Here is a 115,343-nt window from a genome sequence, read left to right as displayed (position 1 = left end):
GATGACACCCGCGCCGCCGAGGCGCATGATGTCATAGGTTGCGGAGTCGTCGCCGGAATACACGCTGAAGCCCTCGGGAGCGGCAGCAGCGATGGTTGCGATCTGATCCATCTTGCCGGACGCCTCCTTCACGGCGATGACGTTCTCGCAATCGTTGGCGAGGCGCAGCGTGGTCTCAGCTTCCATGTTGACAACGCAGCGGCCCGGGATGTTGTAGAGGATGATGGGGAGCTCCACCGCATTCGCAATGGTCTTGAAGTGCTGGTACATTCCCTCTTGCGGAGGCTTGTTGTAGTACGGGACGACGCACATGAAGCCGTCGACACCGAGTTTCGCGACGTCCTTGGCGAAGTTAACGGTGTCGGCCGTGCAGTTGTCCCCCACGTTGGCGATGACGGAGGCCTTGCCGCCGACCGCCTCGACGACGGCGCGGAAAAGCTCGATCTTCTGAGGGTAGAAGACCGTGGGGCTCTCGCCGGTGGTTCCATTGATGATAAGCGAGTCATTACCGCCCTCGATAAGGCGCGTGGCAAGTGCCTGCGCACGGTCGAGGTCGAGTTCGCGTTCATCGTTGAAGGGCGTGACCATAGCGGTGATCAGGCGACCGAAACGGGGTTCAGCGTTCGACATGGGCGTCTCCTTAATCCATGCATGCGCCTCCCCGCCATAAAGGCAAGGAGGCGAACATATGCTCGATTTATCTATTATGCCAAAGTGCGCAGGGCGGATTACGCCTCATGCATGAAGTTCTCCAAACCTACAATCAGGCCCTCACGAGCACCGACGCTCCTGATACCCAGCAAAACGCCAGGCATGTAGGACGCTCGATCCCAGGAGTCGTGGCGGATGGTGAGCGTCTGCCCCATCGATCCGAAGACGACCTCCTGGCTCGCGACGTAACCCATCGAACGTACGGAGTGCACCGGAACACCCGAGACAAGCGCACCGCGCGCACCTTCGGCCCCTGGAAGCTCCGTCTCAGCCCCGGGTGCCTCGCTCGCGCGGCCGCTTCGCGCATCTGAGATGATCTGCGCCGTGCGCATGGCCGTGCCCGAAGGCGCGTCCTTCTTGTTGCAATGGTGCATCTCGATGACTTCCGCCTCGGGAAAGTAAGGGGCTGCCGCCTTGGCGAACTCCATCATGAGCACCGCGCCTGTCGTGAAGTTCGGGGCGTAGAACAAGCATGTCCCGGAAGGCGCAAGCGCAGCGAGTTCGGTGAGCTTTTCATCGGAGAGCCCTGTCGTGCCGACGACGCAATCGATGCCGGCGGGCAGCGCGCAGCGAAGGTTTCCCTCGATAACGCTCGGCTGCGTGAAATCGACGACGACGTCGAACCCACCAGCAGCCACGGCCTCCTCCATCGAGGAGTAGACCGTGAACGATGCCCCCTCCTTGGGGAAGGGGTCGATGCCGCAGGCGACTTCCATATCGTCTGCGGCGCTCACGGCGTCGATGACCGCCGAACCCATGCGGCCGAAGCATCCAGAAACAGCTACTTTAATCATGGTGTCTCCGTTTCTCATGCAGTCGGATAGTGCGTGATTTAGGCTTCGTGGCGACGGCGCGGCGTGCGGCCGTTGCTCGAGCGCTGGCTGCGGCCGGGGCGCATGTCGCGCTCACCGCGATCATTGTTGTTGCGGTGAGAATGCTCGCGTCCGTTGTCGGCGGAACCTTCCGGGGCATCGGGCTTGTCGAGTCGATCGAGCGAGATCTTGCCCGTCTTCGGGTCGACCTCGAGGACTTGCACCTTCACGATGTCGCCCAGGGAGAGGACATCTTCAACCTTGCCCACGCGGCCGTTGGCGACGCGGGAGATGTGGAGCAGGCCGTCCTTGCCCGGCGTGAGCTTCACGAAGGCGCCGAAGTCCTTGATACCGACGACTTCGCCCTCGTAGACCTCGCCGACCTCGGGCTCCTTCACGATGCCCAAGATCATGGCCTTGGCAGCCTCGCCGGCCTTGCCCTCGACTGCAGCGATGTGGATGGTGCCGTCTTCCTGGATGTCGATGTTGGCGCCCGTCTCCTCCTGGATGCCGCGGACGACCTTGCCGCCAGAGCCGATGACGTCGCGGATCTTGTCGACGGGAATGTGGATGGTTTCGATGCGCGGCGCGGTGTCGCGAAGCTCAGCGCGGGGCTCGGGCAGCTTCTCGAGCATAGCGCTCAGGATGAATGCGCGACCTTCGTGTGCCTGCTTGAGCGCGCGGGCGAGGATGTCCACGGACAGGCCCTTGGCCTTGTTGTCCATCTGAAGTGCGGTGATGCCCTTCGACGTGCCGCAAACCTTAAAGTCCATGTCGCCGAGGAAGTCCTCGAGGCCTTGGATATCGGAAAGGATAACGACGTCGTCGCCTTCCTTGATGAGACCCATGGCGATGCCGGAGACGGGGGCCTTGATGGGTACGCCCGCATCCATGAGCGCGAGAGTGGAGCCGCAGGTGGAAGCCATCGAAGAAGAACCGTTGGACTCCATGATCTCGGAGACCACGCGGATGGCGTAGGGGAACTCGTCCTCGGAGGGGATCACGGGCAGAAGTGCGCGCTCAGCGAGGGCGCCGTGGCCGATTTCTCGGCGCTTCGGGGAGCCCATGCGGCCGACTTCGCCGGTGCAGTACGGCGGGAAGTTGTACTGGTGCATGTAGCGCTTGCCCTCGACCGGCTCGATGGTGTCGAGGCGCTGCCACTCGTTGAGCATGCCGAGCGTGCAGATGGAGAGCGCTTGGGTCTGGCCGCGCTGGAAGAGGCCGGAGCCGTGAACGCGGGGCAGGTAGCCAGGAACGATGTGAAGCGGGCGAATCTCGTCCGGGCGGCGGCCGTCGGCGCGCTCGCCGGTCTCGATGACCATCTTGCGCATGGCCTTCTTCTCGAGCTTCTTAAGCGCAGCAGCGATGTCGGAGCCCCAGCTTGCGCGCTCTTCGTCGGAGAACTCGTTGGTGGTGATCTCGGCCTTTAGATCCTCGACCTTGCCCATGCGCGAGAGCTTGTCGGCGTCTTTGAGCGCTGCGGACATGCGATCGAAGTATGGCTCGACGCGTTCGGCAATTTCAGGAGCGGGGGTATGGAGCTTGTACTCCATCGGAGTGGGATTGACCTTGGCGATGAACTCTGCCTGCTTGTCGCAGAACGCGGCGATCGCTTCCTGGCCGAAGGTCATGGCAGCGAGCATGTCCTCTTCCGAGATTTCCTTAGCGCCCGCTTCGACCATGGAGATGTAGTCCTTGGTGCCGGCAATGGTGAGGTCGAGGTCGGAGTTGGCGTCCTCCTCGTAGGTGGGGTTGACGATGAACTCGCCCGTTTCGGCGTTGCGGCCGATTTTGACACAGGCGGCAGGGCCGTCGAAGGGGGCACCGCCGACAAGCAGTGCCGCCGACGCGCCGCCGACGCAGATGACGTCAGGCTGATTCTCGCCGTCGCACACGAGCGTCGTTGCGACGATGTGGACCTCGTTTTTGTAGCCGTCGGGGAAACCGGGGCGGATCGGACGGTCGATCATACGAGCGTTTAAGGTGCCCTTCTCGGAGGGACGCGCCTCGCGCTTCAAGTAACCGCCGGGGATGCGGCCGACGGAGTACATCTTCTCGATGTAGTCGACCGTGAGGGGGAAGAAGTCGTAGTCTTTCTCCTGCTTGGAGACGACGGCGGTCACGAGGATCGTGGTGTCGCCTTGGGTGACCAGCACGGCACCGGTTGCCTGCTTGGCCAGCTCGCCAGTCTCGAAGCGGTACTGCTTACCGTACAGCTCGAAGGATTCGACGATCTTTTCCATGTGTTTCTTTCTTTCTCTTAGCCTCATGCGCCCTATTGCGCCTGAGCTTCTTCGGCTGCGGGGTACTCACATTCCCCCGCTTCCACGAGCGCGCCCGCCGAATGCGATGCGCGACCGCCTTGCATATAGCACGGGACCCGCAAGTTGCGGGCCCACGTTCCAAGCTTAGATGTTGTCGCGAATACCGAGCTTCTTGATGAGTGCGCGGTACTCTTCGATGTCGCGCTCCTTGATGTGCTTCAGGAGGCCGCGACGCTTACCGATGAGCTTCATCAGGCCACGACGGGTGTGATTGTCCTTCTTGTGGGACTTCAGATGCTCGGTAAGATTGCGAATGCGCTCGGAGAGGATGGCGACCTGGACCTCGGCGGAGCCGGAGTCGTTGTCGGACTTACCGAATTCCTTGATGAGTTCGGCGGTCTTCTCCTTGGAGATGCTGAGCTTTGTTGCCATTTGTTTTCCACCTTTCAAGTATCTAAGCTCTCGATCGTCCCGGGTAGGCAAGCGGGTGGCGCATGCGAACTAGGGGCGAACCAGCTGCCGTTATGGCAGCCTGCTTATTGTAATGGGACGTCTTCGGTGCGGCAAGCGAGACAAGGAGCATTCCCACCTGTTCTGCACAATCTGGCCGTTATTCGGCAGATTTCGCCTCGCGAAGGGCGTGGCAAAGCTGGTCAGCGCACGAAGTGGAACGATTGCCGCAGGTGTTTCCATCGAGGATCGAGCAGACCTCGGCGATGTCTTTGCCCTCGACAAGCTTGGAAATTGCCTTCAGGTTGCCGTTGCATCCACCGATGAAGTCGACATGCTTGATCTTGTCGCCCTCGACCTCAACGTTGATGGCGCGGGAGCAAACCCCTTTGGTGCGATAGGTGTACATTTCTTCCTCTTTCCGTCATTTCGATTCGTAAAGCCCGCTCGTGAACATAAACGAGAGCGAGCGAAGCCTACAGCCGACATGCTCGAGGCACCATCGCTGGCACAGATCGAGCACCGAGAACGCCTCGCGTACCCCCATGCGCGCGCATGCGATGTCGGAGAACGTCGAGCGCAGAAGGAAGTTCGACCATTCGGCGGTTTGGGCGTCGATGTAGCCAGCTTCCGTATGGACACGACAGTGCGAGCATATCACACCGCCTTCGCGCGGGGAGAAGGCAAGCGAGCCGTCTGGCAGGGGCGTCACGGGATTTCCGCAAGCGGCACACTCGGAGAGTACGGGTCGCACACCGGTCATGGCGAACGCCTTCAAAAGATGGCCGGCAGCGATTGAAGGCGCGCCTGCGGCGTCTGAGTCGCACATCGCCCGAAGCGCGGTCTGCGTCATCGCGAAGAGGTTCGGGCATTCGAGGCCCGCCTGCGTGGTGCGTTCGACGAGCTCAGCTATAGGGGCGGCGGCGGAGGTGCGCTCGATGTCGCCACGCAGGGCGGCGTTGCCTTCGACGAGGCGCGCCTCAGACACCACATCGAGCGAGCGGCCCTTCGCGCAGAGGACGTCTGCCACCGAGAAGAGTTCGAGCCGCGAGGCGAAGCTGCTTTTCGGCTTGCGCGCCCCCTTGGCGACCGCGCGAAGCTGAGAGCCGTCCTCGGCGAGAAGGGTGAGGATAAGGTCGCTCTCCCGCAGCTTCGTCTTGCGCACGACGATGACGCGCGCGGTGTAGGTGGGGTGTGCCACGAGCGCTACTTCTTAAGCGATGGATTGCTGGAGGCAATGCTGTTGTCCGAGTTCCACTTGATGGTGCCCGACTTCTGCTCCGCCGAGCCGTAAATCGTGCCGAAAAACAGCGTGTTTTCGAACTTCTTGGCGGTGATTGTGTAGCTCACGCGCCCGTCGCCCTCGTAGTTTACACTGTCACAGGAGACCACCTCGTAGTTAATGCCGTCCACGACAACGGTAGCGCCCTTGCTGAAAAAGGCATAGGTTTCTGAGATGAGCTCCTTTTCGCGCGATTTCGACACGGTAATCGTCACGGTGGATCCCGATTTCAGCTTCGTTTCGGCAGCGGGATCGGTGGAGAGCACCGTGCCCTCGGAGCCGTCTTCAGAATACTTGGTTGCGACCTCGACAGCGTAGCCCGCTTCCTTGAGCGCGGCAGTGGCGTCGTCCTGTGATTTGCCGGTGACGTCAGGCACAACGTAGGACTCGGCAACCGTGACGGTCACGGCGGTTGCCGACTTCACTTTCGTGCCTGCTTGAGGCTCGACTTCGAGCACAGTGCCCTCGGTCTCGTCCGATTTCACCGTCTTGAACGTAACGTTGCCAAGCCCTTCCTTCTCAAAGGCAGCCTTCGCCTCATCTTGGGTGCTCCCCACGATGTCGGGGACGGCACGCGGGGTTGCAATGGAGACGTTCACCGTGGTGCCGCTGGGAACGCGCGAACCTGCAGCGGGGTCGGTGATGAGAACGATGCCCTCGACCTCATCCGATTTCACCTGCGACGTGTCGACGGCAAATCCCTTGCTCTCGAGGAGCCAAATCGCGTCAGCCTGGGCCTCCCCCGACACATCGGGCACGGTCTTTCCGCCCCAAAGCTCCATCGAATAAGTGACGCCGATTGCCGCGGCGGCGAGGATGGCCACAACGACGACCGCAACGATCGCGCGGGTTCTACGGGCAGCCTTGCATTTCTTCGCTTCCTTCTCGGCGTCGGGCGACTCGTATTTCTTCTGGGCAGGCGCGGGCTCGCCTTCGATTTTGGGAAGCTCCATCGTATCGCCGGAGCGCCACGAGCGCGCAGGCGGGACATAGCTCGAGTCGACAAGCCGCTCGAAGCCCGATAGGTCGACGGTATTCGCTGCGTTCAGGTCGATCTTGCGCGTCTGCTCGCTGGCGAGCGAATCGCTTCCACCGGATTGAGCAATGTCGATGCGCGGCAGGGCTTCATCGAGCGCCTCACGTTCAGCGTCGTCAATCGCGTCATGCGAGGCCGCCTGCCCGTCGGGGGTTTGCCCGAGCTCCTCGTCTTCTGCTTCCTCGATATCTTGCAATTCTGCGGCATCGTCGATGAAATCGGGGTCATCTTCGTCGATGAGCTTGAAGGAGTTAGTCTCATCGACACCAGATATCTTCGGGTCCGCAGCATTCAGGGGCGTGACGGCGTCGATGACCTGCGTCTTGTCCGCATCATCCGCCTCTTCGCGCCCATTGAGCTCCTGTGCATCGCCGAGGGCCACCGCGTCGATGACCTGCGTTTTGTCTGCACACGAGAGTAGAGGGCTCCCGCATTCATTGCAGAATTTAGCTCCTTCGCGATTTTCGCTTTGGCAATGAGGGCAGATCATCATGCGCGCATTCTCCCGTTCAAACGTCTCATCTGCGTTATTGTAGCTGAACGGACGTCGGTATTTCGGCGTCGCTGCTCACTCCGTCCGATACGCGACAATACCTGCACAAAGCGAAGGCCGCGAGAATTAAGCGCCCTCGCCGTAGCCGAAGCGGCGAATCTGCGTGGCGTCACGACGCCAGTTCTTCTTCACCTTTACGTTCAAATCGAGGAACACGCGGCAGCCGAGCAGCTGCTCGAGATCGGCTCGTGCCTCGCTGCCGATGCGCTTGATCGCAGCGCCCTTCTTCCCGATAATCATGCCTTTTTGGCTGTCGCGCTCGACGTAGATAGTGGCGAAGATGCGCTGAAGGTCCTTCTTCTTCTCGTACTGCATGTTATCGACGGCGACGCCGATCGAGTGCGGCACCTCATCGTGGAACGAGCGCAGGATCTTCTCGCGGATAAACTCGGCGATCACGACTTCCATCGGCTGGTCGGTCTGCATGTCGGGCGGGAACCATGCGGGGCCTTCGGACAGGAAGAAGACGGCCTCCTCGACGAAGGCGTCGACGTTCGCGCCGCTGCGCGCAGAGAGCGCCACCATGGCGTCCCAGGTCATGAGGACTTCTGCTGCCTCGCGCTGTGCGGCGATCTGCTCGGGTGTGGCGATGTCGGTCTTGGAGAGCACGCAGATGCGGCGCGCCTTGCAGGCGGCGACCTGCTTGGCGACCCATTCATCGCCGCGGCCGATCGGTTGGGAGGCGTCAATCACCATGGCAACGACGTCGATGTCTTGTAGGCCTTTGAGCGCGGACTCGTTGAGCTCCTCTCCAAGGGCGTCGTGGGGCTTGTGGATGCCCGGCGTGTCGACGAGGATGAGCTGGAAATCGTCGCGCGTCAAGACAGCGCGGAAGCGGTGACGGGTCGTTTGGGCGGTCGAGGAGGTGATGGCGATCTTCTTGCCCATGATGGCGTTCAAAAGCGTCGACTTGCCCGCGTTCGGACGTCCGACAAGGGTGGCGAAACCCGACTTGAAGCCTTCTTTTTGCATTCCTAGCACAGAAATTCTCCGATCTTGGGGATGAAAACGATAGCGGCGACGACAACCGACGCTGCAGCGAGGATGAGAGCTGCTCCCGCCGCGCAGTCTTTGGCGTGCTTCGCGAGCACGTGGTATTCAGGTGACACCAGGTCGACGATGGCTTCGATCGCGGTGTTTGCGGTCTCAGCCGCCATGACCGCGCCGATGCAGATAACGATGGCGAGCCACGAGGGGGCGTCGATGCGTAGGGCAAACCCGAGCACAACGGCGGCAACGGCGAAACCGGAGTCTATGCGCATGTTCCGCTGCTTGAAGGCGAAAGCGACGCCCTCGGCTGCGCATCTGAAAGCATGAGGGAGCGATTGGGTCATCTAGTGCTCTCCCCTCACGAGCGCTCCCGGACCGTTCATCTCGCCGAAGATGGAAAGCTCGAGCCCTCGCTTGCTCGCCCAACCGCGAAGAAGCTCCGCCTCGCGCGACTCCATGACTTCGGCCTCGTCGTCTTCGATGTGATCGTAGCCGCACAGGTGCAAAAGGCCATGGACGAGAAGGACGCTCAGCTCGCCTTCGAAGGTGGTGCCGAACTGCTCGGTCTGCCGCTCGGCGACGTCGACCGCGACGATCACGTCTCCGAGCTCGAAGGGCATCCCAGAGATTTCGCCGTACTCTCCGCCCATCTCGTCGTCGAGTCCGTCGCATTCGAACGAAAGAACGTCAGTGGGACCGGTCTTTCCGCGGAATTCCCTGTTGAGACGGGCCATCTCAACGTCGTCAACGAAGCTCACGGAGGCCTCAGCGTTTTGCGGACAGTCCTCTTGGGAGAGCACGAAGGCGGCAAGCTCGGCGACGGGGACGCTCGCGATGAGGTCCTCCTTGTATTCGCAGTTCACTTCGATGTTCATGAAAACCTCCTTGCGCGCTTTAAGCGTCAGCTCGGTCGTAGGCGGCAACGATTGCGGCAACGAGGGAGTGGCGCACAACGTCTTTTCCGGAAAGGCGGCAAAACGACACGTCGTCGATGTCCCCAAGAACGCGCTCGGCGTCGGCAAGGCCCGAGCGCGACCCTGGAAGGTCCCGCTGCGTCAGGTCGCCGGTGACGACCATCTTCGAGTTGAAACCGAGCCTGGTCAGAAACATCTTCATCTGTTCTGGCGTGGTGTTTTGCGCCTCGTCGAGGATGATGAAGCTGTCGTTTAGCGTGCGCCCGCGCATAAAGGCGAGCGGCGCGATTTCGATGACCCCGCTGTCGATGAGGTCGTTGGCGCGCTCCATGTCGGTCATGTCGAAAAGCGCGTCGTAGAGTGGGCGGATATAGGGGTCGACTTTCTCGTTGATCGTACCCGGCAAAAAGCCCAGGTTCTCCCCCGCCTCAACGATGGGCCTGGTCAAGATGATGCGCCCAACTTCCTTGCGCTTGAGCGCAGCGACGGCCATCGCCATGGCGAGATAGGTCTTGCCCGTTCCCGCAGGACCGAGACCGAACGTGATGGTATGGGAGCGGATGGCGTCGACGTAGCGCTTCTGGCCCGCCGTCTTCGGTCTGATGGCTCGCCCGCGAAAGGTGAGCAAGATGTCCTCGCGCAGTGCCTGGGGCGAGAACTCCGCGCTGCGGAGAAGCTCGATCGAGCGCATGGCGTACTCGGGGGTCACTTCCTCGCCCCGTTCTGCAACCTTGATGAAGTCGGAGAAAAGGGCTGTAAGCGACTGCACTTCGCTTTGATCACCTGCGAGGATGATGAAATCGCCCCGCACGGTGATGCTCGCCTCAAAGGCCGATTCGACGACCCGCAGCGTCGAATCGGAGGGGCCGACGACAAGCGCCAAGTCAACGCTCGCCGGTGCAGTTAGTGTAATTTGCGTTTTGTCTGTCATGCTTGCCATTGTAGCATGCGGGCAACACGTTACCCTGATGCCCGACATTCACCACATCACTGGATGCAGAAGGAACTATCATGACCACGGTAAAGCAACTGTTCGATGAATCGCGAGCCGCTTCGCGTCCAACGCTCTCGTTCGAAATCTTCCCGCCAAAAGGCGATCTGGACCACCGTACCGCGCGCGAGGTTGCAGGAGGCCTCGCCCCTCTTGGCCCCGACTTCATTTCCGTCACCTACTCGGCGGGCGGCGGCGGCAACAAGCATTCCACCAACGATGTTGCAGAGATCATCCAGTCCGACTTCGACACGGTCTGCGTCGCACACCTCACCTGCGCTGGGGCGACCGCGTCTTCGATTGCGGCCTCCATCGAGGATTTGCGTGCGCACAACATCGAGAACGTCCTCGCATTGCGCGGTGATATCCCGGCAGGAGTTGAGCCCGCCGAGTTCCGCTTCGCGAAGGATCTTATCCCTACGCTTGCCGATGCCGGTTTTTGCGTGGGCGCTGCGGCGTATCCCGAGGGGCATATCGATTGCATCGACCCGAAGGTCAACATCGAGCACCTGAAGGAGAAGGTCGATGCGGGAGCGAGCTTCCTCGTCACGCAGCTGTTCTTCGACAACGATTATTTCTACCGTTTCCGCGAGCGTTGTACCTCCGCGCGGATTTATGCCCCGATCACCTGCGGCATCATGCCGTTTTTGAGTAAGCAGCAGATCCAGCGCATGGTGTTCATGTGCGGCGCCTCTCTTCCGAGCCCCATCATCAAGCTGCTCGCCCGCTACGAGGACGATCCCGCAAGCCTTCGTGCGGCTGGCATCGAGTATGCTTGCAAGCAGCTCGTCGACCTTGAGGAACACGGCGCGGACGGCCTTCATGTCTACACGATGAACCACCCCGACATCGCCCGCGCCTGCACCGAGGCGATACGCTGTGCCGGCTAGGAGCGACAGCGCTTCGCGTTTCGCTCGCTTCCTCGACGGGAAGCCGAAAAGTGCAACGTTTCCCTGCGCTCCGGCGGAAGGGTCTTTGCGACTCGACCGCGACGAGGCGCTCGGGTACCTTGGCTACGGCGACCAGGAACTCGATTGCGAGCTTGCTGCCCGCTTCGACGCGATAGCGCTCGAGTGCGAGGAGACGCTTTCGCCCGCCTACTCGTGGGCGGCGTTCGCCATCGAGCGCAACGTGCCTGATGGAGAAGGCGCAGGGGTGTATCTTTCGGGGACATTCGCTCGCCTTGAGGGAACGAGCATGGCGGCGCACATGGAAGGTGCTGCTGGTGTGGCGCTCCTCTCGTGCACGGCGGGAATGGCGTCAGAGCGCGCGATCGCCCGCTACCAAGCGACAAGCCCGACCGAGGCGCTTTTCTACAGCGCCTGCGCCTCCGCACTAGTGGAAGCGTGTGCGAACCGTGTCGAAGCCGAGGTGGTCGCAGAAGCGAGCGAGGCGGGGCTTCGCACCAATTGGCGTTTCAGCCCAGGCTACGGCGATGCGCCGCTGTCGATGCAGCCCGCTCTGCTGCGAGCGCTCGGCGCACCGGGGCGATTGGCGGTGAGCTGCACCGACAGCTTCCTGCTCGTGCCGTCGAAGAGCATCACGGCGGCGATCGGGCTTTTCGAGCCTGGAACGCGTGCGGCGGGCGTGAGGCGAAGCTGCGCCACGTGCTCGCTCGGGCAGGTATGCATGATACGAAAACAAGGGAGAACATGCCATGGCTAGTAACTTGAGCGGCCTTACCATCAAAGACGAGCACCTAAGGCGCGCACTCGAGGGGCGGGAGTACCTGCTCGTCGACGGTGCCATGGGAACACAGATGCAGGAGCGGGGCCTCGATGCGCTCGAAGCCGTCCCCGAGCTGCTCTGCAAGACTCATGCGGCCGATATCACGGCGATTCACGCGGCTTACATTGCGGCGGGCGCCGAGGTCGTCACGACCAACACGTTCAGCGCGAACCGCCTGAAGCTCGGCGATAAGATGAGCGTCGTGGAGGCGTACCAGCTAGCTGCCGACTGCGCGCGAGCTGCCGGTGCACCCTACATTGCGGGCGACATCGGCCCGACGGGCTCGCTGCTCGAGCCGATGGGAACGCTTTCCTTCGACGAGGCCTACGACATCTTCGCTGAACAGGTGCGTGCAGCTGTCGCCGCGGAATGCGACATCATTCTCGTCGAGACGATGGCGGATTTGCGCGAGGCGAAGGCCGCTCTGCTCGCGGCGCGCGAAAACTCGACGCTGCCGGTGTTCGTCACGATGACCTTCGGGGAAGACGGGAGAACGTTCCTCGGTACCACACCCGAGATCGCGGCGGAGGTTTTAAGCTCGCTCGGCGCGCAGGCGGTCGGTCTCAACTGCTCGCTTGGTCCTGCCGAGCTGACCGGTGCTGCGCGCGCCATGGCGTCCCGTGTGCGCTGCCCGCTCATGGCGCAGCCCAATGCCGGCTTGCCCCATATGGAAAATGGCGAGACCGTCTTCGACGTCGGTCCTGAGGAGTTCGCGCGAGCAATGGGCCCTCTGCTCGATGCCGGCGCGAGCATCGTCGGAGGCTGCTGCGGAACGAGCCCCCTATCGATTGAGCTGCTTTCAAAAGAAATCGCGCGCCGCGGGAAGCCTGCGCCACGCGCCTTCAAACCTGCCTGCGTTCTTGCGAGCGCCCAGGAAGCGGTTGTGCTTGAAAAGGGAAAACACGCTGTTGCCGTCATCGGCGAGCGCATCAACCCCACGGGCAAGAAGAAGCTTAAAGCCGCGCTGCGCTCGGGCGATCTGGACTACGTCATCGGCGAGGCGGTTACCCAGAGAAACTCAGGCGCCGATGTGCTCGACGTGAACGTCGGCCTTCCCGAGCTCGACGAGCCCGCCATGCTCTCCGCCGTCGTCGAGAAGCTCTCGGCCACGGTGACGCTGCCGCTCGTCATCGACTCGAGCAACCCCGACGCCATCGAGCGCGTGGTCCGCAGCTATGCAGGAAAGCCCCTCATCAACTCCGTAAACGGCAAGCGCGAGAGCCTCGACGCCGTGCTGCCGCTCGCCAAGAAGTATGGCTGTGCGATCATCGGGCTCGCTCTTGACGAATCGGGCATCCCGCCTACAGCCGAGGGCCGCTTTGCCGTTGCCGAGAAGATTGTCGCCGAGGCTGAGCGCATCGGGATCCCCCGCGAGGACATCGTGATTGACTGCCTCGTCATGGCCGTCGCCACAAATCAGAGCGAAGCGATGGAAATCGTGAAGGCGGTGTCGCTTGTCAAAGAGCGCCTCGGGGTGCGCACGGTGCTCGGCGTGTCCAACGTGAGCTTCGGCATCCCGCAGCGCGCGCTTCTGAACAGCACGTTTCTGGCGGCCGCTCTCGGCTGCGGGCTCGACTTCCCAATCCTTAACCCCTCTTCGGCGCGCTATATGGACACGGTGCACGCCTTCCGCGTCTTAAATATGCAAGATGAGGGCGCGGTTCGCTACATCGAGGACTACGCGAATGCGCCCGACCCCTACACGGCGCCCGCAGGCACGGCGGCGGCGCAGGCGGGAACCCTTCCGCAGCCGCAGCCCTCGAAGCCAACCGACGCCGCCTGCCCGATCGTCATACCGGAATCGCTCGCGCATGCATCGGGCGAGGTCGAGCAGGTCGTCAATCTCATCATGTCCGGACGTAAGGGCCCTATGGGAGAAATGACCGAGAAGCTGCTTGCGTCCTGCGATGCGCTCGACGTCGTGAACGGGGCATTCATCCCCGCGCTCGACGTCGTCGGCAAGAAGTTCGATGCGGGCGAGTTCTTCCTGCCTCAGCTCATGGCGTCGGCCGAGGCCGTGAAGGCAGGCTTCGACGTCGTGCGCGAGCATATGGGCGAATCGGGCGCCTCCCTCGATGACTGGCGCGCAATCGTTGTCGCGACCGTGAAGGGTGACATCCACGACATCGGCAAGAACATCGTGAAGATGCTGCTTGAAAATTACGGGTACCGCGTCATCGACCTGGGGCGCGACGTTGATCCGCGCGAGATTCTGCGCGTCGTGCGCGAGCAGAACGTCCGCCTCGTCGGCCTATCGGCCCTCATGACGACTACCGTGAAGGCGATGGAGGAGACGATAGAGCTGCTGCATCGCGAAGTGCCGGATTGCTCGGTGTTTGTCGGCGGTGCCGTGCTCACGCCCGAATACGCTGCGCAAATCCACGCCGACCACTACAGCAAGGACGCGGCAGATTCGGCGCGTTATGCGGAAGAATATTTCGCGAGCATCGGCCTGTAAGAAGCGCGCTGCGTCATACAATGCGAAGGAGCCTTCCCTTTCTCGTGTTCGGGAAAGGGAAGGCTCCTTTTGATTGGAGGTGCCATTCCTTCAGCGAAAGCTCGTCTTACACAACGGGAAACCCCAGTTAGAGCGTGATCTCAATCATCTCGCCCGCCTTTGCATTCTTTGGCGCAGGGACCTCGAAGTAGCTCTCCGTGAGGGCAATTCCCTCCTCCTCGACGACAGCGAGCTCGCGTGTGTCCTTGCGGGCCTCGCGCTCATTGTCGCGCAGCAGGTCTCCCAAATCGCGAAGCCGCTGGGCGCGGTCGGCCTTTACGCCGGGAGGTACCTGGTCGATGCGCGCCGCCGCGGGCGTCCCCTCGCGCTTCGAGTACGGGAACACGTGGATCTTGGAGAACCGGCAGGTACGGGCGACACGGAGCGTGTCCTCGAACTCCCCTTCCGTCTCGCCGGGGAAACCGCAGATGATGTCGGTCGACAGCGACAGCTCGGGAACGCGCTCGTACAGGTTGGCGACGATTGCCTCGAAATGCTCGGCATTGTAGGGGCGGTGCATCTCGCGCAGTACCTTCGAGTTGCCCGATTGCAGGGGGAGGTGAAGATGCCGGCAGACGCGCCCGCCGGCCGTTGCGAGCACCTCGATCAGATCGTCGTGCACGTCGCGCGGCTCGACGCTCGAAAGGCGGAAGCGCACGGGGTATTCCCCATCTTTATGCAGGTCAGCCGTCTCTTCGAGGAGCATTCGCAAAAGATCGGCGAGCCCTGTCGCCTCCCCCGTCTCCTCGTCACGCCAACGGTAGGAGCCGAGGTTTATCCCGGTAAGGACGATTTCTTTCACGCCGGCACTCGCAAGCGCGCGACATTGGCGCACGACCTCGCAGGGATCCACGCTGGTCGCCTTCCCGCGCGCGACGTGCACGACGCAGTAGGTACAAGCATTGTTGCAGCCGTCCTGGACCTTTACGCCCACGCGGGTGCGGTAGCCTTCCCCAACGGGAAGCGCGGGCCCGTGCGCCGCAGCGTCAAGTCCCCAGGCGCCAGCATCGATCGAGGATGCAAGCTCGGCTTTCCCCATGACGCGCACGCGAGGGTCCATTGCGAGGAAGGTGTCCTTGTCGATGGCGGCGGCGCACCCGGTGACGATGACGGTCGCACGGTCGTTCGCGCGCAACGCTCCTCGCACGGCCTTGCGCGTCTTCTTTTCGGCCTCGCCTGTAACCGTGCAGGTGTTCACCACGATAAGGTCGGCGTCGGCCGCGTCGCAGCTTATCGCACCGTGGGCATCGAGGGAAGACGCGAAGGCGTCCGACTCGACGCGGTTGACCTTGCAGCCAAGGTTGACGACGGCGTACTTCATCGAGTGCCTCCAAGTTTTCCCAGCTCATACAAGGTGAGAGCAGGTGCTACGACGCCCGCCGTCTCCGTACGGAGAATCGATGACCCCAAGCTGACAAGCGATGAGCGGGGGTTCGCGTCCAGAAAGAAGCTTACCTCGCGCTCGGTAAGCCCGCCCTCGGGTCCGACAACGACGGCGATGCGCGCATCGCCGCGGGGGCAGGAGCACTCTGCAATTCCCCGCCCGATCGCTTGCGCAAGCGAAGCAGTCTGAGGAGCCTCCTCCCAGCAGATGAGCACGGCGGTTGCCTCTGCGAGCTCGGACGCCGCCTCCTTCGCGCTTCGGGGCTCGAGCACCTCGGGGATGCGCGGCTGGCCCGACTGCATCGCGGCGCTCTTCGCGATAGAACACCATCGATCAAGTCGCGTTCTCGTTTTCTTCGCGTCAAGCTTCACGATGGAGCGCTCGCAGGTCAGGGGCATGAATGCCGCCACGCCGAGCTCGGTCGCATGTCGAATGACCGAATCCATCTTTTCGCCCTTGGCAAGCCCCTGCACGAGCATCACAAGCGGGCCGTCGTCGGTCGCGTCCTCGTGGCGCGTGATGCGCACGAGGGGGAAATCATCGTCGAAGGATGCAATCTCGCATTCGAAGTAATCCTGAGCCGCATCGATGACCGCGATGTGCTCGCCCGGGGCCAAGCGCAAAACCTTAGCGTGCTTGGCGTCATCGCGCGCGAGCCGCAAGGGGAAAACCTCCTGCGGCTCGTCGGCGATAATCTGATTCTCAAGGAAGAAACGTGGCAGTGACATGGGTTTTTGCAACCTTACCCTTCAGGTGCGCTAGTTGAAGGCGTCGCGCAGCTTTTGCAACGGGCTTCGGGGAGCCGCCACCTCTTCGCCCATCTCGTCCGCGAGCTTCTCGAGCAGCTCGCGTTGCTTCTTTGTGATCTTCTCGGGGATGACGACGTTCACGTGGACGTACATACTGCCGCGGATATCGCTCTTCAGGCGCGGCATGCCGAAGCCCTTTACGCGAACGACCTGCTCGTTTTGGCAACCCGCGGGGATACGGACCTGCACCTTCTCGTCGGGCATGATGCCGTCGATCTCGATTTCGGCACCGAGGATCGCCTGGATGAAGGATATGTTCGCGCGCCCGTGCAAATCGTCGCCGTCGCGTTCGAAGAATTCGTGCGGTTGCACGCGGCATGTGACGATGAGGTCGCCCGCCTGTGCGCCCTGGATGCCCGCTTCGCCGAAGCCGCCCACGCGCAGCTGCTGGCCGTCGCGGATGCCCGCAGGCACCTTCACCGTGACGCGCTGGCGGTCGGGCACACGGCCCTGGCCTTCGCATTCGGGGCAGGGGTTCTCGATCGACGAGCCGGTGCCGTTGCACTTCTTGCAGGTCGTGGCCGTCTGCATGTCACCCAAAAACGTACGCTGAACACTGACGACGCGGCCCTTGCCGCCGCATTCGGGGCAGGTGACAACCTTGCCGTTCTCGCCGAGGCCCGTCCCCTTGCAATCGGGGCAGGGTGCGAGGCGGTCGTAGACGATTTCCTTCTCGACGCCGCGTGCGACCTCTTCAAGCGTGATACGTAGGCCGACCCCCATGTCGCGGCCTTCCTTGCGCGCGGGTCGCCCGCCCTGGCCGCCTTGGCCGCCGAAGAACGACGAGAAGATGTCGCCCATTCCGCCGAAGCCGCCGCCGAACAGGTCGTCGAAGTCAACATAGCCGGACCCTCCGCCATATCCGCCGCCCGCAGCGCCGGGGATGGTCCCGAAGCGGTCGTATTGCGCTCGCTTGTTGGGGTCGGAGAGAACGTCGTATGCCTCGTTGAGCTCCTTGAACTGGTCCTCAGCGTCGGCAGCTTTGTTCACGTCGGGGTGCAGCTCGCGCGCGCGGCGACGAAACGCTTTCTTGATCTCGGATTCGGACGCGTCCTTCGACACGCCGAGAATCTCATACAGGTCCTTGGCCATCTCTTGCCTTTCTCAACTACTTTCGTCAGCGGCTCGCCAAAGCCGCACAGTTCACTACGATTCGCCAAGCGCCGCGCTTGCCGCACGCACGGCTTGGATAACCTTCGAATAATCCATTCGCGTCGGCCCGATGACGGCGACGACGCCTTCCGCCTCTCCGCGTCCATAGCGGCTCGCCACAACGGAGACCCCCGAGAGGCCCTCGGTCTTGTTTTCCTTCCCGATCTGCACAGAGAGGTCCTCGTCGGTGCTCGTCAAATCGTCGAGGATATGCAGAAGCACCGTGTCGTCCTCGAGCACCTGCACAAGCGGCAGCACCGCGTCGGTGTGCGAGAACTCGGGCTGCGCAAGAAGCGCGCTCATGCCGAGCTGGTGGGTGCGCCCCGTCTGCCCTTCCTGGATGCAGGAGAGCACCTCGTCGAGCACTGCGCGCACGAGCGGATCGGAGAAGGCGCGCTTCATGCCAAACGACAGGCCGCGTTCCACGTCGGAGAGCGATTTCCCGCAAAGTGCCTTGCTGAGCAGGACCTGGATGCGCGAAAGCTCGTCGCTGCCGACGGGGATGCTGAAGTCCATTTGACGGTTGAAGACATTGCCGTCTTCGGTCACGACAACGCAGATAGCGCGAAACGCCGTAAGGCTCACGAGCGTGATCTGCTTGACGCGCGTCTCAAGTACCGTCGGCGCGAGGACAATCGAGAGGCAATCGGTAAGCCTTGCAAGGGCGCTTGAGGTCTGCTCGAGGAGCGAATCGAGTTCCGAGGCGCTTTTGCGCAGGTCCTCGGCGACCGCTCGGTAGCGCTCCTCGTCAGGAAGCGAATCATTTGCGAGCAAATCGTCCACGAAGGTGCGGTACCCGAAATCGGTCGGGATGCGACCTGCAGAGGTATGGGGTTGCGCGATGTAGCCCTCGTCTTCGAGAATCGAAAGCTCGTTTCGGACAGTGGCGGGGCTCACGCCGAGCTTGTAGCGCTCAGTGAGCGTTCGAGACCCGACGGGCAAAGCGCGCGCCACGTATTCCTCGATGAGCGCCGCGAGAACGCGCTGCCTTCTATCTGAGAGCATGACTTCACCCCTTTCATCTCGATGTCTGCCATGCCAAAGAGCCATTCTAGCAGCCGATGCCTTCGAGTGCTAAAGAATTTGGTAAGGTGCGCCATATCTTGATAGATGCATCACAGGAGTTGCGCCCGCAAAGGCTTAGGCGAGGTCGAAAAGCGCGCCGTAGAGCTCGTTTCCGAGAAGCCATCCCCTCTCGGTCGGGCGCAAGCGATCCTCGCTCCAGGCTGCGAGGCCTTCCTCGACAAGCTTGTCGATCGTCTCGTCGAGGCGCGGGAGCACGAGCCTGGCCTCGGCAATCTTCTCGCCGGAGACGCCGCGCGTCATGCGCATGCCGAGCATGAGGTCCTCGGCGACCATCTGCTCGGCGTTCAAATCGTCAGTCACTGAACCGTCTGTCATGCGCATCCGCCGCTCGCTGTTCTGCGTCATTGTTGCCGCCGAAGTGCCGATTCCCAAGTAGGGTACGCCCGTCCAGTAGGCGATATTGTGACGGCACTCGTAGCCTGGCTTCGCGTAGCTTGCGACTTCGTAACGTTCGAAGCCGGCGGCCGCAAGAAGCGACTGCGCGATTTGCATCTGCTCGGCTTCGACATCGTCATCGGGCTCGGGCAGCTCGCCTGAGAGCACCATGCGGTCGAACGGAGTGTGCGGTTCGATGGTGAGCGGGTAGACGCTTACATGCGAGACGCCAAGCTCGATAGCGCGAGAGACGCTTCGCTCGAACGATTCCGCGCTCTGCCCGGGGATTCCGCACATAAGATCGCAGCTCACGTTGATGAATCGCTCGTGAGCCGCTTCTATCGCCCGGCATGCAGCCTGCGCATCGTGCGCGCGCCCGATGGTTTCAAGCACCTTGTCGTCAAAGCTCTGAACGCCAATGGAGAGCCTGTTCACCCCAAGCGCCCAGATGTCGCGGACCATATTCGGAGTGAGGCTTTCGGGGTTCGCCTCCATCGAGCATTCCACGTCGGGCTCGAGTCGCATCGACGTCGAGAGCGCGTAGAGCAGCATGGACAGCCGCGACATCCCGATATGACTCGGGGTACCCCCGCCCAGATACACCGTTTCGATTGCTGAGAGCTCGCCTTCCTTCGACTTGCGGCGGATCGCAAGGCAGAGGTCTTCCACGTACGCGTCGATGCGCGGGTCGTCCGTGGCAACGGCGGATGTGGTGAAATCGCAGTACGAGCAGCGCTTCACGCAGAAAGGCACGTGCAGATAGAGTGCGCGATAGGGATCGTGCGGCATCAGTTGGCCTCCTTGTTTACGAAGGCGCTCGACGCTGGGTTGTGCGCGCTATCGTGTGCTGCTGCAAAGGCGAGCAGATCGTCGAACACCTTGTCGAAATCTTCCGGCGTGACACAGGCATTGATCTTCCCGCGCGCGGTCGCTGCCCTGGGAAGGCCTGTCATGTACCACATCGCGTGCTTGCGCATCCGCACGATGTTGCGCCCTTCCCGCTCGGCGAGCAAGTGCGCATGGCGGCGCGCCATGGCAAGACGCTCGGCAACACTGGGCAAAGCGGGCTCCTCTTCGCCTGCAAGTGCGGCTTTCACCTGGGCGAACACCCAAGGGTTGCCCTCAGCGCCGCGTCCGATCATGATCGCGTCGCAGCCTGTCTTCTCACGCAAGGCGACCGCATCGGCACCGCAGCGCACGTCCCCGTTCCCCACGACGGGGATGGCAACACTGCGCTTGACCTTCGCGATGACGTCCCAGTCAGCACTCCCGCGGTAGAGCTGCTCGGAGAAGCGCCCGTGCACGGTGACGGCGCACGCGCCCGCGGCTTCCATCCGACGGGCGAACTCGGGGGCCGTCTCCTCCCCTATCTTGAACCCGCGGCGAAATTTCACCGTGACGGGATGATTCACGGCGTCGCGCACCGCGGACACGATAGACGCGGCGAGCGCAGGGTCGCACATGAGCGCCGAGCCGTCTCCTTTCGTCACGATCTTGCGCGCAGGGCAGCCCATGTTGATGTCGAGGTACGCGAGCGTGTCGCCCATCGTATGCTCGATCCATGCGGCCTGCTCAGCCATGACGGCAGGCTCGTGCCCGAACAGCTGCACAGCGACGAGGTCCTCTCCAGGAGCCAGGCGCAGCAAATGGCGCGTCTTCTCGTTCGCGAAGGAAAGGCCCTTCGCGGAGACCATCTCGGTATAGGCGAGCGAGGCCCCCTGCTCGCGGCAAAGCGCGCGGAACGCTTCGTCGGTCACGCCCGCCATCGGCGCGAGGAGCAGCGGATGCTCGGCGAAGAAATCATGCATCATGTGGGTCTTTCGAAACGTCGTTGCTATTAAACTCTCGCAAGCGTGCCGAGCGCGAGGGCGCCCATGACAAAGAGCGCCACGATGAGAATCAAGGCGACGACTCCCGCGATGAGGCATCCGGCTACGGGGAAAGCACCTTTTGCATTCATACGCTCGCGTTCGGCGGCCGCTTTCTTCTCGTCGAAGGGGTCGTCTAACCAGTTGTAGGATTCTTTATCTCTTCTCGACATAGTTAATCGTCGACCTTAAGGATCGCCATGAACGCCTCTTGCGGGACCTCCACGTTACCGATGGCCTTCATACGCTTCTTGCCCTGCTTCTGCTTCTCGAGCAGCTTTCGCTTGCGCGAGATGTCGCCACCGTAGCATTTCGCAAGGACGTCCTTGCGCTTCGCCTTCACCGTCTCGCGAGCGAGCACGCGTCCGCCGATGGCGGCCTGGATAGGCACCTCGAACATCTGGCGCGGGATGATTTCCTTCAGCTTTTCGGTGAGCACGCGCCCGCGGTCGTAGGCCTTGTCCTTGTGGACGATGAACGACAGCGCGTCGATTGGCTTGCCGGAGAGCAGGATGTCGAGCTTCACGAGTTGCGAGGGCTTGTAGCCTGCGAAGTCGTAGTCGAGCGACGCGTAGCCCTTCGTGTTCGATTTCAGCTTGTCGAAGTAGTCCATGATGAGCTCGGAGAGGGGAATCTCCCAAAGCATCTCGACCGTGTTCTGCGAGAGATAGTTCATCGTGACGAACGTGCCGCGGCGGGCGACGGTGAGGTCCATGACGGCTCCGACGTAATCGGGCGGGATGAGGATCTTCGCCTTAAGGTAAGGTTCCTCAATGTGTTCGATCTCACCGGGGTCGGGCATTTCCTGAGGGGAATGCAGGCTCATCATCTCGCCGCCCTGCTTGAAGACGTGGTATTCCACCGAGGGAGCGGTCGCAAGCAAATCGAGGTTGAACTCGCGCTCGAGGCGTTCCTTCACGACCTCCATGTGCAAAAGCCCCAAAAAGCCGACGCGGAAGCCGAAGCCGAGTGCGTGGGACTTTTCAGGCTCCCACAACAGCGCGGGATCGTTGAGCGAGAGCTTCTCGAGGGCTTCCTTCAAGGGCTCGTACTGGTCCGACTCGATGGGGAACAAGCCCGTGTAGACCATGGGCTTGGCCTCACGATAGCCCGGCAGCGGGTTGTCGACGCCGCCTTCCGCGAGCGTGATCGTGTCGCCGACCTTCACGTGGACAAGGTCTTTCAGCCCCGTGACCAGGTAGCCGACCTCGCCGACGCCAAGCTCGGGCAGCGGCTCCTCAACGGGATGGCGCGCGCCTACTTCCTCGGCCAGGATGTCCTTGCCCGACGCCATGAGGCGCAGGCGCTGGCCTTTCCTCATGGAGCCGTCGACGATGCGGACGAGCGCAACGACGCCGCGGTAAGGGTCGAAGTAGCTATCGAAGATGAGCGCGCGCAGCGGGGCGTTCGCGTCACCGGTTGGCGCGGGGATGTTGTAGACCACAGCCTCGAGCAGGTCGTGCACGCCGACGCCTGTCTTTCCCGAGGCGAGCACCGCGTCGTCCGCGGGGATCGCAAGCGCGTCCTCGATTTCGGCGCGAACGCGCTCGGGGTCGGCCGAGGGCAGATCGATCTTGTTGATAAGCGGGATAATCTCGAGGTTCGCGTTCATCGCCATCATGGCGTTCGCGACTGTCTGCGCCTCGACGCCTTGGGTCGCGTCAACCACGAGCACCGCGCCCTCGCATGCAGCCAAAGAGCGGCTCACCTCGTAGGTGAAGTCGACGTGGCCCGGGGTGTCGATAAGGTTGAACTGGTATTCCTCGCCGTCGTCGGCCTGATAGCTCACGCGCACGGCCTGGCTTTTGATCGTGATACCGCGCTCGCGCTCGATGTCCATCGTGTCGAGGAGCTGGGCTTGCATATCGCGCTCGGCGATGGTGCCCGTCATCTCGAGAATGCGGTCGGAAAGCGTCGATTTCCCATGGTCGATATGGGCGATAATGGAGAAGTTCCTGATATGCGAGGGGTCGGTCATGACGATCGATAGGTCCTTATCTCTTGCAGTATTTGTGTTCAATGTATACGTTTGCACCTTAAAAGGGCGCAATTCACTAAAAACTACGTGCAATTGGCGCAAGCGTTTGCTATTCTATCGCATTGCGTATCCAGCAAGCGTTCGCATGGTGATATTCATCGGCGAATCCGCAGACATGGCTGCAACAGGGAAAGCGCTTGTGCTGGATGGCCGATTGGCCTGCGAGACAGAGAAATCCTGACTGTTTCCTATGCGAGACGCGCATCTATGCGGTTTCTTCGTCTCGCGTGTCAATCTTGCCTTCCAACACTCTTTCCTGCAACGTGTCGTGCTGCATGCGCGGACTATCAGTTGTTTTAGGAAAGGAACGAACATGGCAAACATCAAGAGCCAGAAGAAGCGCAACATCACCAACGAGAAGGCGCATCAGCGCAACAAGGCTTGCAAGTCCGAGCTGAAGACCGCAGTGCGTCGCGTGCGCGAGGCTGTCGCTGCCGGCAACGGTGCCGAGGCTTACGCCGCCGCTCTCGCCGCGAGCCGCCTGCTCGACAAGGCTGCTTCCAAGGGCATCATCCACAAGAACCAGGCTGCCAACCGCAAGTCCGGTGTCATGCAGCTCGCCAACACCATCGTGACCGACGCCGATCGCGCTGCTTATGTGAAGCCGGAGCCGAAGAAGCAGGAAGCCACGGGCAACAAGAAGGCTGCCAAGAAGGCCGAGCGCAAGGCCGCCCTCGCTGCCGCTTCCGCCGAGAAGGCAAAGCGTCGCGAGAAGCAGCTCAAGGAAGAGGCTGCTGCTAAGGCTCGCAAGGCCAAGGAAGCCGAAGAGGCCGCCAAGGCCGAGGCTGCCGAAGCTGAGGAAGCTGCTGAATAAGCAAATCGCCTAACGCGACTTTCGAAGGATCCTGAGTTCATCGCAAGAACTCAGGATCCTTTTTCTTTGGGACGCCAATGCGAGATAGGGATCGAGTGGTTTGCCTTGATCGTGGATGGAGGGGCTATCTTCCCGTGCAGACGGAGGTGATCCAGTCCATGAATGCCGCTTCGGGATCAGCGCCGCTTTTCATGGCGCGCTCGGCATCGCGTGCGGTGATGATCGCGCGGCGAAGCTCCTCTCTCGAGAAGCGCCGTGCGAGGGTGCTATGCCCTTTCACCTGCCATGCCTGTTTCGGGCGGGCTTTGGGGTTCGCAATTTTCGCATACTCGGTCAGCGCTGATGCAAGCGCATTGGGGTTGCCCCGCTCTGCCAGGACCTTCGCGCACATGATCTCGCGCAACCGGGTAGTACACATCGCAATGAGCGCATGAGGCGAGGTCGACTCCATCTTCGCGCGATAGATGAGGCACTTCTTAAGGTCGCGCGCGGCAAAGGCATCGACGAATTCCCAAGGAGTTGCCTCGGTCGTGCGGCTTACAAGCGAGCGGACCTCGTGCTCGGAAACAGGGTCGTTCCCCCGATGCGCGAGCGCAATCTTAGCGATCTCGCTGTCGAGATGCACCGTGTTCTCGCCCACGAGCTCGACGAGGGCATTTGCAGCCCCTTCGGTGAACGTCGTCCCGTGCGAGACGGCCATCGACCGGACGGTGTGGGGCAGCTCCTTCTTCTTCAGTGGGATGCATTCGATGACAGCGCTCTTCCCCACTGCGGCGACAGCTTTGTACAGGCGCGTGTTCTTTGCAAGCTTCTCCGCCTCAAGCGCAAGCACCGTCTGATCGCTCGGGGAATCGAGGTAGGCGACGAGCTCCTCCGAATCGGCCTTCTTCAGTTTGTCGGCATCGCGTACGTAGACCAGTCGCTTCTCGCTTGCGAAGGGCATGGTGTTGCAAGCCGATACGATATCAGCCCCCAGCGCCGTCTCGCCGTCGAAGGTGTCGGAATTGAAAGAGAGATCTCCGTATTGCGCGAGGCGCTCGCGGAGCCTCCTCAGCACGGTCGAGCGCTTGAGCGCGTCCTCCCCCACGATCAGGTAGGCGGGAATGAGTGGTTTTTGCTTAGCTGTTTGTGTCATGCAGCCATTCTATCCCAGGGCTGTAATGCGGATGCCATCGTTTGAGAATTCGCATGAAACGTCTCCCATCTCGTCAGCGCGAAAGACGTGCGACCCAACTTTGTCCAGAAGCGAAAGCGTCTGCGCAGCAGGGTGGCCGTATCGATTGCCCTCACCAACGCTGATCAGCGAAATCTCAGGGCGAATCACCTCAACGACGCTCTCGGTGAGTGCTGCCTTCGAGCCGTGATGACCGACTTTGTAGATATCGATATCCCCTAATTCCCCCTCATCAATTATCTCTTTCAGTTGATCGGATTCAGCGTCGCCGCAGAACAATGCCGTCCACGTGCCCCCACTCGTCGCAAGAGAGGCTAAAAGGCAAAGACTATCGGCATTGCCGCCCTCGTCGGAAAACCCGTGTGGCCAGATCACTTTCAGAGAGAAGTCCCCGCAGGCAATTGCATCCCCAACAGCAAGAGGTTCGACGTTTGCAAATCCCACGACCGACGACGCGCTCTCGATGAGGTTTTCGCACGACTCGCAGTCGCAGGTGAGGGCATCGCGCGCCACGAGCACGCTATCGATCGCCACGACACCGTCAAGTGCCTGCAGCGATCCGCAGTGGTCGTCATCGGCGTGAGTGATAAGCACCGCATCGAGGTGGAATATGCCTTGCCTGGCAAGCGCCTCCTTGAGGAGCGTGTCGTGGTTTCCCGTATCGATGAGAATTGCCGACCCTTTACTCCTCACGAGGAACGCGTCTCCCTGCGCGACGTCGAGCATGACGATCTCGCTTGGCCTGAAAAGAGGAACAACGACAACGAGAGCAATAGCGCACGCGCAGGCCGCTGACACCATCGCGAAGATCGTTGCGCCTGTGAGCTGGGGCCATAAGAGCCAGAGCAGAAGCGGCCCAGCAATCGAGAGCGCAAGACCCCACGGCACGGAAAGCGATACCGGCACGCAAGCAAAGGGAATCTCCGCGAAGATCGTTATCGCTTGGGCAAGCAAGAAAGCGGCTCCGTTCGCGAAGGGTAGCGCGAGCGGCGCAACGACGGGAGCTGCTAAGGAGACAACGGACCCCACAAGGCTTACCGAGAGCGCAAGCGTGAAGAGCGGTGCAACGACAAGGTTCGCAACAGGGGATACGAGCGGCAACTGCGAGAAGAGCGCCGCGGAAAACGGTGTCGTAGCCACCATGGCCGCCAACGTGAGCGCTAGAGGCTCAGCTATCCGCCGCACGATGGGAATGTTCGACAGCCATGATGAGATGAGCGGCATGAGCGCGATGATCCCCAGCGTCGACATCGCTGAGAGGAAAAACGATATCGATACGCTCGATTGCGGGGAGATAGTAATGATCACGACAATGCACGCGCCAAGCGCTGAGAGTGTTGTCCGACGTCGGCGTGCGAGGAACGACATCATGCCGACGATAGCCATCGCCGCAGCTCGAAGTGCGGATATGGGCATCCCCGTCAGTACCAGATAAATTGAAATCACAGCAAGCTGTATCGCAAGGGAGAGCCTCCTTGGCGTTCGAACGACCTGAAGAACGGACGCAATCATCCCGCACGTGATGGAAAGATGGGCCCCGGAAACTGCGACGAGATGAGCCACGCCAACCGTCTTACATGCTGCGTACAAATCACTATCTCGCAGCTGCTCCCGATATCCGCAGACGAGCGCCTGGCAGAGCGCATCCGTATCTCCTTGACCGTCGAACAGCGCAATCGCTGATTTCCGAACGTTTGCGAGAACGCCCCCGAGAGAGCGCGAATTGTCCAGTCGTTCGATCGCTCCAGGCGATGACACAGCATTGGTGCCTTGAAGATAGAACCGCTTGGCAGATGCTTCCCTCGGCTGAGAAAGCGCGCACGTCGCGCTGAACGAGTCACCGTAGAATATGTCGCTTTCCCCTTTTGGCAAGGTAACGCTCACCGCGTGCTCCTCGCCGTTCGATTCCGAATGAGCCACCACGTGCACCGTGGCGCCGAAATCACCCTGCCTCGCGTCTTCTTCGGCGGTGAAACACCATTCCTGAACGGGTGAGGCTATGACTTGGTCGGCCTTCGCTATATACGAAAGTGTAGCGGAGAAGCCGAGTACGCACCCGATTGCGAGCCCCAGAGTGAGGACTGCAAGCGTCGGCGGGGCGCCCCGCATGAGGGCGACAATCGCAAGGGCGAAGAGAACGCATGCGACGAAAATGAGGGGAACCAAGAACTCCCGCGCGCATCGAAATCCCAGGGTATAGCTTCCCGCACAGGCGCCCCACAATGCGAGTGCAAGGATTGTAAGCGGTGGCATCGACGGACGCTTTACCGAGCCTTGGGCGCATGGGTCGTCAAGAGTGTCGCTTGAATGCTGGCCGAGAACGCTCGCCCTCATCCTGAGGCGGCGAGCTGCATCTTTTACGTGTCCGCCTCTCTCGTTACCCAACGGTAATACACTCCTCGAGCTGGGAAAACTTCTTATCGCCAATTCCCGAGACACGCTTTAGGTCCTCGATAGTTTTGAAGGGGCCGTTTGCCTCGCGGTCAGCGACGATTTTCGCGGCAGTCGATGCCCCAATTCCAGGCAGCGTGTCAAGCGTTGCCGCATCGGCGGTGTTGATGTTGACCTTCCCAGCCGCCGTGCCAGCTGAAGCAGCGGTTGCGGGCGCGGCGTCCGAGCCATCATCGGTTTGAGTGCTGGGAACGATGATCTGCTCACCGTCGGTCAAGACGCGCGCAAGGTTCACCGCGTCATGCCTCGCGTCTTCAGCGAAGCCTCCAGCCGCTTGGATAGCGTCGTACACCCGCGAACCTTCGGAAAGCTCGAGCAGCCCCGGGGCGGCAACCGCACCTTCAACGTGCACGAATATCGTATTTTCGGCAATGGGCGTATCGGAGGCTGTATCTTCGATAGGCTCCGAAGTGCTCGTCTGCGCCTTTGAGATTGAAAACTCTGTTCCAGGCAGCAGGGCATGGGCAAGCTGCAAGCCTGCGATGCAGAGTATCGCCACCGCGAGCGAGACGATTCCGATAACGACCGCAGGTTTCGGCTTGCGCTTGCTCGGCACAGAAAACGGTATTTTATCGCGACGCTTCATCGCTCCCCTTTCGATTAAGTAAGGGAGTATAGCGATGAAGCCTGGCGATGAGCTGACCCAATGCTTCCCGAATCGCGTCGCCTTATCCGCGCATTTTCCGCAGGAATGCACCGGTAAAGGCGCAAATACTCTGCCGTTTCTCGCCCAGAATACACAAAACCCTGCCAGATTCCTTGCAGAAACCTGGCAGGGTCTAGTCTCGAAAGACATACAGCAAAACGAACGGCGGAAACACAGTTCCAAGTATCTATATCATACAAGCCAAAGAGAGGACCTGATGAAACAGGTCCTCTCAGACACCTTCCTCGAGAAGGCACCGCAAATACCTTTGTAGCGCATCACAGCGAGAGCGCACTCAGACTTAAGCAACTGCGCAGACTAGTTAGTCCCCGTCGTTCTCCGTCATAAGGTCGTGCAACGATTTTTTGCGCGGCTTGTAGGCGGGGCAGGCATAGTCGTGCGGCTCGGCAGCACAGGCGAGCTCCTCTACCCACTGATCGATGGGGAAAGCGGCCTCGGCTTCGCGCACGGCCGTCAGGTTCGCGTGCGTCTCAGGGTTTCTCGGCATGAAGAGCGTGCAACAATCCGGCGCGTCCTGCGACGAGATGGGGAACGTCCCCAACTGCTGCGATTGCGCGATGATTTCAAGCTTGTCGGAGCCGATGAGCGGGCGGAACACCGGAAGTGAGACAGCGTCGTTCGTCGCCCTGATGTTGTCGAGCGTCTGCGAGGCAACCTGCCCAAGGCTCTCCCCCGTGACGATGGCCTTCGCATGCTCGTAGAAAGCGATGCGTTCAGCGACGCGGAACATAAGACGGCGATACAGGATAACGCGCAGCTCAGGCGGCGCCGAAAGGGCAATCTCGCGCTGATAGTCGCCGAAGGGAACAACATAGACGCGCGCGATGCAGCCCGTCTTTTCGAGCACATGCGCGATGTCGTCGACCAAGAACTCGGAGGCATCGGAGGTCTGCGGCCTGCCCGAGAAATGCACGCCGATGCAAACGGCGCCACGGCGCGCGATGCGCCAGAGCGCCACCGGCGAGTCGATTCCCGAGGAAAGCAAGCTCATCACCGTGCCCGAGCTTCCGACGGGAAGGCCCCCGATGCCGGGGATGCTGCGCGCGTAGACATAGGCCGCGTTTTGCACAACTTCGATCCCCACCGTAAGGTCAGGGTCCTTCATCTGGACTTTTACCTGGGGATAAGCCTCACTCAAACGCCCGCCGACAATCTGGTTGATCTCCATCGAGTTCACGGGGAAATCGGTGTGGTTGCGGCGCGCGTGCACCTTGAAGCTCGCAAATGCCCCCGACTCGCCCATCGCGAGGATGCCCGCCTCGGTCATCTGATCGAGGTCGCGCTCGCACTTGAACCCGCACGAGACACGCGCGGTGCCGGGAATCGAGCGGATGGCATCGGCGCATTCAACCATGGTGTCGTGCGTGGTTCCCTCCTTCAGGAACACGCAAAGACGCCCCGAGATGCGGTGAATCGTCACAACGGGGTACGCGCAAAGATGCGCCTCCAGATTCTTCAGAAGGCGCATCTCGAATTTTGAGCGATTGTGGCCCTTAAGGCCGATCTCGTGGTAGTGAACCAGACAGATTCGTTGATACTCAGCCATTAATGGTTCTTGATGTCGATGCTGTCAGGATCATAGGAAACATCGCCAGCAGCGATTTCGTTGAAGGCGATCGTGAGCGGCTTCTTGTCCGCAGCGCGTGCAATCTCGACGGCGGTCTGCAGCTGGATTGCGCGATTGCGCTGACCGCGCATCATGTCGTTGATGTCGTGCGCGCGCTTGGACGCGAGGGCACACAGAAGGAAACGGTCTTGATCGGTTTCTTCCAGTAAATCGTTGATTCTCGGTTCGATGATGCTCATCTTTGATGTTACCTCGTTATTCTTCAGCTTTTTCGTTCACGTAATCGACTAACTGCCTGGTGGCGGTCTCAAGGTCGTCGTTCACGATGCGAATGTCATACTCCATCTTGCGCGCAAGCTCTGCCTGCGCCGCTTCCATGCGGGAGGCTATCACCTCGTCGGTTTCCGTACCGCGTCCGCGCAGACGCTCTTCAAGCACGATAAGCGAAGGCGGCTCGATGAAAACCAGGTGTGCTTCGGGAAGCTTGTCCTTCACCTGGAACGCGCCCTGCACATCGATTTCAAGAACGACCTGCTCACCTTGGGCGATATGCCCCAGCACGGCGCTTTTCGGCGTGCCGTAGCGATGATCCGCATACGTGGCCCATTCCAAAAGCCCGTCCTCTTTGACAAGCGCGTCGAATTCCTCGTCGCTCTTGAAGAAGTACTGGACAGCCTCCTGCTCGCCTTCGCGTGGAGAGCGCGTCGTTGCGGAAACCGAAACCCAGCAATCGGGGACTTCGCGCAACAAACGGGCCACCAGGGTGCCCTTGCCAGCACCTGATGGCCCTGAAATCACAAAGAGATTACCGCGACGCATGGGCACGATTAGCCAAGACGCTCCAGCAGTGCGGCACGCTGACGGTCGCCAAGACCACGAAGGCGGCGGCTCTCAGCGATCTGGAGTTCCTTCATGATCTTCTCGGCCTTGGCCTTGCCGTAACCGGGGAGGGTCTCGATGAGGGTGGAAACCTTCATGCGGCCGACGATCGGGTCTTCCTTCATGTCGAGAACCTTCTCGAGCGTGAGCTTGCCGCTCTTGAGATCGTCGCGAACCTCAGCGCGCTTGATGCGGGCGGCCTTGGCCTTCTCGAGAGCTGCCTGACGCTCTTCGGGGCTGAGTTGAGGAATTGCCATCGTGAATCTCTCCTTTTGTTTCTCGGCACGACGCCTACCGCCGATTGCCGTTAGCAACAATTATTCTAAATGCCCAGTTGACCATTAGAAGGAAAATAATAGTTGACGGGCATTGTTTTTCCGCGACCACCCGCAAGCTCAATTCTCCATCGGCTTGCCCAAGGCGCGGCTAACGTTTGATTATCGTCGTGGATTTCCGTCGAATGGTCAAGTGTTTTTAAAAGAAATCACTGCTCATCAACGGAAAAATAAGGAGCATGGTCAAATCTGGACACATCTCAGCGCATCTGAGCATAAAGCATTCACAAATGGCGAACCCCCGATGCTAACCTGCGCCAGGATGCGAGCTGTCCCATCAGACACCGAGGGATGCGCGGAATTCCGCGCATCCCTCGGGCTTGAACGTGCGCTCACTTCGCGAGCGCTTATCGAGTTGAAAGAATTATGCCAGCTCTGCGGCGATTGCCTCGAACGCAGCGACTGGGTCTTCGGCCTGAGTGATCGGACGTCCTACAACAATATGAGAGGCACCGTTCTCGAAAGCCTGCGCGGGCGTGGCAACACGGCTCTGGTCGCCCTTTGCGCTCCCCGCGGGACGAACGCCCGGGGTCACGATAAAGGCATCCGGGCCAAGCAGCTCGCGCATGCCCTTGGCTTCTTGCGGCGAGCACACGATACCCGAGAGCCCCGCCTCGCGAGCTTGCACGGCGAGCGCGCTCACCTGCTCAGGCAGAGCCCTTGATACGCCCGTAGCTGCAAGCGATTCCGCATCCATGCTGGTGAGAACCGTGATCGCAAGCGTCGCCGGCACCGGAATCTTGCGCTCGAACGCGGCGGCTTCCGCACCGCGGTGCCCAGCTGCCATCATGGCAGAACCGCCGACAGCGTGCATGGTGAGCATGTCAGCCCCCGAAAGCACCGCTGAAGCCGCGGCACCTTCCACCTGATGCGGAATATCGTGGAACTTCAGGTCGAGGAAGACGTTGAAGCCGAGCTGCTTGAACGTCTGCACAATCTTAGGACCCTCGGCATAATACAGCGTCATGCCGACTTTGAGCCAATTCGCATGGCCGCGCAGCTGCACGGCAAGGCAAAGCGCAGTAGCCGCATCGCAGTCGAGCGCGACGATCACGCGGTCGCGAGCGGGTTGAGCGTGGAAATCCTCTAGCATTCAAGTGCTCCTATCAGGTCGTTCACATCGTTTACGCCCTGCTCTTCGCAGTAGTCGATAATGCCATCGATTACGTCGACGGTCGCTTGAGGGTTCATGAAGTTCGCCGTGCCGACGGCAACTGCTGTGGCACCGGCCAGCATGAACTCGACGGCATCGGTGCCGGTGGTAACACCGCCCATGCCAAGGATGGGAACGGAAACCGTCTTCGAGCACTGCCACACCATGCGCAGCGCAACCGGCTTCACGGCAGGACCCGAGAATCCACCGACAACGCGCGCAAGCACTGGCCGGCGTCGCTTCACGTCGATCGCCATACCAAGCAGCGTGTTGATAAGCGAAATCGCATCGGCGCCCGAAGCCTCAGCGGCACGCGCGATCTCGGTGATGTCAGTCACATTCGGCGTAAGCTTCACGATGAGCGGGCGCGATGTTGCCTCGCGGCAAAGAGAGACAACCTTCTCGACGCTTGGGACGTGGGTACCGAGCGTCATGCCGCCGGCATCGACGTTCGGACACGAGATGTTCACCTCGTACGCATCGACGGGTGCATCCTCAAGCGCTTCGATGACCTGCACGTATTCATCAAAACTATGCCCAGAGACGTTCACGATGGTTGCGGCACCCTGCTCGCGCAGCCAGGGAAGTTCCTCGCTCTTCAAGTGGACGACACCGGGGTTTTGCAGGCCGATCGAATTCAGCATGCCCGAAGGAACCTCGGCGATGCGCGGGCTCGCGTTGCCTTCCCAACCGTTGAGGGAAACGCCCTTCGTCGTGACGGCGCCCAAAGCGGACACGTCAACGAAATCGGAGTACTCCATGCCGGCAGCGAACGTGCCCGACGCCGTGGTAACGGGGTTCTTCATCGTAAGGCCGCCGAGGTTCACCACCAGATTAACGCTGGTTTCACGTGGGGTTTTCGCTGCCATTACCACGCCACCTCCTGGGCATCGAAGACGGGGCCGTCAACGCAGGAGCGCTTCTTGCCGTGAACGGTTTCTACAACGCAGGAAAGGCAAGCTCCGACACCGCACGCCATGCGCTTCTCCATCGACACCTGGCAAGGGATGTTCGCTTGCGCCGCTTGGCCGGAAACAATCTTCATGAGCGGCTCAGGACCGCAAACAGCCAGGTAATCGAAGGGCTTCCCACTCGCGTTTGCCTCGCTTACCGCATCATCGACAAGCGAGGTGCAAAAGCCCGCACGCCCGAAGGTGCCGTCGTCGGTGGCGCAAAGAGGCGCGTTCTCGGCACAACAGCCGGCGGTGGAAAGCACACGCGCGTAGCGTTCGCGGCACACGAGCGCAGCCTCGGTTTGGGCGCCGAGCACCACGGTGACGTCGACCCCCGCAGCAACCAGTTGCTCGAAAAGCAGGTACAAGGGAGCTGCTCCGACGCCGCCGCCCACTAGAAGCGCGCGCTCGCACTTCTCGGGTGCTGCCCAGCCGTGACCGACGGGCCCGATGAGCTTAGGGGCAACCTCATCGCCAGGCGCAAGCTTGGTCATCCGCTCGGAGCCGAAGCCCACCACCTGGTAGAGAATCTCGACCGTTCCTTCGCTCACGTACGTCGCATAGACCGAGAACGGGCGGCGCAGGATATGGCCTTCCATACCCGGAATCTGCATATGGACGAATTGCCCGGGCTTGATGCTCGAAGCGATTTCGGGCGCGCTCAACGTCATGAGGTGAAGCCTCGGGCCCACCTGGTGGTTATCGAGCACGGGCGCTGTGATATCTACCATCATTTAGCCTTCCCATTGTGGCAGGTCTTGCAGCGCGATGACGTCGAGCCCCGTCTCGCGGACCGCCTCCATGCCCGCGATAAGCGCCTGCGCGCCCGCAAGCGTGGTGCAGTAGCTCACGCCGTGGCGCACGCATGCCGCGCGCATCTCATAGCCGTCGGTGTTGGTGGAGCTGCCGAACGGCGTGTTGATCATGAGCACGATCTCGCCCGATGCGATGCGGTCGAGAATCGTGTGCGAGCCGGCATGGATCTTGCCAACCTCTTCGCATTCGATGCCCGACGCGCGAAGGGCGCGGGCAGTGCCCGTCGTTGCAACGAGCGAGAACCCGAGGCGCGCAACGGAGCGAGCGATCGCCGTAATGTTGCGCTTGTCGCCATCGTTCACCGAGATGAACACTTCCCCGCCCCGCGGCGGCTCGTAATCGATCGCGAGCTGAGTCTTGGTGAACGCTGCAGGGAAATTACCTGCGATGCCCATGACCTCGCCAGTCGATTTCATCTCAGGGCCGAGCACGACATCGGAGCCGGGGAAACGGCCGAACGGCATGACGGCTTCCTTCACGCAGAAGTAGTCGAACTCGCGATCGTCGGCGGGAAGGTTCAGATCGGCGAGCTTCTCCCCCGCCATGATGCGGGCCGCGATCTTCGCTAAGGGGACACCCGTGGACTTGGAGACAAACGGCACGGTGCGGCTCGCGCGCGGATTTGCCTCGATTACGTAGATGACCTGGTCTTTAATGGCAAACTGAATGTTGAGCAGGCCAACGACGCCCAGGCGCAGAGCAAGGCGGCGTGCGATGTCGCGCAGCTGCCCCTGAAGGCTGAGCGAGAGCGAGAACGGCGGTGTGCAGCAGGCGGAGTCGCCCGAGTGGATGCCTGCCATCTCGATGTGCTCCAAGATGCCGCCCACGAACACGTCCTTGCCGTCGCAGAGCGCATCGACGTCGACTTCAATGGCAGCTTCGAGGAATCGATCAAGATAGACCGGGTGGTCAGGCGAAATCTTCGCGGCTTCAGCCATGTACTTGTCAAGTTGGTCGTTGTCGTAGACGATGGCCATGCCGCGGCCACCGAGCACGTAGCTCGGACGGACGAGCAGCGGGAAGCTGATATGCTCGGCGACCCGGTGCGCCTCTTCGAGAGTAGATGCCTCGCCCGCTGCGGGGTAGATGATCTTGAGCTCGTCGAGCACCTGGGAGAAACGATCACGGTCTTCGGCGAGGTCGATCGCCTCGGGGCTCGTGCCCATAATGGGGACGCCCGCTTCCTGCAGAGCGCGCGCGAGCTTAAGCGGCGTCTGACCGCCGAGCGTCACGACGACGCCGTCGGGGTCTTCCACATCGACGATGTCCATCACATCTTCGAAGGTCAGCGGCTCGAAATAAAGCTTGTCGGAGGTGTCGTAGTCGGTCGAGACCGTCTCGGGGTTGCAGTTGACCATGATGGTCTCGAAGCCGGCGTCGGCAAGCGCGTAGCTCGCATGCACGCAGCAGTAGTCGAACTCGATGCCCTGGCCGATGCGGTTCGGGCCTGCGCCGAGGATCATCGCGCGCTTCTTGGTCTTGGGAGCGACCTCGCTCTCGCAAGTGTCGTAGGTCTTGTAGTGGTAGGCCGTCTTGCTCGGCGTTTCGGCAGCGCAGGTGTCGACCGTCTTGAACGCAGGGACGACGCCGAGCGCCTTGCGGTGCGCGCGTACGGAAAGCTCGTCTGAGCCGGTCAGATGTGCGATCTGCACGTCGGAGAGGCCGAAGCGCTTTGCGCAGCGCATGTCATCTTCGTCCAGTTCCTCGAGCTTGTGGCCCGAAAGCGCCTGCTCGACGGCGACCATGTCAGCCATGCGGGCCAAGAACCACGGGTCGATGCCCGTCTTTTCATGAAGTTCCTCCACACTCATACCGCGGCGCATCGCCTCGGCGATGAAGAAGATGCGGTTCGCGGTCGGGCGGCACACCATGTCGTCGAATTCCGCGCCCTGCATGGCGCTCTCCGCACCCTTGCCGTCGGCACCGAGGCCCGCGCGGCCATTTTCAAGGGAGCGAAGCGCCTTGCCGAGCGATTCCTCGAAGGTGCGGCCGATTGACATGATTTCGCCGACCGCCTTCATGCGGGTCGTGAGCGTGTCGTCGGTGCCCTGGAACTTCTCGAACGCGAAGCGCGGCACCTTGACGACGCAGTAGTCGATGGAAGGCTCGAAGCACGCGGGCGTCGCCTTGGTGATGTCATTCACGATCTCGTCGAGCGTATAGCCCACCGCGAGCTTCGCCGCGGCCTTTGCGATCGGGAAGCCCGTCGCCTTGGAAGCGAGCGCGGAGGAGCGCGACACGCGGGGGTTCATCTCAATGACGATCATGCGTCCCGTCTTCGGGTTGACGGCGAACTGCACGTTCGAGCCGCCGGTTTCGACGCCGATCTTCTCGAGGATGGCGAGCGAGGCCGTGCGCATGCGCTGGTATTCCACATCGGAGAGGGTTTGCGCAGGGGCGACGGTGATCGAGTCGCCGGTGTGGACGCCCATCGCGTCGAAGTTCTCGATGGAGCACACGATGATGCCGTTGCCGACGCGGTCGCGCATGACCTCCATCTCGTACTCTTTCCAGCCCTCGATGGATTCCTCGACGAGCACCTCGCCTGCGGGCGAGAGCTCAAGTCCCTGGCTCACGATGAGATGAAGCTCGTCCATGTCGTGCGCGATGCCGCCGCCGGCACCGCCGAGCGTAAACGACGGGCGGCACACCACGGGAAAGCCCAACTCGGCGACGATCGACTCGGCGTCTTCCATGGAGTAGGCGTAGCCGCTGCGCGCGACCTCGATGCCGAGTTCCTCCATGCACTCGTTGAACAGCTTGCGGTCCTCGCCGCGCTCGATGGCGGGAAGGTCGCAGCCGACCATTTCGACGCCGTACTTGTCAAGCACGCCAGACTTCGCCAGGGCGACGGCGGTGTTCAGACCGGTCTGGCCGCCGAGCGTCGGGAGAAGCGCGTCGGGGCGTTCCTTCTCGATGACTTTCTCGACGAACTCGGGCGTGATCGGCTCGACGTAGGTGCGGTCGGCGAGACCCGGGTCAGTCATGATGGTCGCCGGGTTGGAGTTGACGAGGATGACGCGGTAGCCGTCGGCTTTGAGGACCTTGCAGGCCTGGGCACCCGAGTAGTCGAACTCGCATGCCTGGCCGATGACGATCGGACCCGATCCGATGACCAGGATGGACTTGATGTCGGTACGCTTAGGCATTGACTTCTCCCCCAAACTTCCATCCGGCCAAACGGTCGGCGGCGATGTCGATATCGAGATAATCCTCGCGTCCATCCATCAGGCGCGAGAAGGCGGTGAACAGGTAGTGCGCGTCGGTCGGTCCGGGCGACGCCTCGGGGTGGTACTGCACCGAGAACGCCGGGATGTCAAGAAACGCGATACCCTCGGCGGTGCCGTCGTTCAAGTTCACGTGTGTGAGCTGGATGCGGCCGAACTTCTCGTTGCGCACGACGGGCGCAACGCACTTCTCGACCCAGAAGCGCAGGTCGTCGCGATGCTCGGTCTCGCCTGCCGACTCCTCGGGGATAAGCTCGCCGAGCGTCGGGAACAGAAGGCCGAACCCGTGGTTTTGCGCGGTGATCTCGACACGGTGAGTGCGCAGGTTCATGACGGGGTGGTTGCCGCCGCGATGGCCGAACTTGAGCTTCTCGATCTGAGCGCCCGCGGCCTTCGACATCATCTGGTGCCCAAGGCAGATGCCAAAGACAGGAACCTTGCCGAGCAGCTTCTCGACCTGGGTATACGTGCCCGAAACCGCATCAGGATCGCCGGGGCCGTTAGAGAGGAACACGCCGTCGGGGTTCATCGCGAGGACGTCTTCGGCGGGAGTGTCCCAGGGAACAGCGGTAAGCTCGCAGCCCACGCGCACGAGGTTCTGGAAGATGGAGAGCTTCGCGCCGCAATCGTAGGCGACGACCTTGTACTTCGCAGGCGCGGGCGCCGTGAGCGCGAAAGCCTGGGTTTTCGGCAGGTCATCGATGCCGAAGGTCGCCTTCTCGGAGCGAGAGACCGTCTCGGCGAGGTTCACGCCGACGATAGACTCGCTTGCGCGAACCTTCGCAAGGAGGCTTTCGGCGTCGGTGTCGAGCGTGGAGAGGACCGCGCGCTGGGCACCGTTGTCGCGCACGTGGCGAACGAGGGCGCGCGTGTCGACGCCCTCGATGGCGACGACGTTGTTCTCACGCAGGAAGTCGGGCAGCGTGAGCTCGCTGCGCCAGTTAGAGGGCACCTGGCACATGTCGCGCACTACGAGCCCGCGCAATGCCGGCTTCTCGGACTGGCAGTCCTCGCGGTTCACACCGTAGTTGCCGATCTGGGGGTAGGTCATCGTGATGATCTGGCCCGCGTAGCTCGGGTCGGTGATCACCTCAAGGTAGCCCTCCAGAGAGGTGTTGAAGCAGATTTCGCCGAACACTTCGCCCTGCGCCGCGCAAGAGGTGCCGCTGAACACGGCGCCGTCTTCGAGCACGAGCAGCGCTGGTGCACCGAGCGGCTTCGAGGTGTTCTCGAGCAGCTTTTTCGTGATCTCGCTCACATCGTTCCTTTCCGTTCAAGCCCGCCATCGCGGGCGTCATCCGCTATCGTATCGAAATCGCCGTAAAGGCGCCTTACTTTTTGACCGTAGAGCAAACCGCACCGTCTTCCATCGTCGCGTAACCGCCGACGAATACGTCGGTCGCACGCCCACGAAGATTCCATCCGACAAACGGCGTGTTCTGCGCCTTAGAGCAGAAGTCGTCTTTGGCAACCGTCCACTCCGCGTCGGGGTCGATGACCGTCAAATCGGCGATAGAGCCCGGCTCGATGGCCACACGCTCGTCTCGCAGGATCGTCCGAGGGTTCACAGCCATGAGCTCGACGAGACGGTTCAAACCGATCACGCCCTCACCGACCATATGGGTGAGCATGAGGCCGAGCGAGGTCTCGATACCCGTCATCCCGAAGGGAGCAAGCTCGAACTCGCGATCCTTCTCGTAGGTCGCGTGCGGCGCGTGATCGGTGACGATGGCATCGACCGTGCCGTCGGCAAGACCGGCGCGAAGCGCAGCGACGTCGGCCTTCGTGCGAAGCGGTGGGTTCACCTTGTAGTTCGTATCGTAGTCCTCGCCGATCATCGAGTCGTCGAGAAGCAGATGGTGCGGCGTGACCTCGCAGGTGACGGGCAGCCCCTCGGCTTTGGCGGCGCGAATGAGCTCGAGCCCGCGCGCGGTCGTTACGTGCTGCGCGTGGAAATGGCATCCCGTCAGGCGGCAAAGCGCGATGTCACGCATGATTTCGAGCTCCTCGCCTTCCGCAGGCCAACCTAAAAGGCCGAGGCGCGTGGAGCATTCCCCTTCGTTCACCTGGCCCGCGCCCACGAGACCCTCATCTTGGCAGTGGCACATGACGACGCGGTCGAACTGCTTGGCGTAGTCCATCGTGCGGCGCATCATACCCGAGTCCTGCACGCCGCGGCCGTCGTCGGTGAACGCGACGGCACCGTGAGCGACCATGTCCCCCATCTCGGAGAGCACCTCGCCTTCGAGCCCCTGCGTAAGCGCGCCCGACACGAGCACGCGGCAGAAGCCGACTTCAGAGGCCTTGCGCTGCACGTATTCCACGATGGTCGCGTTATCGCAGACGGGGTTCGTGTTCGGCATCGCGCATACCGCGGTGAAGCCGCCGTGAGCCGCCGCCTTCGTTTCGGACTCGATGTCGCCTTTGTACTCGAATCCGGGGTCACGCAAGTGAACGTGCATGTCGACCAGGCCGGGGACGATGATCTTTCCCGAAAGGTCGCGCTCGATGCCCTTCGGCATCTCAAGGTCGTGGCCAATCTCCACGATGCGGCCATCGCGGATCAGGATGTCAGCGACCTCATCGAGCCCAACCTGGGGGTCGAGAAGCCGCGCGTTCTTAAGCATCAACGCCATTGTCGGTTCCTCCTAACAGCAAATAGAGAACGGCCATACGGACGAGCACGCCGGAATAGACCTGGTCCAAGATGACGGAGCGCTGCGGGTGGTCGCACATATAATCGTCGAGCTCGACGCCGCGGTTTACAGGTCCTGGATGGCACACGATGGCTTCGGGCCGCATGAGTTTCTCGCGCTCCTCGGTCAGGCCGAAGAGCAGGTTGTACTCGCGAAGGCTCGGGTACGGCGCGCCCTCGAGGCGCTCGCGCTGGATGCGCAGCATGTATACCACGTCGAGCTCGGGCAGCGCCGCGTCGAGGTCGCACGTGATTTCATCGGCCCCTAAGATTTCGGGAGCTGCCGGCATAAGCGTCGGCGGCGCGATGACGGTGACATGGGCGCCCATGATCTTGAGCGCGGGGATAAGCGAGCCGCAGACGCGCGAATGGCCGATGTCTCCGACGATGCCGACGCGAAGGCCCTCGATGCGGCCGAAACGCTCGCGAATGGTGTACAGGTCGAGCAGCGCTTGCGTAGGATGCTGATGCTTGCCGTCACCTGCGCAGATGACGGACACGCCGGAAACATCGGCGACCTTGCGCGGCGCTCCCGCGTGCTTGTCGCGCACGACGATGGCATCGATCTTGTACGAGCAGAGCGTCTGCACGGTGTCGCGCAAGCTTTCGCCCTTCACCGTGGAGGTGGAGGACCCGCCGAAGTTGAGCGTATCGCACGACAGGCGCTTCTCGGCGAGCTCGAACGACGAACGCGTGCGGGTCGAAGGCTCGTTGAACATGTTTACGACGGTGAAGCCCTTGAGCGTCGGCACCTTCTTGATACGCCGCTCGTTCACCGCGCGGAAGCTTGCGGCGGTGTCGAGGATCCGCGTGATGTCTTCCGCGGAGTAGTCGGAGATGTTGATGAGGTGCTTGTGGTTGAAGGCCATAGCTGCTACGCCTCCTTTTCCTGGGGCTGTTCAGCGCCAAGCGGGGCGGAACCCGCACGGTCCCCTGGCGCCATCTCGAGGACCTCGACGGCAGAGACGCCATCGACTTCCTCCAAAAAGAGGCGGACGTTCTCGTGCGACGAGGAAGGGACGTTCTTGCCGACGAAATCGGCACGGATGGGAAGCTCGCGGTGCCCTCGGTCGACGAGGACTGCAAGCTGCACGCAGGAGGGGCGGCCGAAATCGCTCAGCGCATCGAGCGCCGCGCGGATGGTGCGGCCGGTGAACAGGACGTCGTCGACAAGCACGACGGTCAGTCCGTCGATGTCGAAGCGGATGTCGGTCGAGTGAACCTCGGGGGAAAGATGCGTCGCGAAATCATCGCGATAGAAGCTGATGTCGAGCGCGCCGAGCGGTACGTCAGTGCCCTCGATCTGCTTGATCTTACTCGCAAGGCGATGTGCGAGCAGATCGCCTCGGGTGAGGATTCCCACCAAGGCGATGTTCGAGGCACCATGGTTGGCCTCGAGAATCTGGTGCGCGATGCGCGTGAGCGATCGCTCAATTTCGTCTGCGTCCATACAGACGGATTTCACTGTTCTAGTATCTGTCATTAGCACCCTCTTCCAATCAGGGATGCAGGCAGACCGCTCGGTTCTGCGATAGTGCGACTTCACCTGGATGAATCGCTCGCACTCCTTGTCGGTCTCTCTGTACCGCTTTTAAAGGACTGCACGCAAGTATAGGGCAGCTTCGCGCAGCGCGAAACCCCGAAATGCTACATTGGCGGAAAACGCACGATTAGATAGATTGCTGACACGGCGACGGTCGCGAGCATCGTGGGGAAGCCGACTTTGAAGAAGTGTGCGAACGTAATAACGTGGCCGTTCTTGCGCGAGATGTCGGACATGACGACGTTCGCCGACGCGCCGATCAAGGTGCCGTTGCCGCCGAGGCAGGCGCCGAGCGAAACGGCCCACCACAGGGGCGCGACGTCCATGCCGGTCGCCTCCATGGACAGAAGGATCGGGATCATCGTGGCGACGAACGGGATGTTGTCGAGGAAGCTCGAGATGATGGCCGAGGCGAAGAGCAGTACGAGCATGGCGACGAAGGTCGAGCCGCCCGTGACGTCGATCAAGGCCTGCGCGAGCATGCCGATGACGCCGACCTCCGAGAGCGCGCCCACGATGATGAACAGGCCCGCGAAGAAGACGAGCGTGGTCCACTCAACGTGCGCGAGCGCCTCCTCGATGCGCTCGCCCGAGATCAGCATGAGGACGCCCGCCGCGGTGAGCGCGACGACGCAGGATTCTATGCCGAGCGAGCCGTGGGCCATGAAGCCCACGACGACGAGCGCGATCATGACGACGCTCTGGCGCAGAAGGACGGGGTTCTTGATCTGCTCGCGCTCGTCGAGGCCCGCGAGCGCGTCTTTGTGCGCGTCGTCGACGTGGAGCTTTCGGCCGAACAGCAGGTAGAACAGCGCGAGCATCACGGCAAGCGAGAGCAGCGCCGCCGGGGTGTCGTAGAGGACGAAGTCGACGAACGAGTAGCCCGCCGCCGAGCCGATCATGATGTTGGGAGGGTCGCCGATGAGCGTCGCCGTGCCGCCGATGTTGGAGGCCATGATCTCGGCGAGGAAGAACGGCACCGCGTCGATGTCGAGCAGGCGGCACACCGTGATGGTCATGGGGCCGATGAGCAGGACCGTCGTCACGTTGTCGAGCAGGGCCGAGAGCAGCGCGGTCAGGCAGACGAACAGCACCATGACGTGCCAGGGGTTGCCCTTCGCGAGGCGCGCGCACTTGATGGCGAGGTACTCGAAGATGCCCGAGAGCTTCACCACGGCGACGAAGAGCATCATGCCCAGAAGCACGCCGAGCGTGTTGAAGTCGACGTGGCTCATGGCCTGGTCGAAGGTGACGACGTGGACGACGAGCAGGATCATCGCGCCGACGATGGCGACGAGCGCGCGGTGCACCTTCTCCGACATGATGGCAACCATCGCGACGACGAACACCACCACGGCCACAATCTGCATCAAGTCCATACTTCTACCCCACTTGTACCGTGAATTGCAAAAACATTCGACATTATAGGAGTCTTTTGTTTCGAACGTGCTAACAGTTCCTAGCGGTATTCCGTAAACGGGGGTGCCGTTTCCGAAAGGGGCGTTTTAAAGTCACCTGCGCCGAGGCAGCTGCACCTTACTCTCCGAAGAAGGCGCGGGCTGTTCGCGCTGCGGGGAGATCCTTGCCATTGTCGGCGGCGAAGCGCATGCAGCCTGCTGCCGCATCGCGGTTGCCCGCCGCAGCGTGAAGCTCGCCTTCCTTGGCAGCATACACGACGCGCAAGCGCGTGCACTGGTCGTGGTTGCCCCAGATGGAGCGGTAAAGCCCGATGAGCTTCGACTCGTCGTGGGCGAGTTCTGCCTGGGCGACCTCGCGCGACCAGGAAAGAAAGGCGCAGCGCTGCCGCGTGATAACGTCATCCCCCAAGTTTGGCAGCGAGAGCGCCTCATCGATGAGCGCGATTACTCGATTGTTGTCGAAGAGGCTCTTCACCAGGGGAACCAGATCGGCGTACAGCGCGATCTTCGCCTCATCGGTCGGCGCGTCCTTCACGCTGTCTTGAATCATGAGGCCGAACTTCGCGGCCTCCCTCTTGCGGTCGACGTTGATGAGCGCGCACGCGTAGAAGGACAAAAACCACGCGGGAAGCTCCCCCAAGGGTAGCTCGGCGGATTCCGCGATTTTCGACGAGCCTTCGAGGAAGGCCGCAACGTCGCAGTCATCGTTGTAGAGGGAGACGAGCTTTTCGAGCTTAGCCTGCGCTGCGCGAGCAAACACGCGCGTGAAGATGAACAGGCCGGCGAGCAAGAGCACGACAGATACGCCCGCGCCCGCCGCGGTAAAGCCCATCGCACGCCCCTCGATGGTCGACCAGATGAAGACCACGACGAGGGGAATGGCGACGGCAATAGCGCAAGCCGCTATCTCATAGCGTTTGAAATACGTAAGCACGAACCTCACCCTTCCCCGTGGACTGTTGAAAGGTAAGTGTAGCGTATGCGCGTGGGTTTACGCGCGATTCTCACGAGTTCGATACGCGAACCAATACGCCGTGCCGACCGCCACGCCGCCGACGATGTTGCCGAGCGTCGCGATGACGATGTTCGCGACGAGCCCCTCGAGCGCGATCGCCCCCGGGTTGCCGACGCCGAGCATGTTCATGAGAAGCCCGCTCGGAAGGAAGAACATGTTCGCCACGCAGTGCTCGAACCCGCAGGCCACAAACGCAGTGATAGGAAGAAAAATACCGAGCACCTTATCGACCACCGAGCGGGCGGAAAAGCCGATCCACACGGCCAGGCACACGAGCACGTTGCAGAGGATGCCCTTCGCGAAGATGGTGGCGGGTGCAAGCGAGGCCTTCGAGGAAGCAACGTTTACCATGGTCGTCCCGACCGCTCCCCCGTTCATCGCGCCCATCTGCGAGGCGCATACGAGGAACACGACGACGAGCGAGCCGGCAAGGTTTCCCAGCCACACGATCGCCCAGTTGCGCGCGAGCTGGCCTGCGCCGATCTTTTTCGAGAACAGCGAGCACACCATAAGCGAATTGCCGGTGAAAAGCTCCGCGCCGCAGCAGAGCACGAGCACGAGGCCTAAGCAGAAGCAAGCGCCGCCGCCAGCGCGTTGCACGGCGAAAGGAAGCGATGAATCGCTTGTGAACAGGCAAAAGAACATTGCGCCGAAGCCGATGAAGGCGCCTGCGAGCATCGCGGCGACAAACATGCGGCCAGCGGGCATCGAGCCCTTCGAGATGCCGAGAGTCTCCGCCTTCGCCTCGGTTTGAGCCGGGCTTAACGCGTCGACGGAAATTGATTGATCTGCCATAATCCCCCCCATTTCCTGGAAAAGACAACAAGCACGCAAGCACCTTGCGGCGCCGATCGCGTCGTTTCATGGAAATATTGGCGGAGATGCGTGCGAATCGAACACACCCAAGACGTTCTGCGCGCCTCACAACGGCTTTGAAGGCCGCGGGGCCCACCAGGACCCATCCATCTCCAAGAAGAAAGCTTCCTAAAGCGCGACAATCATACCGCATGCCCGCGCGCAACCCCCGACCCGTTGAGCAAAGGGCGAAAAATCCCGCCAATGACACCACGGCGGGCGCAATTACGGGGGCACCTTAGCTACACAAGATATGCTTCCGTAATGCCGAACGGCACGAACATCAGCAAGGTCCCTACGAAAGGCTCCGCAAGAAGCCGAAGCGGACAACACGAACATCAGCAGGCGAACGCAAAACGGGCAAAGCATTAGCGGCGGGCAGTGGCGAGCGCTTGTTTGGCCTTCTCCATGTCGATGGGTTTAGTAAGATGCCCGTTCATGCCTGCATCATGGGCTCGCTGGGCATCCTCGGCAAAGGCGTTCGCCGTCATGGCGAAAATCGGCACCGACCCCACATCGGCCTTTACGGACCTGCGGATGGCGCACGCGGCCTCGTATCCGTCCATCACGGGCATCATGATGTCCATCAGAATAGCGTCGAAGCTGCCGGCGGGCCGGTCGACGAAGGTGTCGAATGCCTCGCGACCGTTCGCGGCGCACGTGACCGCCACGCCCTCATCGGCAAGCAGCGTCGTCGCGATCTCGAGGTTGAGGTCGTTATCTTCCGCGAGCAGCACCCTCATTCCCGAAACATCGCATTCGCCTTCGGCGTCGGCAGAACCCGCATGTCGCTCGGGCGCGTGATCGATTTCGAACGGGAGCACGATGCAGAACGACGAGCCCTCGCCTTGGGTGCTCGTAACGTCGATCGAGCCGTCCATCTTCTCCACGAAGCCCTTCACGATGGGCATTCCCATGCCGGTGCCCTGGTAGTTGCTGCGTGCATCGCTGCCCGCTTGCGTGAACGGCTCGAAAATGCGCTTGAGGAACTCCTCGCTCATGCCGACGCCCGTGTCGCTCACCACGAAATGGTAGGTCACGATGTTGCCCTTGACTCCCAGCTCATCGACGGCGCAGCGCACCGTGCCGCCTAAGCGATTGTATTTCACCGCGTTGTCGACGAGGTTCAGCAGCACGCGGCGCACATGGTCGGGGCTTCCGATCACGTCGGTATGGACAAGATCTTCGGCACCTATCGATTCAATGGTGACGCCGAACTCGGGCGCGCGAAGCCTGCCGACGACGAGAACCTCGTCAATGACGTCGATGACATTGAACGGCTTGTGCTCGAGCACCACTTTGCTATCCTCAATCTTGCTCATGTCGAGCACATCGTTGATGAGTGAGAGCAAATGATCGGCGGCAACACGGGCCTTCTTGCGGTTCTGCGACACGTATTCCGCGTCCTCGGCGTGCGCCTCGTTCACGCCGAGGATGCCGATGATGCCGTTGAGCGGTGTGCGGATATCGTGGCTCATGCGCGAGAGGAACGCGGTTTTCGCACTGCTCGCGGCCTGTGCTTCCTGCTGCGCTTTGCGCGCGCGAAGCAGCGACCACGCAAGAATCGCCATGATGCCGAGAAACGCCACGGCCACACCGGCAACGAATACCCCGTGATAAAGTCGGACGAACCGCACAAGGGTCGTCTCGGTTTCGCCGTAGGACTGCGCCGTGTAGATGCCGGCGGTGATGTTGTCCTGGGAATTCGCGATGCTCTTGTTCACGATGGCGAGAAGCGTCGGGGCGTCCTGGCGCATCCGTGCGGTGAGCCTGACGGTACCCGGGAGCTCGGCAGTCTTGTATGCCGAAAGGTCGTTTTGAGAGCGTACGACATCGAGCGCCATCACGGGAATGATCGCAGCCTGCGCGCGCCCACTCGAGAGTGCGTCGAAGCACGCGGACGCATTGTCGCACATGATGATGTCGGCGTCGGGGTATCGCGACCTCAAAAGCGATTCCGAGACGATCGAGTTCGGTTGGACGAGGATGCTCGAAAGCGCGCTGCCGAGATCGTCGCCTTTGTAGAGCGCGACGAGCGATGACGAGGCCAGGGAGTCGCTTTGGGCATATCCTTCCTGCTCGGCGATCCAATAATCCTTGGCAAACGGGAGGGCTACATCGATTTCCCCGCGCCCGAGCGCCGCTTCCGAATCGCTGTTCGAGGAATAAGCGCGCTCGTTCACCGTGATGCCGAACCGCTCGCGCATATCGCTCACGACGGCCGAAAGCGCACCTTCCATCTGATTGTCCTTGCCGCGAAGCGAATAGGGCCGCAGATTGTCCAGATAGCCGACGGTCACGGTGTTGTCGCAGGACGCAAGCCAGTCGCGCTCCCTGTCCGTAAGCGAGGAGCTGCCGACGTTGATCGCGGAATAGCGCGCCTTGAATTCATCGTTATAGTGCGGATTCGACGTTAAGATCTGCGCCATCGCGGCATCGAGCTCAGCCATTATGTCGGGACGGCTCTTCGGCACCGTGAAATAATAGTCGCTCTCGCCCACATAGAACACCGGCATCGCATCGTCGGAAGAGAGCACGTCGTTCATGATGATGGCGTCGACCTCGCCACTCGAAAGCGCGGAAAAGACCTCGCCTCCTGTGGCGTATTCCTTATACGTGACGTCGATGCCGCGCTCGGCGAGCCATGCCTTGCCCTCCGTGGTTTGTAAGACATCGGGGTTCACGCCGATCGTCTTTCCTCGCAAAGCATCGGGGTCGCCCACGGTAAGGTCGCCGCGATCGGGCTTCACATAGACGTAATAGCACTTCTTGCCCGAAGGATTCGTCGAGTAGAGAAGGTTCTCGGCTCGTTCGGGAGTATAGGAGATGCTCGACATGAGGTCGATTTCCCCCGCCTCATGCTTGGCAATGAGCTCAGAGAACGTTCCCAGGACGTACTCGTATTTCCAACCCTCGGTGTGGTAGGAAATGTCTTGCAGGTATTCGTATCCCCAACCCGACATATACGTGTCGGGCGTTCCGGATTGGTAGCCCTGATTGTCGATGAGGTAGCCGGCGCGAATCACTTTTGAGGAAGCCGCCTCGTCCTGAGATTACCCCTACTCGTCAGCCGAAGCCGCTCCTAAGGTGCCGACGGATGCCAAGGAAAACGCGAGCATGATCGCGAGAACGAAGCGCAACGCGATAGTACGTGACCTCAAGGCACCCTCCGACCTACTGATAGCGTAATAGAAATATCATACCAGCAACTTGCAAGTAAAGAGAGCGCAGCAAGCGAATCTCGCGTGCCGCGCCTCAACTGGGGCTTCGTAACAAACCGTGCGTCTTTAAGGTTAAGAAGTTGCGGCGAAGCGTGTCCCTTTAGCGCCCCTCGCCGCGCACACTGCCCTTACGCCTCGATACCGAGCGAGAGCGCCTGCTTGTTCTTATCGAGCATCGCAGCTTTGCGCGCGGGAACGCACTTCTCGATCGCCGCCGTGAGCACCTCGGGATCGCAGAACGGATCCGCCGCGAAGAGAGCGCCCACGAGCACGATGTTGCCCAAACCCTTAAGCCCCGCCTTCTCGGCGATATCGGCGGCGGGAATAGCCTTCACCGTCACGTCACTGCGCTCGGGAATGCTCTGCACGAGCGTGGAATCGGCGATGATAAGACCACCGGGAACGACCGCATCGATAAACTTGTCGAGCGAGGGTTGGTTCATCGCAATAAGGACATCGGGCGCCGTGATGAGCGGGCTGCCGATGGGGTCTGCCGCCAAGCTGACGCTGCAGTTCGCGGTGCCACCGCGCATCTCAGGGCCGTAAGAAGGCAGCCACGAAACCTCGCGATCGCCTATAAGCCCGGTATAGGCGATAACCTTGCCGGCGAAGAGCACGCCCTGCCCGCCGAAGCCAGCGAGCACGATCTTGCGATCAGGATACGTCGTCTCAGCCATTAGTTGCCCCCTTCCGACATCTCGGGATGAGCAATGGGGCATGCCGCTGAGCGAGCCGACGCCGCCTCGGCCGCGTTCGCATAACCATCAGCGACGACGTCGCGGTAGACGCCGAGCGGATAGTACGGCAGCATATTCTCGCGCATCCACTCGAAGGCCTCTTGCGGCGTCAATCCCCAGTTCGTGGGGCAGGTGGAAACGACCTCGATGAACGAATAGCCAACGCCGTCGATCTGGTATTGGAACGCCTTCTTGATGGCGTTTTTCGCCTTGCGGATGTTCTTCTTGCAATCGACGGTAACGCGCTCGATGTACGCCGGGCCGTCGAGCGTGCTCAAAAGCTCGCACACGCGCACGGGATAGCCCGCCTTCGAAACGTCACGCCCATAGGGGCTCGTCTGCGTGACCTGGTTCGGAAGGCTCGTAGGAGCCATCTGACCGCCCGTCATGCCGTAGATCGCGTTGTTGATGAAGATGACGGTAATATGCTCGCCGCGCGTCGCCGCATGAACGGTCTCCGCCATGCCGATCGAGGCGAGATCGCCGTCGCCTTGGTACGCAAACACCACGTGATCGGGTAAAACGCGCTTCACACCGGTGGCCACCGCGGGAGCGCGGCCGTGAGCAGCTTCAATCATGTCGCAACCGAAGAAATCGTAGGACATGACCGAGCAGCCGACGGGCGCGACGCCTACGGTCTGACCCTCGATATCGAGCTCGTCCATCGCCTCGCACACGAGGCGATGGACGATGCCGTGCGTGCACCCCGGGCAATAGTTGGTCACCACCGGCAACAGGGAATGCGGGCGGGAAAACACGAGTTTCTCGTCTTGCGCCATTAGAGAACCCCTCCCCTCTTCGCAGAATCCTTGATAGCGGAAAGCACCTCTTCGGGCGTTGGGATGACGCCGCCGGTGCGGCCGTAGAAGTCAACAGCCGCACGCCCGTTCACCGCGAGGCGCACGTCGTCGACCATCTGTCCCATGTTCATCTCAACCGACAGGAACGCCTTCGCATGCGAGAGCGCGCCTTCGATTGCCTTCGTCGGGAACGGCCACAGCGTGATCGGGCGAAGGAGACCGACTTTGATGCCCTCCTCGCGCGCGGCGACGACCGCGCTTCTCGCCACGCGGCTCGATGCCCCGAACGCGACGACGACGATTTCCGCATCATCGAGCATGAAAGCTTCCGAGCGCTGCTCCTTCTCGCGGATAACCTCGTAGCGCTCGAAGCGCTCGATGTTGAGCTTCTCGAGGGCGTCGGCGGTCAAGTAGAGCGAGTTAACGATATTGTGGGTGCGCTTGCCCTTATGTCCCGTCGTTGCCCAGGGCTTCTCGGGGAGGCTCTCCTTAGGCTCCGGCAAAACGACGGGCTCCATCATTTGCCCCAGCATGCCGTCGGCAAGCACCATGACAGGCGTGCGGTACTCGTCGGCCAAATCGAAGGCGCGGTAGACGCAGTCTGCCATCTCCTGCACTGTCGAGGGCGCGAGCACGGGCATAAAGAAGTCGCCATGCCCCGTCGCGCGCGTGGCCTGCCAATAATCCGACTGGGAAGGCTGGATGCCGCCGAGGCCCGGGCCCCCTCGCTGCACGTTGATGATAACGCCCGGCAAATCCGAGCCGGCCATGTACGAGATGCCCTCGCCTTTAAGCGAGATTCCGGGGCTCGACGAGGATGTCATCGCGCGAGCGCCGGCGGACGCGGCGCCGTACACCATGTTGATTGCCGCGATCTCGCTTTCAGCCTGCAGATACGTCCCGCCGATCTTCGGCATGCGCTTGGACATGTAGGCCGCAAGCTCGGTCTGCGGCGTGATGGGATAACCGAAGAAGAAACGGCACCCGGCGCGCAGCGCGCTTTCCGCAAGCGCCTCGTTTCCCTTCATAAGAACCTTTTCAGCCATAACTCACCTCCAAACCGAGATGGCGACATCGGGGCACATGACCGCGCATGAGCAGCACCCAACACATTTTGATTGGTCGATGCAGTGCGCAGGATGATAGCCCTTGGCCGTTATCCTCTCCTGATCGAGTTCGATGATGTGGGTCGGGCATGCATTTACACAAAGGCCGCAGCCCTTGCAGAAGCCCTCGTCCACGCTGATTCTTGCCATTTGACGTTAACCCCCGCCCTCTTGACTATCAGTTACTCCACGGCGTTTGCCGATAGGGATCTATTTGATAGAGCGCCACGTCAGCGCCCTCTTGGGAAAGCCGCTCCCTCGCCACATCCGCACAAGATGCGGGAACGCAGACGGCCGCAAGCGGCAGACCCACCGCACACGCCACCTCGCGGGCAAACGGCAGCGACTGGGAAATCGCATCCTCGTCGGTGTCGCCCATGAGATGGGAGTTCGCAACGATTGCCGTCGCGCGAAGGCGCGATGCGCGCTCGATTTCGCAGAGCACCTCCCACGCTTCGTGCGGATCGCGAGTAAGCGCTCGGTAGCGGTTCACGACATACCACATCTCGTAAGGTGCCGAAGCGATTGTACGCGAGAACCGCCCAAGCGCCGCCGCACCCGCATCGTCGCCACCGACATCGATGATACACAGCTCGTCTGCATCGGAGCTCGCGCGCTCGATCGCAGGAGCAACCGCACCCGTGAGCGCTGGCATGTCGATGTTGCAGTCGGGGCCGGCATAGACCGGCGTTATCACCGAGATGCCCGCCGCCCGAAGCGATTGCGCCTGGTCACTCGACCTGAAGTAGGGATTCACCACATCAAGGTCGACGAGCGTGACGTGTTTTCCCACGCGGGAGGCATCCTTTACGAGCGAAAGCGAAAGCGCCGTCTTCCCCACACCGTAGTGACCGCACACGACAAGCACGCCGGCCAGCTGCGAAACGTCGAGGTCGCGAACCTGCGCCATGCTAGATAAGGCCCTCGGGAAGCTTCGGCGACTTCAGATCCGCCCCGTCCTTCTGCCTGATGGCGACGCGGCGGATCTTGCCGTTCACCGTCTTCGGAAGCGCGTCGACATATTCGACGATGCGCGGGTATTTATAAGGAGCCGTACGATGCTTCACCCACGCCTGGAGCTCGCGCGTCAGCTCGTCGGAGCCCTTAAAGCCATCGGCGAGCACGACCGTCGCCTTGACGGCGAAGCCGCGAACGGGGTCGGGCACGCCGGTGACAGCGCACTCGCGCACCGCCTCGTGCTCGAGCAGCTCGCTTTCGATCTCAAAGGGCCCGATACGGTAGCCGGATGACTTGATGACGTCGTCGTTTCGACCGACGTACCAGAAGTAGCCGTCCTCGTCGACCCATGCGGTGTCACCTGTGTGGTACCAGCCGTCGTAAATCGCGTTCGCCGTCTTTTCGGGGTCGCGGTAGTATTCCATCATGATGCCCGCAGGACGCGGTTCCATACGGATGCAGATCTCGCCCGTCTCGCCGGTGTTGCAGCGCGAGCCGTCGTCGCGCTGGATCTCAACGTTGTAGAGCGGCACGGGCTTGCCCATCGAGCCGGAACGGGGCGTCGAGTGCTTGAGGTTGGCGATGGTAAGCGGCGTCTCCGTCTGACCGAAGCCTTCGAAAATCGTAAGCCCCGTGTGCTCTTTCCAGAAGTTGAACAGGTCGGGGTTGAGCGCCTCGCCCGCGGTCGTCGAATACTGAAGCGACGAGAGATCATAGGCGTCGAAGTTCTCAGACATCATGAGACGATACATTGTCGGCGGGCAACACAAAGTCGTGACCTGGTACTTTGAGATAAGCGAGAGAATCTCGCCCGCATTGAAGCGATCGAAATCGTACGTGAGAACGCAAGCTTCCATAAGCCACTGCCCGTAGTACTTGCCCCACACGGCCTTGCCCCAGCCCGTGTCAGCGATGGTGAAGTGAACGCCGTCGGGCTGCACGTTGTGCCAGTGCTTGGCGGTAATCAGGTGCGCGACGGCATAACCGGAGTTGTGAAGCACCATCTTTGGATTACCGGACGTGCCAGAGGAGAAGTACATGAGCATGGGTTCGGCAGCTACCGTGTCACGACGCTCGAAGACGTCGCTCGCCGCGCGGACGCCGCTGTTGAAGTCGACCCAACCCTCGCGCTCGATGGATGCCGCACAAATGCCCTCCTCGCCGGAAAGCGCCGCACCGACGGTGCCCGCAACAGCGATAAGGTTGCCCTCGTCGTCGCATTTCGTCGTGCCGCCGCCCGCGCCGTTCACGAGAATGCGCGAGGTGACCGTGGGGCATTCATCGATGACGTTGTCCGCGATCTGGGAGATTTCCCCGACCGAGGTGCAGATGATGGAGGAGATGGAGGCACCGTTCAGACGATACTCCAAGTCGTGCTCCTTCAGCATGAAGGTAGCGGGGACCATGACCGCGCCGATCTTTGCCAACGCCGTCGCGACGAACCAGAACTGGTAGTGGCGGCGCAGGACGACAAGGACGTAATCACCGCGCTTGATGCCCTGATCGACCAGGAAGTTCGCCGTCTTGTCGGACCAGCGCTTCATATCGGCGAACGTGAAGATATGCTCCTCGCCTTCGGGGTTGCACCAAATCATTGCGCGGCGATCGGGGTCGTTCACCGCGATGTCGTCGACGACGTCGTAGCCGAAGTTGAAGTTATCGGGATAATGGACGCTGAACGTCTCGAGCTGTCCATCGGGAGCGTAGGTCTCGTCAACGTAGCGCAGATTGATATTCCTCATGGGATAAAAAAACCTCTTTCAGTGCAAGCAGGGCTAAACGCCCTTGAAGTCTCATAGGATCCGAAGAGTGGCGCAACCCGGGGCAAGCCCAGGCGCGCCTACATAATCTCGATATCCTGCGGCTTCAAAACGATCGCGTAGAACACGCACGGCTCGCCACCCGTGGCGATCATGCCATGCCCGCGACCCGAATCGTACATAAGCACGTCGCCGGGGCCCAGTTCCTCGACGTGGCCTTCGTAGGCGAAGCGCATATGTCCGGAGACGATGCAGTCGATTTCCTGACCGCGGTGATAGGACAGATGGATAGGTTTGTCCTGCTCTTCGGGAAGATAGGGCATCGTGACCAAGAACGGCTCGGCGAGCTTGTTCTTGAATTGCGGCGCCTTGTGCAAGTATTCGAAGCCGGCACGGCGCTTCACGGACAGCCCGTCGCCCTCGCGGATAAGCGAATACCCAGTCAGGTGAGGGTTCTCGCCGATAAGCAGCTCTACGATGTCGACGCCGAAACGCTTCGCACACTTCGAGAGAAAGCTGAAGCTCAAATCCTGCTCGCCCGATTCTTGCGCGGCGTATTCCGAAAGCGAGCGACCCGTCGCCTGGGCCATTTCCTGCATCGAGATGTCGAGATCCTCACGCAGCGACCTAATTCGCGAAGCCACCTCTTCGATCTTCGGTTCCATATGCGACTCCCCCTTTCATAATGCTCGAACGATGCATCTAAAACGATGCCTAACGCATGAATTGTATCGCAACGTTGCGAAATGGAAGTAGTTTGATATGCAAACGGCGGCTAACCGTCATATGGATAGCCGCCGTTTCGGGCAGGCCCCCGCGATTGGGGGATTATTTTATTCCGCCGCCTTCACAAGTCGCACGGCGAAGTGGGCATCGGGCGAGCCCGGTTTGAGCGCGGGGTTGAAGCACGGCGCCCCGCCGATCGGGGCCAAGGCAAACGAAGCCCCCTCGTCGCTTGCGAGGAACGCCTTCACGACATCGATGTTCTCCGCACGCGTGATGGTGCACGTGGAGAAGACGATGCTGCCGCCCGGGGCAACATGGGTCGAGGCGGACTTCAGAAGCGCCAAGCCGGTCTTTGCGAACTCGTCGATCTTCTCGGGGTTCAAACGCCAGCGGATCTCCGGGTGGCGGCGCAGTGTGCCCAAACCCGAGCACGGAGCGTCGATGAACACGACGTCGAAGGCGCGCTCGCCCACCACGTCGTCGAGTACCGTCGCGTCGCCGGTGATCGATTCGGAAACGTGTATGCCGTATTCCTCCGCGCGCTCGGCGGTGATGTTCGTCTTGAACTCCAGGTTGTCGACGGTCACGTACTCGTCGATCTGCGAGCCGTAGCGTCGCTGGGCGTCGCTTTGGATGAGGACGGTCTTCGTCCCGCGGCCGGCGCCGACTTCGAGAAGCGACGCGGGCTTTTCCTCGGTGAGCACAAGGCGCGCGATCTGCTGGGAAGACGCGTCGGAGACGAGAAGCTGCCCAGTCTGAATCATATGGCGGACGCGCCCGTCGAAGAGCACGCGCCCCTCGGAGAGGCAATAGCAACCGGGGATGTCCTCGCCGTTGACCGACACGGCCACTGGGTCACCGTGAGCCGCCACGATCGTCTCGACGACCTCGGACTCGTCCGCCTTCGCCGCATTGATTGCGACGAACAGGGGTGCCGGCTCGTTCGACCCCGCGAGGTAATCGCGCGTGGCCTCGGGACCCAAGTCGAGAAGCGCCCGCTTGGCAAGCCACTCGGGGAAGGCGTGCAGGCGTGCAAACGCTTCAATGTCGGTGCGAGGGTCGCCGAAGGGGAACTTGTGCGCCTTGTCGGCGATGCGGCGCAGGACGGCGTTCGCCAGGCCGGACGCCTTCGGAGCGATCGTCTTCACCAGCTCGACGCCCTGGCTCACCGCAGCATGCGGCTCCTTCTTCAGGAAGATGATTTCGTAGGTCGAGATGCGCAGCGCGTCGCGCACGTCGTCGTTGATGTCGCTTACGCGGTCGAGACAACGGTTGATGACGTCGTCAAGCGTGCCATACGAGCTCACAACACCGAGCGTGAGACGCGTCGCGAACGCGCGGTCCTCGCGGGACATGCGGGAGGAATCGATGTACTTGTGGATAAGCTCCTGGGCGAAGGCATCGCGCTCGCGAACGATCGACGTCACGCGCAAAGCCGCCTGACGGGCCGGGGAGGCACTGCGCTCGGAATCTTTGTGGACAACGCCGCTCGTGCGAGGCTTGTCGCCGAAGGAGTGCTTCGCGCCGCGACGCTCGCCGCCCTTGGGGCGGTTGCGGTACTTGAGCTCACCGTTCTCGTCGAGCTCAAGCTCGCCGCGATAGACGCCTTCCTGCGGCTCGCGACCCTCGGCGAGGGCAGCGTTCTGTTCGTTGGGACGCCACGGCCCGCGGCGCTCGAAGCCGCGATGCTCGCCTGCGTCCTTGCGCGAGAAGCCGCGATCGTCCGCTCGATCTTTCTTGAAGGGGGCGTCGCCGCGAGGAGCGCGCTCGAAATCGCGCGTTGCGCCTTCGCGCTTATCAAAGGGCTTGCGGTCGCCATCGTGCTTATTGAATGGCTTACGCTCGCCGTCGCGCTTCTCGAATTTGCGGTTATCGTCGCGTTTTCCGTAAGGCTTGCGGTCGCCTTCCCGCTTGTCGAATGTGCGCTCGCCGTCGCGCCTGCGATCGTCATCCCGCTTGCCATAGGGCTTTCGGTTATCATCGCGCTTGCCGTAAGGCTTGCGGTTGCCATCCCCTTGCTTCGAGAAGGACTTCCCGCCCGAGCGACGATCATCGCTTCGCTTACCGTAAGATTTGCGATTGTCAGAGCGCTTGTTGTCGAAGGGTTTGCGAGAGCGATGCTCGCCATCACGAGAGGAACCGCCGCGCGAGTCGCGCTTGCCATAGCCGCCCTTGCCGCCCTTGCCGCCGTCGCGCGAGCCCTTATAAGAGCCCCTGTGGTCGCCGCTTCCCTTCGAGCCGTAGGAACCTGAGTTCGAACGGCCGCGGCGATCTTGTGATCCCTGGCGCTTCGCGCCGCCGTTGCCGCGATGTTCTTCGTTATGTTGGTTGTTGCCATCAGGCATGTTGTGCCGTCCATTCTCCGTCGTGCCCATGAAGCGCCGCAGCTCCAGCCGCGAATGCCTGGGCATCCATTTCTTTCTTTCCATCTGGTTTTAAGCGGAAGACCTCGAGCGCGCCGTCTGCACACCCAAGCAGAAGCCGCTTCGAGGCGAAGCGCACCTGCCCCGCACCAAGGCCGCTTGCAGCAACTTTCCCCTGCTCATCGTAGTCGGCGCGGCATGCGTCAATGATTGTCGCGCCTTTGCCGAGCACCACGCATTTGCTCGGATGACCCGCGCTCGATGCGCGGACGCGACGCGCAAGCAGGTCAACGCCGAGTGCCGGATTCAAATCGAGCTCGCCCTTCTCGATTTTGTGGGCATAGGTTGCGTCGGATTCCTTCTGCACGACCCAACGCTCCTGCCCGCGCAGAATCTGCATGATAGCCGTCAGAAGAGCATGTGATCCCAAATTCGCAAGTTCGTCGGCAAGCACGGGAAGGGTCTTCTCCCCCACGTCGAGCGTCCGGCATACACAGAAAGGACCGGTATCGAGGCCTTCCTCCATGCGCATGATGCACACGCCCGTCTCCTCGTCGTCGGCGAGGATCGCGTGCTCGATTGGAGCCGCACCCCTCCAGCGGGGCAGAAGCGAGGCGTGCACGTTCAGGCAATGATACGTAGGGCACTCGAGAACATCGATAGGCAGGATCATACCGTATGCCGCAACGATGATGAAGTCGGGCCGATATTGCTCGAGCGTGGCGATAGCCTCGGGGGCTTTGAAGGTCGTCGGCTGCTCGACAGGAATACCGAGGCTCATCGCGGTTTCCTTCACGGGAGATGCGACGAGCTTTTTGCCCCGTCCGCGAACCGCATCGGGACGCGTGTACGCGGCGACGACGTTATAGTGCTGCGAGAGATCCTCAAGGATGGTTGCCGCGAAGTTCGGCGTGCCCATGAAGACGATGCGCATTCAATCCACCTCGATGGAGGTGTCGCCCGGCTTGGCGCCCTTCTTGCGCGCCTCATCGTAGGCTTCGAGCGCGCGGATGCGCGTCAGGGGGTCGCACGACTCGAAAAGCGTGCGTCCGTTCAAGTGATCGATCTCATGCTGAAGACAGCGCCCGAGAAGGCCATCGCCTTCGATTTCCCACATCTCTCCGTCGAGGTCGTAGTAGCGAACGCGGGCCCAGGGCTTGCGGGAAACAGGAACGGTGATGCCGGGACAGGACAGGCAGCCCTCGCCCTGCGTTTCGGGCTCGCCTTTGAGCTCCATGATCTCGGGGTTGACCAAAACGATGGGATTTTGCTCATTGGAGTCGTCAACATCGATGACGACCAGGCGTTTCGTCACGCCGACCTGGGGAGCTGCAATTCCGCAACCGTTGTTGTTGTACATAGCTCGCGCCATCTGCTTGGCGAGCTTTTTCAAGCTGTGGTCGCCCGGCGTGCACGGCTCGCACACCTGGCGAAGAAGCGGGTCGGGGGCAATAACGATACTGACCACTGGCAACACGTCCTTTATTCGATTGACATGCGGGCGCGCCGATAGAGCGCGCCCGACTATTTCGCTTGCGACATTGTGGCAAGCACGCCCGCGCCTGTCCACCCAAAGTGCCAGGTTGAGCGGGAAACGAACACAAATCTGCGGAATGCGGGCCCGATGGGCCCAAAACGCACCTACGCGTTCGGCGTCTCGCTTTGCTTCGGGGCATTAGGGTCGTCGGTCACAATCTCCTTGATCGACGCCGCAAGGCCGGCGATTCCCTGAATATCGGAGGGGATGATGAGCTTGGTTGCGCGGCCATTCGCGACGCACTTCAGGGCCTCGTATGCCTGAAGCGTCAAAACGGCATTGTCGGCACCCGCCTCGCGCACCATCGCGATGCCCTCTGCGGTTGCTCGCTGGACGTTGCGAATCGCCTCAGCCTCACCTTCTGCCTCGCGGATCTGCTTTTCCTTCTCAGCTTCCGCGGCAAGGATGATCGCCTGCTTCTCTGCTTCGGCGGAGAGGATCTGCGCCTGCTTCTCGCCCTCGGCGACCGTGATGGCGCTCTGCTTCTGGCCCTCTGCCAAAAGAACTGCCTCGCGCTTCTCTCGCTCGGCCTTCATCTGCTTCTCCATCGCCTGCTGGATGGCGGCGGGCGGCGTGATGTTCTTCACCTCGACGCGGTTGACCTTGATGCCCCACGCATCGGTCGCCTCGTCGAGGATGGAACGCATCTTCGCGTTGATGGTGTCGCGGGAAACGAGCGTCGTGTCAAGGTCGAGCTCGCCGATGATGTTGCGGATAGTGGTGGCGGAGAGGTTCTCAATCGCGACAATGGGGTTTTCCACGCCGTAGCAAAAGAGCTTCGGGTCGAGGATCTTGAAGAAGACGACCGTGTCGATCGAGATCGTGACGTTGTCCTTCGTGATGACCGGCTGCGGCGGGAAATCGAAGACCTGCTCCTTGAGCGAGATCCCCATGCGCACATGGTCGATGAAGGGAACCTTGATGTGGAGGCCGTTGTTCCAGGTGGTGAGGTACGATCCCAGGCGTTCGACAATGGCGGCTTCAGCCTGCGGAACGATCTTCACGCAGGTGACGGCCAAGACCACCACGATGACGACGAGCACGATGAGGAAGGTGAGCAGTGGCATAGCGTTTCCTTTCGATAGCGGACGGTTTACGCTTCCGGTTCACACGGTTTGACGATGAGCTTGATGGACTCCTGGGCAACGACCTCGACGCGCATGCCCACAGGAAGGACCTCCCCCGTAGCCGACCGCGCCGACCAGGTCATATGGTCGGAAAGCTCGACCCTGCCCGTCAGCCCATCGTTGTCGATCGTCTCGCACACGACGCCGCGCTCGCCGACAAGCGTAGGCTCAGCCGAGTGACCGCGGTTGCGGTGCTTCACGACGACGGGACGGAGAAGAACAAGGCAGAGCACCGAGACCACGAGGAACAGCGCGACCTGCACGACGAAGTTCGCACCGAGCAGATCGGCGACGAACGCAACGAGCGCGCCGACGACGAACCACATCGTGATGAGCCCGAACGAGAAGGCCTCGATAAGCGCCATGACGGCGGCCACGACGAGCCAGAGAACCATATGGGACATTGGTGCACCTCCTTATTCACAAGCATGCCTAATTATACCAGAGCGTATTTACGCATCGGTGTACCGCACGCAAGACTTTACGAGGTTTTGCAAACTACAGACGGCCCTCGTGCGCGACGGGCTTGTGGGCGAGACGCTTCTCGAGCAGCTCCTTTTGAAGCGCCGTCGTTGCCTGGAAAAGGAAGTCGTATTCCTCGGTTCCTTTAAGCGACTCGTTGGCAAGCTGGCAGCGAAGCTCCTCGATGGCGTCCTCGGCGTCGCCAATGGCGAGCTCTTCGGCGAGAAAGCGCGCAACCTCTTCGGGAGACGCCGTTTCGGTGGAGCTGCCCCCTGCGGTGAGCACACGACCAGCGCGGCCATCGACGGCAGCCGCGTTCGACACGATCGCCGCAGCGCTCGCGGCAGGGTCGGACATGAGCGTATCGAGGATGCTCGACGCGATGGCGGAATGCAGCGGGTCGTGCCACTTTGTCTGCGCGAGGGAGTCCGCGTGGGCAAGTGCGATAAGCGGGTTTTGGGCGAGCACGCTGAGAAGCTCGCGCTCGAGACGCAGTCGGTTGAGCTCGGTCTTCGAAAGCGCCCGACGCGCCGGACCTTGGGCGGGAACGGGGGCTTGAGCCGCCGCCTCCTCGGCCGACGCTTCGCCGTAGCGAACGGGGGGAGCAAGCTTTGAGAGAGCCTCGAGCACATCCTCCTCGCGGGCACGGGTACGCCCCGCAATTTGGATAGCGTAGTCCTTCGCAAGCAGGGAGTCCTTGATGGGAGCGAGCACCGAGAGCGCCGATGCGAGTGCGGCGGACCTGCCCTCCGCACTCGAGAGGTCGTGTGCAGCAAGACGACGATCGATGCCGTATTTCAAAAGCGGCTGCGCGTGCTCGATAAGTTCCTCAAGCTCGGCGGCGCTGTGCGAGGCCATGTACTCAGCAGGGTCGAGGTTGTCGGGCAGGGTGACGGCGCACAGCTCGATCCTCGTTTTGCCCGCCTCGGGCGTCATCGAGGAGTCGATGAACTCCAGTGCTCGGTCGGCTGCCTTCTGACCTGCAGCGTCACCGTCGAAGAGATAGACGATCTTCTTTTGCGCATGACGTCCGAGGATGCGAATGTGACGCATGGTGAGCGCCGTGCCGAGCGTGGCCACCGCGTTGCGCACTCCCCCTTCGTGAAGCGCGATGACATCGGTGTATCCTTCGCACACGATGGCGACGCCGCTCGACGCCATGGCGACTTTCGCCTTGTCGAGACCGTAAAGCACCTGCGACTTGTGGAACAGCGGCGTCTCCTGGGAATTGAGGTATTTCGGCTCCCCTTTCCCGACGACGCGCCCGCCGAACGCGATGCAGTCTCCCGTCACGTCGTTTATGGGGAACATGATGCGGTTGTAGAAACGGTCGCGCAGCTTGCCCTGGGAATCACGGCTGCATACGTTCGCCTCGACCATCTCGTCGGCCTTGAAGCCTTTCGATGAAAGATGGCGCGTGAGCACACCGCGCCCGGGGGCGAACCCAAGGTTCCAGTCATGAGGGACCTTGCCGCCCAAGTTGCGCCCCGAAAGGTACTCGCGCGCGGCCGACGCCTCGGGCGACTTCAAGCGCATGAGCTGGAGATGATAGAACTCGGCGGTCGCCTTGCATATATCTTTCAGGCGCGCTTTCTTGCTCGCGGGTGCGGTAGGCTTTCCGCCCACTTCGACGATATCGATATGCGCGCGCTCAGCAAGCCTATGGACCGCCTCGGGGAACGAGAGGTCCTCAGCCTTCATGATGAACGCGAACACATCCCCGCCCTCACCGCAACCGAAGCAGTGCCACAGCTGCAAAGCAGGGTCGATCTTGCACGAAGGCGATTTCTCGTTATGGAAGGGACAGCAGCACCAGAAGTCGCGGCCGCGCTGCTTCACGGGAACGCGCTCGCTGAACACGGCGACGATGTCGCTCGCGTCGCGAACCTTCTGGATGTCCTCGTCGGTTATGCGCCCGCCGGGCATAGGGCACCCGCCTACTCTTCGTTTTTGCGCGAGGGAGGCTGAGAAGCAGCAGCAGGAGAAACCTTGCTGCGCTTCTCGAGGCGCTTCGCCTGTTCTCTCACGTGCTCGGGGACTTCCCATTCCTTGTCCTGCAGATCGAGCAGGAGCGCAGCCGCCGCCGTACGCTGAGAGAGGCGCACGCAACCGACGGTCTCGTCGGCGAACTCGCGGGCGAAGGTGACGCGCGCAGGAAGGATCGCAGCCCCCACCGAGGCACCCACGGCCCCGAAGATGGCCGTGAAAGCGTTCACCTCGGCGGTGGAGACCGACACGTAGGCGCGCGTGATCAGGATGAGGACGGTGCAGGCGATTCCGAGACCCGCCACCGCATAGCAGAACGCGCGGCCGGCGTCGCTTTTCCCGCAGACAAGGGTCGCGATAACAAGCGATGCGAGAAGCGATGCCACGGTAAGCACGTTGCCGTAGGAGACGACGGGCCCGAACATGGTGAGAACCGCGCAGACGGCAGCGATGACGATGCACGGAAGCAGCACCTTCTTCGCGATCTCGCCGCGTTCGTGTTCCTTTTCCGCAGAAAGAATGCGCGTGCGAACGACCTTGCCGTGCGGCCAGCGGAACGATCCCGCGGTATGCTCGCGGCCGATTCCAGAGAGCTCGTCGACCTTAGACGACAAAAACCCGAACAGGCCGATCGCGACGACGACGATCAGTATGATCAAAACCCAAGGCATTGGCACATCCCCTCACCTGGTATACGGTGCTTGCTAATCAATGGGATATGGTAGCACGACCAACGAACGCCCGCCCCGCGAGCGCGGCCAAATGCGCAGTGCGCCTACAACCCGAGCCGAATGCGCACACCACTGCTACAATGGCGGCAAACAAGGAAAAGCGCAGCGAGCGCTCATCTTTGCGACAGGGTCGCACCTGCCGCGAGAAGGAAGGCAACTATGTCGAAGGATTCCATACCCTATCTGACGATAGACCCCGCAATCGAGGAGCAGATCCGCACCGACCGCGAGGCGGGGCGGATGAGCCCCTACCGCTTTCGCGACGAGGACGTGGCCAGGCGGGAGCCCAACCCTCACGACACAGCGACGATCGCCCGTCCCGCGTTCGCACGCGACATCGAGAAGATTGTGAACATGCCCGCCTACAACCGATACGCGGGCAAGACACAGGTGTTCTCCTTCGTCGAGAACGACGACATCTGCCGACGCGGCCTGCACGTGCAGCTGGTAAGCCGCGTCGCACGGGGAATCGGGCGGCTGCTCGGACTGAACTGCGACCTCATCGAGGCCATAGCGCTCGGGCACGATCTGGGGCACACGCCGTTCGGGCATGCGGGCGAGCGGTTCTTATCCCGTTGCTACCACGAGCGCACCGATCGCTACTTCAACCACAACGTCCATTCCGTACGCGTGCTCGACCAGCTCTATCGCCGCAACGTGAGCTTGCAAACGCTCGACGGAGTGCTCTGCCACAACGGCGAGTTCGCCCAGCAGGAGCTCAAGCGCGGGCACGTAGGAACGTTCGAGGCGCTCGACGCGCTCGTCGAGGAGTGCACGGCCGACGAGCAGGTCATTTCCACGCTGCGCCCCTCCACGCTCGAAGGTTGCGTCGTGCGCGTAGCCGACATGATCGCATATGTGGGCAAGGACCGCCAAGACGCGATGGACATGGGCGCGCTCGCCTCGCTCGACGAGTTTGACTCCACGGTGATGGGCAAGGCAAACGCGCAGATCATAAACAACCTCACGGCCGACATCGTGAACGAAAGCTACGGCAGGGACCGCATCGCCATGAGCGAGGCGATGTTTAACGACCTCAAGCGCGCGAAACGCCAGAACTACGAGATCATCTACAACAAGGAGGGCCTTGCCGCAAGCGACGGCATCACCGTCGGGGAGATGTTCGAGGAGGTCTACGAGAAGCTTCTACGCGATTTGACTGAAGGACGCGAGGAGTCAGCGATATTCAGGCACCATATCGATTATCTCGCGAGAAAGTCGCGTTCGATCACGCGTGAGCGCTACGTGGGCGCGACAGAGCCGAACCAGATCGTGGTCGACTACATCGCCTCGATGACGGACAGCTACTTCATGGCGCTCTACGCGCACCTGTTCCCCGAGCACGCAACCCAAATCCAACTGCGCGGCTACTGCGCCGACCTGCACTAACAGGTAAAGCCGGTATCCTCGAGAAGGTTATTTCCGTCGGCTGCGGCGGTCGCAAGAGTATCGCAGCGCTCGTTTTCGGGGTGGCCCGCATGACCCTTCACCCACACGAAGGTTACGTCATGCGGCTTTTTCGCCTCGAGCAGGCGCCTCCAGAGGTCGGAGTTTTTGACGGGCTCCTTCTTCGCGTTCTTCCAGCCGCGCTTGAGCCAGCCATCGACCCAATGCTGGTTGAAAGCGTTCACCACGTACTGCGAGTCCGAATGGACCTCGACGGTGCACGGACGCTTGAGCGCCTCGAGCGCGACGATCACCCCGAGCAGCTCCATGCGGTTGTTCGTCGTGGTGGCATACCCCTGCGAGAGCTCGCGCTCGTGCAGCTTGCCCGTCGAGTCGACGAACTGCAGCACCGCGCCATAGCCGCCGGGGCCGGGGTTTCCACGCGAAGAGCCGTCGGTGTAGATCGTGACTTTCATGCCGTCCTTTCGTCGTAAGCAAAGCGAGGGCGGGTCCCTTTGCGGGTTCCCGCCCTCGCCTACGATACCCGAGCCATCTTGCGATGGGAAGGGCACAAAGCCGAAGCTCTAAAGATTGTACGCACGCGAGCTGTGCATGCTGAGCGCGATCGTCGACGCGTTGTGCAGAAGCGATGAGACCTGCGGCGTGATGATACCGCCGATGCCCAGCGCCAAGAGTGCCGAGTTGAAGGCGATGGTCTGCGCGAACGAGGTGTCCATGCGTCCCATGAGGCCACGTGAGAGCATGCGCATCTGGACGAGCGAGTGCAGGTCGCCCTCCGAGAGCGTGATGTCGGCGACTTCCTTGGCAATCGCGGTGCCCTGCCCCATGGCAACGCCGACCGTGGCCGCGGAAAGCGCGGGGGAATCGTTCACCCCGTCGCCCACCATGACCACCTTGCAACCCTCGGCTTTCAGCTGTTCCACGAACCCGTGCTTGTCCTCAGGAAGCAGGTCGGCGCGGAATTCGGTGATACCCGCCGCCTGTGCGATACGGGCGGCCGTCTTCTCGTTGTCGCCCGTCAGCATGATGATCCGATCGAAGCCGAGGTCGCGCAAGCTTCCGATCGCCTCCGAGACACCCGCCTTCAAGGGGTCGTCAATGCCGATGACGCCCACGAGCACACCATCGACGGCGAGGTAGAGCGTCGAGAGATCGCTCGCCTCGGCGTCGATTTTGCGCTGGTCCTCGTCGGTGACGACGACCTTCTCGTCCTCGACGACGAAGTGCCTCGACCCGATTACCGCCCGCTTGCCGTCGATCGAGCTCGCGATGCCGTGTGCCACGATGTACTCCACAGCGGCATGACGTTCACGATGCTTGAGGTTCTTCTCGGCTGCGGCGCGAACAACGGCACGCGCGACGGGATGCGGGAAGTGCTCTTCCAGGCACGCCGCGAAGCGAAGGACCTGGGTCCGGTTCCATCCGTCGAGCGCGATAACGCATTTCACCTGGGGTTGCGCCTCGGTAAGCGTGCCGGTCTTGTCGAAGACGATCGTGTCGGCCTGGGCGAATGCCTCGAAATGCTTCGACCCCTTCACCGTGAAGCCCGCCTTGGCGGCCTGGCTCATGGCGGACAAAACCGAGATTGACCCCGTGAGCTTGAGCGCGCACGAGTAGTCGACCATGAGTGCAGCTGAAGTTTTCACGAGGCTGCGCGTGGTGAGGGCGACGACGCCCGCGAGCAGGAAGTTCCACGGCACGATGCGGTCGGCCAAGCGCTCGCGCTTCGTCTGCACATCAGCTTTCATGCTTTGGGACAGCTCGACCAGCGAGACAATGGAACGAAGCTTCGTCTCGCCCGTCGCCGCCTTGACGCGGACGAAGATCTCGCCGTCTTCGCACGCGGTACCCGCGAAGACGTCGTCCCCCACCGTTCGCTCGACGGCAAGCGGCTCGCCGGTTAGGGTCGACTGGTTCACCATGGCCACACCGCGCTCGACCACACCGTCGACGCTTACCGGCATACCAGTGCGCACAGCAATCAGGTCACCTGCCTTCAGGTTGGCGGTGGGAACGGTCATTTCCTCGTCGCCGCAGACGAGCTGCGCGTTCTCGGGCGCGCCGAGCAAGGAGTAGATCAGCTGGTTCTCCGAGCGCGCACGCGTGTAGTCTTCCAGCGTCTCGCCCAAATCGAGCAAGAACATCGTTGACGACGCCGTCACGAAGTCGCCCATCACAAACGAGATCCCAATGGCCGCCGCATCGAGAACGGGCACATCGAGTCGTGCATGCAGAAGCGAGTTCACGGCAGCCTTCAGGAAGAGGCGATAATGCCAAATCGTATGAATGGCACGCAAGGGCGCAGGAAGGAACCATTTTCGTGCGAAGTGGGAGCCGACGAGCAACGCGATGTCCATCAGCAGGGAGTGCGTCCTGACCGAAAGCGCCGTCGGGCACGCGAGCTTCGCCTTCTCGATGGACTTCGCGTCGACGGCGTCCATCGCGGAAAGAACGGCAGCACGCGCGTTATCCCCACCTGCAAAAGTGACCGAGAGCGACCCGATGCGCGGATAGACGTTGACTGACGACACGCAGGGGCATGCCGTCATGAGCGACTCGAGCGCATCGACGTCCGCTTCGGGCACGCGACCGTAGAGCCTAACGCGGATCCGCCCGGGTATCTCATGCTCTATCGTATATTTCATCGAGCGGCTTCTTTACTGCTCGTCCTTGGCAGCTTCAGCCTTCTCGGATTCGGCGAGGTTAATGTAGTTCGCCTCGGCAACGATGTCGTCGACCTGAGCCTTCGCCTCTTCGACGATGTTCTGATAGCCTTGCTTCACCTGCAGGCCCTTGGCGACACCCAGCACGTAGCACTTCCTGGCAGTCTTGGAGGTGAGTGCCTTCACACCGACCGTGCCGGCAAGAAAGCCAGCGCCAACGAGCAGGGAGTTGAACGTCTTCTTCTTCATGATAGAGTCCTTTCTGGTTATGGGCAGACGCATAGTTAGCCCAAGGTAACGACAAGAAAGGATTGTAAACTGACGATAACAAAAAGTGATGAGAATTCACAAAAAGTTAACTATGGCTTTCGGCGAAATCGATGAGCTCTTGGCGGTTATGCACCCCGCATTTGGCATAGATGCGGCGCAGGTGCGTGTCGACCGTGCTCTTCGAGATGCAAAGCTCGCTCGCGATTCGCTCGCCGGTGCGGCCTTTGAGGGCAAGGGGCAGAACCTCCGCCTCACGGGGGGAAAGCCCTGCTTGTTTGCTGATCTTGCGGCACGTGGCATCGAAGCGATCGAGCGTGATGGCAACTTGCGAGAGCGCTGAGAAGTCGCGCTCGGTGAACAGGTAAAGGTAGGCGATCAAGGCGCATAATCCGGCGAGTGCGCACATGAGATGGGAGGCCGCACTTCCGAAAAACGCGATGTCGAAGAAGTTGCCGACGACAAGCCCCATGAACTCGCCGAGGATAAGCGCGGCGAAGCCCCGCCCGAATGTGACGGCGGCGTCTCCCCCGTCGATCTTGCCCATGACGAGGAAGAGCGAGACCATGACGACGATGAGGGCGAGAAAACCCGACATGGCGACTGCCTCGCCGGGCACGCCGATGTCACCGAGGACCTCAACGAAGAGGAAGCCGCCCATGAGCAAAAGCCCCGAGAGCCGATAGGTGCCGCCAAGCGGGCCTGCATCGCCGCCCTGGACGAAGGCGACACCGCGCGAGATAGCGGCGAGCATCCCGCCTTCTGGGCGGGGCGCGTCCTTCGGGGCGGGTTTGGCCCCCTCGCCTCCGAAGAGCTGTAGCGCGGCAAGGCAGAACAGGATGAAGAGCACGAGCGTGACGGGAAGCGTCGGCGTCGCGTCCATACCAGGGTCGGATCCGTACGTCTGCATGATTCCTGTCGCCAGACCGAAGAGCAGCGTTCCCAGAAGAAGGCGTCTTGTGAAACGGTTCTTCTTCGACTCGTCAGGCTTGATCGCCGCATCTTTTGGTTTGGGCAAAGTGGCACCGATTCGCTGGAGCGCAAGCAGAAACGCGAGCGATGCGAGCGGTAAGAAGCAGATGAAGAGCTCAGCTTCGGAGGGAAGGGCCTTCGAACCCAAAAGGAAGCAGACGGCAGCGCCGAGCGCGGACCCGATAAGGGCACAGGGTACGGACTGCTCGATTTCAAAGCCTCCAAGCGCACGACCCCAGGCGGCGAACACGAGACCGCTCGGAGCGCCCACAAGCAGGCCTTCGAGGGCAAGGAGCGTCCCATCGTGGGTGCCGAGCAGTTCCTCGGCGAGCGAGCCCGCCACCATAAGCAGCGAGCTCGCAATGATAACGGGAGATGAAAGCAGGCGTGCACGCACCGAATTGGGGGCGAAAGCACATGCGGCGAGCGTGCAGACCATGAACAGCAGGGGAAACAGAAGCTCTCCGCGCTCCAGTTCGAGATTCCCGAGGGAGAAAGAGCAGTTGGACCCCATGTAGAGAAGCGAGATGACGCAGGCCTGGAAGGATGCGAAGCCCAGAATGGCGAAACGAGCGCGCCTCGCGTCGCTTAAACCTTGGATCACGCTAACTTCCCTTCGGTCGAACGGCCATCTTTTCAGACTCCATTGTAAAGCACGGAGCTCAGATGATACCCCTCCGCGAAATCAGAAAGGGCGCATAGCAGATATCCATGCGCCCAAGGGAAGGTTAGGTTTGTTTGGCGGTTCGCTATTCAGCGGCAGCAACCTTTTTCACAACGCGCTTCTTCGCGGTCTTGGGTGCCTCCTGCTCTTCGGTGTCCGACTCGGACTCAACAAGATTCTCAGCGACCTCTTTCTCGTCGCTCGCCTCTTCGGCTTTCTTGCCCGACCCGAGGCCCTCGCGCAGGCCCTTCATCGACTTGCCGATCGCGCTACCGAGTTTCGGGAGGTTCTTCGGCCCGAAAATCAACAGAACGACGACGAGGATGATAAGAAGTTCAGGGGTTCCCATTCCGAGAATTTTCATTGCGATGCTCCTTTTGCATTGCCTTGCCAACGTGTTGCCACGACTATGCGACGGGAAGGACCTCTTAGCCATCACGCAAACCCATGATTTTGCCGCATGACAAGAAAATCCCCTTGTCATGTATTTGCATGACAAGGGGATTTATCCAGGTCAAATAGGTAAATTCGAAAACCAGATCAAAGATGCTCGCGAACCCATTCAATATTCGACATGATAGCGGCGATCAATTCATCGACATCGTCGAAGGCGCGCATCGGGCGCAGCCACGCGATGAACTCGAGCTCAATCTCATGACCGTAGATATCTCCATCGAAGTCAAGAAGATGAGCCTCGCAATTCGAAGTCGTGCGATCGGCAAACGTCGCCGCAACGCCCATGTTGACCGCAGCCTTGTAGCGCTTTCCGTCAACGATGACGTAAGCTGCATAGACGCCGTCACCGATGGAGCGAAGGTTATCGGGAATGCGGAGGTTGGCGGTGCGAATGCCCATCTGAGCACCCTCGCCGCGACCCGACACGACCGTGCCGCGCACCTTCCAAGGCTTACCGAGAAGCCTTGCAGCTTCTTCGACGGCGCCCTCGGAAAGAAGTCCCCTAATGCGCGTCGCGCTTACCGGAGCCCCCTCGAGGCAGAGAAGCTCATGTGCGGTGACATCGCACATATTGCGAGAACCCCACGCAGCAAGCGTCTCATCGGTGCCCTTCGCACGAGCCCCGAAGCGGAATCCGCAACCGACATGAATGCTCGCAGGCGCATGTTCCCCAAAAGTCCACGCAAGGAACTGCTCGGGAGGCAAGGACGCGAACTCGCGTGTGAAAGGCAAAACCGCGACGAAATCGACCCCCGACGCGGCAAGCGCTTGAATGCGATCCCCATTGGTCATAAGCTTTTTCAACTCGTTCGGGCGAAACATCTCGTCGGGATCGGTGTCGAAGGTAAGCACGAACGAGGCGCTTCCCCGCTTCGCAGCATCCTCTATCGCGCACGAGAGAAGCGCTTGGTGTCCCTTATGGACACCGTCGAACACACCGAATGCACAGCACGCGCCGTCGAACCGATTTCGGTCGAACGACTCGTCAACGTTAAATATCTCCGCCACGTCTCACTCCTGTCTGGAAGATGCAACATGCATTGTAGCGCTGCCGTTGCTCCTCGTAAGCATATATGCCCACAAGCTTGTTGCCGACGATTACCGCGATCCGCTCGCCGTCTTCGGGTGCAGAGCAACTCTGGCGCACACCGGCCGTGCAGGCGCACAACTCGCTCGCGGCACTTGCATGGCGGCGCTCGCAAAGCTCAACCGTCGATGCGGGCAGCTGATTACCGTTCGCCACCAAACGTGCACCCGCCTCATCGAGAAAGGCGAAGCGGAAGCCGAGCAGTTTCACTGGGTCGAGCGAAGCATCGACGCCCATGCGCTCAAGCACGTCGAGGCTCACGCAGTCATCGAGCGTCAGAAGGCCCGCACTCGTCCGTCGGAGCGCGGCCACATGGGCGGGGCAACCTATCGAGACGCCAATATCGCGAGCGAGCGCGCGGATATAGGTACCCTTCGAGACATGGAAATCGACATCCCAAAATACGGAGACGTCCCCGTCACCAGGGACGATCGCAGCAAGCTTCGCCGAGTACACTTCGATATCGCGAGGCATCAACTCGATTATTCTGCCCTTTCGCGCGGCATCGCAGGCCTTTACGCCGCCAACCTTGACAGCGGAGTACGCCGGGGGAAGCTGTTTTTGGGGTCCGATGAAGCGCGCAAGCGTCTCTAGCGCGAACGGCTCCTCGAAAGCACCGCTCGGCACCGAGCTAAACTTAACGGGCTCGCCGTCGACATCGTCGGTGTCGGCACCGACCCCGAAGGCGATTCGAACACGATAGTGCTTGTCATGCCCGACCATGTAATTGTCAAGCCTCGTCGCCGGCCCCACGCAAACGCAGAGCACCCCCGACGCCAAAGGATCGAGCGTCCCTGTATGACCGACACGACGCTCCCCGAAAATACGGCGAACCCGATTGACCACGTCGTGCGAGCTCATACCCGAGGGTTTGTCCACCCCAACGATGAGCGAAAGGCCCGATTGTCCCCTCTTAGCTGCCACGAATATCCCTTCAATACAACAAGAAAGCGGGTGATCCCGCTTTCCCGATTTTCATTTCATACCCTGAAATCCCCTGGTCGAAAGCACCCCGCAAAAAGATACGAGCCAGAACAGGGACTCAACTCGATTAGTTCCCGAACTTCTCTCGAAGCGCCCGCTCGACACAGGGCGGCACGAACTCCTTGATGTCGCCGCCCATAGATGCGATTTCCCGCACCACCGAAGAAGAGAGGTACATATGCTGCGGGGTCGACATGATGAAGAGCGTTTCCAGGTTGCGGTCGAGCTGATAATTGATCGCCGTCATTTGGAACTCGTACTCGAAGTCCGTGATTGCTCGCAAACCCTTGACGACCGCCGTCGCACCAACCTCATGGGCAAAATCGACGAGCAAACCGTCGAAAGGCACGACGCGAACGTTGTCGAGGTCCCGGGTCGCCTCTTCCGCAAGCGCCACGCGCTCCTCAAGGGTGAACAGCGGTTTTTTCTTCACCGACTCAGCAACGGCAACGATGACTTCATCGACAAGCTGCGACGCACGGGTGATGACATCGAGATGTCCCACCGTAATCGGGTCGAACGTGCCCGGTGTCAATGCGCATTTCACCATAAAGCCTCATCCTCACTGTATATCGAGTTTACTTGAGAGCCTGCTCGATAGCCTTCTCGACTCTGGCAAGGGCACCTTCGATAGGACCCTCGATGGAAAAACCTGCGGCAGCCTTGTGCCCGCCGCCGCCGAAGCTGGCAGCGATGGCCGCAACGTCGGTGTCGTCCTTCGCGCGGAAACTCCCGCGGATCGAGTCACCCTGCTCGCGCAGCATGCAGGCAACGCGTACGCCCGCGATGGAGCGAAGCGTGTCGATAAGCGCTTCGGAATCCGCCTTCACCGCATGGCACTTTTCGAAGTCTCGACGCGTGACATAGCTTATCGCCGCCTGCCCGCCGCAGAAGAGCTTCATATGCTTGATGGAGCAGGCCTCAAGAAGCACCGACGCCTCGCTGCGATTCTGATACACCTCGCGCGAAACGAAAGAAGCATCAACGCCGGCGGTAATCATCTCGGAAGCCGATGCGAATGCGCGCGAGTCGGCGTTTTGGTACTGGAAGCGCCCAGTATCGGTAACGAGGCCGGTGTAGGCACACAGCGCAATGTCGCCCGAGTTGTCGACGCGCAGGCACTTCGAGAGTTCCCAAATCAGCATCGATGTTGCCGCCATCGATGGATTGCAATACGTAAGGGTGCTCATTGTCTCGGGATACGCATGATGATCAATGGTGATCGAATATTCCGCCTCGTCGAGCAGGCGCGATGCATCACCGATCCGCTCACGGTTCGGGACATCGACGGCCACGAACGTCCCGACCTCCCCCATGAAGTCGCGTGCGTAGACCATATCGGCAAGCCCCGGAAGGAAGGAGAGACGAACATCGGGCTTCTCGGGTTTCGCCAAAACGCACGTCACCCGCTTTCCCAGGCGTCGCAAGATTCCCGCCAAGGCGAGCTGTGAGCCCAAACAATCGCCGTCGGGGCTCACATGTCCGCAGATCACATAGTCATCGCGCGATTTCAAAACCGCGGAAATCTCCGTAAGCGAAACATTCGTTTGCGGGGTGACCGGCATGCTACTCGCCCTCTTCTTCCTCTTTCACGATGACCGGCGGACGCTGCGACTCGCGCGCCAAGGCACCGGCGATGCGCTCCGCCGTGTCGACGCTTCGATCGAGCATGAAGCGCAGCTCAGGGGCAACGCGCCAGGAGAGACGGCGCGCCATGAGCGAGCGGATGCGCCCGCTCGCGCGCGTGAACGCCTCGCCCACCTTGTCGTAGCGCTGCCTGTCCGTCGAGTAGTACACGTTGCACACGCTGCGGTCGAAGGACACCTCGCAGCCGGTGATCGTGACCATCGACAACTCGGGATCGGATATATCGAACAGGAGGATGCTCGCGATGACCTCGCGCGCCTGCTCGTTAACTTTGCGGCTGGAAGATCCCTGCTTCATGCCGACCTCCTATTCCGTGCGCTCGACCTCTTTGACGATGTAGCCCTCGATGGTGTCGCCCACCTTGAGGTCCTGGTAGCCGCTGATGCCGATGCCGCACTCGTAGCCCTGCTTGACCGACTTGACGTCGTCCTTGAAGCGACGCAAGCTGGCGATCTCGCCCTCGAAGATGACGGTGCCGTCGCGAACGATGCGAACCTTGTCGTCGCGATGGAGCTCGCCGTCGGTGATGTAGCAGCCCGCAATCGTGCCAACCTTGGGCACCTTGAAGGTCTCGCGAATCTCGGCGATGCCGGTGTCCTCCTCGACGATGTCGGGCGAGAGCAGGCCGACGCGCGCGGCGTTGATGTCCTCGATCGCCTGGTAGATGACGCGATACAGGCGGATGTCGACCTTTTCCTTCTCGGCCTGCTGCTTCGACTTGCCAGTCGGGCGAACGTTGAAGCCGATGATGATGGCATCGGAGGCAGCTGCGAGCGTGACGTCGGTCTCGGTGATGCCGCCGACGGCGGAGTGCACAATGTTGATGCGCACTTCGGACTGGTCCATCTTCTCGAAGGCATCGCGCAAAGCCTCGATCGAACCCTGGACGTCGGCCTTCACGATGAGGTTCAGGTCGGTCTGCTTGCCCTCTTCGATGCGGCTGAACAGGTCGTCGAGGCTCATGTGGGACTTCGTCTCCTGCTCGGCGAGGCGTGCACGCAGCGCACGCTCCTCGGCAAGCTTGCGGGCATCGCGCTCGTCTTCGAACACGCGGAACTCGTCGCCTGCGGTGGGAACGCTGTTCAGGCCGAGGATCTCAACAGGATCGGCCGGACCTGCGGAATCAACATGATTGCCGCGCGGGTCGATGAGCGCACGGACGCGGCCGTAGGACGTGCCCGCGACGACGGTGTCGCCGGTGTGCAGCGTACCGCGGTGGATGAGCACCGTCGCAACCGGGCCACGGCCCTTGTCGAGGTTCGCCTCGATGACGTAGCCGGATGCCTCGGCATCGGGGTTCGCCTTGAGCTCGAGCACGTCGGCCTGCAGAAGGATGGTCTCGAGCAGGTCGTCGATGTGGAGCTTCTTCTTCGCGGAAACCTCGACGAACATGTTCTTGCCGCCCCACTCTTCGGGGATGACGCCATGTTCGACGAGCTCCTGGCGGACGCGGTCGGGATTCGCGCCGGGCTTGTCGATCTTGTTCACCGCGACGACGATGGGCACATCGGCAGCCTTGGCATGGTTGATTGCCTCGATGGTCTGCGGCATGACGCCATCATCAGCGGCGACGACGAGCACGATGACGTCGGTAACCTGAGCACCGCGAGCACGCATGGCGGTAAAAGCCTCGTGGCCGGGCGTGTCGATGAAGGTGATCTGGCGACCGTCGATGTTCACGATGGATGCACCGATGTGCTGGGTGATGCCGCCCGCTTCACCTGCGGCAACGCCAGTATGGCGAATCGCGTCGAGCAGCGAGGTCTTGCCGTGGTCGACGTGACCCATGACGGTAACGACAGGCGGACGCGGCTTCAGGTCTTCCTCGGAGTCATGGTAGACGACAGCGTACTCCTCCTCGGGGGAGACCACGCGGACCTTGCGGCCCATGTCGTCGGCGATGAGCTCGATGAGGTCATCGGACATGGATTGGGTGAGCGTCAGCACCTGGCCGAGCATGAACAGGCGCTTAATGACGTCGTTGGGCTGCACGCCGAGCAGCTCGGCGAACTTGGCGACGTTGGCACCCTGGGGAATCTCCACGACGGAGTCGTCGAGCACGAGCGTGGGATCGAGACCCTTCTGGATGGCCTCCATCTCCATGCGCTCGCGAGCCTCTGCCTGGCGCTTCTCCTTGCGCTTCTTGCGGCGGCCCTCACCCTCATGCGAGTTCGCGGCGGCTACAGCGGCGCGCGCCTCGGCAAGCACCTTGTCGCGCTGGAGCTTCTCCGCCTGTACGGCCATCTGGGCATAGCGGTCCTCGCCCTGGGTCTGGTTCTCGAGCTCGGGAACGACCTGCACGACGTTGCCGCGCTTGCCCTTCTTGCCGCCACGCTCGCCCTTCTTGCCGCCGCGCTCGGAGCGCTCGGGCTTGGGCTTGTTGGCATGCTCGGCCTTCTGCGCCTCGATGCGCTGCTTCTCAGACTCGATCTGGGAAAGCAGCGAGCTGAAGTTGGAAGATTTCTTGGGCGTGAGCACGGGGGCCGGACCCTTGTGCTGCGTCGCCGGCTTGGAAGACTTCCTCCCGCGGGAGCGAAGCGCTTCCTCGACCGCCTGCTTTTTGGCGACTTCGGCCGCCATCTTCGCAGCGCGGGCCTTGGCGCGAGCCTCGGCTTTCTCGCGCGCGACGCGCTCCTTCTCAGACTCAATCTGGCTTGCAAGGCCCTCGAAGCCGCTGCTCACAGGCGCCTTCTTAGGCGTATGCTTCGGCTGCTCGGAGCGAGCCTCGCCCTTGGGTGCACCGCCCTCGCGGCGAGCGCGCTCGGCTTCGCGAAGCGCGCGCTCCTTCTCGACAGCAGCGCGGCGGTTGGCCTCTTCCTCGGCCTTCTTGCGCTCTTCTTGCGCCTTCTCCTCGGCAAGCTGCTTTGCTTCCTCCGCATCGATCTTGCCAGCGCGCTGCTTGATTTCAGGAGACAGGTTCTTTCGAATCTTATCGACGTAGGCATCGGCAAGCATGCTCGCATGGCTTTTCGCCGGTATCTTCATCTCGTGCAACCGGTCGAGCAATTCCTTGCTCGTCATATCGAATTCTTTCGCCAATTCATGTACTCGCATGCTGGCCATGTACCACTCCTCTTATTCTCTTCCGACGCAACGGCTCGTGTCGCGAGACATCTCGCCGGCGATGCGCTCTAAATCCTGCTCACCGAGCTTCGTGCGAAGCGCTCGGTCAAGTTTACCCGCCTTGCGTGCAGCGGCAAAGCACTCCGCGGAGCATACGTAGGCACCGCGTCCGGGAGCTCGACCCGAAGGGTCGAAGGACACGACGCCCAAAGGCGAGCGAACGATGCGCAGAAGCGCGCGCTTCGTGTCGGTCGCACCGCAGGCAACGCAGGTACGCTGCTTTTTCTTTGCCGGTGTCGTCTGGTCCATTGTACGCTCCCGCAATCCCCGCGCGCTTAGAGCGCGTCTTCCATTTCGGCGTGGATACCGCAGAAACGGCTGTTGGGTCGTGCATGGTTGCGGCAACGGTTGCCGTCTTCGTCCTCGAAGGCGCACAAGCCCTCTTCATCGTCTTCGATCTCGTCTTCGTCAATAAGAATGTTCTCGTTGCGAAGCGGCGCTCCGGCGAAGCTCGCGCTCTTGATGTCGATGTGCCAGCCAGTCAGACGCGCCGCGAGGCGGGCGTTCTGACCCTCCTTGCCGATGGCGAGGGAAAGCTGATCGTCGGGGACGACGACAGTCGCGTAGTTGTTCTCCTCGTCGATGATGACCTTCGTCACCTTCGCAGGGGAAAGCGCGTTGGCCACATAGACCGCCGGGTCCTCGTTCCACTGGATGACGTCGACGCGCTCGTTGCGCAGCTCCTCGACGACCATGCGCACGCGGCTGCCCTTCGGGCCGACGCAGGCGCCGACCGGATCGAGGTTGCGCTCGCGGGAGGCGACGGCGACCTTGGAGCGGGCACCGGGCTCGCGGGCGATCGACTTGATCTCGACCACGCCGTCATAGATTTCCGGGACCTCGATCTCGAAGAGGCGGCGGATAAGGTCGGGGTGGGTACGGGACACGATGATGGACGGGCGCGCCTGGTCACCGCGCGCCTTGGGAAGGTCGCTCGCGGGGTCGCGCACGTCGATGATCAGCACCTTCAGGCGCTGGTTGTGGCGATAATGCTCGTTGTTCGGACGCTCGTTGCGCTCATTGGGAAAACGCTTCAGGTCGTAGTGCGGAAGCTCAGCCTCGACGCCATCGCGAATCTTGATGATGGTGAAGTCGGGGGTTCCCTGAAGCACGGTGCCCGTCACAAGGTCGCCCACGCGGCGCGAGAACTCCTGGTAGATAGACTGACGACCCGCTTCGCGAACAATCGTGGAGATGACGCTCTTGGCGTTTTGCGCGGCGATACGGCTCACGTCGTCGGGGGTCACGTCACGCTCGGTGAACTCGGCATACTCGCCGGTCTCGGGATCGGGCTCTCCAACGGGAACAAGCTCGTAAACATAGATCTTGCCCGTCTGACGGTCGATCGTGACGCGTGCGTCCCATTCAAGGTCGAGAATATGCTGATAGCTTTTAGCGAGCGATGCCTCCAAGCGCTCGATCAGGTAGAACTCGTCAATCTTGCGTTCATGAGCGAGAGCCTGAAGCGCTTCGATCAGTTCAGAGTTAGCCACGTCCAGTCGCTTCCTTTCTTAGCTGAAGTCAACGGCGCCCACCACGTGAGCGCGCTTGATGAGCGAATAACCAATAGCGATGCGCGAGCCGTCAACCTCGACGATCACGTCATCGCCTTCCATACCTTCAAGCGTGCCTGTAAACGAGCTGCGCCCATCGATAGGAGACGACGTCTTCACCACAACCTGCTCGCCGGCAAAACGGGCGAAGTGCTCCTTCGTGCGAAGGGGCCTGTCGATTCCAGGAGAAGAAACCTCGAGCATGTAGGCTCCCGGGAACGGGTCGATCTCGTCCATGATGCGGTTGATCCACACCTGGGCGCTTGCGAGCTCGTCGAAGCTCACGCCCTCCTCGGTGTCGATGAAGACGCGAATCGTCGGGGCCTTCTTCGACCCCATGATCTCGAGCGTCACGATTTCGACCCCGCTGGCAGCGGCCGTCGGCTCGAGCGCATCGAGCAGTTTCTGTTCTTTGGCGGTGAGCATGTCGCCTCCTTCCTTCAACGCTTTCGCTGCACGCTTCGTTGCCCAGCGGCTTTTTTCGCCCTAACATACAAAGAAAGCGGGCAAGGCCCACTTTCTCAAATAAGCGAAAGTATGATGCGCGCCGCTGCGCACAGTAGTTATTTTATACCACAGAAACGGCGCCTCTGGCTAGCGTCATCCCCCGCACCGCGCAAGTTCGCCACAATCTGGGCGGCAAACGGTGCCGAACGCTTAAGCCTCGCGGCCCCACATGCGCACCTCGGGTTCGAGGGCGACCCCCGACGACTCGAGCACGCGACGCTGCACCTCGGCGATGAGCGCTTGCACGTCGGCCGACGTCGCATCACCCGCGTTCACGACGAAGCCGGTGTGCTTGGTGGAAACCTGGGCGCCTCCGATAGAAAGCCCCTTAAGCCCCGCCTGATCGATGAGCGCTGCAGCAAAATGGCCCTCCGGACGCTTGAAAGTGCTTCCCGCAGAAGGCATGCCAATCGGCTGCTTCGCCTCGCGCTTGGCGGTAAGCTCGTCCATGCGCGCCCTGATGTCAGCGGGATCAGCCGGCGTAAGCTCGAGCGTTGCTGCGACCACGACGTAGCGCGCAGCGTCGAACATGCTGTGGCGGTACGACCACTCGGCCTCCTCGCGGGGCACCTCGACGATGCGCCCCTCGGGAGTCACGCACGTGACGCACGCGCACACCTGCGAGAACTCGCCGTCGTAGGCGCCTGCGTTCATAATGGCCGCGCCCCCGACGGTGCCGGGGATGCCGCAGGCGAACTCGTAGCCCGAAAGCCCTGCGGCGCATGCCGCCTCGGCGACCGCTGCGTTTGTAGCACCCGCGCCCGCAACGATTCGCGTGCCGTCCACACGAATCGCTGAGAGGTTGTCGCGAACCTCGATCACCACGCCCTCGACCCCTCCATCGGAAACGAGCAGGTCGCTTCCACAGCCGATGACGCGCCAGGGCACGCTCGCCTGCTCGCAGGCGCACACGACCTGGGACACCTCTTCAACGCTGCGCGGCGATACGAAAGCGTCGGCGGGTCCGCCGATCTTGAAGGTGGTGTGCGGCGCAAGAGGCTCTAAGGGGCGCACATTCTCCTCGCCGACGATTGTGGCAAGCGAGCCGAGCAGCGATTTGTCCATTTGCGCGTCCTTTCCGTTGTGACCGATGCGGCGCTAGAGCGCCCGCTAAAAGGGCGGCGTCCGACAAGAGCGCCGCCCAAAACTAGAGTAAATGATAAGAAACCGGAAGGCTACTTCTGCTGGTGCTCCCGCTTGTCGTTGAGCAGGCGGTTCAAGGCGTTCACGTACGCGCGGGCGGAGGACACGACGATGTCGTTGTCGGCGCCGCGACCCGTGTACACTTCCCCATCAGGTGCGGTGACGCGGATGGTCACCTCGCCGAGCGCGTCGATACCGCGGGTCACGGACTGCACCGAGAACTCGGTCAGGTCGTTTTCAACCTGGACGATCTTGTTAACGGCCTTGTACATCGCGTCGATCGGGCCGGTACCGAAATCGCATGCAGTGACGACCTGGTCAGCCTGGTTGCGCAGCGTGACGGTCGCCGTCGGAATCATGTCGGTGCCGCAGGAAATCTGCACGCCCTCGAGCTGGAAGATAGCGCTCACCTGACGGTCGCGCTCGTGGATGAGACTCTCAAGGTCCTCGTCATAGACTTCCTTCTTCTTGTCAGCAAGGTTCAAGAAGTCCTCATAGACCTTGTCGAGCGCGTCGCCCTCAAACTCGTAGCCGAGCTCCTCGAGGCGATGCTTCAATGCCGCGTGCCCGCTGCGTGCGGTAAGGACGATCTGGCTCTGGCCTGCTCCGACGTCTGCCGGGTCGATAATCTCGTAGGTGTCGCGCTTCTTAAGTACGCCGTCTTGGTGGATGCCCGAGGAATGCGCGAACGCGTTGGCGCCGACGATTGCCTTGTTCGCCTGCACGCTCATGCCGGTGATGGAGGAGACAAGACGGCTTGCCTTGGCGAACTCCCGCGTGTTGATGTCGGTATGGGCGTTGAGCTCCTCACCATGCATGCGGATGCCCATGACGACTTCCTCGAGCGCCGTGTTGCCCGCACGCTCGCCGAGGCCGTTTATCGTGCACTCAATCTGGGTCGCACCGTTCTTCACGCCCTCGAGCGCAAGCGCGGTCGCCATGCCGAGGTCGTTGTGGCAGTGAACCGACACGGTGACGTTCTCAATACCGCGCACGTTCTCCATAAGGTACGCGATACGGCGACCGAACTCGGCGGGAAGGGAGTAGCCCGTGGTGTCGGGGATGTTGACGACGGTCGCGCCCGCATCGACGACGCGCTGGATGACCTTCACGAGGAAATCGTAGTCGGAGCGACCGGCGTCCTCGGCGTAAAACTGCACGTCGTTCATGTATTTTTTAGCATAGCGCACGCAATGCTCCGCGCGCTCGAGGCACTGGTCCTCGGTGATGCGCAGCTTATCGTGCAAGTGGCTCGGGCTCACGCCGAGACCGGTGTGGATGCGCGGGCGCTTGGCATACTTGAGCGCCTCGGCCGCACGGTCGATGTCCTTCTCGACAGCGCGCGTGAGGCCGACGACCGTCGCGTCATCGCCGGCGAGCTCGGCAATGCGGCGGACGCTTTCGAAGTCACCGGGACTTGAGATGGGGAAACCGGCCTCGATGACGTCGACCTTCATACGTAGTAGCTGACGCGCGACCACCAGTTTTTCTTCCGTGTTCATGGAGGCGCCGGGAGATTGCTCGCCGTCGCGCAATGTGGTGTCAAAGATGTCGATCTTGCGCGTCATTTCGTTGTTCCTTTCTAAAACACTTGCGGCCTTATACCGCGGCGAACATTCTAGCGCAGGCGCTGCACATCGAAGAAAAGAAGGGCCGCTGCCCTCGGGTTTCACCCGAAATCGGCAACGACCCTCCACATTTTCCCCGAAGTTGCGGCGCGCTATTCCCCTAATCGAACAGGCTCCTCATGTCCGTATCCTTCATGGGAGCGCCAGCCGAGGGAAGGCTTTGGGCGCGGAACTTCTCGAGCGACGCTTCCCCGCCCAAGAATTCCTCCGCCTTGCCGACCATGGCCACCGTGCGGCTCCCCTTGACGGTGAGCGCCTGCACACCCTGCGTGCTGTTGGTGGTCTTCGTCCGCAAAAGCGAGGTATTGAAGTTGACGAGGCGATGGTCGCTCGACACGAGCGCAAGGTCGCGATCCTCCTTCAGCACCTGGGCGTAGAGCAGCTTGGCTCCGCCGTAAATCGCGTTCTTCAAGCGCTTGCGGTTCGTCTTGGTGGCGTACCCGGACAGCGCGACGCGCGCGACACGACCGTTCTCGAAGACGAATAGCGCGTCAGCCTTGTAGTCTTCGGGATCGATGACCCAGGTCACAACTTCACCGTCATCCATCTCCAAATCGGTAGGCAAATACGACCCCAGCTGCGCCGACTTGGTGTCCTCGAACGCAGCGACCTTGCACTTGTAGACCTGGCAGTGGTTAGTGAACACGAGCAGGTCGTGAGTGTTGGAGGAGTCGAACTCGATGAAGGGCTCGTCGCCGTCCTTGTACTTCAGCGTCGCGGCCTTGCGCAGCACGCGGTCGGTCATCTTCTTCAGATAGCCGTCGCGCGAGAGCATCATGGTGACGGGGTATTCCTCAACCTCGGGCTCAAGGTTCACCTCGACGATCTCGGAAGGCTCGACGAGACCGGTCTTGCGCGGCATGACGTACTTCTTGTTCACCGCAGCCAGCTCGTCGTGGATGACGTCTTTAATCTTCTCCTCGCTAGCGAGGATATCGTTGAGCTCGGCGATGTCGCCCTCGAGCTTCTCGATGTCCCGCGTGCGGTTCATGATGTATTCCTCGTTGATGTTGCGCAGCTTGATTTCCGCCACAAACTCGGCCTGGACCTGGTCAATCCCAAAGCCTTTCATAAGGTTGGGGACAACGTCGGCTTCAAGCTTCGTGCCGCGGATGATTGCGATGGCCTTGTCGATGTCGAGCAGAATCGCCTCGAGGCCGTGCAGCAGATGCAGACGGTCGGTCTTCTTCGTCAGATCGAAGTTCATGCGGCGACGAGTCGACTCGACGCGCCACGTGACCCACTCGTGCAAGATCTCGCGCACGCCCATGACGCGCGGATAGCCGTCGACAAGCACGTTGAAGTTGCACGCGAAGGAATCCTGCAGCGTGGTAGAGCGGAAGAGCTTCGCCATGAGCTGCTCGGGGTCGACTCCCCTCTTCAGGTCAATCGCGATGCGGAGGCCGGAAAGGTCGGTCTCGTCGCGGATGTCGGCGATCTCGCGCACCTTGCCCTCCTTGGAAAGCTTCACGATGCGCTCGATGATGACGTCGGTCTTGGTCGTGTACGGAATTTCGTACACCTCGATGATGCGCTCGTCGGGCAGGTAGCGCCAGCGCGAGCGAATCTGGAAGCTGCCGGTGCCCGTGTTGACGATGCGCTCAATCTCCTCGCGGCGGTAGATGATCTCGCCGCCGGTGGAGAAGTCGGGCGCGGGCATGTATTCCAGCAGGTCGCAGTCGGGATCGCGAAGGAAGTGCATGGTTGCCGTGCACACTTCGTTCAGGTTGAACCCGCAGATGTCGGACGCCATCGCGACACCGATGCCCTTGTTGGCAGACACAAGGATGTTGGGGAACGTGGTGGGCAGAAGACGCGGCTCCTTCATGGCACCGTCGTAGCTGTCGACGAAGTCCACTGGGTCCTTATCGATGTCCTTGAAGATCTCAGCGCAGATCGGCGAGAGTTTGGCTTCGGTGTAGCGCGAGGCCGCATAGCTCAAGTCGCCGGAATAATACTTGCCGAAGTTGCCCTTGGACTCGACGAACGGAGCGAGAAGCGCTTCATTGCCTGTGGCGAGACGGACCATGGTCTCATAGATGGCGGCGTCGCCATGCGGGTTGAGCTTCATCGTCTGGCCAACGATATTCGCGCTCTTCTGGCGCGCGCCGTTCAAAAGGCCCATCTTGTACATGGTGTAGAGCAGCTTGCGATGCGAGGGCTTGAAGCCGTCGATTTCCGGAAATGCGCGCGACACGTTGGTGCTCATGGCGTAGGGCATGTAGTTCTGCTCGAGCGTCTGCGTGATGGGCTGCTCGGTAACCTCGGAGTGCAGGCCTATCACGTTGGGATTGTCCACATGCTTTTTCTTCGGTGCGGTTTTGGTCTTCTTCTTTGCCACGGTCTCCCCTTGGTGCGTGTATCGGGCTCCTCTATCGAACCGCAGGGCGGTTCAGGTGGTTTTCAAACGGCGTTACTGCAGGTCAAGCTGGTCGAGGTATTCCTTGCCGTGCTCGGCAATGTGCCTTTTTCGGCCTTCGTCATCGTTTCCGAGCAGAAGGTTGAACATGCTCTCCATGATGGTGACGTCCTCAGGCTCCACCTTGATCAAGCGGCGCGTTTCGGGGTTCATGGTGGTGAGCCACATCATGTCGGGGTCGTTCTCGCCAAGACCCTTCGAGCGGTTGATCGAGCACTTCTGGTCGCCGATTTCCTTCAGAATGTTGTTCTTCTCGAGCTCGGTGTAGGCGAAGTAGGTCTTCTCCTTGCAGTTGATCTCGTAGAGCGGCGACTCGGCGATGTAGACGTAGCCCTCATCGATGAGCGTCGGCACGAGCCGGTAGAGCATCGTGAGGATAAGCGTGCGGATGTGGTAGCCGTCGACGTCGGCGTCCGTGCAGATAATGACCTTGCTCCAGTTGAGGTTTTCCAAATCGAAGGTGCCAAGGTTCTTCATGCGCTTGTCTTTAACCTCGACGCCACAGCCCAAGACGCGCAGCAGGTCCATGATGATGTCGGACTTGAAGATGCGCGGGTAGTCTTCCTTGAGGCAGTTCAAGATCTTGCCTCGAACAGGCATGACGCCCTGGAACTCGGCATCACGCGAGGTGCGGATGGCGCCCGCCGCCGAGTCGCCCTCTACGATGTAGATCTCGCGGCGGCCCTTGTCCTTCGAGCGGCAGTCGATGAACTTCTGCACGCGATTGGCCATGTCGGTCTTCTGCTGCAGGTTGGTCTTGATGCTCTGACGGGTTTTCTCCGCGTTCTCGCGCGAGCGCTTGTTGATGAGCACCTGATCGACGATTTTGCCAGCAGCGTCTTTGTTCTCAATGAGATAGGTCGTGAGGCGCTCTTTGAAAAACGCCGTCATGGCCTGCTGGATAAAGCGGTTGTTGATGGCCTTCTTCGTCTGGTTCTCGTAGGAGGTCTGCGTCGAGAAGCAGTTCGTCACGAGCACGAGGCAGTCCTGCACGTCCTGCCATTTGATAGCGGACTCGTTTTTGGTGTACTTGTCCTGCGACTTGATATAGGCATCAAGTGCGCTGGTCAGCGCGCTGCGAGCTGCCTTTTCGGGCGAACCGCCGTTTTCGAGCCACGACGAGTTGTGGTAATACTCCTGCATCTGGAAGGTACGGGAGAAGCACAGGCACGCAGTGATCTTGACGTTGTAGTCGGGCAGGTCCTCGCGATCGCGGCCACGGCGGTCTGCTTGGATGAAGAAGGGCTCGGTCAGATATTCGGAGCCTACCTTTTCGAGAACGTAGTCCTCGATGCCCTTGGGATAGCAGAAGTCTTCTTCCGTGAAACCCTCAGGTCCCTCGAGGCGCAGGCGAAAGGTGACGTTGGCGTTGACGACCGCCTGACGGCGCATGGTCTCGCGATACCACTCGGCAGGGATGTCGATAGAGGTGAAAACCTCGAGGTCGGGACGCCATTTGATGGTGGTACCCGTCCACTTCTCGCTAACAGGCTCAACTTCGAGCGCCTTTTTCTTGGCGCCGACGACCTTGCCCTTCTTGAAATGCAAAGAGTACTTGTTGCCGTCGCGCCATACGGTGACGTCCATGTATTCAGAGGCGTACTGCGTGGCGCACGAGCCCAAGCCGTTGGTGCCGAGCGAGAAGTCATAGTCGCCGCCCTGGTTGTTGTTGTACTTGCCGCCTGCGTACAGCTCGCAAAAGACGAGTTCCCAGTTGAAGCGCTTTTCCGTGGGGTTCCAGTCAAGCGGGCAACCGCGGCCGTGGTCCTCAACCTGGATCGAGCCGTCGGCAAACGCGGTCAGCGTGATGAGGCTTCCATAACCTTGACGGGCCTCGTCGACCGAGTTGGACAGAATCTCGAACGCGGCATGAGCGCAGCCGTCAAGGCCATCGGAGCCGAAAATGACCGCAGGGCGGAGGCGAACGCGCTCCTCGTCTTTCAGCTGGCGAATGCTATCGTTGCCGTAATCGGCAGTGGTGTTTGCCATTCTCGCTCTTTCGATGATAGTGTTTCCTCTTGCGCAGCTTCCAAGCCCCTCAGGGCAAAGCCGCCTTCCCGCTCGGTTTGCGCGGCGTGAGAGACGCGGCGCTGCTGGCGGGTCTTGTGGGCCAGTCTCGCTGGCGTGATGTGCAATGACCGACTTTACCACATGCATCGCCCACAGCATGACGACGACACAGCAAATTCATCGGACATACGTTCGTGTATAGCGGTTTGCTCGCACGGGCTCGAGGCATCAAGCTCGCTCGCCCCGACAGGAAGCAAAAGATGCCCGAGCAAAAGCGTTATCCCAGATAGGCGCCCTGCACAACAGGAGCGCCCGACCCTTTGGCGACATCACCTCGGAATCGGGCGCCCACAGAAGCGCGCTTAGACGCAGGAACCGAACGCTTACAGGCTGAACGACCACACGTTCTTGAAGTCAAGCGTGCTCGAGAGCTTCTCGAGCAGTTGGTCGTTCACGCTGCCCTCGACGTTCATGTACACGAGCGCCGTCTTCTCGGAGGGCTTCGTGCCGATCTGCATCGTCGTGATGTTCACACCCTCGTTGCCGAGCAACGTGCCAATCGCGCCGATGCGACCGGGGGCGTCGACGTACTCGAACACAAGCGATTGCTTGGCAGGCGCGATGTCGATCTTGTAATCGAGCAGCGACATGATGCGCGGGCGCTGCATCGAGCCGAAGAGCGTCGCACCGACTTCGACCCCGTCGGCGACGACCTTCACGGCCGACGCGTACTCGTCGGCGTCGGCAATCGAGGCAGTGTCAACCTTGATGCCATGGCGCACGGCGACCGACTCCACGTTCACCGGCGTGACCGATCCCGCGCGGCGATATGCCAAGATGCCGTCGAGCGCGCCTGCGACCAGGATGGACGCATCCGCGTTCGCAATCGTTCCCGCCGCTTCAACGCGCAGCGTCTTGGGGATGCAGCCTAAGATCTGCGCCAGGATTCGGCCCATCATCTGGCAGGCGGGGACATAGGGGCCCACCGCGTCCATCATCTCGGGCGGAACGAGCGTCATGTTGAGCGCCGTGGGGACGATGGAGCCCTCAAGGCCGCTCGAGACGTACTCCGCGATCTGCACGCCGGCGCGCACCTGCGCCTCGTGGGTGGAAGCACCCAGGTGAGGCGTCAAGAGCACGTTGTCGAACTCGTGCAGGGGGCTGCCCGTGCAAGGCTCTTCCTCGAACATGTCGATACCCGCGGCGAAGATCTTGCCTGCGGCAACGAAATCGGAGAGGGACTTCACGTTGTAGATGCCGCCGCGCGCCGCGTTGATCAGCACGACGCCGTCCTTCATGGCCGCGAATTCTTCGGGACCGAACATGCCGATGGTCTCGGGCGTCTTCGGCAGATGCACGGTGATGAAGTCGGCGCGCGCGAGCACGTCTTCCACGCGCTCGAAAAGCTCAACACCCAGCTGGTCGGCGCGCTCGGGGCTGCAATACGGGTCGTGCCCGATGATCTTCATGCCGAAGGCGCGCGCACGCTCGGCCACAAGCCCGCCGATGCGGCCCAGGCCGAAGATGGCGAGCGTCTTCTCGTAGAGCTCCTTGCCCAAAAACTTCGAGCGCTCCCACTTGCCCTCGTGCATGCTCGCGTTCGCCTGGGGAAGCTGGCGCGCGCAGGCAAGCATGAGCGCCATGGTGTGCTCCGCTGCGCTCATGATGTTCGAGGTCGGGGCGTTGCACACGATGACGCCGCGCTCGGTCGCCGCGTCAAGGTCGATCGTGTCGACGCCCACGCCAGCACGGCCGATGATCTTCAGGTTCTCCGCGGCCTCGATGACCCGACGCGTCACCGGCGTCGCCGAGCGCACAACGATCGCATCGTAGGGGGCGATCTGCGCCGCGAGCTCGTCTTCAGTCAGGTCGAGCTTCACGTCGACGTCGTAGCCCTTATCGCGCAGGACGTCGATACCCTCCTTCGCGATCCGATCGGCTACGAGAACCTTCTTGTGCGTCATGGCGAATTCCCTTCTCAGACAAGGCCGCTTATCGCGCGCTCGATTCGCAAATTCGACCGCGAGGGAACGCTCCCCCGCGGCCGAATTCGTTTCTGTCAGCACAACTATACGGCTTTATGCGTTGTTTTTCTCGAACTCTTCCATGAACGCGACCAAAGCTTCGACGCCCTCACGCGGCATCGCGTTGTAGATGCTCGCGCGCATGCCGCCCACGCTGCGATGGCCCTTCAGGCTCTCGAGCCCGCGCGCCTTCGCCTCGGCGATGAACTTCGCGTCCAGATCGGCATCGCCCGTGACGAAGGGAACGTTCATGAGCGAGCGGAACTCCTTTTGCGCCGTGCCGCTGAAGAGCTTCGACTGGTCGAGGTAGTCGTAGAGCAGCGCCGCCTTCTCCTGGTTGCGCTTCTGCATAGCTTCAAGTCCGCCCTGCTCTTTGAGCCATTTGAAGACAAGGCCGCAGACGTAGATGCCGTAGGCGGGCGGCGTGTTCGACAGGCTGCCCGCGTCGGCTTGCGTCTTGTAGCGCATGATGGTGGGCGTGAAGGGCAAAACGTCCTCGCGGATAAGGTCGTCGCGCACGATGACGATGACCACGCCGGCAGGACCGACGTTTTTCTGCACACCGCCGTAGATGAGACCGTACTTGGAGACGTCGACGGGTTCGGAGAGGAACATCGAGGAGACGTCGGAGACAAGCGGGATATCGCCCGTCTCGGGAAGGTGGGTGTAGCGCGTGCCGTAGACCGTCTCATTCTGGCATATGTAGACGTAGTCGGCGTCGGGCGAGAAAGCGGCGCTGTCGAAATCGGGAACGCGCGTGAAGTTCTCGTCCTCGGAGGAAGCGACAAGGTTCGCGGTGCCGTAGAGCTTCGCCTCCTTGAAGGCCTTCTTCGACCAGTTACCCGACACGATGTAGTCGGCAACCTTGTTGCGCATGAGGTTCATAGGAATTGCCGCGAACTGCTGGGTAGCGCCGCCCTGCAAAAAGAGGACGCGGTAGTTGTCGGGGATGGACATGAGATCGCGGATGTCCTGCTCGGCGGTCTCGATGATGCCCTTGAACGTCGCCGAGCGATGGGACATCTCCATGACCGACATGCCAGACCCGTTGTAATCGAGCATCTCCGCCGCCGCGGTCTTCAAGACCTCCTCGGGAAGCATTGCGGGACCTGCAGAAAAGTTGAACACCCTACCCATAAGCGCACTCCTTTACTCGCGAGAGTCAGATATATACTTTATTCTACTAAAGCGCTCAAGCGAAGGGCCCGAAACGCCCGCTCATTCGGCCGCGCGGGCGCGCATCGTCGGCAGAAGGGTTTACGCGCCTTGGTGGGACACCTTGGCCCGAAGATGCACGCCACATCCCTTTTCAGGGCCGTGTGGCGCAAAAGTGAATGTGAATTCCTTGTATAATTTCACGTTAAGGAAACCCAGCACGCCACGCCTTAGACGCGCCGACATTCGGCGGGAATGCGCCACGAAAGGGGGACGCATGGAAAACGCGATCACGAGAAGAGACGCACTCAAGCTCGGAGCCGCCGCAACAACGGTCATTGTGTCGGGAGGTGCACTGACCATGTTCGCAGGTTGCGAGGCAAATAGCACGGCGGACTCCCCCCGCTACGGTGCGCCCGCCCCAAGCGAAACAAGCTTTCACGTGGAAGACGGGAAGTGGTTTTCCGACTGGACGGAGGAAACCAAGCAGGGAATCGCGTTCACCGGCTCGAAGCTCGGCATCGTCCCGAGCGGCGACGGCGAAACGCTCGCCATCGCCTACTGCGACGCCGACGGTATGAAGCAGGTGACGCAAATCGGGCAAGCGAACGTGCCCGTGCGCGTACACGGCGACATCGAGATGCTCGCCGCAGACGACATCGCGTCCCGCTACGTGGTTTTAATCGATGAGGACGCTACGATCGATGCGCTATTCTTGGGCGGCATCGACCGCGCGGAAGTCTCGGGCAGCATCGCCTCGCTTATCGTCGTGGGAAAAGCCGATGCTGAGCTTCGCTCCGAATCATCGGTGCAATCGGTGATCATGGGCGACAGCCGCGCGGACGTGCACGTAGACGCAGGCGCACTCGTGAGCGAGGTATACGCGCCCTACGCAGAGCAGGTCGAATTCGAATCGGTCCCCTGCGCCGTTCGCACCGTCGACGCCGATTACGCATCGCAGGCGAACAAGGCCTTCGTGCAGGTGCTGACAGGACAGGGGACCGAAGACGAACGCGCCTTCGTTTTGGGCCTTTGCGCTGACCTTGAGCTTCCCCCCGTCGTTGCTGAGGCGGCGGGCAATGCGAAGACGAGCGCCGCCGCCTTCCCCGTTTCGTTAGGTCCCGAAAAGGCATATGCGGACGAAGCCGACGCAGCAAACTCGGATTCCGCTAAGGGCAGCCAGGCGGACACCGCCACCGACAGCGATGCCGATATCACCTTCTCCGACAAGCCCGAGCTCACAAGCGAAGACCCCGAATGGAGCCGCCTTGAAGACTTCCAACCCGACCCCGACACCCCCATCGACGAGAACTGCATCGAGCTTCCCACCGATGATGAGCTAGCGGCCGCGAACCAAGGCGCCGAAAACGACATCCCCTTCGTCCAGGGCGACATCGACACCATCTTGAAAGGCGTTGCCAACCTCACGCTCAACAAGACCGTCACCTACGCCACGAACACACTCCTATCTGCGATTTTCGGCTCGAACAACGGCGTCGAGCGCGCCCTTGGCGAGATCAGTGCGCGCCTCGACAACATCGAGCGGGAAATCCAAGCCGTGTACACGGCGATTCAGGAAGCTGAGCTCTGCTCGATAATCAACGAACTGATCAAAACGTATTTCCGCAACACGACCGATTTGGTGGATATCATCGAGAAGTTCAACCGCGATTACATGAAGGATTTCCAGGAGGGAACCGATGACTACATCGCCGCGCGCAAACGGGTCGCCATGTACCTTGCGACGGCAAGCTCCGCCGATAACCCCAAGCTTACCGTCGACGGGAAGACCGTCGACGCCTACGCCATCGATTACTGCAGCGCGCTTTTGGCGGAGCAGGTCGGTGTCGCGCTGAACCCGCTCGAGGCATACTTCAAGTTATCCCTGCTCAAAAGCCCTTGGGAGCAAAACACCATTGCGGGTCGAGTGGGCTTTCAGGATGAGGTTGTCAACAAGTTCGGGCTTTTGTGCGGATACGCAGCCTTCGCGCTGAGGGGATACATGGACTATCTTGCCGATGATGTCACGCTATCCGACGAGCAGAGAAAAGTCGAGCTCAGTCAATGTATCGCAAGCTGGGAACAGCTCTTCGGAACCGACTCAGCGAACGAGATCGCCAACGATTACGAGGTGACAAACGAGTTCAGCCGCATTCGCGCAACAAGGGACAACGCAAGCAACAGCGAGGAAGGCTACGCCGCGCGCGCGTCCCGCCTGATCGAGAGTTACAAGGTGGTTCCACATGCGGATAAGTGGCGTCACTTCATGGTGCCCGGCAAGGAAGTCACGCTCATGACGCAAGCGGCCGTCCTCAAGGTGAACAAGAGCACAGGCGCAAACCAGCCGCAGCTCACCGTGAGCAGCGATGCCCATCTTGTGGCGGATATCGACAGTTTCCGAAAGATCTACGACTACTACGGCGGGAAAAAGACACTGCACCAGATACTCTTCGCGCAGGACGAGGCCAGCATCGCGCTCCCCGACGCTGGTAAGAAGGAAGACTACAGCTTCTCAGTCTCCGGCGTCGAGCCTAAGGCCGACCGCTACATCAAGTCGAAGGGCGCCATCGAGCACAGTCAGTACTACACGCCCGTTGTCTCGGGAAAGATGAAGCTCAGCCAGAGGAACTACTACAACTACGACAACAACCGCGGATCCAAGACCGAGAAATACTTCGACATCACGCTGCTCGGCGTCTACGAGAAACTATCCTTCGAGGATTAAAGCGCTTTTGCCCAAGCGCAAGCGGGGCCCGCTCACACCGAGCGGGCCCCGCTTAATTCAATCAGCTTGCGCCGAACTACTGCTCGTCAGACTTGATCCAGGAGAACATGCCGCGGATCTTGGTGCCAGTGGTCTCGATGAGGTGGTTGTTGATCGCCTCGCGATGCTCGATAAGCCACTTGTGGTCGTTCTCGCAATCGGCGACGAATTCCTTCGCGAACTCGCCGTTCTGGATACGCTTCAAGATGAGCTTCATGGCCTCGCGAGATTCCTCGTTGATGACCTTCGGGCCCGCGTAGTACTCGCCGTACTCGGCGGTGTTGGAGATGGAGTAGTTCATGAAGTGGATGCCGGACTCGTACATCAGGTCGACGATCATCTTCATCTCGTGGTAGCACTCGAAGTAAGCGAGCTCGGGCGGATAGCCGGCATCAACCAGCGTCTCGAAGCCGGCCTTAACGAGCTCGACGAGGCCGCCGCAAAGGACTGCCTGTTCACCGAAGAGGTCCTCTTCGGTTTCCTCGGCGAACGTGGCCTTGATGATGCCGGAGCGGGCACCGCCGACGCCCCAGCAGTAGGACATCGCGATATCCCATGCATCGCCAGTCGCGTCCTGCGCCACGCACGCGAGGTCGGGCACGCCCGAGCCCTCGGTGAACTGACGACGGACGATGTGGCCCGGGCCCTTAGGAGCACACATGATGACGTTCACGTCCTCAGGGGCCTTGATGTAGCCGTAGTGGATGTTGAAGCCGTGGGCGAACGCGAGGGTGTCGCCAGCCTTCAGATGATCTTTGATGTGCTCCTCGTAGACCTTCGGCTGTGTCTCGTCCGGCGTGAGGATCATGATGAGATCGGCTTCCTCGGCAGCGGTGTCCATGTCAACGACCTTAAGGCCGGCCTCGCGAGCCTTCTCGGCGGACTTGGAACCCTCGCGGAGACCGACGCGCACGTCGCAGCCGGAGTCCATGAGGTTGAGCGCATGGGCATGACCCTGCGAGCCATAGCCGATGATGGCGATCTTCTTGCCCTGGATGATCTTCGGGTTGACGTCCTCTTCGTAATAGATTGTCACAGCCATGGTAGTTTGTCCTTTCTTTTTGGCTGGTTTTACCTTGCTCTATGGCAACCGCGTTCGCGGAAATACCCTGGTGGAGTACGGGTTCGCTCCCTACACTTCCTTGGAATTACGGCTCATGGCTATCTTGCCCGTGCGCGTAATCTCCTTGATGCCGTAGGCGCGGAAGAGATCTTCCATGCCCTTAAGCTTGCTCTCGTCGCCCGTCGCCTCGATCGTGAGCGAGCTTTTGCCCACGTCGACGATCTTCGCACGGAATACGTTCGTGATCTCGATGATCTCGTTTCGCCGCTCGGGCGACGCATTCACCTTGAAGAGCACAAGCTCGCGCTCAATCGCGGACTCCTTTGTAAGGTCGCTAATCTTATAGACGCTGACCAGCTTGTGCAGCTGCTTGGTAATCTGCTCGTATGCCACGTCGTCGGCCTTCACGATGATAGTGATACGCGACATCGTGGGGTCCTCGGTCGGGCCCACCGACAGCGAGTCGATGTTGAACCCGCGGCGTGAGATGAGCCCGGTCACGCGGGAGAGCACGCCCGGCTTGTTCTCGACCAGGATAGACAGGATATGCTTCATCGAACATCCCCTTCCTCTTCAGCGGCGCCTTCCCCGTCCGGCTCCTCACCCTGGTGCGAGCCCTTGTCCTCAGGGTCGGACTCCCAGCGGCCGCCGAACTGCGCGTCGATCTTCGCACAGGGCGACTTCTCGCGCACCACCGGCGCCGGCTCACCCGGCACATCGGTGCGCACGGCGCCGACCGCCACGTCTATCGCGCCCATGACGTCGTTCATCGCCTTGCCAGGCGCGACCATCGGGAACACGTTCTGCTGGTCGGAGATTGCAACGTCCAAAAGGAAAGGACCGTCGCAGGCGAGCATGCGATCATAGGCCTCGTCGAGCTTCGCGGGGTCGGTCACGCGCTCGGCCTGCCAGCTGTACGCGTCGGCGAGCTTCACGAAATCCGGGTTCGCATCGAGTTCGGTGAACGAATAGCGCTCGCGGTAGAAAAGCTTCTGCCACTGGTGCACCATGCCAAGCGCGCGGTTGTCCAAGATAACAACCTTCACCGGCACGTTGTGAATGGCGGCGGTCGCCATCTCCTGGCTGTTCATCTGGAACGACCCGTCGCCTGCGATGCAGACCACCTGCGCGCCCGGGCGCCCGAACGCGGCGCCGATGGATGCGGGGAAGCCGAATCCCATCGTGCCCAGGCCGCCCGAGGAGATGAAGCTGCGCGGCTCCTCGCGGTCGATGAACTGCGCGGCCCACATCTGGTGCTGGCCAACCTCGGTTACGACGACAGAATTGTGCGGGTCGAGCTTCGCGGAGAGCTTCTGCATGGCGATCTCGGGAACGATCTCGTCAGGGTTCTCGGTGATCTGCGCGTCATAGAACGGGTAGCGCTCACGCCATTCCGCGATCTGCGCGTTCCACGCCTCGGTGCGCGGCGCGCAGGCTTCCTTCTCGATCGTGGCGACGATGCCCGCGACAACGCCCTTCAAATCGCCGACGATGGGCACTTGCGCCTCGCGGATCTTGCCGATCTCGGCCGGGTCGATGTCGATGTGGATGACCTTAGCATGCGGCGCGAACTCGGAGAGCTTGCCCGTCACACGGTCGGAGAAGCGCGCGCCCGCCGCGATGATCAGGTCGGACTCGGTCATAGCTAGGTTCGCAAACTTCGAGCCGTGCATACCGACAGGACCCAAGTTCATCGGGTGCGACGCCGGGAAGGCGCCTTTGCCCATGAGCGTCGTCACCACGGGAATCTGCATCATGGTCGAAAGCTTCACGAGCTCTTCGGTGGCACCGGATGCAATCGCGCCGCCGCCGACGTAGAGAATCGGCTTGCTTGCGCGCCCGATCACGCCGACCGCCTGCTTGATCTGCTTGGCATTGCCCTTGTACGTAGGACGATACGACGGCAGGTTCACCGCATCAGGATAGTTGAAGACAATCTGCTCGCTTTGGATGTCGGAAGGCACGTCGATGAGCACGGGGCCGGGACGTCCCGTCGAGGCGATATGGAACGCCTCGCGGAAAGTCGTCGTGAGCTCTTCCGCCGACTGCAGAAGGAAAGAGTGCTTGACGATCGGCATCGTGATGCCAACGATGTCGGATTCCTGGAACGAGTCGGTGCCGATGACGCCACGCGGCACCTGGCCGGTGATGATGACGAGGGGCACGGAGTCCATGTAGGCCGTCGCGATGCCCGTCACCGTGTTCGTGGCACCAGGGCCGGACGTGACGATGGCCACACCAGGACGTCCCGTCGCACGCGCATAGCCGTCGGCCTCGTGAACCGCACCCTGCTCGTGACGAGCGAGGATATGCGTGATCTGCTTGCTGTCGTAGAGCGCGTCGTAGAGCTTGATCGCCTGCCCGCCGGGATAGCCGAACACCAAATCGACGCCCTCGGCCTCGAGCGAGGCGATAATCGCCTCGGCACCGTTCATGCGAAGGCCCTGCTTCTCGGTCTTGCTGCCCAGGCCCAAAGGCCCGCCAATCTGAGGTTTCTTGCTTTTCAAAGTGTTACTCACGAGACATACGCCCCCTTATCGGCCGATGAGACGAGCTTTGCATACTTGGCGAGAACGCCATGGTTGTGCTTCGGTGCGGGTGCGACGAACGCGGCGCGGCGGCGGGCAAGCTCCTCGTCGTCGACATGGAGATTGATTTCTCCCCCTTCGATGTCGACCGTGATCTCGTCGCCGTCCTCGATAAGGGCGATAGGGCCGCCCGCCGCGGCTTCAGGACTCACGTGTCCCACGCAGGGGCCCTTCGAGGCGCCGGAGAAGCGCCCGTCGGTGATGAGCGCCACGGACTTGGAAAGCCCCATGCCCACAATGGCGGACGTCGGCGTGAGCATCTCGCGCATGCCAGGGCCGCCAGCCGGGCCCTCATAACGGATGACGACGACGTCGCCCGCCTTGATCTCGCCCGCGAAGATTGCCTTGCAGGCTTCCTCTTCGGAATTGAAGCAGCGCGCAGGACCTGTGTGCGTGAGCATCGAGGGGTCGACGGCCGACTTCTTCACGATGCCGCCATCGGGAGCGACGTTGCCGTGGAGCACGCGCAGCGCACCAACCTTCGAGAACGGGTTGTCGTGCGTGCGGCACACCTCGCCATCGGCGGGTTTCGTGCAGTTCTTTATATACTCGGGAAGCGTACCCATGCAGGTAAGTGCGGACTCGTCGAGAAGCCCCAGCTCATTGAGCTCGTGCATGACGACAGGCACGCCGCCCACGGCGTAGAGGTCGATAAGCGGGCGCGGTCCCGAGGGCTGCAGCTTCACAAGATGAGGTGTGCGGGCGCTCGCCGCATCCCAGTCGTCCATCGTGATGGGATGCCCCGCCGCCTGGGCGATGGCGGTCAGATGGAGCACCGTGTTGGTGGATCCGCCGAAAGCCATATCGCATTCCATGGCATTGTGGATCGCCGCCTCGGACACGAGGTCGCGGAAGCTGATACCGCGCTCGAGCAGCTCCATGACCTTCATGCCCGCATGCTTGGCAAGGCGAAGGCGCTCGGAGTACACGGCGGGAATGGTGCCGTTTCCAGGAAGCGCGATGCCGAGCGCCTCGCACAGGCAGTTCATGGAGTTCGCGGTGAACATTCCCGAGCAGCTTCCGCAGGTCGGGCACGCGGTGTCCTCGTAGTACTTCAGCTCGTCCTCGCTCATCGTGCCGGCAGCAACCTTGCCCGCTCCGTCGAAGAGCGTGTTCAGGTCGGTCGTAGGGCCGCCCGTGCAGCCAGGCTCATGGCCGGGAAGCATCGGGCCGCCGGAGACGAACACAGTGGGGATGTTCACGCGAAGGGCGCCCAAAATCATGCCAGGGACGATCTTGTCACAGTTGGGAATGCACACGATGCCGTCGAACGCGTGGCCCTCGACCGCGCACTCCAGGCTGTCGGCGATGACCTCGCGCGACACGAGCGAGTAGTGCATGCCCGCATGGTTCATGGCGATGCCGTCGCACACGCCGATGGTGGACACCTCGAACGGGACGCCGCCTGCGAGGTAGATGCCAGCCTTCACGGCCTCGCAGATCTTGTCGAGGTTGTTGTGGCCGGGGATGATGTCGTTGCGAGAATTGACGACGGCGATAAGCGGGCGGCCCATCTCCTCGTCGGTGATTCCGTCAGCCTTGAGCAGGCTGCGATGCGGGGCGCGCGCGGCACCCACCTTGATGGCATCGCTGCGAAGCTGCATGTTCCGTGTCCTCCCTTCGGGCGTCACCGCCCATAAAAAAATCCTGGCTGCAAGCACCTGCACCAGGACCTCTTGGGAACAACGGAGTAAACCGCGGACCGATAACGGAGTCGCCGATTCAGGCTACTTGCCTCACGCGATTGCGAAGGTCATTCGCAAAGCACGCAAAACGTTCGCGCCGAACTGCTCGGAGGTGGCATTCGGGGCCGCCCACCACCGGCTCGCAGCATCCGCCGGCTCTCTGAGAGATGGGTTCGTCCTTACTTTCCTCGTCAACGCATTTCGTCGTATTTGGTTTTGAACTGGCGTCAGTATACCCCCGCCGCATCGCAGCGCAAGGGGTAAATCCCCTAAACGCCGCAATGTGGCGATAAATGCATATTGCCGACAAATTCCCAGATGAGACGCCTTCGTGTAGGCCCCTTTCCTAGGCTTCCTTCACCTCTTTGGGAAGCTCACCTTCAAGCGGGAAGCGCATCTCGGGTTCGTCTGCGCGCTCGGGGGCTTCACCGCCGAAGGAATACTCGTCCTTGCCAGGAAGCACCGCGTTCAGCACGATGCCCGCAAGCGAGCCCACGGCGAGACCCGAAAGCGAGATGGTGATGCCGCCGACGGCGAACACGATGGCACCGGCCGTGGAGTAAGCGATGCCAATGGAGAGCACGAGGATGAGCGCCGCGACGAGCACATTGCGGCTCTTCATGAAGTCGACTTTGTTCTCGACGAGGTTGCGAACACCGACAGCCGAGATCATGCCGTACAGGACAAGAGACACGCCACCGATGACGCAAGCGGGCATGGCCTCGATCACCGCTGCGAACTTCGGGCAGAACGAGAAGCAGATCGCGAACACCGCGGCAATGCGGATAACGCGGGGGTCGAACACCTTGGTGAGCGCGAGCACGCCCGTGTTCTCGCCGTACGTAGTGTTGGCGGGCGCCCCGAAAAGCGAGGCGAGAATAGTGGCCAGGCCGTCGCCGAGAAGCGTGCGATGCAGGCCCGGCTCGGCGATGAAGTTGCGGTTGACCGTGGAGCTGATGGCCGAGATGTCGCCGATGTGCTCGATCATGGTCGCGAGCGCAAGCGGCATGATCGTAATGACAGCGGTGATGGCAAGCCCCGCATCGAAGTTACTCGAGAGCGCGAAGACCGTGTTCTCGAAGGCGACAGGCAGGCCGACCCAAGGAGCGGCGGCGACGCCCGAGAAGTCAACTTCGCCGAGCGCAACGGCGAGCAGGTAGGACAAGAGCACGCCGAGCAGGATCGGGATAATCTTCACCATGCCGCGACCCCAGATGTTCGCGACGATGATGACAGCAATCGCCACGACAGCGACAAGCCAGTTTGTCGAGGCGTTCGCGATAGCGGAGCTCGAGAGGATAAGGCCGATCGAGATGACGATCGGGCCTGTGACCACGGGCGGGAAGAACTTCATCACGCGAAGCGCGCCGAAGCCGCGGAAGAGCGCGGAGAGCACGAGGTACAGAAGACCCGCGCACGCGACGCCCAGACAAGCATAGGGCAGAAGCTCGGCCTCGCCGTTCGGTGCAATAGCGGCATAGCCCGCGATGAAGGCGAACGACGAGCCAAGGAATGCCGGCACTTTCCCCTTCGAGAGGAAGTGGAACAAAAGCGTGCCCAAGCCCGCGAACAAAAGCGTGGCAGAAACGGAGAGGCCCGTGAGCACCGGAACTAAAATGGTTGCGCCGAACATGGCGAACATGTGCTGCAGGCCAAAGACAATCATCTTGGGCTTGCCAAGCGTGGTCGCATCATAGATGGCGTCGGGGCTGTCCTCGGCTCCCATTGTCGGTACCGGTTTGTCGTATTTCGCCACGAAGCTCTCCTTCTCTGGAAATTATCACTGGGAGGCATTTTACACGCGCGGGACGAAAGGTCAGGCGTGCAAAAGACAAAAAGGCCGGAAGCTCGTGACTTCCGGCCTTTAGGTTTTATGGTGGTCGCTACAGGATTTGAACCTGTGACCCCCGCCGTGTGAAGGCGATGCTCTCCCGCTGAGCCAAGCGACCAAGTAATTTTTGCATCAAAACTTGTTCCTGATGCGAGTGAATATAATAGCGCTCATCACGAGTGGACGCAAGGGGTAATTTCAACATTTTCAGCGCGTCTATACTGCTATACTTTCGAAACATGCATTTCCGCACGTGACGTAATTAGGGAGAGAAGAACCCATGAGCAACGAAGATAGCTTCCTCGCATCGAAGAAGCGCAGTGACGAAATCCGCGCCGACCTGGCCGTGCATCCCGAGAAATACCTCATGCTCACCGGCGACCGACCCACGGGCCGCCTGCATCTGGGACACTACTTCGGCACGATCAGGGAACGCGTGGCGTTGCAGAACCTCGGCGTCCCCACCCGCGTCGTCATCGCCGACTATCAGGTGATCACCGACCGCGACACGACCGCCAACATCGCCGACAACGTGCACAACATGGTGATCGATTACCTGGCCTGCGGAATCGACCCCGAGAAGACCATCATCTTCACGCATTCGCACATTCCCGCATTGAACCAGCTCATGCTCCCCTTCCTCTCGCTTTGCACCGAAGCCGAGCTCGAGCGCAACCCCACGGTGAAAGCCGAGCAGGAGGCGTCGGGGCACGCGCTCACGGGCCTGCTTTTGACCTACCCCGTGCACCAGGCGTGCGACATCCTTTTCTGCAAGGGCAACATCGTGCCCGTCGGCAAAGACCAGCTGCCGCACATCGAGCAGACGCGCCAGATCGCGCGCCGCTTCAACGAGCGCTACGCGCAGGTGTTCCCCGAGCCCGAAGGCCTTCTGACCGACGCCGTTTTGATCCCCGGCCTTGACGGCCGCAAGATGTCGAAGAGCTACGGCAACGCCATCAGCCTCTCGGCGACGGCGGAGGAGACCGCAAAGCTCATCAAGAAGTCGCAGACCGACTCCGACCGCAACATCACCTTCGATCCCGACAATCGCCCCGGCGTGTCCGCGCTGCTCACCACCGCAGCGCTTTGCACCGGGCGCACGGAAGTCGAGATCGCGGAGGAAATCGGCGACGGCGGCTCGGGCACGCTCAAGAAGTACGTCACCCAGAGCGTGAACGACTACCTCGCACCCATTCGCGCGCGCCGCGAGGAGCTTATGCAGGACCCATCGTATATCGCCGACATCCTGGCCGACGGCAACCGCCGCGCGAACGAGATCGCGAACGAGACGCTTGGCGAGGTTCGCGAGGCCATGGGCATGGTCTACACCGTCTAGACCGCAAGACATCAAGCATGAAAAAACCGCCGTCGAGGTTTCTCGGCGGCGGTTTGCATTTTGTGGTGGGCCCACCCGGATTCGAACCGAGAACCAAAGGATTATGAGTCCCCTGCTCCACCGTTGAGCTACAGGCCCGTTTTGCACGTGGACTATTGTACCCGAAAGCTGAGCAGTCAAGGAAATTTCATATATCCGTATGCAGACAGACGCCTCTCCCACCGTCTTCGCGACCGAGTCGACCAGCGCGGCGCGCGCGGACGCCAGCCTCTGAAACTGGCGCGTCTGCCTGTTCCGCCACGCCCCGATGTAATAAACTGTTGTTACGGACGCGCACCCTGGTTAAGAACCGAGGCCCGCGTCCTTTTTATTTAGGGTTTCGATTATCCCGTCGCTATGTATGACATGAAGGTTCTTGATTGTTCCGTCGACCTCGAAGCTGGGGACCACCTTGCAGTCGCAACCGCGGTGGAAGCGCCCCCACTCGCCTGCCGTCTTGCGCGAGTGGTAGACAGCGCCGCGGCTCGCGAGCATGAGGCAGAACGCGCAGGTCTCGAAGCCCGTCGGCACGCGGGCGAACATCGCGCCCCTGTCCCTGTCGCGCCCCACGTTGGCGATGATCGTCTCGTTGAGGCTGCGGAAGGCGTCGTTCCTGGCGAACTCGCCGCACGCCCTCGCGAACGCCGCGTCGCCCTCCTTCGCGAGCTTCTTCGCCTGGTAGCGCGCCACGTCGTCCACCGACCCCGGCTCGTAGGCCGTCATGGCGCTGTCTTTGGCGCTCGCGTCGCTTCAGTACTCGGCAATTCTCTCAAAAGTTGTGATGCCGAACACTATCGCGTCAGCCAAGATCGGAGACGACGCGGCCTCCGCAGTGGAGCAGCGTGTCCTCGGATGGTGCCGCTCCCACAAGGGAGCTTCCGTCGCCGAGAGGCGCGAGGCGGCGAAGCTCATCGTGGAGGGCTTCATGCAGACGTACGACGACAAGGCGGCGGAGTTCGCGCCGCAGTGGTACGACCACCCGCACAGCAGGGCCGCGCGAGGCTCAAGTAGGCAAGCGCGTCTTAACCCGCACCCCCGTTTGGCCCACGTATATCACGAACGGTTTCTTTTCTTGGAGGTTTGCGATGCCCGTCAGCTGCAACGCCGCCAGGCGCGGCAAACTCACAGCAGGAGGAATCGCTAGCCGCGTCGCTCTCTACGACAGCTACGGCATCATGGAGATGAATTCAGCTCAGAATACAAAAAGAACTCGTTTCGAGCACCTATACCCTCCACGAGTTCGAACAATTAAAATGGCTCCCCGGGTAGGATTCGAACCTACAACCCTCCGGTTAACAGCCGGATGCTCTGCCGTTGAGCTACCGAGGAATCTGCCAATCAGTTGCGTTCTTTCCGAACGCGCAAGATAGTATTATACCCATCTCATCAGTCGGCGCAAGACCCAATTTCAACTTTTTTGACAAGCGCGTGCATTCGGAATCCCAAGCCTTCTCACCAGACGGCCCGCTCGCTCTTCAACCTCCTGTCAGGCGGCGCACTTGCTTCCTCCCTCTCGGCCCTTTGAGAACTTCGGCCTTTCCGCCACTTCTGCTCCTTGTTCCAAGATGAGACGAAATGAGGCGCATCGCCCGTCCCTCGCCTCGCACGCAGGGTAAGACAACTCGCGCTCTATCCCGCATCCGAACCAGTGACGAGGAGAGTTTCATAGCTTCTCGCGGGACGCCGGGACAGCGAAACCAGAGGGCGGACAGGTGGCTGCGACACGAGGACCAACCGCGCAACCCCTTCTTCTCGATGATTGGCCCCTCATGGATAGATATCGGCGAGGCAGTTTGACGGGTTCCGACGATGGACTCCAATGCTCTACAGCACCATTGAACCAGGTCACAACCTCATACCAATGGGCTGACCGCCTATTGGGGGTAATTCCAACCTACTGAAATCCATCTTCTCATCTTTTATCGGGGGTATGCCCTCATGCGCGCGGCGTAATTTCGCAGTCATCGGAATCGCGCCGATCGTGAACGCAATCAGACGAGTGCGTGCGACGAGCGACAGACCGCCGAGGAGAGCGGCAGCATAGAAAGACGAAACCGATCACGTATTCCGATTATGAAGGAGGAAACCCAATGGCAGACTCTACCGAGTCCACGGTGCAAGAGCACTGGGGGGAAACCAACGGAAAGAAGTATCGCCGAGGCTCGCGTCTTCCCAAAAAGACCGACACCGTCCCGGCAGCGCCTGCGGCTGAGACGCCGAAGGTGCCCTGGAAGTGGGAAGAGGACGGCATGACTGTCATCCGCGGCACGGCACGTTCTGCACCGGGGTGCCACAACGTCTGCGGCATCCTGTCCTACGTGAAGGACGGCAAGCTCGTGAAGGTCGAAGGCGACCCCGAGGACCCCTACAACCAGGGCCGTCTTTGCAGCCGTTGCCTTTGCATCCCCGACTACGTCTACCACAAAGACCGCCTTTTGCACCCGATGAAGCGTGCGAAGGAAGATCGAGGCAAGGACAAGTTCGTCGAAATCTCCTGGGATGAGGCCTACGACATCATCGTCGAGGAGTTCAAGAAGGTCGCCGATACCTACGGCCCCGACAAGATTGCCATGTGCCAGGGCACGGGCCGCGATATTCACCAGGTCACGCGCTTGAACGCGTGCATGGGCTCCCCGAACGAGGGCGTCCCCTACTTCGCCGGCAACTCCTGCTACCTGCCCCGCATCGCGTCCATGGCGTGCATGCTCGGCGGCTCGTGCGTTATGGACTGCTCGCAGTTCTTGCCCAAGCGCTACGACGACCCCCGCTACACGGTGCCCGAGTACTGCATCGTGTGGGGCCATCAGCCCTTCTACTCCAACGCTGACGGCTTCTACGGCCATTGGATCTTGGACCTTATGAAGCGCGGCATGAAGGTTGCCGTCGTCGACCCGCAGCTCACCTGGCTCGCGGCTCGCGCCGGCAAGGACTGGCTGCGCGTCCGCCCCGGCGGAGACGGAGCACTCGCCATGGCCATGTTGAAGGTCATCTGCGACGAGAAGCTCTATGACAAGGAATTCTGCGACAAGTGGGTCTACGGCCTCGAGGCAGTCTGCGAGCGTGTCGCCGACATGGACCTCGACGAGCTGTGTGAGCGCGCCTGGGTCGACAAGGAAGACGTCGTGCGCGTGGCCCGCACCTACGCGACGAGCCATCCTGCGGCCATCCAGTGGGGCGTCGCCCTCGACCAGCAAACCGGCGGCCAGCAGGCTGCTCACGCCATCACGGCAATGTGGTGCATCACCGGCAACCTCGACATCCCGGGCGGCAACGTCATGGCTGACGCTTGCTGGGGCATCGAGCAGCCGAACTGGGTTGGCACCTGGGGCTGGGATGAGCTCATGACTCCCGAGGAGCAGGCAAAGCGCATCGGCATCGAGCGCTACCCGATGTTCGCTGTGGGCTTCAAGAACCTCTCCTCCAACGCCACCATCGAAGCGTGGCAGCGCGGCGAGATTCCCATCCATGCGGCCTACATCGTGACGAACAACTTCCTCGCGACCATGGGCGCCCAGGCCGAGCAGCAGCTCGAGTGGTACAAGCAGATCGACTTCATCGTGGTCGAGGATCTGTTCATGACGCCGACCATGATGGCACTCGCCGACGTGGTGCTGCCCGCAGCAACCTACGAGGAGCGCGACGGCTTCGGCGGACTGAACGCCTACCGCATCAGCTGCATCAACAAGGCGATCGAGCCCGTCGGCGACTCCAAGCCCGACAACACGATCTTCCTCGAGCTCGGCAAGCGCCTCACCCATGCGATCAAGCCGGAAAACGACGACATCGCGTGGCCTTGGGACAACGTTCAGGAAATGTGGGACTACGCTCTCGAAGACGGCGGTTTCACCTGGGAAGAGCTTCGCGACGCCACCTGGAAGTACCCCGAGTTCAAGTACCGCAAGTACGAGACGGGCGACCTTCGCCCCGACGGCCAGGTGGGCTTCCGCACCGAGACCGGCCGCGCCGAGATCTACTCGATGGTGTTCCATCACACCTCATGGTCTGGCCTCGATCCGCTGCCGAGCTACGTAGAGCCCGTTGAGAGCCCCTATTCGGCGCCTGAGGATGTCGAGGAGTACCCCTACATCGTGACCTCTGGCATGCGCGTGCCTCACTTCTTCCACTCCGAGCAGCGCCAGATCGAGAAGCTGCGCGCCCTGCATCCCGACCCGCTGTGCCATATCCACCCGGAGACGGCGAAGAAGCACGGCATCGAAGAGGGCGACTGGATGTGGCTCGAGAACAAGCACGGCAAGTGCAAGTACAAGGCCACCTTCGACGACGGCTACGATCCGCGCGTCATGCAGTGCGAGCACGGCTGGTGGTTCCCCGAGCGCAAGGACGAGGCAGAGGAGAACACCGAGGACGAGAAGAAGGGTCTGTTCGGCGTTTTCGAGTCGCAGATCAACAACCTCGTTCCCTTCGACGCCGGCGTGTCGGGCTTCGGTTCGAACTACAAGGCCATGATGTGCAAGATCTACAAGGCCGAAGACTAACAGGCCGCGCGAGAGGAGTTTAACAATGGCAATTCAGGGAATCCTCGTCGACGTGGATTACTGCACCGGTTGCGAGGCGTGCGTTCTCGCCTGCCAGCAGGAGCACGGCTATAGCGAGAAGGAATTCGGCATCAAGATCACCAAGCTGGGTCCCTTGCATATCGACGAGGCCAACAAGGTGTTCCAATACGATTTCATCCCCCAGTTCACGCAGTGGTGTGACCTGTGCGAAGAGCGCTGCGGCAAGGGCAAGAAGCCCACGTGCGTTCAGCACTGCCAGGCACAATGCCTCGACTGGGGCCCGATTGAGGAGCTGGCCGCCAAGGTCGACTCGCCCAAGCAGATGATCGTCGCCATCAACGAGGCGTAGATCATACAAGGCTTCCTCCGGCGGGGGAAGGCGGCATTCACGCCTATCGCTTGCCCAAGCGGAGGAAAGACGAGAGGGGGAAGGAGGAGAACATGACTCAGCAATTTGCCGATGATTTCGGGGGACAGTGCGCATCGCATGTCATGAACATCGACGTGCGCGCTCCGCGCGAGTTCTCTCACGAAGTCACCGAGTACCAGCGTGAGCAGGGCCGCATCGACTGGCGAGTCCGTTGCAACGCCAACATGAAGAAGATGGCGAAGCACGAGATCAACCAGATCTATCAGTAAGCCCGATGCGGAATCTTGTCGGGGAAGCGAATACCACACCCGCTTCCCCGCCCCGCATCACCCTTTAGACGATCCGCCGCCCAGGTGGTTGTCCCTACTTCCATCCCCAGGGCTTCCCTCACCACCTGGGCGGATCTCCCCATACCTATCAATGGGCGCCGGCAAGGCAGATAAGGAGGGTTAAGCGTAGCTTGGCTCCCGTTCATACATTCAAACCTACTGACAACCGACAACAAAAAAGGAGAGAAAATGGCTGAAACTCGCGTTATCGACGATAACATGCACTTCCTGCCGACCAACCTGTTCACCAACGAAGAGGTGCTTCACGGCTTTCTGTACTCCGCGCCGGTCACCTTCGGCATGAAGGCTTATCTGGGCAAGACCCCGGACGGCACGAAGGACCAGGTCATCCTTGAGTACCCCGAAGGCAAGCAGATCCTGAACTACGTTGACGGCGACTATACGCTCGAGACCAAGATCAAGGCAATGGACGAGGCTGGCGTCGACATCGCGATGCTGCGCATGCCGGTGTGGCAGGAATGGCTGCCCCTCGACATGTGCAAGATCGTGAACGAGCAGGCCGCCGAGATGTGCAAGCGCTCCGAAGGCCGCCTCGTTGCCAACGCCGTTCTTCCGCCGTTCGGCCGCAAGGAAGACGTCGACGAGCTCAAGCACTGCATCGAGGACCTCGGCATGGTCGGCGTGCAGTTCGCTTGCTGCTATGGCGATCGCTTCCTCGACGACGAGCTGTTCAAGCCCTACATGAAGGTCCTGAACGACATGAAGATTCCGGCTGTCGTGCACCACACCCCTGGCCAGAACGCCTTCCAGAACTTCGATGACTACACGATTCTGCGTCGTGAGCTCGGCCGCATCCATGCCCAGGCAGCAGCTGTCGGCCGCGAGATCTACTCCGGCATGTTCGACGAGTTCCCGAACCTCAAGTTCGTCCACACCATGTTCGGCGGCAACTGGTTCGGCCTGCAGGAGATCCTCGCACCGCACAAGTCGACCAAGAAGAAGGAGGCCATGAACCGTCTGGCCACCAACGTCGACCACGAGGCCTACACCCATTACCTCGAGAACAACATCTTCTTCGACATGACCCACCCGATGTCTTGGGGCAAAGACCAGATCGAGTGCGCTGTGAAGGTTTGCGGCGCAGACCACCTGCTCATGGGCTCTTCCTTCCCCGTCTTCTACGAGTGGATGGCTCGCTCGGTCGAGTCCATCGACGCGCTCGACGTCACCGACGAGGAGAAGGCGCTCATGAAGGGCGGCAACGCTGCTCGCATCTTCAACCTGTAAGCACTCAAGGCACTATTTTATTGATTAGAGGGGATCGGGTCTCGATTCGGCGTACCACCCTCCACTCGCCCGAGGCCCGACCGTTTGTTGCGCGACGAACGCCGCGCAACTGAAAGAGGGGAAAAATGAGCAATCCCAATGCCGCGGCAAGCGCACAAGAGAAAACCCCGAGCTACGCGTGGATCGCGCTCGTCGTCTCGTTGCTCGCCGCAATATCGATCGTTTACGCATGGATGTGGCTGCCCGCCATCACCTTCCCGGTGTTCAAGGGCTGGCTCGGAGCAAACTGCGCATCCGTGCAGGCCGACCCTTCGCAGTTCGGCCTCCTGTCCAACGTCATGGGTCTCGTGCCCATCGCAGCGCTCATCATGGCGTTCCCGGCATCGTTTGTAGTCCGTAAGTTCGGTCCGAAGGTCGGCACCCTCGTCGGTCTTGGCCTTGCGATCATAGGCTCCGCAGTGTGCGCCCTCACGATCACCTCGAGCTTCATGGCGTTCCTCGTGGGCCGCTTCATCTTGGGTCTCGGCCTTGCACAGACGATTGTCGCAGGCCCCACGTGCGTGTCCATCTGGTTCCCCAACACGACCCGCGGCCGCGCTATGGCCATCTGGTCAATCTGGGCACCGGTCGGCATCTTTACGGTGAACGTGTTCGGTGACGGCATCTACCACGCCGTCGGGCAGAACCTTGTTACCCTGTTGTGGGTGTGGACTATCGTCATCGTGGTCATCGGAATCCTGTTCGCCGTTGTGTTCCGCAAGCCCCGTGCCGATGAGGCCTCCGAGGTTTCCGCCGAGACGAAGTCGTTCCGCGAGGTGCTCCCGTTCTTCAAGAAGCGTCAGCTTTGGTGTCTCATCTTCATGTTCGCGATCTTCAACTACATGAACTATGCCTTCAGCCAGTACCTGAAGACCTGGCTGCAGCTCGATCCCACGGCCGGCGGTCTTGGCTGGGACCCCGCGATGGCAGGCCTTATCGGTGGCGCGCTGACCGCATGCGGCATCCTCGCCCCCATCGGCGGCTTCATTTTGGACAAACTGCCGCGCAACCTGAAGTACATCGCAGTCGTCTCCGGCATCACCGGCCTCACCGTGTGCTCCGCGCTTGCCTTCCAGAACAACATGGTCGTGTTCGTTTTCTACGCCATCTTCTTCTGCATCGGCAACATGTTCCTGAATGGCTGCTGCCGACCGATGATCCCGACCTACGTGTTCAAGGGGGGCGCAACTGCAGTTGCTCTGGGACTTTCGTTCCTCACGTTCGGCCAGTACCTCGGCCAGACGATCACCTCCTACGCGCTTGAACCGTTCAACGCGTCCATGTCCGCAGGCGCTTGCGACCCGATGCTCGCCTTCTGGGCATTGGTGCCGATCGGCGTCGTGGGCATCATCGCCTCGCTGTTTATGAAGCCTTCCAAGCAAGACCTCGCAGGCGGCAAGCCGCAGGGGAAGCCGGCTGAAAACGCGCAAACTAAATAAGCGCACATCAGGCTCGGTTTCCGTACTATTCGGCACCCGTGTCGCCCAAACGGCGCGCGGGTGCCTTTCGTTATCCAGGGACACACCATGAAAAACGGCATCGTTACGCTCACGTACGGCAAAATCGCCCACCTCGACGCCACAACCGGGCCGACGGATTGGGCGGGCCGCTCGATAGAGCTCGAAAGGAAGATGGGAATGGAAGGCCACGCCCCCGCACCGCCAAGCGAATCGAGACGCCCTGGACAGATTGAAGCGGGATACGAGATAGACGCGACGACGGGCGCAACCGTCCACGCCACTACAGGAGCTACCGTTGACGCGATGACGGGCGCAACCGTGGACGCGACATCAGGTGCGACTCACTCGATTAGCCATGACAACGTTCGGGAAAGCGCCGCAGAAGCCCATGGCGACGCGCATAAGGGCGAGGAATGCGAAGCGGATACTGTCGACGCCACCACAGGCGCAACACCTGGCGTATCCGCCGCCTGCAAAGAGCTCGGGATGGCGAGCCTGTCCGACGTGATCGCCGATATGGGAATCAAACCACCGGGCCAGGTTTAGGGCAACGTGTCCCGACCAACCATAATCGCGTTAGGCACGAAGCTCATCTGAGCCGTTTTCAAAGGGATAAAACCGCATTTTGGAGGGGAAAAGCTTTATACTGGATGTTGGGGATTTTGGGGCGCACCGTGCGATATGCCGCTTCGCGTCGTGGTCAGTTTCTCTTGCATATCGGTATCTTATTCAAGGGGGAAAGATGGCGAAAGAGACGCAGCGCAGTGGCGCTGACGGCGCAATGGAATTGCTGGGGGTAGGCGGCTTCGCCCTCTTTTTCGGATGGATGCTCATCACGTTCTACTGGCTGTTCGCAATCTTCTTGCAAAGCCTTCCCACCGGCGAGCGCGACACGATCCAACTGTTCATCTTCATCGGCATCGCGCTCGGATATACAATCTGTCACTTCCTCGGCAAACGAGCTTCCTATACGCCGTTTAGCGCGCCTGTACTCGCAATCGAGACCGTTTTCGCCGCAATCGTGCCCTTGACGAGCCTCGGACTGCTTGCAGAAGCCCCGATACCGACCCCCATGCTCTGCGCGGCCAACCTTCTCGCCGGCATCGGCGGAGGCTTCTTCACCGTGAGCTGGCTCGACGTGTGCGGCAGGTCCAAATCGCGTGCCTATGCCCGATTCTGCTCTGAAGCGCTTTTGGGCGGGGGCGCCCTTTTCGCACTCGCAGCGCTTATGCCAACTGAGTTCCAGCCCGTCTTCTGTCTCGTTTATCTCGCATTGTCAGTGGGATTGCTGAAGTACACAAGTGAGAACTCAGACAATTCGCAGGCCGCTCCGCTCAGCGCCGTTGAACACAAACCGTGGAAATTCGCGCGCGAAGTCGAGCCGTCCTTTATTGCCTTCGGTATCGTTTTCGGGATGACCTTCGTCTTTTTGTTCAACTACGGCTCTCATTATGTCTTCATCGGCCTTCTTGCAACGATCCCCGGCGCTCTTGTCTTAGTTGTGCTCTCCCTGAAGAAAATCTTCTTGAACATCACTGTTCTGCAGCGAATCCTGCTGTTCATGACGGTACTCGCTTGCATCTGCATCCCCTTCTCAACTGGATACGTCCAGATTGTCTGCGCGTTTCTTGTCATCGCATCGTGGGCACTGTTCTTGCCAACGACCTATGCACATCTCGTGCGTAAGAGCGTCGAGCTCGGAGAAGCGGCGGTATTTCGTCAGGTTCCTCGTCGCCTTTTGGCAAGCGCGCTGGGGTTTCTCATCGGATGGGCCGTCGCTAGCGCGGCGACCGTCATCTTCGGCGCCCACTCCGACGCTTTCACGGTCATTCGCCTGTGCACCGCATGTCTCGTCGTCCTCGCCGTCACCGTGTTCTTCCCGCAATCGGAGCATCATGATGAGAATGCCGACCGTGCGCCTGCCCCAAGCGAAGCTGTTGCAACCCCTGCACAGCCGGCGCCTGCGGGCATGAGCGAGCACGAGGTGTTCGAAGCACGCTGCAACGCCCTTGCCGAGATGTACCAACTCTCCCCTCGCGAGACCGACGTGTTGCGCTACCTCGCCAAGGGCCGTAACGCCGCCTATATCCAAAACAAGCTGACCATCTCTCCGCACACCGTCAAAAGCCATATCTACAGCATCTACCGCAAGACGGATATCCACTCCCAGCAATCGCTCATGGACTTCGTTGAGGATTACCCCGTTTCCGTTCCGCAACAATCTCCAAAAAAGAAGTAGGCTTCCCTTTTGATTGCGTGACGAGTCCCTATTGTCATGTCATTTGGCAAAGTCGCAGCTCACTGTCTCATACCACCATACTGAATTCCGCTATTGCATACCCGCTATACGATAGCGTCATCATCGCTTCGTGGTGAACTGTTCTCAACGTATAAGGGGAATGCCGGTACAGGGGAATTGAAGGCACCGGCATCAGACGGAGCGTGTAAGAGCGCTCCGAAAGGAGAGGCAACCATGACGGTGCGTAGCGCAAAAGACGTGAAACTGGTGGTTAAGCCGGTGTTCTTTGCAATGGAGCACAAGTACTACTACGAGGGACCCTGCCGCATGTCATCGGGTGACGCGCTCGAGCCTGGCTTCGACGCGATTATCAACGGCAAGATCTATGAGGGGATGCAGAAGGCGCTAGATTTCAACTTGCGCAACGACGCGCGGTTCGAAGTTTTGGAGCCGGCCGTCATTCGAACCACCGACGATTGGGACATCAAGGAAGAGTGGTTCGAATCGGCGCTCGCAGACGACCATATCGTTGACTTCTATCTCGTCAACACCGCGTTCGGCGCAAACACCGTCATCGAGGAGTTTGCGCTGCGAACCAAAAAGCCGATTGGCCCCAATCCCTTCAAGATGTACGGACAGTTGGCACTCGCTTCGAGCGTGCGACGCGGCGCCGACATCATCTTTTCCCTAAGCTGGCCCGAGCTGAAGGACAAGCTGCTCTGCCTTCGCGCCGAGAAGGCGCTGCGCACTGCAAACATCCTGCTCGCCCCGCGCTTCGGAGGCGACAAGGCAATGGCCGGCGGTACCGATACCTTCGACAGCCTCTGCCTCGCGCGCGACACGTTCGGAACCAATTTCCGCTACGTGAACGTGCACGAGCTTATGGACTACCTCTCTCCCCTGCCTGAAGAAGGCAACCACACCACCCCCGGCCGCAAGACCATGAACGTCACGCCGGAGGAAATCGCCTGGTGCGAAGAGCTTGCCGAAAGCCTTATGGCCGACGCATCCGAGTGCCAGATTGAGAAAAAGTACCTCGTCAACAGCCTTAAGGCGTACAAGGTCGTCAATAAGGTCATGAACGCATACGATTGCTCAGGATTCGCGGCGCCCTGCCCCGACGCATGCTCGACGAGGCGACTCAACGAGGAACAGTTCACCTTCTGCCTCACGCATAGCCTCAACCTCGAGCGCGGCGTGGGCTCCGCGTGCGAGTACGACGTTACCTCGGTTTTGTGCATGATTCTCGAAATGGCGCTCACGGGGAAAGCGGCCTACATGGGCAACACCCTACCCGCACCGCTCGGGCCCGACGGAGAGGTTAACTTCTCCGACCCGAAATATTCGGCACCTATCGAAGGAGACAAGAACAACCTCTACCTGGTAAGCCACTCGACGCCCTGCCGCTGCCTCCACGGCTTCGACAAGCTCGACGACTTCGCCTTGCGCCACTTCGCTTTGGACGCTGGGTTCGGAGCGATTCAACGTCACGACTTCAACGACGACAAGGGCCAGGTCATTACCATGATTCGAATTTCCTCGGATTGCAAGGAAATGTTCATCGGTCGCGGAGAAATTGTCGCAGGGTTCGGATACGATTCCGACAACTGCAACGGAGGCTTCATCTTCCGTGTTGCCGACGAGCATGATTTCTTCCAGAAGCACGTCTCGTTCGGACTGCATCTCCCCCTCGTATACGGCGATTACGTCGACCAGTTCGTGTTCATCGCGAAGCGCCTCGGCCTCACCCCGGTCGTGGCCTAAGGGGTCCACGCGATGCCCGATAAGGCCGTTATGGATAGGCTCCTCGCTGCGAAGCGGGGAGCCTCCCTCGTCTGCGAAGAGTTCGAAAGTGACCGCGCGGCAGGAAAGCTCGATGAACCGCGCGTCGAGAGCCTGGTCAGGCGCTTCATCTTGGCCAAGTTCCGCCTTGACGAAAAGGAAGCCGAACCAGCAGGGGACAATTTGGAGAAGCTGGCGCAGGCAAGCCTCGCCAAGATGCTGAAAATAGCACCCGACTTGGTCAAAAGTGAGGACAAGGCCGCAAACTGCGACGGTGCCGACTCCGCGACGGTCAAACAGGCTCTTATGATCATGGCGCTGCAAAAGGAATTCCACGTGCAGCTCGATTGCTTTAGGGCCGGGCTCTGCCATAGTGTCGGCGAGCTTGCCGCGCTCGTATGGCAGGCGACTCGATAGCCGAAACAAACTGGCAATCGCCTGCCTCGGCAGACTCGCTCGAAACGAATGGGGGGGATTTCAATGAGCGCCCAACACGAAAGCGGCAATGGAGCCGCATCGATAGAGGCTCGGGAAGACGAGTTTCTCGGCAACTTCGAGCTGCTCGACGACACCCTGCTGCAATTCGAGTACATCCTAAGCTTCATCGGGGACCTAAACGCGATTCCAGAAGAAGACCGCACCGACGATTGCAAGGTGGAAGGCTGCGCAAGCAACGCCTGGCTGATACTCGAAGCGCGCAACGGCCGCCTGAAGCTAAGCCTTGAATCGGATTCCCTCATCATCGAGGGGCTGCTTGGGGCACTCACGTGGATGCTCGATACGCAGCCCCTCGAAGACGTTGCCGCATGGCAGCCGCGCTTTCTCAAACATCCGCAGATGAAACCGCATCTCAACAGCGACCGCAGCCACGGCATAGCCTCGATCGTGAAAGCGATACAAGCGTTTTGCAAAGTGGAATCGGGCGAGGAGGCACGTTCGGGATGCTCCCCCGCAAACGACGCGACGTCCCCAATCCGCTGCCGCAACGAGGGCGTGCAGCTGATAAGGGAAACCAGCGAAACAAAGGGGATATCGTGAAAACCAAAGGGCTCGGGTTCATGCAGCTCACCATCGTCGTGGGATTCTGCCTGTATTACGGCTACTACCTGATCGCCTTCTTCGGGGCATTTGCAGAGCTCCCACCTGGCATAGATTTCATCAAAGCCCATCTGGGACAATTCGTGTTCTTCATCGGAAGCATCATCGGCACGGAGGGCTTGCTGCTCTGGTTCAGACGCCGCGACAGCGTGGCGCTTTGCCACAAGAAGTTCTTCTTCCTCGCAAGCTTGCTACCCGGTTCGCTCTCACCCCTGATTATGGCGCTCGACGCCCTAGGGGAAACGCCTCCGCTCCCCCTCACGTACACATGCCTCCTTCTCGCAGGGTTTTCAATCGCCATGGGATTCATGCTATGGGACGATTTCATGGTCCATGGCGGCCTGTGCCACAACCAATTCGCCCATGCAGCGGTCTTCTGCACCGGCGGGCTGCTCTTCCTCTTCTGCACCGCGCTGCTTCCCAAGCTCGCTCTCGGCGTCGTCTGCTGGCTCATGCTGCTCGCAAGTATGCTGCTCGTCATGTTCATAAACCCCCGCCGCCGCCCCCAGCCCGACAGGTCCGTCAAGCCCGTGGCGACATTTTTTAAGGGAACCCGCCATCTCGACATCCTAAGCGCCACTCTCAACGTGGCGTTCGGATACGCCTTCATCCTGCTGTTCTGCACCGGGACCGCGAACGTGCTCATTGCGGGCGCAGCGGCGATTCTCGTCGATGCCATCATCTCCTCGGCGATGGGAAACCGTCGATCAATGCTCTACTCGGGCGCGCTTCGCCTCTTCTCCGCCATCGTCGCGTGCGCGCTGCTTCTCTATCTCGCGCCTGGCGGCGCGCTCGCCATCGTGGCCCTCGGCGTAATGGTGGTATGCTGGTTTCTCTTCCGCACCATTCACTGCGGCTGTCTGGCGGTTCTAGCTGCAACAAAAGAGTTTCCCGTCCTTTACACCTCCACCCGGGGAAAGCTTGCCGCCAACTGCGGATTCGCCGCAGGCCTGCTCATCGGCACGCTCACCGTGGCAAGCGAGGCGCAAGATGCGAGCCTTGTCGTCACCTTGGCCATCGTCGCATCCTTCATCTTGGCATCCCTGTTCTTTTTGCCCTTCGACGAGGAATCCTCCGTCCCCGGCTACCGTACCATCACTTTTGTCGACATGCCGACAAAAGCCGCACAGGACAGCTCGCTTGAAAAGCGCTGCGCCCGCCTGGTAAAGCGCTGCAAGCTATCCCCGCGCGAAGCGGAAGTGCTCACGTGGGCCGCGCAAGGGCGCAATGCGAAGGCCATCGCTGAGAAGCTCTTCATTTCCGAGAGCACCACAAAGACTCATATGTCGAACATCTACCGCAAGGCGGGCGTCCACTCGCAACAGGAACTTATCGCGCTTCTGGACCAAGAGCAATAACGGTGTCGGTCCAAATAAGCGCACCCTCTGGACCGCTATTTCAAGGAAAAGGAATTTCTCCAGCTCAATACCTCATACGTAGCGTACCGCCCCTCATCAAGCGAGTTCCAATCTCACTTTTGGAACTCCTGCGGTCAAGCCATCCTCGATTTTGCGTCCTAACGTGTGAGCCACCGAAAAGGTAGAAGCGGAGGGCGCTAAGGAAGGAGGCCTTACCACTCTCGACTTCTATCACGGCGAGTGAGCCATTAGTGGAAAGCTCTAGGAGAGGGAGAGTGACTCAAATGACAATGAGAATCGACATTCCCCACGACAGCGACGAGTCGAAGGGGATGCGCCCCACGTTCTTCAACGAACCGCCTGTCATGTACACCGGCGGAGACGTGCCTTGGCAGTGGGAAGAGGACGGCATGATCTGCACCAGGTCGGCCGCCTGGTCTGCGCCGGGCTGCCATGACGGCTGCGGCGTCATCGTGTATACGGACAAGGAGACCGGCAAGTTCATCAAGGTCGAAGGCGACGAGGAGAATCCGTACTACCAGGGGCGCCTCTGCATGCGCTGCCTCGACGTGGCCGAGGCGATCTACCATCCCGACCGGCTGCTCCACCCGATGAAGCGCGACCCGAAGTTCCGCGGCAAGGCGGACAAGTGGGAGCGGATCACATGGGAAGAAGCCTACGACATGATCGACGAGAAGTTCACCAAGATTCGCGACGAGTACGGCGGAAAGGCGATCATCTTCGCATCCGGCACCGGCCGCGTCACACCGCCGATTAACGCACGCCTGGGATATGCGCTCGGCTCGATCCAGTACTCGTATTTCCATTCCGGCAACGCGTGCTACGTTCCCCGCGTTGCAGCCGCGAACACCATCCAGGGCTGCTACACCTGCCCCGACTTCTCGATGCAGTTCCCCGACCGCTACGACAATCCCGAATGGGTCGCCCCGAAGAACATCTTCGTCTGGGGCAACAACCCGCTTATCGCCAATGCTGACGGCAACCTCGGCCATTGGGTCGTCGACTGCATGAAGCGCGGCTCGAAGCTCATCGTCGTCGACCCGCGTTTGACCTGGCTCGCTGCGAAGGCAGACCTCTGGCTGCAGATTCGCCCCGGCACCGACTCCATGCTCGCACTGTCCATGGGCAAATACATCATGGAAAACGGCCTCTATGACCACGAGTTCGTCGAGAAATGGTGCTACGGCTTCGAGGAGTACGAGAAGGCTTGCGAGCCCTACAACCTCGACTGGGCCTCTGAGGTCACCTGGCTTGACAAGGAAGACATCATCGCCGCTGCGAAGTACATGTCCGAGAAGCCGACGGCCGTGCAGTGGGGCCTGGCCATCGACATGAACCTGCAGTGCGTCACCGCTTCCCAGGCACTGTGCAACCTGTGGTGCATCACCGGCCAGATCGACATCCCCGGCGGCATGATCACCGTGCACGACCCGTACAACACCGAGGTTTGGCTGCCGCCCGATCCCCGCGAGGTCTTCACCCCTGAGCAGGAGAAAGAGCGCATCGGCTCCAACTACGAGATGATCACCAACTCCGGCATGGTCCAGTGCCAGGCGGACTCCATGATCGATCAGCTGGTCACCGGCCGTCCGTTCAAGATCCGCGCAGCATGGATCCAGTCGACCAACCCGCTCGCCTGCTGCGCACAGGACCCCGAGCCCCGCGTCGAGAAGGGTCTTAGGAACTGCGAGTTCGTCGTCGGCGTCGACTGCTTCATGACGCCAACCCTCATGGCAAACTGCGATGTCGTGCTGCCGCTGTGCTTTTACCCTGAGCGCGAGGGCCTGCGCTCGGTGTGGTACTACATCCAAAACACCAACAAGGCCTGCGAGCCGATGGGCGAGTCGAAAGA

99 protein-coding genes and 4 tRNA genes (2 of these 103 cut by a window edge) are annotated in these 115,343 nt (G+C 61.0%); 21 read left to right on the top strand and 82 right to left on the bottom strand.

Going from position 1 to position 115,343, the window contains the following annotated elements; genetic code table 11:
• The 11 genes from dapA to F8C90_RS00700 form a co-directional block, all read right to left on the bottom strand.
• On the bottom strand, positions 1-630 hold the 5' portion of the coding sequence (gene dapA / locus F8C90_RS00750) for a 4-hydroxy-tetrahydrodipicolinate synthase (protein ID WP_158048531.1). 267 nt of this gene lie to the left of the window's left edge; 630 of the gene's 897 nt are visible here — the first part of the coding sequence; the start codon lies at positions 628-630; its stop codon lies beyond the left edge, outside the window.
• A gap of 98 nt (positions 631-728) precedes the next feature.
• Positions 729-1,505 (bottom strand): 4-hydroxy-tetrahydrodipicolinate reductase, encoded by a 777-nt coding sequence (gene dapB, locus F8C90_RS00745; RefSeq protein ID WP_158048530.1) that lies wholly within the window; start codon positions 1,503-1,505, stop codon positions 729-731.
• Between the two features lie 38 nt (positions 1,506-1,543).
• Positions 1,544-3,766, bottom strand: a complete 2,223-nt coding sequence (locus F8C90_RS00740; RefSeq protein ID WP_158048529.1) for a polyribonucleotide nucleotidyltransferase — start codon at positions 3,764-3,766, stop codon at positions 1,544-1,546.
• Positions 3,767-3,931: 165 nt separating this feature from the next.
• Entirely contained in the window at positions 3,932-4,219 is a 288-nt protein-coding gene (rpsO, locus tag F8C90_RS00735; RefSeq protein ID WP_158048528.1) for a 30S ribosomal protein S15, read from the bottom strand.
• Between the two features lie 178 nt (positions 4,220-4,397).
• Positions 4,398-4,646 (bottom strand): TIGR03905 family TSCPD domain-containing protein, encoded by a 249-nt coding sequence (locus F8C90_RS00730; protein WP_158048527.1) that lies wholly within the window; start codon positions 4,644-4,646, stop codon positions 4,398-4,400.
• A gap of 15 nt (positions 4,647-4,661) precedes the next feature.
• On the bottom strand, positions 4,662-5,438 hold the full coding sequence (gene recO, locus F8C90_RS00725; protein ID WP_158048526.1) for a DNA repair protein RecO: 777 nt from the start codon (positions 5,436-5,438) through the stop codon (positions 4,662-4,664).
• A gap of 5 nt (positions 5,439-5,443) precedes the next feature.
• Entirely contained in the window at positions 5,444-7,048 is a 1,605-nt protein-coding gene (locus tag F8C90_RS00720; RefSeq protein ID WP_158048525.1) for a PASTA domain-containing protein, read from the bottom strand.
• A gap of 126 nt (positions 7,049-7,174) precedes the next feature.
• On the bottom strand, positions 7,175-8,080 hold the full coding sequence (era, locus tag F8C90_RS00715; RefSeq protein ID WP_158048616.1) for a GTPase Era: 906 nt from the start codon (positions 8,078-8,080) through the stop codon (positions 7,175-7,177).
• Between the two features lie 2 nt (positions 8,081-8,082).
• Entirely contained in the window at positions 8,083-8,442 is a 360-nt protein-coding gene (locus tag F8C90_RS00710; RefSeq protein ID WP_158048524.1) for a diacylglycerol kinase family protein, read from the bottom strand.
• A complete protein-coding gene (gene ybeY, locus F8C90_RS00705; RefSeq protein ID WP_158048523.1) occupies positions 8,443-8,973 on the bottom strand; it encodes an rRNA maturation RNase YbeY in 531 nt (176 codons plus the stop codon).
• Between the two features lie 19 nt (positions 8,974-8,992).
• Positions 8,993-9,943 (bottom strand): PhoH family protein, encoded by a 951-nt coding sequence (locus tag F8C90_RS00700; RefSeq protein ID WP_158048522.1) that lies wholly within the window; start codon positions 9,941-9,943, stop codon positions 8,993-8,995.
• Positions 9,944-10,023: 80 nt separating this feature from the next.
• On the opposite strand from F8C90_RS00700, the gene F8C90_RS00695 reads away from it, so the two are divergent.
• The 3 genes from F8C90_RS00695 to F8C90_RS00685 are packed head-to-tail and all read left to right on the top strand — an operon-like array spanning position 10,024 to position 14,189.
• Positions 10,024-10,893, top strand: coding sequence for a methylenetetrahydrofolate reductase (locus F8C90_RS00695; RefSeq protein WP_158048521.1), 870 nt, complete (start codon positions 10,024-10,026; stop codon positions 10,891-10,893).
• The gene (locus tag F8C90_RS00690; RefSeq protein ID WP_170264477.1) at positions 10,883-11,668 is read left to right on the top strand and encodes a vitamin B12 dependent methionine synthase; all 786 of its coding nucleotides are present in this window, start codon (positions 10,883-10,885) and stop codon (positions 11,666-11,668) included. The genes F8C90_RS00695 and F8C90_RS00690 overlap by 11 nt, the downstream gene beginning before the upstream one ends.
• The gene (locus F8C90_RS00685; RefSeq protein WP_158048519.1) at positions 11,661-14,189 is read left to right on the top strand and encodes a homocysteine S-methyltransferase family protein; all 2,529 of its coding nucleotides are present in this window, start codon (positions 11,661-11,663) and stop codon (positions 14,187-14,189) included. The genes F8C90_RS00690 and F8C90_RS00685 overlap by 8 nt, the downstream gene beginning before the upstream one ends.
• Positions 14,190-14,316: 127 nt before the next feature.
• On the opposite strand, the gene F8C90_RS00680 is transcribed toward F8C90_RS00685, so the two are convergent.
• From F8C90_RS00680 to lepA, 8 genes are all read right to left on the bottom strand, one after another.
• Complete coding sequence (locus F8C90_RS00680) at positions 14,317-15,549, bottom strand: MiaB/RimO family radical SAM methylthiotransferase (protein WP_158048518.1); 1,233 nt, start codon at positions 15,547-15,549, stop codon at positions 14,317-14,319.
• Entirely contained in the window at positions 15,546-16,340 is a 795-nt protein-coding gene (locus F8C90_RS00675) for an RsmE family RNA methyltransferase (protein ID WP_158048517.1), read from the bottom strand. Before F8C90_RS00675 ends, F8C90_RS00680 begins: the two co-directional genes overlap by 4 nt.
• Before the next feature lie 30 nt (positions 16,341-16,370).
• Positions 16,371-17,513 (bottom strand): molecular chaperone DnaJ, encoded by a 1,143-nt coding sequence (gene dnaJ / locus F8C90_RS00670; protein WP_158048516.1) that lies wholly within the window; start codon positions 17,511-17,513, stop codon positions 16,371-16,373.
• A gap of 54 nt (positions 17,514-17,567) precedes the next feature.
• Positions 17,568-18,578: a heat-inducible transcriptional repressor HrcA gene (gene hrcA, locus F8C90_RS00665; protein ID WP_158048515.1), complete on the bottom strand. Its 1,011-nt coding sequence runs from the start codon at positions 18,576-18,578 to the stop codon at positions 17,568-17,570.
• 135 nt (positions 18,579-18,713) lie between these two features.
• Positions 18,714-19,823 carry a radical SAM family heme chaperone HemW gene (gene hemW, locus F8C90_RS00660; protein ID WP_158048514.1) on the bottom strand — a complete coding sequence of 370 codons (1,110 nt, stop codon included), beginning with the start codon at positions 19,821-19,823 and terminating at the stop codon, positions 18,714-18,716.
• Positions 19,823-20,842 (bottom strand): tRNA dihydrouridine synthase DusB, encoded by a 1,020-nt coding sequence (gene dusB / locus F8C90_RS00655; protein WP_158048615.1) that lies wholly within the window; start codon positions 20,840-20,842, stop codon positions 19,823-19,825. The genes hemW and dusB overlap by 1 nt, the downstream gene beginning before the upstream one ends.
• Before the next feature lie 29 nt (positions 20,843-20,871).
• Positions 20,872-21,075: a hypothetical protein gene (locus F8C90_RS00650; protein WP_158048513.1), complete on the bottom strand. Its 204-nt coding sequence runs from the start codon at positions 21,073-21,075 to the stop codon at positions 20,872-20,874.
• A 2-nt stretch (positions 21,076-21,077) separates the two neighbouring features.
• On the bottom strand, positions 21,078-22,880 hold the full coding sequence (lepA, locus tag F8C90_RS00645; RefSeq protein WP_158048614.1) for a translation elongation factor 4: 1,803 nt from the start codon (positions 22,878-22,880) through the stop codon (positions 21,078-21,080).
• Between lepA and F8C90_RS10845 the strand changes: the two genes are divergently transcribed.
• Both F8C90_RS10845 and rpsT read left to right on the top strand, forming a co-directional pair.
• Positions 22,879-23,121 carry a hypothetical protein gene (locus tag F8C90_RS10845; RefSeq protein ID WP_170264476.1) on the top strand — a complete coding sequence of 81 codons (243 nt, stop codon included), beginning with the start codon at positions 22,879-22,881 and terminating at the stop codon, positions 23,119-23,121. The genes lepA and F8C90_RS10845 overlap by 2 nt on opposite strands.
• 132 nt (positions 23,122-23,253) lie before the next feature.
• On the top strand, positions 23,254-23,754 hold the full coding sequence (gene rpsT, locus F8C90_RS00640) for a 30S ribosomal protein S20 (RefSeq protein WP_158048512.1): 501 nt from the start codon (positions 23,254-23,256) through the stop codon (positions 23,752-23,754).
• A 124-nt stretch (positions 23,755-23,878) separates the two neighbouring features.
• On the opposite strand, the gene holA is transcribed toward rpsT, so the two are convergent.
• The 34 genes from holA to F8C90_RS00470 form a co-directional block, all read right to left on the bottom strand.
• Entirely contained in the window at positions 23,879-24,889 is a 1,011-nt protein-coding gene (holA, locus tag F8C90_RS00635; RefSeq protein ID WP_158048511.1) for a DNA polymerase III subunit delta, read from the bottom strand.
• Positions 24,890-24,898: 9 nt separating this feature from the next.
• Positions 24,899-27,037, bottom strand: a complete 2,139-nt coding sequence (locus F8C90_RS00630) for a DNA internalization-related competence protein ComEC/Rec2 (RefSeq protein WP_211360969.1) — start codon at positions 27,035-27,037, stop codon at positions 24,899-24,901.
• A 268-nt stretch (positions 27,038-27,305) separates the two neighbouring features.
• Positions 27,306-27,965: a ComEA family DNA-binding protein gene (locus tag F8C90_RS00625; protein WP_158048509.1), complete on the bottom strand. Its 660-nt coding sequence runs from the start codon at positions 27,963-27,965 to the stop codon at positions 27,306-27,308.
• 382 nt (positions 27,966-28,347) lie between these two features.
• Positions 28,348-29,592 carry a tRNA uracil 4-sulfurtransferase ThiI gene (gene thiI / locus F8C90_RS00620; protein WP_158048508.1) on the bottom strand — a complete coding sequence of 415 codons (1,245 nt, stop codon included), beginning with the start codon at positions 29,590-29,592 and terminating at the stop codon, positions 28,348-28,350.
• Positions 29,592-29,852 (bottom strand): DNA-directed RNA polymerase subunit omega, encoded by a 261-nt coding sequence (locus tag F8C90_RS00615; RefSeq protein WP_158048507.1) that lies wholly within the window; start codon positions 29,850-29,852, stop codon positions 29,592-29,594. Before F8C90_RS00615 ends, thiI begins: the two co-directional genes overlap by 1 nt.
• Before the next feature lie 16 nt (positions 29,853-29,868).
• Positions 29,869-30,432: a guanylate kinase gene (gmk, locus tag F8C90_RS00610; RefSeq protein WP_158048506.1), complete on the bottom strand. Its 564-nt coding sequence runs from the start codon at positions 30,430-30,432 to the stop codon at positions 29,869-29,871.
• 8 nt (positions 30,433-30,440) lie between these two features.
• A complete protein-coding gene (gene mihF / locus F8C90_RS00605; protein WP_158048505.1) occupies positions 30,441-30,749 on the bottom strand; it encodes an integration host factor, actinobacterial type in 309 nt (102 codons plus the stop codon).
• A gap of 442 nt (positions 30,750-31,191) precedes the next feature.
• Entirely contained in the window at positions 31,192-31,920 is a 729-nt protein-coding gene (gene pyrF, locus F8C90_RS00600; protein WP_158048504.1) for an orotidine-5'-phosphate decarboxylase, read from the bottom strand.
• Positions 31,914-32,849, bottom strand: a complete 936-nt coding sequence (locus F8C90_RS00595; RefSeq protein ID WP_158048503.1) for a dihydroorotate dehydrogenase — start codon at positions 32,847-32,849, stop codon at positions 31,914-31,916. The genes pyrF and F8C90_RS00595 overlap by 7 nt, the downstream gene beginning before the upstream one ends.
• A complete protein-coding gene (locus F8C90_RS00590; RefSeq protein ID WP_158048502.1) occupies positions 32,849-33,667 on the bottom strand; it encodes a dihydroorotate dehydrogenase electron transfer subunit in 819 nt (272 codons plus the stop codon). Before F8C90_RS00590 ends, F8C90_RS00595 begins: the two co-directional genes overlap by 1 nt.
• Positions 33,668-36,898 (bottom strand): carbamoyl-phosphate synthase large subunit, encoded by a 3,231-nt coding sequence (gene carB, locus F8C90_RS00585; RefSeq protein WP_158048501.1) that lies wholly within the window; start codon positions 36,896-36,898, stop codon positions 33,668-33,670.
• Complete coding sequence (gene carA / locus F8C90_RS00580; RefSeq protein WP_158048500.1) at positions 36,891-38,234, bottom strand: glutamine-hydrolyzing carbamoyl-phosphate synthase small subunit; 1,344 nt, start codon at positions 38,232-38,234, stop codon at positions 36,891-36,893. The genes carB and carA overlap by 8 nt, the downstream gene beginning before the upstream one ends.
• A 73-nt stretch (positions 38,235-38,307) precedes the next feature.
• Positions 38,308-39,612 (bottom strand): dihydroorotase, encoded by a 1,305-nt coding sequence (locus tag F8C90_RS00575; protein ID WP_158048499.1) that lies wholly within the window; start codon positions 39,610-39,612, stop codon positions 38,308-38,310.
• A complete protein-coding gene (locus F8C90_RS00570) occupies positions 39,596-40,540 on the bottom strand; it encodes an aspartate carbamoyltransferase catalytic subunit (protein WP_158048498.1) in 945 nt (314 codons plus the stop codon). Before F8C90_RS00570 ends, F8C90_RS00575 begins: the two co-directional genes overlap by 17 nt.
• Positions 40,541-40,545: 5 nt before the next feature.
• Positions 40,546-41,154 carry a bifunctional pyr operon transcriptional regulator/uracil phosphoribosyltransferase PyrR gene (pyrR, locus tag F8C90_RS00565; protein ID WP_158048497.1) on the bottom strand — a complete coding sequence of 203 codons (609 nt, stop codon included), beginning with the start codon at positions 41,152-41,154 and terminating at the stop codon, positions 40,546-40,548.
• Positions 41,155-41,318: 164 nt separating this feature from the next.
• Complete coding sequence (locus tag F8C90_RS00560) at positions 41,319-42,593, bottom strand: ArsB/NhaD family transporter (RefSeq protein ID WP_158048496.1); 1,275 nt, start codon at positions 42,591-42,593, stop codon at positions 41,319-41,321.
• Positions 42,594-42,750: 157 nt separating this feature from the next.
• Positions 42,751-43,566, bottom strand: coding sequence for a hypothetical protein (locus F8C90_RS00555; RefSeq protein ID WP_158048495.1), 816 nt, complete (start codon positions 43,564-43,566; stop codon positions 42,751-42,753).
• Between the two features lie 57 nt (positions 43,567-43,623).
• Positions 43,624-44,442, bottom strand: coding sequence for a formate/nitrite transporter family protein (locus F8C90_RS00550; protein WP_158048494.1), 819 nt, complete (start codon positions 44,440-44,442; stop codon positions 43,624-43,626).
• 78 nt (positions 44,443-44,520) lie between these two features.
• A tRNA-Sec gene (locus tag F8C90_RS00545) sits at positions 44,521-44,617 on the bottom strand.
• A gap of 253 nt (positions 44,618-44,870) precedes the next feature.
• Positions 44,871-47,528 carry an ATP-binding protein gene (locus F8C90_RS00540; protein ID WP_158048493.1) on the bottom strand — a complete coding sequence of 886 codons (2,658 nt, stop codon included), beginning with the start codon at positions 47,526-47,528 and terminating at the stop codon, positions 44,871-44,873.
• A gap of 323 nt (positions 47,529-47,851) precedes the next feature.
• Positions 47,852-48,400, bottom strand: coding sequence for a 2-oxoacid:ferredoxin oxidoreductase subunit gamma family protein (locus tag F8C90_RS00535; RefSeq protein ID WP_158048492.1), 549 nt, complete (start codon positions 48,398-48,400; stop codon positions 47,852-47,854).
• The gene (locus tag F8C90_RS00530; RefSeq protein WP_158048491.1) at positions 48,400-49,239 is read right to left on the bottom strand and encodes a thiamine pyrophosphate-dependent enzyme; all 840 of its coding nucleotides are present in this window, start codon (positions 49,237-49,239) and stop codon (positions 48,400-48,402) included. Before F8C90_RS00530 ends, F8C90_RS00535 begins: the two co-directional genes overlap by 1 nt.
• Positions 49,239-50,306, bottom strand: a complete 1,068-nt coding sequence (locus F8C90_RS00525; protein ID WP_158048490.1) for a 3-methyl-2-oxobutanoate dehydrogenase subunit VorB — start codon at positions 50,304-50,306, stop codon at positions 49,239-49,241. The genes F8C90_RS00530 and F8C90_RS00525 overlap by 1 nt, the downstream gene beginning before the upstream one ends.
• Before the next feature lie 3 nt (positions 50,307-50,309).
• Positions 50,310-50,516 carry a 4Fe-4S binding protein gene (locus F8C90_RS00520; protein WP_158048489.1) on the bottom strand — a complete coding sequence of 69 codons (207 nt, stop codon included), beginning with the start codon at positions 50,514-50,516 and terminating at the stop codon, positions 50,310-50,312.
• Positions 50,517-50,544: 28 nt separating this feature from the next.
• Positions 50,545-51,276, bottom strand: a complete 732-nt coding sequence (locus F8C90_RS00515) for a ParA family protein (RefSeq protein WP_211360967.1) — start codon at positions 51,274-51,276, stop codon at positions 50,545-50,547.
• Between the two features lies 1 nt (position 51,277).
• A complete protein-coding gene (locus F8C90_RS00510) occupies positions 51,278-53,065 on the bottom strand; it encodes an AMP-binding protein (protein ID WP_158048488.1) in 1,788 nt (595 codons plus the stop codon).
• Between the two features lie 98 nt (positions 53,066-53,163).
• Positions 53,164-53,748 (bottom strand): helix-turn-helix domain-containing protein, encoded by a 585-nt coding sequence (locus F8C90_RS00505; protein ID WP_158048487.1) that lies wholly within the window; start codon positions 53,746-53,748, stop codon positions 53,164-53,166.
• 168 nt (positions 53,749-53,916) lie between these two features.
• Positions 53,917-56,184, bottom strand: a complete 2,268-nt coding sequence (locus F8C90_RS00500; RefSeq protein WP_170264474.1) for a transcription antitermination factor NusB — start codon at positions 56,182-56,184, stop codon at positions 53,917-53,919.
• Complete coding sequence (gene fmt, locus F8C90_RS00495) at positions 56,147-57,106, bottom strand: methionyl-tRNA formyltransferase (RefSeq protein ID WP_158048485.1); 960 nt, start codon at positions 57,104-57,106, stop codon at positions 56,147-56,149. The genes F8C90_RS00500 and fmt overlap by 38 nt, the downstream gene beginning before the upstream one ends.
• The gene (def, locus tag F8C90_RS00490) at positions 57,107-57,649 is read right to left on the bottom strand and encodes a peptide deformylase (protein WP_158048484.1); all 543 of its coding nucleotides are present in this window, start codon (positions 57,647-57,649) and stop codon (positions 57,107-57,109) included.
• Positions 57,650-57,813: 164 nt separating this feature from the next.
• Positions 57,814-58,776: an SPFH domain-containing protein gene (locus F8C90_RS00485; protein WP_158048483.1), complete on the bottom strand. Its 963-nt coding sequence runs from the start codon at positions 58,774-58,776 to the stop codon at positions 57,814-57,816.
• A gap of 26 nt (positions 58,777-58,802) precedes the next feature.
• On the bottom strand, positions 58,803-59,240 hold the full coding sequence (locus F8C90_RS00480) for an NfeD family protein (protein ID WP_158048482.1): 438 nt from the start codon (positions 59,238-59,240) through the stop codon (positions 58,803-58,805).
• 94 nt (positions 59,241-59,334) lie between these two features.
• Positions 59,335-61,224 (bottom strand): DNA primase, encoded by a 1,890-nt coding sequence (gene dnaG / locus F8C90_RS00475; protein ID WP_158048481.1) that lies wholly within the window; start codon positions 61,222-61,224, stop codon positions 59,335-59,337.
• An 11-nt stretch (positions 61,225-61,235) separates the two neighbouring features.
• On the bottom strand, positions 61,236-61,955 hold the full coding sequence (locus F8C90_RS00470) for a hypothetical protein (RefSeq protein ID WP_158048480.1): 720 nt from the start codon (positions 61,953-61,955) through the stop codon (positions 61,236-61,238).
• Between the two features lie 219 nt (positions 61,956-62,174).
• Here F8C90_RS00470 and F8C90_RS00465 point away from each other — a divergent pair, with 219 nt between their 5' ends.
• Positions 62,175-63,404, top strand: coding sequence for a deoxyguanosinetriphosphate triphosphohydrolase family protein (locus F8C90_RS00465; protein ID WP_158048479.1), 1,230 nt, complete (start codon positions 62,175-62,177; stop codon positions 63,402-63,404).
• Here the strand turns inward: F8C90_RS00465 and rnhA are convergent.
• From rnhA to serC, 20 genes are all read right to left on the bottom strand, one after another.
• The gene (gene rnhA / locus F8C90_RS00460) at positions 63,401-63,877 is read right to left on the bottom strand and encodes a ribonuclease HI (RefSeq protein WP_158048478.1); all 477 of its coding nucleotides are present in this window, start codon (positions 63,875-63,877) and stop codon (positions 63,401-63,403) included. The genes F8C90_RS00465 and rnhA overlap by 4 nt on opposite strands.
• Before the next feature lie 108 nt (positions 63,878-63,985).
• Complete coding sequence (locus tag F8C90_RS00455; RefSeq protein WP_158048477.1) at positions 63,986-66,067, bottom strand: heavy metal translocating P-type ATPase; 2,082 nt, start codon at positions 66,065-66,067, stop codon at positions 63,986-63,988.
• 12 nt (positions 66,068-66,079) lie between these two features.
• Positions 66,080-66,334 carry a DUF6110 family protein gene (locus F8C90_RS00450; protein WP_158048476.1) on the bottom strand — a complete coding sequence of 85 codons (255 nt, stop codon included), beginning with the start codon at positions 66,332-66,334 and terminating at the stop codon, positions 66,080-66,082.
• A 106-nt stretch (positions 66,335-66,440) separates the two neighbouring features.
• Positions 66,441-67,928: a helix-turn-helix transcriptional regulator gene (locus F8C90_RS00445; RefSeq protein WP_158048475.1), complete on the bottom strand. Its 1,488-nt coding sequence runs from the start codon at positions 67,926-67,928 to the stop codon at positions 66,441-66,443.
• Positions 67,929-68,073: 145 nt separating this feature from the next.
• Complete coding sequence (locus tag F8C90_RS00440) at positions 68,074-68,352, bottom strand: twin-arginine translocase TatA/TatE family subunit (protein ID WP_158048474.1); 279 nt, start codon at positions 68,350-68,352, stop codon at positions 68,074-68,076.
• Positions 68,353-68,528: 176 nt separating this feature from the next.
• Positions 68,529-69,452, bottom strand: coding sequence for a riboflavin biosynthesis protein RibF (gene ribF, locus F8C90_RS00435; RefSeq protein WP_158048473.1), 924 nt, complete (start codon positions 69,450-69,452; stop codon positions 68,529-68,531).
• Complete coding sequence (gene truB / locus F8C90_RS00430; protein ID WP_246155715.1) at positions 69,436-70,455, bottom strand: tRNA pseudouridine(55) synthase TruB; 1,020 nt, start codon at positions 70,453-70,455, stop codon at positions 69,436-69,438. The genes ribF and truB overlap by 17 nt, the downstream gene beginning before the upstream one ends.
• Before the next feature lie 127 nt (positions 70,456-70,582).
• On the bottom strand, positions 70,583-71,062 hold the full coding sequence (gene coaD / locus F8C90_RS00425; RefSeq protein ID WP_158048612.1) for a pantetheine-phosphate adenylyltransferase: 480 nt from the start codon (positions 71,060-71,062) through the stop codon (positions 70,583-70,585).
• Positions 71,063-71,093: 31 nt separating this feature from the next.
• Positions 71,094-72,080 carry a DHH family phosphoesterase gene (locus tag F8C90_RS00420; protein WP_158048472.1) on the bottom strand — a complete coding sequence of 329 codons (987 nt, stop codon included), beginning with the start codon at positions 72,078-72,080 and terminating at the stop codon, positions 71,094-71,096.
• Position 72,081: 1 nt separating this feature from the next.
• Positions 72,082-72,459 (bottom strand): 30S ribosome-binding factor RbfA, encoded by a 378-nt coding sequence (rbfA, locus tag F8C90_RS00415; RefSeq protein WP_158048471.1) that lies wholly within the window; start codon positions 72,457-72,459, stop codon positions 72,082-72,084.
• Positions 72,460-72,468: 9 nt separating this feature from the next.
• Positions 72,469-75,225 (bottom strand): translation initiation factor IF-2, encoded by a 2,757-nt coding sequence (gene infB, locus F8C90_RS00410; RefSeq protein ID WP_158048470.1) that lies wholly within the window; start codon positions 75,223-75,225, stop codon positions 72,469-72,471.
• A 12-nt stretch (positions 75,226-75,237) separates the two neighbouring features.
• The gene (gene rnpM, locus F8C90_RS00405) at positions 75,238-75,534 is read right to left on the bottom strand and encodes an RNase P modulator RnpM (RefSeq protein ID WP_158048469.1); all 297 of its coding nucleotides are present in this window, start codon (positions 75,532-75,534) and stop codon (positions 75,238-75,240) included.
• 26 nt (positions 75,535-75,560) lie between these two features.
• Positions 75,561-76,778 carry a transcription termination factor NusA gene (gene nusA / locus F8C90_RS00400; RefSeq protein ID WP_158048468.1) on the bottom strand — a complete coding sequence of 406 codons (1,218 nt, stop codon included), beginning with the start codon at positions 76,776-76,778 and terminating at the stop codon, positions 75,561-75,563.
• 18 nt (positions 76,779-76,796) lie between these two features.
• The gene (locus F8C90_RS00395; protein ID WP_158048467.1) at positions 76,797-77,264 is read right to left on the bottom strand and encodes a ribosome maturation factor RimP; all 468 of its coding nucleotides are present in this window, start codon (positions 77,262-77,264) and stop codon (positions 76,797-76,799) included.
• A gap of 231 nt (positions 77,265-77,495) precedes the next feature.
• Positions 77,496-78,410 carry a UDP-N-acetylmuramate dehydrogenase gene (gene murB, locus F8C90_RS00390; RefSeq protein WP_158048466.1) on the bottom strand — a complete coding sequence of 305 codons (915 nt, stop codon included), beginning with the start codon at positions 78,408-78,410 and terminating at the stop codon, positions 77,496-77,498.
• Positions 78,411-78,520: 110 nt separating this feature from the next.
• Positions 78,521-80,056, bottom strand: a complete 1,536-nt coding sequence (locus F8C90_RS00385) for a 2-isopropylmalate synthase (protein WP_158048465.1) — start codon at positions 80,054-80,056, stop codon at positions 78,521-78,523.
• Between the two features lie 160 nt (positions 80,057-80,216).
• A complete protein-coding gene (locus tag F8C90_RS00380) occupies positions 80,217-82,457 on the bottom strand; it encodes a DNA gyrase subunit A (RefSeq protein WP_158048464.1) in 2,241 nt (746 codons plus the stop codon).
• 72 nt (positions 82,458-82,529) lie between these two features.
• Entirely contained in the window at positions 82,530-84,524 is a 1,995-nt protein-coding gene (locus F8C90_RS00375) for a DNA gyrase/topoisomerase IV subunit B (RefSeq protein ID WP_158048463.1), read from the bottom strand.
• Between the two features lie 404 nt (positions 84,525-84,928).
• Positions 84,929-86,509, bottom strand: a complete 1,581-nt coding sequence (gene serA, locus F8C90_RS00370) for a phosphoglycerate dehydrogenase (RefSeq protein ID WP_158048462.1) — start codon at positions 86,507-86,509, stop codon at positions 84,929-84,931.
• A 114-nt stretch (positions 86,510-86,623) separates the two neighbouring features.
• Positions 86,624-87,706, bottom strand: a complete 1,083-nt coding sequence (gene serC, locus F8C90_RS00365) for a 3-phosphoserine/phosphohydroxythreonine transaminase (protein WP_158048461.1) — start codon at positions 87,704-87,706, stop codon at positions 86,624-86,626.
• 295 nt (positions 87,707-88,001) lie between these two features.
• Here serC and F8C90_RS00360 point away from each other — a divergent pair, with 295 nt between their 5' ends.
• Positions 88,002-90,449, top strand: coding sequence for a hypothetical protein (locus F8C90_RS00360; protein ID WP_158048460.1), 2,448 nt, complete (start codon positions 88,002-88,004; stop codon positions 90,447-90,449).
• A 76-nt stretch (positions 90,450-90,525) separates the two neighbouring features.
• Here F8C90_RS00360 and ilvC read toward each other — a convergent pair whose 3' ends face one another.
• From ilvC to F8C90_RS00330, 6 genes are all read right to left on the bottom strand, one after another.
• Complete coding sequence (gene ilvC / locus F8C90_RS00355; RefSeq protein WP_158048459.1) at positions 90,526-91,530, bottom strand: ketol-acid reductoisomerase; 1,005 nt, start codon at positions 91,528-91,530, stop codon at positions 90,526-90,528.
• A gap of 90 nt (positions 91,531-91,620) precedes the next feature.
• A complete protein-coding gene (gene ilvN / locus F8C90_RS00350; protein WP_158048458.1) occupies positions 91,621-92,106 on the bottom strand; it encodes an acetolactate synthase small subunit in 486 nt (161 codons plus the stop codon).
• Complete coding sequence (gene ilvB, locus F8C90_RS00345) at positions 92,103-94,070, bottom strand: biosynthetic-type acetolactate synthase large subunit (RefSeq protein ID WP_246155714.1); 1,968 nt, start codon at positions 94,068-94,070, stop codon at positions 92,103-92,105. The genes ilvN and ilvB overlap by 4 nt, the downstream gene beginning before the upstream one ends.
• Positions 94,067-95,743: a dihydroxy-acid dehydratase gene (gene ilvD, locus F8C90_RS00340; RefSeq protein WP_158048457.1), complete on the bottom strand. Its 1,677-nt coding sequence runs from the start codon at positions 95,741-95,743 to the stop codon at positions 94,067-94,069. Before ilvD ends, ilvB begins: the two co-directional genes overlap by 4 nt.
• A 427-nt stretch (positions 95,744-96,170) precedes the next feature.
• Entirely contained in the window at positions 96,171-97,550 is a 1,380-nt protein-coding gene (locus tag F8C90_RS00335) for a uracil-xanthine permease family protein (RefSeq protein ID WP_158048610.1), read from the bottom strand.
• Positions 97,551-97,698: 148 nt separating this feature from the next.
• A tRNA-Val gene (locus F8C90_RS00330) sits at positions 97,699-97,773 on the bottom strand.
• Positions 97,774-97,935: 162 nt separating this feature from the next.
• Here F8C90_RS00330 and trpS point away from each other — a divergent pair.
• A complete protein-coding gene (gene trpS, locus F8C90_RS00325; RefSeq protein ID WP_158048456.1) occupies positions 97,936-98,991 on the top strand; it encodes a tryptophan--tRNA ligase in 1,056 nt (351 codons plus the stop codon).
• Positions 98,992-99,054: 63 nt separating this feature from the next.
• On the opposite strand, the gene F8C90_RS00320 is transcribed toward trpS, so the two are convergent.
• Positions 99,055-99,129: transfer RNA gene (locus tag F8C90_RS00320), tRNA-Ile, on the bottom strand.
• A 204-nt stretch (positions 99,130-99,333) separates the two neighbouring features.
• Entirely contained in the window at positions 99,334-99,753 is a 420-nt protein-coding gene (locus F8C90_RS00315) for a VG15 protein (protein WP_158048455.1), read from the bottom strand.
• On the opposite strand from F8C90_RS00315, the gene F8C90_RS00310 reads away from it, so the two are divergent.
• Positions 99,752-100,174, top strand: a complete 423-nt coding sequence (locus F8C90_RS00310) for a hypothetical protein (protein WP_211360965.1) — start codon at positions 99,752-99,754, stop codon at positions 100,172-100,174. The two genes, F8C90_RS00315 and F8C90_RS00310, sit on opposite strands and share 2 nt — an antisense overlap.
• A gap of 110 nt (positions 100,175-100,284) precedes the next feature.
• On the opposite strand, the gene F8C90_RS00305 is transcribed toward F8C90_RS00310, so the two are convergent.
• Positions 100,285-100,359 (bottom strand) — tRNA-Asn (locus F8C90_RS00305).
• Between the two features lie 761 nt (positions 100,360-101,120).
• Here F8C90_RS00305 and F8C90_RS00300 point away from each other — a divergent pair.
• From F8C90_RS00300 to F8C90_RS00245, 12 genes are all read left to right on the top strand, one after another.
• On the top strand, positions 101,121-103,526 hold the full coding sequence (locus F8C90_RS00300) for a molybdopterin-dependent oxidoreductase (protein WP_158048453.1): 2,406 nt from the start codon (positions 101,121-101,123) through the stop codon (positions 103,524-103,526).
• 25 nt (positions 103,527-103,551) lie between these two features.
• Complete coding sequence (locus F8C90_RS00295) at positions 103,552-103,896, top strand: oxidoreductase (RefSeq protein ID WP_158048452.1); 345 nt, start codon at positions 103,552-103,554, stop codon at positions 103,894-103,896.
• Positions 103,897-103,988: 92 nt separating this feature from the next.
• Positions 103,989-104,186 (top strand): hypothetical protein, encoded by a 198-nt coding sequence (locus F8C90_RS00290; RefSeq protein ID WP_158048451.1) that lies wholly within the window; start codon positions 103,989-103,991, stop codon positions 104,184-104,186.
• A gap of 249 nt (positions 104,187-104,435) precedes the next feature.
• A complete protein-coding gene (locus F8C90_RS00285; protein ID WP_158048450.1) occupies positions 104,436-105,494 on the top strand; it encodes an amidohydrolase family protein in 1,059 nt (352 codons plus the stop codon).
• A gap of 125 nt (positions 105,495-105,619) precedes the next feature.
• Positions 105,620-106,972 (top strand): MFS transporter, encoded by a 1,353-nt coding sequence (locus F8C90_RS00280; RefSeq protein WP_158048449.1) that lies wholly within the window; start codon positions 105,620-105,622, stop codon positions 106,970-106,972.
• An 87-nt stretch (positions 106,973-107,059) separates the two neighbouring features.
• A complete protein-coding gene (locus F8C90_RS00275; RefSeq protein ID WP_158048448.1) occupies positions 107,060-107,539 on the top strand; it encodes a hypothetical protein in 480 nt (159 codons plus the stop codon).
• Between the two features lie 196 nt (positions 107,540-107,735).
• Entirely contained in the window at positions 107,736-109,232 is a 1,497-nt protein-coding gene (locus tag F8C90_RS00270; protein ID WP_158048447.1) for a helix-turn-helix transcriptional regulator, read from the top strand.
• A 234-nt stretch (positions 109,233-109,466) separates the two neighbouring features.
• A complete protein-coding gene (locus F8C90_RS00265) occupies positions 109,467-110,996 on the top strand; it encodes a fucose isomerase (RefSeq protein WP_158048446.1) in 1,530 nt (509 codons plus the stop codon).
• A 12-nt stretch (positions 110,997-111,008) separates the two neighbouring features.
• A complete protein-coding gene (locus tag F8C90_RS00260; RefSeq protein ID WP_158048445.1) occupies positions 111,009-111,431 on the top strand; it encodes a hypothetical protein in 423 nt (140 codons plus the stop codon).
• 63 nt (positions 111,432-111,494) lie between these two features.
• Positions 111,495-112,052, top strand: a complete 558-nt coding sequence (locus F8C90_RS00255; protein WP_170264473.1) for a SufE family protein — start codon at positions 111,495-111,497, stop codon at positions 112,050-112,052.
• Positions 112,049-113,470, top strand: a complete 1,422-nt coding sequence (locus F8C90_RS00250; protein ID WP_170264472.1) for a helix-turn-helix domain-containing protein — start codon at positions 112,049-112,051, stop codon at positions 113,468-113,470. The genes F8C90_RS00255 and F8C90_RS00250 overlap by 4 nt, the downstream gene beginning before the upstream one ends.
• A gap of 284 nt (positions 113,471-113,754) precedes the next feature.
• Positions 113,755-115,343, top strand: partial view of a molybdopterin-containing oxidoreductase family protein gene (locus F8C90_RS00245; protein ID WP_246155713.1) — the 5' portion only. It continues 823 nt past the right edge of the window; only the first 1,589 of its 2,412 coding nucleotides appear in the window; the start codon lies at positions 113,755-113,757; its stop codon lies beyond the right edge, outside the window.

Source organism: Ellagibacter isourolithinifaciens (assembly GCF_008831035.1).
Lineage (GTDB): Bacteria > Actinomycetota > Coriobacteriia > Coriobacteriales > Eggerthellaceae > Ellagibacter > Ellagibacter isourolithinifaciens.
The sequence above is the reverse complement of the archived record's forward strand: the minus strand, read 5'-3'. Positions and strand labels throughout refer to the sequence as shown.

What these genes read in the sequence shown, in the direction of transcription:
- F8C90_RS10845 (WP_170264476.1), top strand. Translation starts at nt 22,879, where the DNA reads ATGACGATCGATAGGTCCTTATCTCTTGCAGTATTTGTGTTCAATGTA.
- rnpM (WP_158048469.1), bottom strand. Translation starts at nt 75,534, where the DNA reads ATGGACCAGACGACACCGGCAAAGAAAAAGCAGCGTACCTGCGTTGCC.
- pyrR (WP_158048497.1), bottom strand. Translation starts at nt 41,154, where the DNA reads ATGACAGATACTAGAACAGTGAAATCCGTCTGTATGGACGCAGACGAA.
- F8C90_RS00650 (WP_158048513.1), bottom strand. Translation starts at nt 21,075, where the DNA reads ATGTCGAGAAGAGATAAAGAATCCTACAACTGGTTAGACGACCCCTTC.
- F8C90_RS00625 (WP_158048509.1), bottom strand. Translation starts at nt 27,965, where the DNA reads ATGAAGCGTCGCGATAAAATACCGTTTTCTGTGCCGAGCAAGCGCAAG.
- ilvD (WP_158048457.1), bottom strand. Translation starts at nt 95,743, where the DNA reads ATGCAGCTTCGCAGCGATGCCATCAAGGTGGGTGCCGCGCGCGCCCCG.
- F8C90_RS00360 (WP_158048460.1), top strand. Translation starts at nt 88,002, where the DNA reads ATGGAAAACGCGATCACGAGAAGAGACGCACTCAAGCTCGGAGCCGCC.
- F8C90_RS00515 (WP_211360967.1), bottom strand. Translation starts at nt 51,276, where the DNA reads ATGGCGCAGGTTCGCGACCTCGACGTTTCGCAGCTGGCCGGCGTGCTT.
- F8C90_RS00395 (WP_158048467.1), bottom strand. Translation starts at nt 77,264, where the DNA reads ATGCTCACCGCCAAAGAACAGAAACTGCTCGATGCGCTCGAGCCGACG.
- F8C90_RS00615 (WP_158048507.1), bottom strand. Translation starts at nt 29,852, where the DNA reads ATGAGCATCATCGAACCGAGAATCAACGATTTACTGGAAGAAACCGAT.
- F8C90_RS00680 (WP_158048518.1), bottom strand. Translation starts at nt 15,549, where the DNA reads ATGAAGTACGCCGTCGTCAACCTTGGCTGCAAGGTCAACCGCGTCGAG.
- F8C90_RS00695 (WP_158048521.1), top strand. Translation starts at nt 10,024, where the DNA reads ATGACCACGGTAAAGCAACTGTTCGATGAATCGCGAGCCGCTTCGCGT.
- F8C90_RS00685 (WP_158048519.1), top strand. Translation starts at nt 11,661, where the DNA reads ATGGCTAGTAACTTGAGCGGCCTTACCATCAAAGACGAGCACCTAAGG.
- F8C90_RS00275 (WP_158048448.1), top strand. Translation starts at nt 107,060, where the DNA reads ATGAAAAACGGCATCGTTACGCTCACGTACGGCAAAATCGCCCACCTC.
- dapB (WP_158048530.1), bottom strand. Translation starts at nt 1,505, where the DNA reads ATGATTAAAGTAGCTGTTTCTGGATGCTTCGGCCGCATGGGTTCGGCG.
- F8C90_RS00590 (WP_158048502.1), bottom strand. Translation starts at nt 33,667, where the DNA reads ATGATGGTAGATATCACAGCGCCCGTGCTCGATAACCACCAGGTGGGC.
- F8C90_RS00440 (WP_158048474.1), bottom strand. Translation starts at nt 68,352, where the DNA reads ATGAAAATTCTCGGAATGGGAACCCCTGAACTTCTTATCATCCTCGTC.
- F8C90_RS00720 (WP_158048525.1), bottom strand. Translation starts at nt 7,048, where the DNA reads ATGATGATCTGCCCTCATTGCCAAAGCGAAAATCGCGAAGGAGCTAAA.
- F8C90_RS00300 (WP_158048453.1), top strand. Translation starts at nt 101,121, where the DNA reads ATGGCAGACTCTACCGAGTCCACGGTGCAAGAGCACTGGGGGGAAACC.
- holA (WP_158048511.1), bottom strand. Translation starts at nt 24,889, where the DNA reads ATGACACAAACAGCTAAGCAAAAACCACTCATTCCCGCCTACCTGATC.
- trpS (WP_158048456.1), top strand. Translation starts at nt 97,936, where the DNA reads ATGAGCAACGAAGATAGCTTCCTCGCATCGAAGAAGCGCAGTGACGAA.
- F8C90_RS00535 (WP_158048492.1), bottom strand. Translation starts at nt 48,400, where the DNA reads ATGGCTGAGACGACGTATCCTGATCGCAAGATCGTGCTCGCTGGCTTC.
- F8C90_RS00310 (WP_211360965.1), top strand. Translation starts at nt 99,752, where the DNA reads ATGGCGCTGTCTTTGGCGCTCGCGTCGCTTCAGTACTCGGCAATTCTC.
- F8C90_RS00270 (WP_158048447.1), top strand. Translation starts at nt 107,736, where the DNA reads ATGGCGAAAGAGACGCAGCGCAGTGGCGCTGACGGCGCAATGGAATTG.
- F8C90_RS00570 (WP_158048498.1), bottom strand. Translation starts at nt 40,540, where the DNA reads ATGGCCTTCAACCACAAGCACCTCATCAACATCTCCGACTACTCCGCG.
- F8C90_RS00255 (WP_170264473.1), top strand. Translation starts at nt 111,495, where the DNA reads ATGAGCGCCCAACACGAAAGCGGCAATGGAGCCGCATCGATAGAGGCT.
- F8C90_RS00710 (WP_158048524.1), bottom strand. Translation starts at nt 8,442, where the DNA reads ATGACCCAATCGCTCCCTCATGCTTTCAGATGCGCAGCCGAGGGCGTC.
- infB (WP_158048470.1), bottom strand. Translation starts at nt 75,225, where the DNA reads ATGGCCAGCATGCGAGTACATGAATTGGCGAAAGAATTCGATATGACG.
- F8C90_RS00500 (WP_170264474.1), bottom strand. Translation starts at nt 56,184, where the DNA reads ATGGGCACGACGGAGAATGGACGGCACAACATGCCTGATGGCAACAAC.
- F8C90_RS00560 (WP_158048496.1), bottom strand. Translation starts at nt 42,593, where the DNA reads ATGGACTTGATGCAGATTGTGGCCGTGGTGGTGTTCGTCGTCGCGATG.
- ilvN (WP_158048458.1), bottom strand. Translation starts at nt 92,106, where the DNA reads ATGAAGCATATCCTGTCTATCCTGGTCGAGAACAAGCCGGGCGTGCTC.
- dnaJ (WP_158048516.1), bottom strand. Translation starts at nt 17,513, where the DNA reads ATGGCCAAGGACCTGTATGAGATTCTCGGCGTGTCGAAGGACGCGTCC.
- F8C90_RS00385 (WP_158048465.1), bottom strand. Translation starts at nt 80,056, where the DNA reads ATGACGCGCAAGATCGACATCTTTGACACCACATTGCGCGACGGCGAG.
- F8C90_RS00280 (WP_158048449.1), top strand. Translation starts at nt 105,620, where the DNA reads ATGAGCAATCCCAATGCCGCGGCAAGCGCACAAGAGAAAACCCCGAGC.
- F8C90_RS00485 (WP_158048483.1), bottom strand. Translation starts at nt 58,776, where the DNA reads ATGCCACTGCTCACCTTCCTCATCGTGCTCGTCGTCATCGTGGTGGTC.
- F8C90_RS00575 (WP_158048499.1), bottom strand. Translation starts at nt 39,612, where the DNA reads ATGGCGTTGATGCTTAAGAACGCGCGGCTTCTCGACCCCCAGGTTGGG.
- F8C90_RS00335 (WP_158048610.1), bottom strand. Translation starts at nt 97,550, where the DNA reads ATGGGAGCCGAGGACAGCCCCGACGCCATCTATGATGCGACCACGCTT.
- F8C90_RS00520 (WP_158048489.1), bottom strand. Translation starts at nt 50,516, where the DNA reads ATGGCAAGAATCAGCGTGGACGAGGGCTTCTGCAAGGGCTGCGGCCTT.
- pyrF (WP_158048504.1), bottom strand. Translation starts at nt 31,920, where the DNA reads ATGCTAGAGGATTTCCACGCTCAACCCGCTCGCGACCGCGTGATCGTC.
- F8C90_RS00420 (WP_158048472.1), bottom strand. Translation starts at nt 72,080, where the DNA reads ATGCCGGTCACCCCGCAAACGAATGTTTCGCTTACGGAGATTTCCGCG.
- era (WP_158048616.1), bottom strand. Translation starts at nt 8,080, where the DNA reads ATGCAAAAAGAAGGCTTCAAGTCGGGTTTCGCCACCCTTGTCGGACGT.
- F8C90_RS00525 (WP_158048490.1), bottom strand. Translation starts at nt 50,306, where the DNA reads ATGGCTGAAAAGGTTCTTATGAAGGGAAACGAGGCGCTTGCGGAAAGC.
- F8C90_RS00450 (WP_158048476.1), bottom strand. Translation starts at nt 66,334, where the DNA reads ATGAAGAAGAAGACGTTCAACTCCCTGCTCGTTGGCGCTGGCTTTCTT.
- rpsO (WP_158048528.1), bottom strand. Translation starts at nt 4,219, where the DNA reads ATGGCAACAAAGCTCAGCATCTCCAAGGAGAAGACCGCCGAACTCATC.
- F8C90_RS00550 (WP_158048494.1), bottom strand. Translation starts at nt 44,442, where the DNA reads ATGGCAGATCAATCAATTTCCGTCGACGCGTTAAGCCCGGCTCAAACC.
- serC (WP_158048461.1), bottom strand. Translation starts at nt 87,706, where the DNA reads ATGGGTAGGGTGTTCAACTTTTCTGCAGGTCCCGCAATGCTTCCCGAG.
- F8C90_RS00295 (WP_158048452.1), top strand. Translation starts at nt 103,552, where the DNA reads ATGGCAATTCAGGGAATCCTCGTCGACGTGGATTACTGCACCGGTTGC.
- F8C90_RS00595 (WP_158048503.1), bottom strand. Translation starts at nt 32,849, where the DNA reads ATGGCAGCGAAAACCCCACGTGAAACCAGCGTTAATCTGGTGGTGAAC.
- mihF (WP_158048505.1), bottom strand. Translation starts at nt 30,749, where the DNA reads ATGGCAATTCCTCAACTCAGCCCCGAAGAGCGTCAGGCAGCTCTCGAG.
- hrcA (WP_158048515.1), bottom strand. Translation starts at nt 18,578, where the DNA reads ATGCTCTCAGATAGAAGGCAGCGCGTTCTCGCGGCGCTCATCGAGGAA.
- F8C90_RS00530 (WP_158048491.1), bottom strand. Translation starts at nt 49,239, where the DNA reads ATGGCGCAAGACGAGAAACTCGTGTTTTCCCGCCCGCATTCCCTGTTG.
- F8C90_RS00480 (WP_158048482.1), bottom strand. Translation starts at nt 59,240, where the DNA reads ATGTCCCATATGGTTCTCTGGCTCGTCGTGGCCGCCGTCATGGCGCTT.
- serA (WP_158048462.1), bottom strand. Translation starts at nt 86,509, where the DNA reads ATGACGCACAAGAAGGTTCTCGTAGCCGATCGGATCGCGAAGGAGGGT.
- F8C90_RS00265 (WP_158048446.1), top strand. Translation starts at nt 109,467, where the DNA reads ATGACGGTGCGTAGCGCAAAAGACGTGAAACTGGTGGTTAAGCCGGTG.
- murB (WP_158048466.1), bottom strand. Translation starts at nt 78,410, where the DNA reads ATGGACAAATCGCTGCTCGGCTCGCTTGCCACAATCGTCGGCGAGGAG.
- F8C90_RS00470 (WP_158048480.1), bottom strand. Translation starts at nt 61,955, where the DNA reads ATGCCTTGGGTTTTGATCATACTGATCGTCGTCGTCGCGATCGGCCTG.
- F8C90_RS00700 (WP_158048522.1), bottom strand. Translation starts at nt 9,943, where the DNA reads ATGACAGACAAAACGCAAATTACACTAACTGCACCGGCGAGCGTTGAC.
- F8C90_RS00260 (WP_158048445.1), top strand. Translation starts at nt 111,009, where the DNA reads ATGCCCGATAAGGCCGTTATGGATAGGCTCCTCGCTGCGAAGCGGGGA.
- rpsT (WP_158048512.1), top strand. Translation starts at nt 23,254, where the DNA reads ATGGCAAACATCAAGAGCCAGAAGAAGCGCAACATCACCAACGAGAAG.
- ilvC (WP_158048459.1), bottom strand. Translation starts at nt 91,530, where the DNA reads ATGGCTGTGACAATCTATTACGAAGAGGACGTCAACCCGAAGATCATC.
- F8C90_RS00290 (WP_158048451.1), top strand. Translation starts at nt 103,989, where the DNA reads ATGACTCAGCAATTTGCCGATGATTTCGGGGGACAGTGCGCATCGCAT.
- F8C90_RS00285 (WP_158048450.1), top strand. Translation starts at nt 104,436, where the DNA reads ATGGCTGAAACTCGCGTTATCGACGATAACATGCACTTCCTGCCGACC.
- ybeY (WP_158048523.1), bottom strand. Translation starts at nt 8,973, where the DNA reads ATGAACATCGAAGTGAACTGCGAATACAAGGAGGACCTCATCGCGAGC.
- gmk (WP_158048506.1), bottom strand. Translation starts at nt 30,432, where the DNA reads ATGCGTCGCGGTAATCTCTTTGTGATTTCAGGGCCATCAGGTGCTGGC.
- dnaG (WP_158048481.1), bottom strand. Translation starts at nt 61,224, where the DNA reads ATGCCCGGCGGGCGCATAACCGACGAGGACATCCAGAAGGTTCGCGAC.
- carB (WP_158048501.1), bottom strand. Translation starts at nt 36,898, where the DNA reads ATGCCTAAGCGTACCGACATCAAGTCCATCCTGGTCATCGGATCGGGT.
- F8C90_RS00510 (WP_158048488.1), bottom strand. Translation starts at nt 53,065, where the DNA reads ATGAGGAATATCAATCTGCGCTACGTTGACGAGACCTACGCTCCCGAT.
- dusB (WP_158048615.1), bottom strand. Translation starts at nt 20,842, where the DNA reads ATGCATGATTTCTTCGCCGAGCATCCGCTGCTCCTCGCGCCGATGGCG.
- rnhA (WP_158048478.1), bottom strand. Translation starts at nt 63,877, where the DNA reads ATGAAAGTCACGATCTACACCGACGGCTCTTCGCGTGGAAACCCCGGC.
- lepA (WP_158048614.1), bottom strand. Translation starts at nt 22,880, where the DNA reads ATGACCGACCCCTCGCATATCAGGAACTTCTCCATTATCGCCCATATC.
- rbfA (WP_158048471.1), bottom strand. Translation starts at nt 72,459, where the DNA reads ATGAAGCAGGGATCTTCCAGCCGCAAAGTTAACGAGCAGGCGCGCGAG.
- F8C90_RS00675 (WP_158048517.1), bottom strand. Translation starts at nt 16,340, where the DNA reads ATGTCACTGCCACGTTTCTTCCTTGAGAATCAGATTATCGCCGACGAG.
- F8C90_RS00505 (WP_158048487.1), bottom strand. Translation starts at nt 53,748, where the DNA reads ATGGAACCGAAGATCGAAGAGGTGGCTTCGCGAATTAGGTCGCTGCGT.
- F8C90_RS00730 (WP_158048527.1), bottom strand. Translation starts at nt 4,646, where the DNA reads ATGTACACCTATCGCACCAAAGGGGTTTGCTCCCGCGCCATCAACGTT.
- thiI (WP_158048508.1), bottom strand. Translation starts at nt 29,592, where the DNA reads ATGGCTGAGTATCAACGAATCTGTCTGGTTCACTACCACGAGATCGGC.
- F8C90_RS00455 (WP_158048477.1), bottom strand. Translation starts at nt 66,067, where the DNA reads ATGAAATATACGATAGAGCATGAGATACCCGGGCGGATCCGCGTTAGG.
- F8C90_RS00375 (WP_158048463.1), bottom strand. Translation starts at nt 84,524, where the DNA reads ATGGCAAACACCACTGCCGATTACGGCAACGATAGCATTCGCCAGCTG.
- F8C90_RS00630 (WP_211360969.1), bottom strand. Translation starts at nt 27,037, where the DNA reads ATGCGGGGCGCCCCGCCGACGCTTGCAGTCCTCACTCTGGGGCTCGCA.
- F8C90_RS00740 (WP_158048529.1), bottom strand. Translation starts at nt 3,766, where the DNA reads ATGGAAAAGATCGTCGAATCCTTCGAGCTGTACGGTAAGCAGTACCGC.
- hemW (WP_158048514.1), bottom strand. Translation starts at nt 19,823, where the DNA reads ATGCCGCACGATCCCTATCGCGCACTCTATCTGCACGTGCCTTTCTGC.
- F8C90_RS00315 (WP_158048455.1), bottom strand. Translation starts at nt 99,753, where the DNA reads ATGACGGCCTACGAGCCGGGGTCGGTGGACGACGTGGCGCGCTACCAG.
- fmt (WP_158048485.1), bottom strand. Translation starts at nt 57,106, where the DNA reads ATGCGCATCGTCTTCATGGGCACGCCGAACTTCGCGGCAACCATCCTT.
- F8C90_RS00465 (WP_158048479.1), top strand. Translation starts at nt 62,175, where the DNA reads ATGTCGAAGGATTCCATACCCTATCTGACGATAGACCCCGCAATCGAG.